The following is a 113,796-nucleotide window of genomic DNA, read 5'->3' on the forward strand; positions in this document are numbered from 1 at the left end:
CCCGCGTCCGCGTCCTCAACGGCGGCCTCACCGCCTGGGAGGCGGCCGGACTACCGGTCACCGACGGCCGCGAACCCGCCCCCGCCCCCGGAGACGTCGTCGCGCGCCCGGCCGGTGACGGCTTCGTGGGGCTGGAGCGCATGAAGCGGATCGCCGACGGAAGCGACCCCACCCCGGCGGTCTGCGCCCTGCGCCGTACCGAGTACCTCGGCACGCCCGGGCGGCCGCGTTCCGGCCACATACCGCGCACGACCAGCCTGCCGTACGCCGACCTGCTCGGCCCCGACAACACCCTCGCCCACGAGCGGACCGCTCGCCTCGCCGGTGCCCACGGGATCCGGGCCGGCGACGGCACCGTGCTCTACTGCGGTGGGGCGATCAACGCGGCCGGGCTCGCCCTGGCCCTGCACGAGATCGGCATCGACGACGTGCTGCTGTACGACGGCTCGCTCTCGGAGTGGCGGGCCGACCCGGCGCTGCCGCTGGTCGTCGGCCCGGAGGCGGACGACGCCGCCGAGGGCCGGGACTGACCACAGCCCCGGGCATCGGGCATGATCCGGGGCAGCCCGCGAACCGTTTCGCGGGCCGCCCCGCGACGAGGACACGGATGAAGAGCACAAGGGACACGATCTACGACGAGCTACGGCACCGGCTCACCGCCGGCCGGTACCCGCAGGACGCCTCCCTGGTCCCGCTGGCACTGAGCGAAGAGTTCGCGGTGTCGCGCACGCCGGTCCGCGAGGCCCTGGCGCTGCTGGAGCGCGACGGACTCCTGGTGAGCACCCGGCGCGGTTTCGCCGTACGGCAACGGTCCGACGAGGAGATGCTCGAACTCTTCGAGCTGCGCGCCGTGCTGGACGCCCTGCTCGCCTCCTCGGCGGCGATCCGGCGCAGCCCGGTGGACCTGGCCCGGCTCGACGCCCTGCTGGAGCACGCCGGGACCCTGGACGACCCGGGGCAGATCCGCCGCAGCCTCAACGAGTGGCACGACACGGTACGCGCCGCCGCCCACAACGCCACCGTCTCGTCGCTGCTGCACACCGTCGACGCGCAGGTGAAGACCAGCGCGCCGTGGCAGACCCGCACGGTCGAGGACACCTTCGACGCGACGCTCGCCGAGCACCGGGCGATCACGGAGGCGATCCGGGAAGGGGACGCCGAGACGGCACGGCTGCGCATGCTGGAGCACCACGAGCACGACCGGGACACGCGCATCCGGCAGAAGGTGCGCCGGGACACCGGCGGGGGCCTGCCGGCCGGCTGACGGCGGCCCCGGACCGCCGGGGACCGCCAGGGACCGCCCGTTGCGGGGTGCCGCATGCCCAGTCGTCTGGAAAGTGCGCTCTTGTCATGACAGGGCGGGACGGCGGACTCTGGCAGCAGGCACGGCGGTACGCGTACCGGACGTCGGATCCCCGACGGCCCTGAGGCGGCTCAGGAGGCTCCCGGATGTCGGTTTCACCGGAGTGCGGCGTTGACGGCCCTGCCGTCACCGAACAACAGGCGGAGGCGCTGGTCGAGGGGGTCTGTTTCAAGACGGGCCCGCCGCGCAGCGTGGGCGTCGAGGTGGAATGGCTCGTCCACCGGGAGCGTGCGCCGCACGAGTCCGTCGGCCGGGAGGAGCTGGCAGCGGCCCACGCCGACCTGCGAACCCTGCCGCTGACGTCCGGGCTGAGTATCGAGCCCGGCGGTCAGGTGGAACTGAGCTCCCGGCCGGCCCCGTCGCTGGCCGCGTGTGTCTCGGAGGTCTCCGCCGATCTGGATGCGGTGCGCACCGCACTGCGCCGGCACGGCCTGGCCCTGGCCGGGATGGGCGTCGACCCCTGGCAGCCCCCTCGCAGGTTCCTGCGGGAGCGGCGCTACGACGCGATGGAGGCCTGCCTCGACCGTACGGGCCCGGCGGGGCGCACCCTGATGTGCACGTCGGCCTCCGTCCAGGTGTGCCTCGACGCCGGACGGGAGGAGCCCGGGGTCATGGGGTTCGCGCGCCGCTGGTGGCTGGCGCACCACCTGGGTGCGGTCCTGGTCGCGGTGTTCGCGAACTCGCCGATGGCCGAAGGACGCGCCACGGGCTGGCTGTCCACCCGGCAGCTGAAGTGGACGGAGCTCGATCCGGGACGCGCCGGCGGGCCCTCCCCGGCCCACGACCCACGCCACGCCTGGGTCCGGCGGGTCCTCGACGCGCCGGTGATGTGCGTGCGCCGGGACGGCCCCTGGGAGGTTCCGGACGGAGTGAGCTTCCGCGAGTGGACCCGCTCGCGCACCATGCGCCCGCCGACCCACGCGGACCTCGACTATCACATCAGCACTCTGTTTCCTCCGGTCAGGCCGCGCGGGCACCTCGAACTGCGCATGATCGACGCACAGCCCGGCGACGACGGGTGGATCGTCCCGCTCGCGGTGGTCACGGCCCTGTTCGACGACCCGGAGGCCGCCGCTGTCGCGCACCGGGCCGTGGCGCCCCTGGCCGAGCGGGCCGCCGGGGCGCCGGCGCCGCACAATCCGCTGTGGACCGCCGCGGCACGCCACGGACTCGCCGACCCCGCACTGAGGCGCGCCGCCGTGACCTGCTTCGCCGCGGCGCTGGAGGCCCTGCCCCGGCTGGGCGCGGACACCAGGGTCATGGACACGGTCGCGGCCTACGCCGACCGCTACGTCCGCCGCGGCCGCTGCCCGGCCGACGACGTACTCGACCGCGAGGCGTCCGCGCGGCTCCGAGCGGAATGGTGAGCTGCGCCGCTCTGTTGCTCCCGGAGCGTGCGGGGACGTCAAGTCGCCTGTGGAGCGGGAGAGTTCGGGCCGCGTTGCGCTCAGGGCGATGCCGTGACGGGTGCCGACTCCGCGGCCGGGAAGACCGTGCTCGCGTTCGCGGGGCCCGAGGCCGGCTGAGCAGGGCGGAGCGTTCCCCGCGCCACGCCGACGGACCGGCACCCGGTGCCGGTCCGTCGGCGTGGTGGTCCAGTCGCCGAGGTGCTCAGCCCGCCTGCTGCCGCTCGTGCGCGGAGCGGTGGGTGAGGGGCGCGCGCAGGCCGAGGTGTTCGCGCAGTGTGGTGCCGGTGTACTCGGTGCGGTAGACGCCGCGTTCCTGGAGTTCCGGGACGAGCAGGTCGACGATGTCGTCGAGGCCGCCGGGGATGAGGTACGGCGTGACGTTGAAGCCGTCGACCGCGCCGTTCCGCACGAAGTGGGCGAACTTGTCGGCCAGGCCGGACGGAGTGCCGACGTGCCCGCGCTGCGGTCCGAGCGCGATGACGGTCTCGCGCAGCGACCAGCCGTGCGCCTCCGCCTTCGCCCGCCACTCGGCCACCACCGTGCGCGGGTCGGCGATCCGCCGGGCCCCGAAGGAGCCGTCGTTCTCGGCGACGACCGGGTCCTCCGCGGGCAGCGGCCCGTCGGCGTCGCGATCGGACAGATCGATGCCCCACAACAGCCCGGCGATCCCCAACGCCGTCGCGGGGGTGACCTGCTGGAGCCGGATCCAGCGCTTCTTCTCCTCGGCCTCCTCCTCGGTGGCGCCGATGATGATCTCGGTGCCGGGCAGGATCCGCAGGTCGTCGTCGGGCCGTCCGACCGCGCGCAGCCGGCGCCGGATGTCCTCGGCGAAGGCCAGCGCGTCGTCGAAGTCGTTGCCGTGTGCGGAGAAGATGACGTCGGCGTTGCGGGCGGCGAAGTCGCGCCCCTCGCCGGAGTCGCCGGCCTGGAAGATCACCGGGTGGCCCTGGGCGCTGCGCGGCAGAGTGGGGGCGAGGTCGACGTCGAACTGCGGTCCCCGGTGGCGCACTCGGCTCACGGCGCCGGGCGTCGACCAGGTGGGCGCGGTCACGGACGCGGCGACGGCCTTGTCGTCCCAGCCGTCCCACAGGGCGCGGGCCACGGTGAGGAACTCCTCGGCACGCCGGTAACGGTCGGCGTGGTCGAGATAGCCACCGCGGCGGAAGTTGGCGCCGGTCCAGGCGTTGTCCGTGGTCACCACGTTCCAGCCGGCCCGGCCCTCGGAGAGGAGGTCGAGGCCGGAGAGGCGGCGGGCGAGGTCCGCGGGCTCGTTGAACGTGGAGTTGGAGGTGGAGACCAGGCCGATCCGGCGGGTGACCGCGGCCAGCGCCGCGAGCTGGGTGATGGCGTCCGGTCGTCCGGCCACGTCGAGATCGTGGATCCTGCCGTCGACCTCGCGCAGCCGCAGTCCCTCACCGAGGAAGAACGCGTCGAACAGGCCCCGTTCGGCGGTCTGGGCCACGCGCCGGAAGGAGGCCGGGTCGATCTGCGAGCCGCTGTCGGGGGCGGACCAGATCGTCCAGTGGTTGACGCCCTGGAAGAACACCCCGAAGTGCAGCTGGGCGTGCGGGCGGGGGACGTCGAGGGAGTCGGTGCGGGTCATCGGGTCTCCTCCTGGACGGCCGCGGCCGCGAAACGGTTGGCGGGGCGCTCTAGACCGAGGGTCGAGCGCAGCGACGTGCCGGGGAGCGGGCGGGTGACGAGCCGCCGCGCGGACAGTGCCGGCAGGACGAGGCGGGAGAGGACGGGCAGATCCTCGTCCAGGACGAGGGGATGCAGCCGCACCCCGTGCACGTGGCGACCCAACTCGACGAGAACGGACACCAGTTGCTCTGCGGAACCGATGTGCCGCAACCGCCCGCGGTCGGCCCACGGCGCATACCGTTCCAGGTCGGCGACGCGCTCGGCACCGGTCGCGTCCGGTGTGTCCAACGCGACCTCGACCTCGGCGAAGACGCGGGGTGTACCGGCGCCGACGGCGGCCGCGGCGACCGCGGCCGGATCGCGGCCCTCGACCAGGGCCACGTCGAGCTGCGCGGCGGGCACCCGGCCCGGGCGGCCCAGGACGACGAGCTGCCCCTGCGGGGGGCGCGGCACGATCGCCGGGCCCTTGACGGCGTAGGTCCCCCCGGTGAAGTCGACGTAGTGCAGCCGGTCCCGGTCGAGGTAACGGCTCGTGGCCACGGACCGGATCACCGCGTCGTCCTCCCACGAGTCCCACAGGGCGCGGACCACCTCGACACCGTCCCGGGACTCCCGGGCCCGCCCGGCCGCTTCAGCCGCCGGGGGACGCCCCCAGACCCGGGCCGCCTCGGGGTGGTCCTCCTCCGTCACCACCCACCCGGCGCGGCCGGCCGAGATGTGGTCCAGGGACGCCAACTGGCTGGAGACATGGAAGGGTTCGGCATACGTGACCGGGACGACGGGCGCGATCCCGATCGTGCTCGTGGACGCCGCGACGAAGGCCGCCCGCTCCACCGCCCCGATACGGCCGACGGGATCGGGCCCGGTACCGGGCGGCAGCACCCCGTCGTCCAGGGTGATCAGGGTGAACCCGGCGTTCTCGGCCACGGCGGCGAGCCCGGCCGCACGGCGCGGGGTGAGCAACTGGTCGGGTGCGTGGGCGGCGCGGCGCCAGGCCGCGGGGTGGGCGCCGTCGCCGTCGATCTCGACGGCGAGGTGCAGGGCAGGGCCGGACAATGCATGTTCCTTCCGGGAAACACGAACTCGGAGTCACGGGGCACGCGGCCACGGGGGAGAAGCCGGGCGAGGCCACGGCATGAGGGGCCGACGCGACGGGCCGGCAGGGATCAGCGGAGCGCGGAAGGACAGACGGCGGAGCAGGTGCGGCAGTAGTCGACATGCCGACGCACGATCAGTCGCACGCCACAGCGCCCACCTCGCGGTGCCGCGCCGGATACGTGCATCAAGGGCCTCCACCCGTCAGAAACCGATCGGTTCACCGTACGTCGCCCGCCCCCACGGGTGTCAAGAACAAGCGACGAGGCCCACACCGCTGTCACCGTTCCCTCAGCCGGTGACCCGCTCGGGGCCGCCTCCGTGCTCGGCGAACACCCGGCTGAGCGGCCTGGTTCGAAGGCCATCCCGACTCATCGATAGATTGCGTCACCATGATGCGTGCTTGGATCCTGCCGATACTGTTCGTGCTGTGCGGCGCAGCCCTCGCGACCGGGCTGATCTCCAAGGGCAGCCCCGGCACAGCCGCAGCACTCCTGCTGATGTTCCTGGCGCTCGCCGGCGTGAACTCGCCCCTGGTCTTCCCGAGGTCGATCGGCGCCCTGGAGGCGCAACGCCGCAGCGCGGCCGACGGCCGGCCGGTCGTCTTCTGGCGGCCGGGCTGCACGTACTGCATGCGACTGCGTATCCGGCTGGGCCGCAGCGCCCGCCAGGCACACTGGGTCAACATCTGGCGAGACCCGGCGGGAGCCGCGGCCGTGCGGGCGGCCAACGACAGCAACGAGACCGTGCCGACCGTCGTCGTGGCGGGCCGGCCTCACACCAACCCCGATCCCGAGTGGGTGCGCGCACAGCTCGCCCCGTCCGTCTGACCGGAGACCGCGCAGTACGGTTCGCGGTCACCGGTTCACACGGAACCGAACGGCTTCGGCCACGACTCCAGCCTGTCGTACCCCACGAAGGTGAACCAGGCACTCAGCGCAGTGGGGCTGTGGGCCAGAGCGGTTCGGTCGCCCCTTCCTCGGCGGCGCGCAGGACGCGCAGGACGTTCCGGCCGGTCAGGGCCTCCAGTTCGGAGCGGGACCAGCCCCGGTCGGCGAGTTCGCGCAGCAGGACCGGATAGGCGGAGACGTCGGCGAGGCCGGTCGGCTGATGATCCACGCCGTCGTAGTCGCCCCCGAGACCGATGTGGTCCACCCCGGCCACCTCACGGGCGTGTTCCACGTGATCGGCGACCTGGGCGACCGTCACCTCGGGGCGCGGGTGGGTATCGAGCCAGGTCTTCAGCCGGTCGTCGGGCGCCGCGCCGAGAGCCTTCGCGTGCTCCTCGGCGACCTGCGCCGGATCCTCGCCGGGGCGGGGTGCGCGTGGCCAGCCCCAGGGCACGGCGGGCAGACCGAGGTGTGCGCGTTCCTCCTGGAGCGCCCGGCCCCAGGCCGCGACGTCGGCGGAGACGAAGTACGGCACGAAGGTCAGCTGGATCACGCCCCCGTTGCCGGGGAGCAGTTCCAGTACCCCGTCCGACACGTTGCGGGGGTGGTCGTTGAGGGCCCGTGCCGAGGAGTGGCTGAACAGGACCGGGGCGGTGGACGCGGCGAGGGCGGCGCGTTGCGTGGATTCGGCGACGTGCGAGAGGTCCACGAGGACGCCGGTGCGGTTCAGTTCCGCGACGATCGCGCGGCCGGTGTCGTTGAGACCGCCGACCACCGGCTTGTCGGTGGCCGAGTCGGCCCAGGAGGTGTTGTCGTTGTGCGTGAGGGTCACGTACCGGACACCGAGCCGGGCGTACGCGCGCAGCACGCCGGACGACTCGGCGAGGCTGTGCCCGCCCTCGACCCCGAGCAAGGAGGCGATGCGCCCCTCGGCGAACGCCTGCTCGACGTCGGCCGCCGTGTACGCGATCCGCAGGGTGCCGGGGTATCGGGCGGCGAGCCGGTAGACGGCGTCGATCTGCTCCAGCGTGGCCACCACGGCCTCGGCCTCGGGCAGCCTGGAGGAGACGTACACCGACCAGAACTGGGCGCCGACCCCGCCGGCGCGCAGCCGGGGCAGATCGGTGTGCAGCTCGGGGCGGCCGTCGTCGAGGCCTTCGACGCTGTAGCCGGCCCGCGCGCGCAGCGCCACCGGAAGATCGTTGTGCCCGTCGAAGACGGGTGTGCTGCGCAGTACTTCGTGGATCAGTGTGCCGTCGCTCATGAGCCGGCCACTCCTTCCTCCAGGGGGTGCCGGTGACGTCTCGCCTGCCGGACCGGGTCGGGCACGGGCAGGGCGGCGACAAGCCGGCGGGTGTAGTCGTCCTGCGGACTGCCGAGCACCTGGCGGGTGGGGCCCTCCTCGGCGATCCGCCCCCGGTGCAGAACCACCACCCGGTCGGCGACCTGTTCGACCACCGCCAGGTCGTGGCTGATGAACAGGGCCGCGAAGCCCAGTTCCCGCTGGAGCTCACCGAACAGATCGAGCACCCTGGCCTGCACGGACACGTCCAGCGCCGAGGTCGGCTCGTCCGCGATCAGCAGCCCCGGCCGCAGCGCGAGCGCCCGGGCGAGGCCGGCGCGCTGGCGCTGGCCTCCGCTGAGCTCGTGCGGGTAGCGGTCCGCGTAGGCGCGGGGGAGGTGCACCGCTTCGAGCAGTTGCTCGACCTGCGCCCGGATCTGCTTCGTGCCCAGCTCGCGCCGGTGCACCACGAGCGGTTCCGCGATGCTCGCGGCGATCGTCAGCAGGGGATCGAAGCTGGTGGCTGGGTCCTGGAAGACGTACCCGATCCGCCCGGCCGTCCCCGACTTCCGTCCGGACCGTGTCAACGGCTCCCCGAACAGCTCCAGCTGTCCGCCCGTCACCGCGGTCAGCCCGGCGACGGCCCGTCCGATCGTGGTCTTCCCGCTCCCGCTCTCGCCGACCAGCCCGAGCACCTCACCCGGCCCGATCTCGAAGCTGACCCCGTCCACGGCCCGGAAGCCCTTGCGCCCCAGCCGCCCCGGGTAGTCGACGACAAGCCGGGAGGCACGGACGGCCGGCTGTTCCGGCCCGCCCGGGGCAGCCGACGGCTGCGCACGCCCGCCGGTACCGAAGTCCGGTACGGCGGCGAGGAGTTCCCGGGTGTACGGGTGTGCCGCTGCGGCGAACAGATCGCGCACCGGCGCCTGTTCGACCACCTGCCCCGCGCGCATGACCGCCACCCGGTCGGCGAGGTCGGCGACGACACCCATGTTGTGGGTGATGAGCAGGACCGCGGTGCCGAAGTCGGTGCGGCAGCGGTGGAGCAGCTCCAGGATCTCCGCCTGGACCGTGACGTCCAGGGCGGTGGTCGGCTCGTCGGCGACGATGAGCCGGGTGCCCAGGGCAAGGGCCATGGCGATGACCGCGCGCTGCTTCTGACCCCCCGACAGCTGGTGCGGATAGTGGTCGACGCGGGTGGCCGGGTCGGGGATGCCGACCCGGTCGAGCCATTCCACGGCGAGCGCCCGCCGTCCGGCTCTGCTGCCACCGCGTTCGTGGGCACGCAGGCCCTCGGTCAGCTGCCAGCCGATGGTGAAGACGGGGTTGAGCGCGGTGGACGGCTCCTGGAACACCATCGCGGCATGCGTACCGCGCAGGGCGCGCAGCCGGGCCCGGGACGCGGTGAGCACGTCCTCCTCGGGCTCCGAGGTGCCGTCGCCGAGCAGGACCCGGCCGCGCACGGTCGCGGTGGCGGGCAGCAGACCGAGGACCGACCGGGCGGTGACGGTCTTGCCGCTGCCGCTCTCGCCGACCAGGGCCAGCACCTCTCCGGGGGCGACGGAGAGGCTGACCCCGCGGACGGCGGGTGCCGAGCCGGCATCGGTGGCGAAGTTGACGTACAGGTCCTCGATGCGCAGCAGGTCACTCATCGTCCCCGCCTCCGTCCCCGAGAGCGATGGACGAACCGGCGCGGTGCCGCAGCCGCGGGTCGGCCAGGTCGGTCAGGCCCTCGCCGAGCAGGGTGGTGCCCAGGACCGTGAGGACGATGCCCAGTCCGGGCGGGATCGCCGTCCACCAGATGCCCGAAGTGACGTCGGCGACCGCGCGGTTGAGGTCGTATCCCCACTCGGCGGCGGAGTTGGGCTCGATGCCGAAGCCGAGGAAGCCGAGGCCGGCGAGGGTGAGGATGGCCTCCGACGCGTTGATCGTGAAGATCAGCGGGAGCGTGCGCACCGAGTTGCGCAGTACGTGCCGGGTCATGATGCGCCACGGTCCGGTGCCGATCACCCGGGCCGCGTCGACGAACGGCTCGGCCTTCACCCGGATCACCTCGGCCCGTACGACCCGGAAGTACTGCGGTACGAAGGAGACCGCGACCGCGCAGGCGGCCGCGCCGAGGCCGCCGACGAGGCTCGACCGGCCCCCGCTGATCACGATCGACATGAGGATGGCGAGCAGCAGCGGCGGAAACGCGTACAGCGCGTCCGCGAGGCCCACCAGCAGCCGGTCCAGCCGGCCGCCGAGGTAGCCGGAGACCAGGCCGAGCACGGTGCCCGGCACCACCGACAGCAACAGCGCGCTCACGATGATCAGCAGCGCGGTGCGCGCGCCCCAGACCGTCCGGGACAGGACGTCGTACCCGGCGATGGTCGTGCCCAGGGGATGGGCGCCGCTCGGCTGCTGCTGGGAGCCGAACAGACCGTCGCCGTCGCGGAGTTGGGCGTAGCCGTGCGGGGCGAGCAACGGTCCCAGCAGGGCGGTGAGGACGAACAGCCCGGTCAGGACCAGGCCGGTGAGCAGCATGGCGCGCTGCACCCCCGCGCCCGTCCGCAGCCGCAGCGGCAGCCGTCGTACCGGAACCAGTGTCATGGCTCAGTACCTCACTCGTGGGTCGATCAGCGCGGCGACGACGTCGACGAGGAAGTTCGTCACCGCCACGACGACGGCGAACAGTGCCACGATGCCCTGCACGGCCGGGAAGTCACGGACCGTCAGGTAATGGGCGAGCTCGTAGCCGAGGCCCTTCCACTCGAAGGTGGTCTCGGTGAGGACGGCCCCGCCGAGCAGCCCGGCGACCTGGAGTCCCAGCACGGTGACGACGGGGATCAGCGCGGGCCGGGTGGCGTGCCGGGTGACCAGGCGCAGCGGGGCCACGCCCCGGGAGCGGGCGGCCTCGACGTACTCGGCGGAGAGCGTGCCGATCAGGTTCGTGCGCACCAGCCGGAGCAGCACGCCGGCCACGAGCAGGCCCAGGGCCAGCCCGGGCAGTACGGCGTGCCGGAGCACGTCCGTGATCGCCGTGCCGTCGCCGCTGCGCAGGGCGTCGATCAGGTAGACGCCGGTCGTGCTCGTCTGGCCCTGGAGGAAGAGCTGAACGCCGGTGCTCGCCCGGCCCGAGGCGGGCAGCCAGCCGAGCCAGATCGCGAAGACCAGCTTCAGCAGCAGGCCCACGAAGAACACGGGTGTGGCGTAGGTCAGGATCGCGAACAGCCGCAGGACCGCGTCGGGCGCCCGGTCGCGGTACGAGGCGGCGACCATGCCCAGCGGGACGCCGATGACCAGGGCCACCAGCAGCGCGTAGCAGGCGAGTTCGACGGTGGCCGCACCGTACGTGCCGAGGACGTGCGTCACCGGCTCGTTGTCGGTGACCGTGCGGCCGAAGTCGCCGGTGGCCAGCGAGCGCAGGTAGTCCAGGTACTGGGTGAGCAACGGCCGGTCGTAGCCCGCCTGGTGGAGCTTGGCCTGGAGCTGGTCCGGGGTGAGGCGGTCGCCGAAGGCGGCGGTGATCGGGTCGCCGGTCAGCCGCATCAGGAAGAAGACCAGACTGACCAGGATCAGCACGGTCGGGATGATGAGGAGGAAGCGGACCACCAGGTACCGGGCGAACCCGTACCCGGCGGCGCCGTCGGCCGGAGTGGCGACGGCGCCGGGGGGCTCCTGCGTCAGCGTGCTCACTTCTTCGAGAGCCCAGCCCAGCGGAACTGGTACGTCGCGTCCAGCTCGGCCGGCACCCCGCTGACGTCGCTGCGGGTGACGATGGCGGTGGACCCCTGGAGCAGCGGCAGCAACGGCACCTGCGCGGCTGCTCGGTCCTGCGCCTGCTTCAGCAGCTCGGTCCGCTTCGCCGCGTCCGTCTCGGTCTCCTCCTTCGTGATGAGCGCGCGCACGGTGGAGTCGTCGTAGCCGTTGGCGACCCAGCTGTTCGCCGAGTAGAAGGGCGAGAGGTAGTTGTCGGCGTCGAGGTAGTCGGCGTACCAGCCGAGCTGGTAGAGCGGGTAGAGGTGCTTGACGCGGTCCTTGCCGTACTGGGTCCACTCGGTGGACTGCAGGTTCACCTTGAACAGCCCGGTGGCCTCCAGCTGGGACTTGACCAGCGCGTACTCGTCGGCCGACGACGAGCCGTAGTGGTCGCTGTTGTACTGGAGACTGAGCGTCACCGGGGTGCTCACCTTCGCCGCCTTCAGCCGGGCCGCCGCGGCTGCCCTGCCGGGGCCGCCGTTCTTGTCGCCGTAGAGCGACTTGAAGGAGGGGGTGGCGCCGGTGAGGCCGTCCGGGACGGAGCTGTAGAGCGGCTGGTACGTGTCCTTGTAGACCTGCTGGGCGAGTTGGGACCGGTCGACGGAGTCCGCGACCGCCTGCCGAACGGCGAGCGCCTTGTTCGCGTCGGCGTTCTTGGTCTTGGTGCCGTAGGGCTGGGTGGCGAGGTCGAAGACGATGTAGCGGATGCCGTTGCCGGAGCCGGTGTGGACCTTGACCCCCTTCTGCTTGCCGAGGTCGTCCAGGTCGGCGGTGGTGAGCGTGCGGTAGACAGCGTCGATGGTGCCCTGCTGGACGTCGAGCTTCAGATTGCCGGCGTCCGTGTAGTACTTCAGCTGGACGTTCTTGGTCTTCGGCGTGCCCAGTTGCCCCTGGTATGCCGCGTTGGCGGTGAAGGACACCAGTGAGTTCTTGTCGTAGCTCCTGATGCCGTACGGCCCGTTCCACGGCTTGGCCGCGACGATCGACCTGTCGTCGTGGATCTTGTCGGCGGGGAACACCTGCTCGTCCACGATGTAGCCGGCGGCCGTGGAGAGCACCTGCGGGAACAGCGTGTCGTTGGCCGACTTGAGGGTGAAGACCACCGTGGTCGGGTCCGGGGCGGCGACCGAGGCGAGGTTGTACAGCAGCGACGACGGGCCGTTCTCGTCGGCGATCTTCAGGTCCCGGTCGAAGCTGAACTTGACGTCCGAGGAAGTGAGTTCGTGGCCGTTGGCGAACTTCAGACCCTTCTTGAGCGTGACCGTGTACTCCTTGGGCCCGGTCAGCCTGATGCCGGTGGCCAGGTCGGGGGAGACGTCCGCCGAACCGTTCTTCTGGCTGAGCAGGGTCGCGTAGACCTCGCTCTCGACGGTGCCGGAGCCCGCGTCCCACGCACCGGCCGGATCGAGGCTGGTGACCTGGTCGGTCGTACCGACGGTGATCGACGAACCGGAGCTCGCGGTGCTGCCGTCCTTGCTGCTGGTGCACCCGGTCAGGGCCACCAGGAACGCGATGCCGAGGAATGTCGCACCGAGGCCGGAGCGAAGGGGTCTGTACGGCGTCGGGCCGCTGTGGAGTGCCATCAGGTGTCTCTGCTTCCGCGTCGAGGGTGCGTGAACCAGCCCTGGCAAAGGGCTGTGCCACGGCGTGCAACATCACGTGGAAAAAAGGGGAGTTACACCGACGGGCGGTTGTGCTGCCGGCCGGCGGAGGGCGGGATCAGCCCTGACACAGACAGCTGGACACCAGCAGCAGGTCGACATGGAGACGGGAGCACAGCATCAGGGCTCTCGCCATGCCGTCCTCCCGGGTTCTGGCCCGCCTCGGGGCCGATGTGAGCGCACTTGCAGAAAGAAGAGATCCGCCGAGCCTTCACCTGGGGCACCCCACTGCGTCGAGGGTTGCCGTCCGGCCAGCCAGGGCTTGATCGCCGGAACTCGTAGCTCGCGCTCACCGTAGATCGGCTGTTCTGCCGGCGTCAACACCGCCCCGGAACGCCCGGACCCGGCGGAACGCATGGTGGACGCATCCATCCCGGGTGTGCTTTCATCCGGCCATGGAGACCACTGGCCCGGCACACACGGTGCTGCTCGACCCGTTCTGGGTGAGCCGCCGCGCCGACCAGTTCGACCAGGTCTGTTGCTGACCGCCGTCTCACGGCCCGCGACCGCGTTCCTCTCTTCCTGTCTGCTCTTCCCCGCCGCCCTCGACCAGCCCGTATCCCGGGCCGGGCCGTGAGGCACGGTCGGCCGTCGTCGCCGCGAAGGAACTCCCATGGCACAACTCACAGCCCTGCCCGTCATCGACATCTCCCGCTTCCGCGCCCCCGGTACGGACCGGGCCGCCTTTCTCGCCGAACTCCGGTCCGCGGCCCATGAGGTGGGCTTCTTCTACGTCACCGGGCACGGTGTCCCCGCAGCCCTCCGAGACGAGGCGCTGACCGCGGCACGCGCCTTCTTCGCCCTGCCCGAGCAGCAGCGGCTGGAGATCGAGAACCTCAACTCGCCCCAGTTCCGCGGCTATACGCGCACCGGGACCGAGTACACGGCGGGCAGCGCCGACTGGCGGGAGCAGATCGACATCGGCCCGGAGCGCGCGGCGCTGGACACCGGCCCGGACGACCCCGACTACCTGCGCCTGATCGGTCCGAACCAGTGGCCGTCCGCGCTGCCGGAGCTGAAGGACATCGTGCTGCGCTGGCAGGCGGAGGCGCTGCGGGTCAGCCGGGAGGTGCTGCGCGCCCTCGCCGCCGCGCTCGGACAGGACGAGGGCTACTTCGACCAGTGGTTCGACGACGAAGCGGCCGTCCACGTGAAGATCGTGCACTATCCGCCGCGCGTGGCCCAGGACGCCGACCAAGGGGTGGGCGCGCACAAGGACTACGGCTACCTGGCCCTGCTCCAGCAGGACGACGTCGGCGGACTCCAGGTGCAGCGGGAGGACGGCGGCTGGATCGACGTGGTGCCGGTGCCCGACGCCTTCGTGTTCAACATCGGCGAGATGCTGGAGATCGCCACCCAGGGCTATCTCAAAGCCACTCGGCATCGGGTCGTCAGCCCGCAGCCGGGCGTCGACCGCTACTCGATCCCCTTCTTCCTCGGCCCGCGCCTCGACGCGGTCGTCAAACCGCTGGAACTCCCGGCCGAACTGGCCGCGCTGAGCCGGGGCGTCACCGACGACCCGGACAACCCGCTGCTCGCGGCCTTCGGGGAGAACGCGGTTGTCGGCTGGCTCCGCTCGCATCCGCGGGTCGCCGAACGCTGGTGGTCCGACGTCCTCGCCAGGCAGAAGGGCGACCGATGAGCAGCGCGGACTGGGCCTTCGAGACCCGGCAGGTTCACGCCGGCGCGGTCCCCGACCCGGCCACCGGCGCTCGGGCCGTACCGATCCACGCGACCGCCGGTTATGTCTTCCGGGACACCGGGCACGCCGCCGCGGCCTTCGAACTGGCCGATCTCGCCACCCACGCCTACACCCGGCTGTCGAACCCGACCTCCGCGGTGGTGGAGGAGCGGATCGCCGCCCTGGAGGGCGGTGCGGCGGCGGTCGCCGTGGCCAGCGGCCAGGCCGCGACCAGCCTCGCCCTGCTCAACCTGGCCCGCGCGGGCGACCACATCGTCGCCTCGTCGTCCCTGTACGGCGGCACCCGCACCCTCCTCGAGCACACCTTCGCCGACTTCGGGATCGCCGTCACCTTCGTCGACGACCCGGACGACCTGGCCGCCTGGTACACGGCCGTACGGCCCACCACCAAGGCGTTCTTCGGCGAGGCCCTCGGCAACCCGCGCGGCAACGTCCTCGACACCGAGGCCGTCGCCCGCATCGCCCACGAGGCCGGTGTCCCCCTGGTCGTCGACAACACCGTCCTCACCCCCTACCTGCTGCGGCCCCTCGAACACGGCGCCGACATCGTCGTGCACTCCACCACCAAGTTCCTCTCCGGCCACGGCACCGGCATCGGCGGGGTCGTCGTGGACAGCGGGCGCTTCGACTTCGGCGCGGATCCCGGCCGGTGGCCCGGGCTGACCGGCCCCGACCCGACGTACAACGGCTTGTCCTTCTGGGACTCCTTCGCGGAGCTGGGGCTGGCCTACGTGCTGCGCCTGCGTACCCGGCTGGTGCGGGACCTCGGCCCGGCCGTCTCCCCCTTCAACAGCTTCCTGCTTCTTCAGGGACTGGAGACGCTCAGCCTGCGCATCGAACGGCACGTCTCCAACGCCCACGCGCTCGCCGCCTGGCTGGAGGACCAGCCCCAGGTGACGCGGGTGCACTACGCGGCCCTGCCCTCCAGCCCCTGGCAGACCCAGGCCAAGCGCTATCTGCCGCGCGGCGCCGGAGCGGTGCTCGCCTTCGAACTCGCGGGCGGTCTTGAGGCGGGCCGGCGTTTCGTCGAAGGGCTCCGGCTGTTCAGCCATCTCGCGAACATCGGCGACGTCCGCAGCCTCGTCATCCACCCCGCCTCCACCACCCACGCCCAGCTGGACCCCGCCCAGCAGGCCGCGGCCGGGGTCACCCCCGGCCTGGTGCGGCTTTCGGTCGGCATCGAAGGCGTCGACGACCTGATCGCCGACCTCGACGCAGGCCTGAGAGCAGCCGCCGTATGAACCCCACCGCACGCGCCCGAGGAGTCCGACCCGCCATGCGCCGCAGCACCGCCCTCCGCCTCGCCGCCACCGCGGTCCTCACCGGCCTGGCCGCGACCGCCTGCGGCACCGGTGCGGCCGGGGACCCCGCGAACGCCGGACAGACCAGCCAGGCGAACCAGCCCACCGCCATCGACACCGGCGCCACCGTCGACGTACGCCTCGTCCTCGAGCCGACCGGCCTCGACATCTCCGACACGGCGGGTGCGGCCCTCGACCAGATCCTGCTCGACAACATCTACCAGGGGCTGCTCACCCGCGACGAGACCAACAGGATCGAGCCGAGCCTGGCCACGTCCTACGCGCAGTCGTCGGACGGACTCACCTACACCTTCCACCTCGCGAAGAACGCCACCTTCCACGACGGGAGCAAGGTCACCGCGGCCGACGCGGTCTGGTCGTTGCAGCAGGTCACCGCAGCCGGTTCGAAGAACCCCGACGCGGCGGCGCTCGCCTCCGTCAAGAGCGTCTCGGCCACCGACGACCACACCGTCGTCGTCACGCTCAAGCACCGCGACACCGGCTTCACCTGGGGGCTGACGGAACGGGCCGGCATCGTCTTCAAGAAGGGCACCGACTTCTCCTCCCTCGCCGGGAAGGAGAACGGCACCGGGCCGTTCAAACTGCGCGACTGGAAGCGCGGCTCGTCGATCACCTTCGTCCGCGACGACGCCTACTGGGGGAAGAAGGCCAAGGTCGCCAAGGTCGTCTTCCACTACATCAAGGACGACAACGCGGCCAACAACGCCCAGCAGACCGGCCAGACCGACATCGAGACCGCCGCCGACGCCACCCTGCTCCAGCCCTTCTCCGACACGGGCGAGTACACGGTGCTGCGCGGCGACACCACCGACAAGTTCACCCTCGCGTTCAACAACGCCTCGGGACCGACGAAGGACGTGCGGGTACGGCGTGCCATCCGGCGGGCCATCGACAACGCCGGCCTCGTCAAGACCCTCGGCGGCGCCGCCAAGCTGGTTGGCGGACCCGTCCCGGCCACCGACCCCGGCTACGAGAACCTCACCGCCGTCGACGCCTACGACCCCGCGAGCGCCAGGAAGCTGCTCAAGCAGGCCGGTTATGGCAGCGGCCTCAAGCTCACCGTGCAGATACCCAACATCTACCCGACGGAGATCGGCGACTACCTGGCCTCCGAGCTGAAGCAGGTGGGCATTCAACTCACCGTCCGCCAGGTCGAGTTCCAGACCTGGCTCGACTCCGTCTACACCAAGCACGACTACCAGCTCAGCCTCGTCGACCACGCCGAGGCCCGCGACCTGAGCAACTTCGCCAACCCCGCCTACTACTTCGGCTACGACAACGCCGACGTCCAGAAGTGGTACGCCGCCGCCCAGACCGCCACCGGCGACGCCGACCGCGACGCCCTGCTCAAGAAGGCCGCCCGGCAGGTCTCCGAGGACGCCGCCGCCGACTGGCTGTACGTCAACCAGACCCTGACCGTCGTCCGCAGCGGCGTCACCGGCGTGCCGCGCAACTTCACCAGCAACCGCTACGACCTCGCGGACCTCGCCGTGGCGAAGAAGTGAGGCCCGCGTGACCCTGTACATGGTGCGCCGGGCCGCACTCCTCGCGGTGTCCCTGTTCGCCGCCAGCGTGCTGATCTTCCTGGTGCTGCGGCTGCTGCCCGGCGACGTCGCCCAGACCATCGGCGGCATCAAGGCCACCCCGGCCCAGGTCGCGGCCGTCCGCCACGACCTGGGCCTGGACCGGCCCCTGGTCGCCCAGTACGGCAGCTGGATCGGCGGTGTCGTCACCGGTGACTTCGGGCGGTCGGCCCTGGACGGGACATCCGTCTCCGGGCAGCTCGCCGAGAAGTTCGCCGTGACCGGGCCGCTCGCCGCGGGCGCCGTCGTCCTCGCACTCGCCTTCGCCGTCCCCCTGGGCATCCTCGCCGCCGTCCGCCGCGAGTCACGGCTCGGCAGCGCGGTCAACGCCCTCGGGCAGCTCGGCATCGCGCTGCCCACCCTGTGGGTCGGGCTGCTGCTCGTCGTCGTCCTCGCGGTCCAGGTCCGCTGGCTGCCCGCCCAGGGCTTCCCCGTCGACGGCTGGCACGAGCCGGGGCAGGCGCTGCGCAGCCTGGTCCTGCCCTGGCTGACGCTGGCCCTGTCCGAGGGCGCCGTCCTGCTCCGGTTCGTCCGCTCCGCCGTCCTCGACGTCCTGCACCAGGACTGGCTGCGCACCGCCCGCGCCAAGGGCCACACCCGCACCGGCGCACTGGTACGGCACGGGCTGCGCAACGCGGCCGTCCCGGTGGTGTCGGTGCTCGGTCTGCAGATCGCCGCTCTGATCGCGGGCGCGGTCGTCGTGGAGCAGGTCTTCGTGCTGCCCGGTGTCGGCCAGATGCTGATCACGGACGTCGGCAACCGCGACCTGGACAAGGTGCAGGGCGAGGTCCTGCTGCTCACCGGCGCCGTCCTCGTCATCGGCTTCCTGGTGGACCTCGCGCACCGGCTGATCGACCCGAGACTGCGGAGCGCGGTATGAGGATCCCCGTCGTCGCCCGCGCGCTGCTGCGCAGCCGCAGCGGTCTCGCCGGGACCGTCCTCGTCGGCGTCCTCGTCCTGTCCGCGCTGGTCTCCCTCGTGTGGACGCCGTACGACCCGACCCTCGCGCGTCCGCAGGACGGCTGGCTGCTGCCGTTCTCCGGCGGGCACGTCCTCGGCACCGACCGGCTGGGCCGCGACGAGCTGAGCCGGCTGCTGGCCGGCGCCCGCGCCACCCTGCTCACCGCCGTCCTCGCGGCCGCCGTCGCCGCCGTCGTGGGGCTCGCCCTGGCGCTGACGGCGGTGCTGGTGCCACGCTGGATCGGCGCCGCCGTCGTCCAGCTCACAGACGTGCTGATCGCCTTCCCTGTGCTGCTGATCGCGATGATCCTCACCGCGGTGTACGGCGGTTCCACCTGGACCGTGGTCGGCGCCGTCGGCATCGGAACGGGCGTCAACCTCGCCCGTGTCGCCCGCGCCGAGGCCGGGCGCGTGCTGAACACCGACTACGTGCTCGCCGCCCACGCCGCCGGCTCCGGCACCTGGCGGACGGTCCGCAAGCACCTGCTGCCGAACATCGCACCCACCCTCGTGGTGCAGCTCTCGCTCGTGCTCTCCGTGGCGGTGCTCGCCGAGGCGGCCCTGTCGTTCCTCGGGTTCGGGGCACCGGCGCCCGCGGTCTCCTGGGGGCGCATGCTGCACGAGCAGCAGCAGTACATCGCCGCCCGCCCCCTGCTCGTCATCTGGCCCGGGCTCGCCGTCGCCGCCTCCGTCCTCGGGTTCAACCTGCTCGGGGACGGGCTGCGCGAGGCCGCCGACGCACGCCTGCGGGGCCGGGAGGCGGCGTCATGAGCCTGCTGACGGTCAGCGACCTGAGCGTGCGGATCGGCGGTGCCACCGTCGTCGACGAGGTCGGCTTCGAGCTCGCCCCCGGGGAACGGCTCGCACTGATCGGCGAGTCCGGTTCCGGCAAGTCGCTCACCGCTCTCGCGGTGCTGGGCCTGCTGCCCGACGGCGCCCGGGCCACCGGAAGCGTCCGCTTCGGCGAACAGGAACTGCTCGGCCTCGGCGACCGCGCCCTGTCACGCCTGCGCGGCGAGCGCATGGCCATGGTCTTCCAGGAGCCCATGAGCGCGCTCAACCCCCTGATGCGCATCGGCAGACAGCTCTCCGAGCCGCTGCGCCTGCACCGGGGCCTGAACCGGCGCCGGGCCGCGGCCGCCGCCGTGGAACTCGCCGCGCAGGTGGGCCTGCCGGACCCGGAACTCGTCGTCCGCTCCTGGCCCCACCAGCTCTCCGGTGGCCAGCGTCAGCGCGTCGGCCTCGCCATGGCCCTCGCCACCCGCCCGGCGCTGCTGATCGCCGACGAACCCACCACCGCCCTCGACGTCACCGTCCAGGCCGACATGCTCGCCCTGCTGGACGAACTCGTTCGTGAACACGGCACCGCACTGCTGTTCATCAGCCACGACCTCGCCGTCGTAGCCCAGTTGTGCCCGCGGGCCGCCGTGCTCAAGGACGGCCGGATCGTCGAGGCGGGCGCCACCGACACCCTCGTACGGCGCCCGCAACACCCGTACACCCAGCGGCTGGTGGCGGCCGCCCGCGCCACCGGATCGGAGGAGGTCACCCGATGACCGAGCTGCTGAAAGGCACCGGCCTCAGCCGCAGCTTCCGGCTGCCGCGCACCTCGCTGCTCGCCCCGGCCGTCCACCGCCACGCCGTCCAGGACGTGTCACTCGAGCTGCGCGAGGGGCACAGCCTCGGCATCGTGGGGGAGTCCGGCTCCGGCAAGTCGACCCTGGCCCGGCTGCTGCTCGCCCTGGACCGGCCCGACTCCGGGACCGTGCACTACCGGGGGCGCGAGGTGAAGCCGGGCCGGCTGCCCTGGTTCCGGCGCGAGGTGCAGGTCGTGCTCCAGGACCCGATGGGCTCGCTCGACCCGCGCGCCACCGTCCGCGCCATCGTCGCCGAGCCGCTGGAGTGCCTGCGGCTGCCCGGCGACCACGACGACCGGGTGGACGAACTGCTGCGCGCGGTCGGCCTGGACCCGTCCGTGCGCGGCCGGTATCCGCACGAGTTCTCCGGCGGCCAGCGGCAACGCATCGCCCTCGCAAGGGCGTTGGCCCCCGGCCCGAAGGTCCTCGTCGGCGACGAACCCCTCAGCGCCCTCGACGTGTCGGTGCGCGCGCAGATCCTCGCCCTCCTCGACGACCTCGCCGAGGCCTACGGACTGACCCTGCTGCTCGTCTCGCACGACATCGGCGTCGTACGGCGGCTCTGTACCGACGTGCTGGTGATGAAGGACGGCCGAGCCGTCGAACAGGGACCGGCCGCCACCGTGCTGGCCGAGCCCCGCCACCCGTACACACGCCGCCTGCTGGCCGCCGTACCCCGGCTGCCCGCATGACCGGGAGGACCGCATGACCTCGCACTCCGCACGCCGCCTCACCCTGGGAGCCCTCGTGCACGGCTCCGGCGGCCACATCGCCGGCTGGCGGCACCCCGACGCCCGCCCCGACGGACAGCTCGACTTCGCCTTCCACGCCGACCTTGCCCGGACCCTCGAACGCGGCCGGTTCGACGCCCTGTTCGTCGCCGACGTCGTCGCCGTCTGGGGACACCAGCTGGACTCCCTGTCCCGCACCGGCCGCGCCGAGCACTTCGAACCGCTGACCCTGCTGGCCGCGCTGTCCCTGGTGACCGAGCACATCGGCCTGGCGGCGACGGCGACCACGACCTACAACCACCCCTTCCACATCGCCCGGAAGTTCGCCTCCCTGGACCACATATCAGGCGGCCGCGCGGCCTGGAACGTGGTCACCTCCGTCGTACCCCTGGAGGCCGCGAACTTCGGCTACGACAGCCACCTCGAACACGAGCTGCGCTACCGGCGCGCCGACGAGTTCGTGCAGGTCGTCAAGGCGCTCTGGGACAGCTACGACGACGAGGCGGTCGTACGGGACAAGGAGGGCGGCCGCTACTACGACCCGGCCGGACTGCACACCCCCCACCACCGCGGCGAGCACTTCGCGGTCCGCGGCCCGCTGAACATCTCCCGGCCGCCGCAGGGCCATCCGGTGGTGTTCCAGGCCGGATCATCCGAGACCGGACGGGAGTTCGCGGCCCGGCACGGCGAGGTGCTCTTCACGACCCAGCACGAACTGGCCGCCGCCCAGGCCTTCTACGCCGACATCAAGGCGCGCGCGGCCGCCCACGGGCGAGCCCCCGCCCACGTCCTGGTCTGGCCGGGCCTCACCCCGCTCGTCGCGCCCACCGAGACCGAGGCCCGGCGGCGCCTCGCCGAACTTCAGGACCTCATCCACGACGACGTCGCCCGCCGCCTCGTCCAGGACAACATCGGCGACGTCGACCTGACCGGCCGCCCGGTGGACGGCCCGCTGCCCGACATCCCCGGGACCAACCGCAGCAAGTCGCGCCGCGAGCTGCTGCTGAAGCTCGCGCACGACGAGAAGCTGACGATACGTCAGCTGGCCCACCGGTTCGCCGCGGGGGCGGCGGTGGCCGGCACGCCGGAGCAGATCGCCGACCACATCGAGACCTGGTTCCGCGCCTACGCCGCCGACGGCTTCAACGTCTCCTTCCCCTACCTGCCCGGCCCCGCCGAGGACTTCGTCGACCAGGTCGTGCCCCTGCTCCAGCAGCGCGGGCTGCTCCGCACCGAGTACGAGGGCAGCACCCTGCGCGAGAACCTCGGACTGCCGAGGCCCGCGGCCCGTGACCGACGCCTCCAGGAGACGGGACGATGAGCCGCCGCACCGGCCGAAGCCGGGGCGATCAGCTCCATCTGAACGCCTTCCTCAAGCCGCCGGGGGAGTACCTGGCCGCCTGGCGGCACCCGGACACCGCCGCCGACGCCGGGGTGAACATCCGGGAGGTCCTCACCTTCGCCCGGACCGCCGAACGGGCCGCCTTCGACGCGGTGTTCCTCGCCGACCTCGTCGGCGTGCCGTTCGCGAGCGAGGACGTGCTCAGCCGGGTCAGCGTGGTCAACGACTCCTTCGAACCGACCACCCTGCTCGCCGCGCTCGCCGCCGGCACCTCCCGGATCGGCCTCATCGCCACCGCCTCGACCAGCTACAACGAGCCCTACCACGTGGCCCGCGCCTTCGCCTCCCTCGACCACATCTCCGGCGGCCGGGCCGGCTGGAACGTGGTGACCTCCCTCAACGACGGAGAGGCCCAGAACTTCGGCCTCGACAGCCACCTCGACCACGCCACCCGGTACGAGCGCGCCGAGGAGTTCCACGACGTCGTCACCGGGCTGTGGGACTCCTTCGAGGACGACGCCTTCCGCCACGACCAGGCCGACGGCATCTACTTCGACCCGGCCAAGCTGCACGCCCTGAACCACGAGGGCAAGCACCTCAAGGTCGCCGGCCCCCTCAACATCGCCCGGCCCCCGCAGGGGCACCCGGTCCTCGTGCAGGCGGGCGCCTCCGAGGCGGGCAAGACCCTCGCCGCCCGCGTCGCCGACGTGATCTTCTCGGGCATCAAGGACCTCGGCCGGGCCCAGGAGTTCTACGCCGAGATCAAGGACCGCGCCGCCGCCCACGGCCGCGACCCCGACCACCTCAAGGTCCTCCCGGCGCTGTCCGTCATCACCGCGCCGACCGAGTCCGAGGCACGCGAGAAACACGCCCGCCTCATCGAACTCCTGCCCCCGCAGGTGGCGTTGGCCGACCTCTCGTACTGGCTCGGCGGCTTCGACCTCAGCCCCTACCCCCTGGACGGACCGCTTCCCGAACTCCCGGTCTCCAACCAGTCGCAGACCGCGCAGCAGCAGATCTACGAGGACGCCCGCCGCGACAACCTCACCATCCGCGATCTCGTCCGCCGGGTCGCGGACGACGACCGGACGATCACCGGTACCCCGGAACGGATCGCCGACCACATCGAGGAGTGGTTCCAGGGGCGTGCCGCCGACGGCTTCAACGTGGTCTTCCCCTATCTGCCGGGCACGCTGGACGACTTCGCCGACCTGGTCGTCCCCGAACTGCGCCGCCGCGGCCTGTTCCGTACCGCGTACACGGGCACCACGCTCCGCGACCACCTCGGGCTGCCCCGGCCGCCCAGGACCTCCTGACCACGCACCCGCACCCGCCGGAGAAGAAGGAGAACGTCATGACCACCGTCGCCCACCTCGACATCCGCAAGGCAGGCTCACGCTTCGGCGCCGAGATCGCCGGCGTCGACCTCACCGCGCCCGTCGACGACACCACCGCCGAGGAACTGCGCCGGGCCTTCCGCGAGCACAAGGTCCTCGTGTTCCGCGGCCAGCACCTCACCCCCGATCAGCAGGTGGCCGCCGTCAGCGTCTTCGCGCGGCCCTTCGACCACCCGACCGCCGTGAAGCACCCGGCCAACCCGCTGGTCTACCCGTACAACGTCAAGCAGACCGGCAAGGCCAGCACCTGGCACATCGGCGGCCTGTGGCGCGATCCCGTCTTCGCGATCGAGTCCCTGACCTACGAGGTGGTGCCCGAGCTGGGCGGACACACCCTGTGGGCGGACCTCCAGGCCGCGTACGACGACCTGTCCGAACCCTTCAAGGTGCTGCTGGAATCGGTCGGCGCCCTCTACGACGGCAACGCGGAGAACTACGCGCAGGGCAGCAGGAAGAACGCTCCCGGCGAACCCGTCGAGCACCCGGTCGTCCTCACCCACCCGGTCACCGGACGCAAGGGCCTCTTCATCAGCAGCTCGGCCAAGCAGCTCACCGGAGTGACCCCGGCCGAGAGCAAGGTGCTGCTCGACCATCTGCTCCGGCACGCCTCCTCGCCCGACTACACGATCCGGTTCGGCTGGAAGCCCGGCGACTTCGTCCTCTGGGACAACCGGGCCACCTGGCACTACGCGGTCGACGACTACGGCGACGGCGAGCGCGTCTACCGCAAGGTCCTCGGCGTGGAGCCGGACGCGGGCGTCACCCAGCGGTCCGCCTGAATGCTCCCGGGAGAAGACCGCGCCGCCCGGCGGGTACTGCTGGTGTGCATGGCCGCCGGGGCAACCACTTTGCTGGACCAGGCAGTTCTCAACATCGCCGTCCCGAGCATGCGGCACTCGCTCGGGGCCGGCGCGGCGGACGTCCAGTGGATCGTGGCCGGCTACTCCCTGACCTTCGGGCTGGCCCTGGTGCCCGGGGGCAGCCTCGGCGACCTCCATGGACGCAAGCGGTTCTTCCTCGCCGGCGTGGCCGTATTCCTCCTCGCGGGGGTGGCGGCCGCGACCGGCGGCGGGCCGGGGACCGTGATCGCGGCGCGGCTGGTGCAGGGCGCCGCCGCGGGGCTCGTCAACTCCCAGGTGATCGGCACCATCCAGGACGTGTTCCACGGGCTCGACCGCGGCCGGGCGCTCGGCCTCTACGCGGTGACGGGCGGCGTCGCCGCGGCCCTCGGCCCACCGCTCGGCGGCGTGCTGGTCGCCGGGCTCGGCCCCGAGGCCGGCTGGCGGTACTGCCTGCTGCTGAGCGCACCGTGCGCGGTGATCACCCTGGCCCTCGCGGCCCGCTGGCTGCCACCGCCCCGGCGCACCGCCCGCGACTCCCGGCTGGACGTCCTCGGCCTCACCCTGGCCTGCGGATGCACACTGACGCTGATGATGCCGTTCATCCGCACACCGGACAGCGGGGGACAGGCACTCCTGTGGGCGGCCGGCGTGGCCGTCCTGGCCTGCGCGTTCACCGCGCACCAGCGCCTGCGGGTCCGCAGCGGCCGGGTGCCGCTGGTCCATCGGGCGCTCGCGTCGTCGAGGCCGTACATGCTGGGCACGGCCGTGGCCATGGCCCAGTTCGGTTCCTCGATCGCCGCGTCCCTGGTGCTCACCGTCTTCCTCCAGGACGGGCTCGGCCTGTCCGCTCTCCTCACGGCGGCGATCTCGCTGCCCTCGGCGATCGCGATGGGCGTCTCCTCGGCACTGGCCTGGCGGCTGGTGCGGCGGATCGGACCGCGTACGGTGAACATCGGCCTGGCGCTGGGCGTCTGCGCCGCCGTGGGCGGGGCGGTGGCCGCGCTCCTCGCGCCCTCCGGCGCCCTGCCGGCCCTCCTCGCCGTGACCCAACTGCTGTCGGGCGCGGCCGGCGGGCTCTCCGTCTCGCCCAACCAGACCCAGGTCCTTCAGCACGCGCCGGCCGAGGCCGCCGGTGTGGGCGGTGGCATCCTGCAGATGGCCCAGCGGATCGCGGCGGCGGTCTGCGTCAGCGCAGTGTCGGCGGTGTATCTGCACTCCTCCGCCTCCGGCTCGTCCGGGGGCAGCGGTCCACGCGCCGCGTACGCGTTCGCCTCCTGCGTCTGCGCCGGGCTGCTCGCCGCCGCGCTGGTGCTGTCGCGACTGCGCGGGGCCGCCCCCGCACCCCGTTCACCGAGACCCGAGCCCGCGGTGCTGAGGAGTCCCCGAGGCGACCGGCACCACGACGACCGCAGCCCGCAAGAACGGTAGGAGACACGCAAGTCCCCGATCCACACCCTGCTGATCAACCCGCAGCACATCGCCGGACGGGCGCGAGGCGGCCCTGAACCCTCCGTGGTCCGACGTCAGTCGAAGCGCTCCACGCGGATCCGGTGCACGGGCTGGCCCAGCCCGGCGAGCAGCCGGGAGGCGTGCTCGGCGAAGGCGTTGGAGCCGCAGACGTACGCCTCCCAGCCCCCGGCAGGAGGCCGCGCCAGGTGCGGCTCCAGATGGGCGGCCGAGAGACGGCCGGGCCGGACTCCCGGCGGGCCCGTGCGGGTGAAGACGGGGGTGGTCTCGGCCCCGTACTCGTCCGCGTAGATCAGGTCCTCCGGGGTGCGCGCCGACACCAGCAGGCGCACCGGGACGTTCAGCCGGCGCAGGCGGTGGTCGCGGACCATCGACATCAGCGGCACGACGCCGGAGCCGGCGCCGAGCAGCAGGGCCGGCCGGTCGCCGGGCCAGGCGAAGAACCCGCTGAGCGGGCCGCGCACCTCGACGGTGTCGCCGGGGCGCGCCACCGTGTGGAACCAGCCGGACACCTCGCCGCCCTCGACGTGGTCGAGGGTGAGCTCGACGTGGCCGCGGTCACCGGGCGCCGACGCGATGGAATAGTGGCGCTGCGCGACGTACCCGTCGGCAGCCGTCAGACGCAGCATCAGATGCTGGCCGGGCAGATGGCCCGCCCAGCCGGGCACGGCGAACCGGAACGTCGAGGCGCGCGGTGTCTCGCGGCGGACCTCGACGAGGCGGGCCGGCTGCCAGGTGGCCGAGGCGCGGTTGCTCACGGCGATCCGTCCCGGCACGGCGAACCGGGTCGGGGGAGCGAAGGTCCCGGGCGCGTTGTCAGTCACCGGCGTACCGCTCCTCGTTCCAGGGGTTTCCGCGGGCGTGGTAGCCGTTCTGCTCCCAGAAGCCCGGCTCGTCGTGGTCGAGGAGGCGCAGCCCCGCGATCCACTTGACGCTCTTCCAGAAGTACAGGTGGGGCACCACGAGCCGGGCCGGTCCCCCGTGTCCGGGGTCAAGCGGCTCGCCGCCGAACTCCCAGACGATCCACGCGCGTCCGCCCGTCAGATCGGACAGCGGCAGGTTCGTGGTGTATCCGGTGTGCGCGTACGCGACGGCATGCGTGGCCGAGGAGTGCGGGCGGGCGAGGTCCAGGAAGCTGTCCAGGGACGCCCCGCCGAACCTCACCCCGAACTTCGACCAGCCGGTGACGCAGTGGATGTCCCCCTCGTACACGGACCGAGGCAGCGCGTGCGCCTCGTCCCAGGACCAGGTGCGCTCCTCGGCCACCAGGCCGCCGACGCGGAACGTCCAGTCCGCGGGTGTGAGGTCGGGGGTGACCTCGGCGGACAGCACGGGCCAGGAGTCGCCCGCGTCGTACTGGCCGGGCGGCAGCCGTGGATCGCGGTCGTCGGCGCGTGAGCGTCCGGTGAAGCCCCGGGTGACGGTCATGCCAGGACCTCCAGGTCGGGCCCTGTGCCCGGGGCCGGGCGTCCCGCCGGACCGGACCGTGCGTCCAGGCCGGACCGTGCGTCCAGGCCGGACAGTGCGTCCAGGTCCGACAGGGCCTTCAGGGCGGCGGCCTCGTCGAGGGTGGTGAGCGTGCGGTCGCGCATCAGCACCCGTCCGTCGACGATCGTGTCCCGTACGTCGGAGGAGTGAGCGGCGTAGGCGAGCATCGACCACACGTCGTGGCGCGGGGTGAGATGGGGCCTGTCGAGGTCCAGCACGATCAGGTCCGCGCGCTTGCCCGCTTCCAGGGAGCCCAGTTGCGCGTCGAGGCCGAGCGCGCGGGCGCCCTCGATCGTCGCCATGCGCACGGCCTGCTCGGCGCCGACCGCCGTGGGGTCGCCGCCCGCCTTGTGCACGAGCGCGGCCTGCCGCACCGCCCCCAGCAGGTCGAGGGTGTTGGAGCTGACCGCGCCGTCGGTACCGAGCCCGACGGTCACGCCCGCACTGAGCAGCCGCGGTACGGGAGCGATGCCGCAGCCGAGCTTGAGGTTCGACACCGGGCAGTGGGCGACCGAGGTGCCGGTGCGGGCCAGCGCCATGACCTCGGGTCCCGTCAGGTCCACGGCGTGGGCGAGCAGCAGGTCGGGCCCGAGCAGCCCGAGCGAGTCCAGCAGTTCCACGGGCCGCCTGCCGTGGGCCACCTCGACCGTGGCGACCTCGACGGCGTTCTCCGCGGCATGCATGTGCAGCAACGCACCGAACTCCCGGGCCAGCGCGCCGATCTGCGTCAGCTGCTCCGGAGACAGCGTGTAGGCGGAGTGCGCGAAGAGGACGGGCCGGGTGCCGGGCCCGGCGCGCCGCGCCGCCAGATCGCGGCGGGCCCAGTCGAGGCGGTCCTCATAGGCGATGCCGTCGGCCGGGTCCGGTACGTCCATGAAGGTGGGGCCGGTGTGCAGCCGCCAGCCCGCCTCCCGCGCGGCGCGCTCGGCGGCCTCGTGGAACCAGTACATGTCCAGGGCGGAGGTCACGCCTGCCCGTACGCTCTCGGCGACCGCGACGCGGACCGCCGCGGCCACGTTCTCCGGCGACAGCAGCTCGCCCTCCCAGCGGATCACCCGTTCCAGGAACCCCTGCAGCGTCACGTCGTCGGCGCGGCCGCGCAGCAGCGTCATCGCCAGGTGGGTGTGGGTGTTGACGAGGCCGGGCATGACCAGGCAGCCGGTCGCGTCGAGGGTGTCGGCGGCGGCGTACCGGGCACGCAGTTCCTCCGCGGGGCCGACGGCCAGGATCTCGCCGTCCCGGACGGCTACCGCCCCGTCGCGTGCGAGGGTGCCGGCGTCGTCGACCGCGAGGACGTCACCGCCGTGCACGAGGAGATCGGCAGGGACGGTCACGCCTGATCCCCTTCCGAGGCAGACTCCTCCGCCAGGAGCCGCAGGGCCTCCAGAGAGACGACGGCGCCGCGCTCCACGCCCCGCACCACGACCTCGCGGTGGGGGTCGTAGTGGCCCGTCGACAAAGGTGCGCCCTCGTCGACCAGTTCGTCCGCGTTCGCGCCGTCCACGACGAGCACGCCGCCCGCGACGAGCCCGCGCAGCGAGGCGGTCACGAGCAGCGCCGACAGCTCCATCTCGATCGCGGCGAGCCCGGCCCTGTCGTACGCGTTCAGCGGGAGCAGCCCCGGCTGGAAGGCGGCCCGGGTCCACACGATGCCCCGGTGGTGCGGGGCGGCCGCCTCGTGTGCGGCGCGCCGGAGTGCGAACACCGCCTCGGGGGCGGACACGGCCGGGTACTCGGGCGGCAGCAGTTGCTGGGTCACGCCGTCGTCGCGTACGGCCGCCTCCGCGATGACGAGGTCGCCGTCCCGGATCCCGGGCTTCATCGCGCCCGCGGTGCCGAACCGCAGGAGTGTGCGGACACCGGCGTCCGCCAGCTCCTGGAAGAGCAGTATGGCGCCCGGCGCACCGACCCCGTGCGAGGCGACGGTGACCGGCAGGCCCTTCCAGCTGCCGTGGAACACCCGGTATTCGCGGTGGTGCGAGATCTCCTCGGCCCCTTCCAGCAGCGCGGCGACGGCCGCCGCGCGCGCAGGGTCGCCGACCACCAGGGCACGGGGCGGCAGGCCGGTTCGGGGTATGCGGGTGACGGGCAGCAGGTCGTTGGTCATGAAGCGACTCCGGAAGGTCCGGTGGAACGGGCGGAACGGGTAAGACGGGTGGTACGCGGGGTGCGGCCGCGGCGCCGGGCGGTGGTGAGGAACAGAGCGCCCAGGGTGACGACGTACGGCGCGGCGTCGGTCGCCTGCTGGGGCAGGCCGAGGCCCTGGAGGCGGAAGCCCGCGGCCTCCGCGATGCCGAACAGCAGCGCGGCGAGCAGCACGCCGAGCGGCATCGCGCGGCCGAGCATGACGGCCACGACGGCGATCCAGCCACGGCCGGCCGTCATGTTCTCGGAGAACAACGTGACGTTGCCGAGGGCGAGTTGTGCTCCGGCGAGCCCGCACAGCACCCCGGACAGGAGCACCGCCGCGTACTTGTGGCGGGCCGGGTTCACGCCGAGCGTCGCCGCGGCGTCCGCAGCCTCGCCGACACCGCGCAGCCGCAGCCCCCAGACGTGCCGGGACAGCAGCACGGCGGCGACCACGACGGCGGCCCACGCCACATATGTCAGCGGCGAGAAGCCTCCGACGACCGGGAGCCCGGCGAGGCTCGGGTCGTCGAAGGTGCCCTGCACCCCGAAGACCGTGCGGAGCAGGAAGCTGGTCAGGCCCGCGGCGAGGAGGTTCATGGCCACGCCGAGGACCACCGCGTCACCGCGCAGCGTGACCGTACCCACGGCGAGGACGAGTGAGTACGCGGCGGACGCGAGGGCGGCCGCCAGCACACCGAGCCACGGGCTGCCGGTGAACCAGCTGGTGGACACGGCGGTGAAGCAGCCCACGAGCATCAGGCCCTCGAGGCTGATGTTGAAGACGCCCGCGCGCTCGCACAGTGCGCCGCCGAGCGCGGCCAACAGGATCGGGGTGAGCGCGCGCAGCACGGACATGACGAAGTCGGAGTCGAAGAACATCAGGCCGGCTCCCCCTGGGCGACGGGCTCCCGGTCGGCTGCCGCCACGCGTCTGCGCGGGAGACGCAGCCGGGCCGCGAGAAAGACGATGACGACGGCCTGCAGCACCTGGGTCAGCTCGCGCGGCACCTCGGTGGTGCGCTCCATGGCGAGGCCGCCGACCTGCAGCACGGCGAAGAAGAACGACGCGAGGACCGTGCCCAGCGGGGCGGCCGACGCGAGGAGCGCTGCGGTCAGGCCCGTCCAGGTGTAGCCGGGCGAGGTGAGCGAGCCGTCGAGGAACCGGTACGGGAAGCTCAGCACGCCGATCGCGCCCACGAGCCCGGCCAGCGCCCCGGAGGTCGCCGTCAGGCGCAGCGTCAGCCCCTGGCGGTCCACGCCCGCGTAGGCGGTGAAGCGGGAGTTGAGGCCGGTCATCCGGATCTCGTAGCCGACGGCCGTGCGGGAGTCGGTGAACCAGTACGCGGCCGCGCCGAGCGCCACCAGCAACAGCCCCACCGTCACGGTCGACGAACCGAAGGCGGGCAGCGCCACGCCCGCGGGCAGTTGCCGCGTCTGCGGCAGGCTGGAACCCGCCTCCTTGAGCGGATAACGGGCCAGATAGGAGGCCAGGCTGACCGCCGGATAGCTGAGCAACAGGCTGCTCACCAGGAGCGGAACCCCGAGGCGGTTCTCGCACAGCGCCGCGAGCGCGGCGTACGCGCCGCCGGCCGCCATCCCGGCGAGCAGCGCGAGCACCACGGTGAGGGACGGGGGCAGCGGCGAGTACAGCCCGGTGACGGCGGCGGTGATCCCGCCCAGCACCATCTGCCCGTCGCCGCCGAGGTTGATGAGCCCGGCGCGCAGCGGGACGGCCAGCGCGAGCGCCATTCCCAGCACACTGGTGAGGGTGGTCAGCGTCGCGCCGATCCCGTCGGCCCCGAGCGATCCCGTGACGACGGCGCCGTACGCCGCGAACGGATCGGCGCCGGTGCCGACGAGGAACAGCGCGCCGATGACGACCCCGGCGAGCAGGGAGAAGACGACGGGGGAGCGCAGCGCCTTCGATGCCCACGTCACGTCCGGTATGCGGGCCATGTCAGTCCTCGTCTCCGTCCTGCACGGCGGCGGGCCGCTGCGCCGTGCCGCCGGCCATCGCCAGGCCGAGCGTGCGTTCGTCCGCCGAGTCCTTCGGGTACGCGGCCGTGACCCGGCCCTCGTACATCACCAGGACCCGGTCCGAGAGCCCGCGGATCTCGCTGAGCTCGGCCGAGACCAGCAGGACGGCATGGCCCGCGTCGCGGTAGGCGACTATCTGGTCGTGGATGTTCTGGATGGCACCGATGTCGACGCCCCGGGTGGGCTGCTCGACCAACAGCAGCGGGGCGTCGTGGGCTAGTTCGCGTCCGATCAGCAGCTTCTGCAGGTTGCCGCCGGAGAGCGTCGCCGCGGGCAGTCCGGGCGTGGCCGCCTTGATGCCGAAGCGTTCGACGAGACGCCGCGCGTGGGCGCGTACGGCCGCGCGCGGCAGCAGACCGCGCCGGGCGGACAGCGCCGTGCGGTGGTGGCCCATCGCCAGGTTGTCCGCGACGGACGCGGCGGGGGCGGTGCCCACCGCGTGCCGGTCCTCGGGCACGTAGGCGAGGCCTGCGGCGCGGTGCCCGGCCGCCGAGGCGTGCGTGACGTCCCGGCCGCAGAGGGTGACCCGGCCGGCGGTGACCCGGCGCAGCCCGGCCAGTGCCTCGACGAGCTCGCTCTGGCCGTTGCCCGCGACGCCCGCGACACCCACGATCTCGCCCGCGCGGACCGTCAGGTCGACGTCGCGTACGGCGCCGCCCGCGCTGAGCCCGGTGACGTCGAGCACGACGTCCCCGGGGGCGCCGGGTGCGTGCACGCGGTCCAGGTCCACCGAGCGGCCGGTCATCGCCGCCGCGATCTCGTCGGCGGTGGTCTCGGCGGTACGCAACCGTGCGGCGACCCGGCCGTCGCGCAGGACCGTGACGTTGTCGCTGACCTCCAGCACTTCGCGCAGCTTGTGCGTCACGAGGATCACCGTGCGGCCCTGCGCGGCGAGTGACTTGAGCACGGCGAACAGGGCGTCGGCCTCGGCCGGCGTGAGCACCGCGGTCGGTTCGTCGAGGATGAGGGTGCGGGCGCCGCGGTGGAGCAGCTTCAGGATCTCCACGCGCTGCCGCAGCCCCACCGGCAGGTCGCCGACCCGGGCGTCCGGATCGACGAAGAGGCCGTGCTCCTCGGCGAGTTCGCGTACGCGGCTGCGCGCGGCGGCCCGGTCCACGAACCCGAACCGGCGCGGCTCGGCCGCGTAGACGACGTTCTCGGCGACGGTCAGCGAGTCGAACAGCTTGAAGCTCTGGTGGACCATTCCGAGCCCGGCGGCCATCGCGTCCCCCGGGTCACCGAAGGACACCTCGCGCCCGTCGATGCGCACGGAACCGGCGTCGGGCCGCTCCATCCCGTACAGCACCGACATCAGCGTGGACTTGCCGGCGCCGTTCTCACCCATCAGGGCGTGGATCTCGCCGCGCCGGACGGTCAGGTCGACGGCGTCGTTGGCGAGCGTGCCGGGGAACCGCTTGGTGATGCCCCGCAGTTCCACGGCGGCGCCGCCTCCGGCCGGGGCCTGGACGGCCCCGGCCGGACGGTCACCTGGCTGCGGGGTCATCGACCGTCAGCTCACCGGAGACTATCTGGTCACGCAGCGCCTTGACCTTGGTCAGGACGTCCTTGTGCTGGGCGATCACGCACTTGGACGAGTCGACGCCGGCCTCCAGCCCCGTCAGGCCGATGCCGCCCTCCTTCAGGCCGTACGACACGGTCGTGCCCGTCTTGCCGCCCAGGACCGCCTCGACGCCCTTCTCCACGGCGACGTCCGTGCGCTTGATCACGTTGTCGACGACGGTGCCGGGCGCCGACGGGCACTGGTTGACGTCGACGCCGTACGCGAAGGCGCCCTTGGCCTTCGCGGCCTCGAAGACGCCGTAGTTGCCGGCCGCGGCGGCTGCCATGATCTGGTCGTAGCCCTTGGACAGCAGGGTGTTCGCCTGCTCCTTGGCGCGGGCGGAGTCGTCGAAGGGGGACTGGCCGCCGACGAAGCGGGTGGACGTCGCGGTCTTCGCGGCGACCTTCCTGGCGCCGGCCGCGAACGGGTCGCTGTAGCGGCGGAACTGGGGGGTGTCGAGCACGTCCACCGCACCGACCCTGCCCGACTTGCTGAGCAGGCCCGCCTCGGCGCCCGCGAGGTAGACGGCCTCGTGCTCGCGGAAGACCGCGCAACTGACGTTCTTGTACGTCTTCGTGGTGCACGCGTCGACCATCAGGAACTGCTGCTTCGGGTTCTTCCCGGCCTGCTGCGCGACGATGTCGGCGAACTCGAAGCCGACCACTACGACGACGTCGGGCTTGGCGTCGACGGCGGCCTGGACGTTCTGCTGCTGGGAGGCGGTGTCCGTGGACTCGTAGACCTTCGAGGTCCCGTCGTGCTGCTTCGCCGCGTCCTTGATGCCGGTGACGGCGAGCTTCAGGAACTCGTTCTCGCCGACGGAGTCCGGGGTGACGAGGGTGAAGGACTTGCCCCTGCCGCCCGCGGAGGCGGACGTGCCGTCCTTCTCGGCGGCCGCGTTGCAGGCGCCGGCGAGGAGGACGGTGCCGGCGGCGAGCGCGGTCAGCTGGAGGGTACGGCGGTGTCTGCGGTACATCGGGGGACCTTCCGGATACGGCAAGGCGCGCTCGACGGTGGGCGCGTGAGAGTGGGTGATCGGGCGACGGTGTGCTGAGGGGGACGGGTCAGCAGTGACAGCAGTCGCCGGTACAACGGCCGAAGTCGAGGAACAGGCGCCGGGTGAGCAGTGGCATCTGTCCTCCTTCGTCGTCTCGTCCCGCGGAATGGGGGTATCGGCCCGTGGAATGCGGGTGCTGGACTGTAACACCCGGATCCGACCAACCGCCCATCCGTCTCGAACTGTGGTTCTCCCAGGTCATGTACGGTGGCAAGCGCTGTCAGAACATCAGGAGTGTCCCGATATGTCCAAGGAACTGCGTGCCGTCGACTGGACGGGAACCGGCCTCACGCTCATAGACCAGACCCGGCTGCCGCATCACACCGAGACCGTGGACGTCCGGGATGTGGACACCCTGGTCGACGCGATCCAGCGGCTCGTGGTGCGCGGCGCACCCGCGATCGGCGCCGCGGGCGCCTACGGAGTCGCCCTCGCCCTGCTCGAAGGGGAGCGGGAGGGCTGGAGCGAGGCACAGGTACGCAAGGCCGTGGCCCGCATCCGCGAGGCCCGCCCGACCGCGGTCAACCTGATGGTGTGCGTGGACCGGGTCATGGCCCGCTTCGCCGAGGGCCTCGGTGCCGTGCTGGAAGAAGCCGCCGCCGTCCAGCGCGAGGACGTCGAGGCCAACCGCGCGATGGGCGCGTACGGCGCCGACTGGCTGCTGAAGAAGGTCGGCGGGGACCGGCCGCTGCGGATCCTCACCCACTGCAACACCGGCGCGCTGGCGACGGCCGGCTGGGGCACGGCGCTCGGCGTCATCCGCGAACTCCACGCGCGCGGAAGCCTGGAGGTCGTCCACGCCGACGAGACGCGCCCCCTGCTCCAGGGCTCCCGGCTGACAGCCTGGGAACTCGTCCAGGAGGGCATCCCGCACTACGTCCAGGCCGACGCGGCCGCCGCCGGGACCATTCTGCGCGGCGAGGTCGACGCGGCGGTCGTCGGCGCCGACCGGATCGCGGCCAACGGCGACACGGCCAACAAGGTGGGCACGGTGGGCGTGGCCCTCGCCTGTGCCTACGCCGGGATCCCGTTCCTGGTGGCGGCACCGACGACCACGGTCGACCTGTCGACGCCGACGGGCGACGGCATCCACATCGAACTCCGCGGCGAGGACGAGGTGCTGGAGTGGGCGGGCGTCCGCACCGCTCCGGCCGAGTCGCGCGGCCACAACCCGGCGTTCGACGTGACGCCGGGCCGGCTGGTCACGGGTCTGGTGACCGAGCGGGGCGTGCTGGAGGTGGCGGCGGGGGAGCTGCCCGGTGACCGGCTGCGCTGAACGTGCCGAAGGCCACGGTCGACCGACCGTGGCCTTCGTTCCTCGCGCCTCTCGACCCGACTCGGCTCAACGTCGCGTCAGCTCCAACTCCAGCAGCCATTCCACGACTTCGGTGTGGTGCCGGGCCTGGCGCGGATCGGCGCCCCACACGTACAGTCCGTGCCCGGCGACGACCACCGCCGGCATCCGCGGCTCCCGCGCCGCCTCCAGCCGGTCTCCGAGCACCTTCATGTCCTGGCTGTTGCCGATGACCGGCAGCGTCACCTCGACGTCATGGGCCGGCTGTCCGACGCCCTTGAGCATCTCCAGGTCCTTGAAGACGATCCCGCCGGGCTGCCGGTGCCCCATCGCCACCGACGCAACGGTGTGCACGTGCACCACAGCGCCCGCGCCGGTCAGCGCGGCCACGCGCGCATGCAGCTCGGCCTCCGCCGACGGCTTGCCCCCGCCCACGGCGGCGCCCGCTCCGTCGACCAGCACCACGTCGGCGGGCGTCAGTTCGCCCTTGTCGTGGCCGCTCGCGGTGACCGCGAGGAGCAGCGGGTCGCGGGAGAGCACCACGGAGAGGTTGCCGGACGTGCCGCGCATCCAGCCGAAGGAGGCGAACCGGGCGGACTCGGCTGCGAGGACCGCCCCCGCCTCCCGGAGGTCGGCTGCGGTGATGTCGTCGCTCACGTGGTGCTCCCGGTCGTGCTGATGCTGATCTCGTCGAACGTCCCCGCCTGCCTGTGGTCGCCGACGCCCTGCTGGAAGAACGGCTCTCCGGGGCGCCGGATCCCGACGGTGTGCCAGCCCGCGGCACGGGCCGCGTCCAGTTCGCCGGGCCGGTCGGAGAGGAACAGGAACCGTGCGGGCGCGAGGCCCGCCGACTCCGCGATACGGCGGTAGGACGCCGGCTCCTGTTTGGGACCGGCGTTCTCGGTGTCGTAGAGGCCGGAGACCAGCGGGAGCAGGTCGCCCTCGGGGGTCGAGGAGAACCACGCCCGCTGGGCCGCCACCGAGCCGGACGAGTAGACGTACAGGCGCAGACCCGCCGCGTGCCAGGCGCGCAGGGCCGGTACGACGTCGTCGTAGAAATGCGAGACGAGGTCGCCGCGGGCGAAGCCCTCGGACCAGATGAGGCCCTGGAGGGTCTTCAACGGGGTCGCCTTGCGGTCCTCGTCGAGCCAGGCGTTCAGCGTCTTCTCGACCTCGGCCGCGTCGGCGTGCGGGTCCCCGGTCAGCTCGCGCACCTGCGCGAGGGCCCGTGCCACCTCCGGATCACCGTTTCGCTCGGAGAGCAGTGCAGCGAACCGGGAGCGCGAGTACGGGTACAGCACGTCCACGACGAAGCCCGTGGCGCTCGTGGTGCCCTCGATGTCGAGCACCACGGCGTCCACGTCGAAGCGGAGGGCCGGGTCGGGCAGGCTCACGCGGCGCCCTTGTCGGCCTCGTACCCCGCCGCGATCGTGTCGTAGTCCGGGAAGCGGGCGGAGATGGGCGAACCGGTGAAGTTGCCGATCCAGCCGTCCTCCTCGTGGAAGAAGCGGATCGCGGTGAACGACGGCTTCGTGCCCATGTCGAACCAGTGTGTGGTGCCGCGCGGCACGCCCAGCAGGTCGCCCTTCTCGCAGAAGACCGCGTGCACCTCCCCGTTCACGTGCAGGTAGAAGATGCCGGAGCCGGAGACGAAGAAGCGGACCTCGTCATCGTCGTCGTGGGTGTGCTCCTGCAGGAACTTCTCCCGGGCGGCCTTCGCCTTGGCCGGGTACTCGGGGTCGTCGCCGGGGTGCAGACCGAGGACGTCGACGGTGGTGAAGCCCTCCTCGGCGTTCAGCTTGTCGATCTCGGGGCCGTACGCGGCGAACACGGTCTTGCTGTCGGCGTCGAAGGGCACGTCCTCGCGGATCGGCCACTGCTCGTAGCGCACGCCGAGGGGCCTGAGCGCCTCTGCGATCTCGGCGGGGTCCGAGGTGCGGCGGATCTGGGTCTCGGGGCCGGATTCGGACCACGTGGTCAGCAGCGTCATGGGAGCAACTCCAAGAGAGACGAAGGGTGTCCGGATAGTGAGACGCACCGGGCGGGCGAAGAGGGGGGGCGTCGGAGGCGGTGCGGCAGCGGCCGGCGGCGGATCAGTCGCGACAGCGCGCGCCGGTACAGCGCCCCATGCCCAGCATGGCCGCCGTGTTCGCGCAGGATGTCGTCATCGGAGCCTCACCGTGCCGGGTCGGATGCCGCCACCGTGATGGTAACGCCAGGTCGCGCGGCCGCCGGCTGTGACCCAGTCGTTGTCTCACCTTTTGAGAAACCGCTTCCCGCCCTTTGACGAGTGGCCGAAATCGTTCTCATGATCTGCCTATGAAGACGCTGCTGCTCGTGCGGCGGCTGTACGTGGACCTGCTCCGGTCGACCACGGCCAGCTGTCGCTGACCTCTCCCGGAGCCCCCGCACGCCCGTCGCACGGGCGCCTGCCACGTGCCGCGCAGTGCCGCGCTCTCGTTCCCGCTCCGGTCCGCCGTCCTCCTTTCCCGCGTCGTCGCGCCCCCTTTTTCTCGCACCACCCCTTGCACCTGGAGCCTTTCATGTCCCGTGTCCGCCTGCCTCTCGCCGCGCTCTCGCTGGCGTCCGTCTCCGCCCTGGTCCTCTCCGGCTGCTCGCAGTCCTCGGACGCCTCCACCAAGACGGGCAGCGACACCGCCGCCTCGGCCTCGGCCGCCACCGGCAAGAAGCCCGCCCCGTTCAGCAAGGGCACCGTCAAGGTCGCGCTGGTCCGGCAGAGCGGTGCCGGTGACTACTTCGAGCAGTGGGGCAACGGCGCCAAGGCCCAGGCCAAGGCCCTCGGTATCGACCTGACGGTGTACGACGCCCAGGCCGACAACGCCAAGCAGGCCACCGACCTCTCGTCCGCCATCAACTCCGGCGCACAGGCGATCATCATCGACCACGGGTTCCCGGCGACCATCCAGCCGGAGATCGACCAGGCCGTGAAGAAGGGCATCAAGGTCGTCGTGTACGACGTCGACCAGAGCAACAAGTCCGTCGTCAGCACCGAGCAGGACGACGCCAGCATGGCGCAGGCCGTCCTCGACGTCATGGCCAAGACGGTCGGCAAGAACACCAAGGTCGGCTACGTGAACGTGGCCGGCTACGCCGCCCTCGACAAGCGCGACACGGTCTGGAAGAAGGCACTCACCGCCAACGGCTGGACCCAGGAGTTCAAGGTCGGCAAGGTCACCGACTCGACCGCCACCGACAACGTCCCGCTGGTCTCCGCCGCGCTGACCCAGCACTCCGACGTGACGGGCGTCTTCGCGCCCTACGACGAGCTGGCCAAGGGCACCGTCCTCGCCGTGCAGAACAAGAAGCTCCAGGGCAAGGTGAAGGTCTTCGGTGCGGACGTCTCCAACGCCGACATCCAGAACATGACGGCCGCCGGCAGCCCGTGGGTCGCCACCGCCGGCACCGACCCGTCCGCCGTGGGCGCGGCCGTGGTCCGCACGGCCGCGCTGGAGCTGGCCGGTCAGCTGAACGCGTCCTCGGTCGAGTTCCCGGCCGTCGCCATCACCCGGGACTTCCTGGTCAAGAACAAGATCGGGAACATGGACCAGCTGCGCACCGCCCTGCCCGCACTGAACCTCTCCAAGGTCAGCACCGCGGACTGGATCCCCAATGTCGCCCACTGAGACGGCTCCTGAGGGGCCGCCCGCGGTCGGCCTGACGGACGTCAGCATGGCGTTCGGCGGCAAGACGGTGCTCGCCGGCGTCTCGCTCGACATCGCCCCGGGCAGCGTGGTCGCGCTGCTCGGGGCGAACGGCGCCGGCAAGTCCACGCTGATCAAGATCCTGTCGGGCGTGCACCCCGGGCACGGCGGTGAGGTGCGGGTCGCCGGGGGGCCAGTGGCTCTCCCGTCGCCGCTCGCCGCCCGCCAGTTGGGCATCCAGACCGTCCACCAGCGCATCGGGGAGGGCATCGTGCCCGGCCTCAGCGTGGCCGAGAACCTGGTCTTCGAGGAGCTGGCACAGAGGCGCGGCAACCCGTTCCTGAGCGGCGCCCGCACCCTGGCCCGTGCCCGCGAGATCCAGGCGGGCCTCGGCCTGGACTGGAGCGACGCGGTCCTGCGCCAGGACGTCGCCGAACTCGGCATCTCCGACCGCCAGTTGCTGATCCTCGCCCGCGCCCTGGCCACCCGCCCCCGTCTCCTGATCCTCGACGAACCCACCTCCGCGCTCTCGGCGGCCGAGGCCGAACGCCTCTTCGCGCTGGTCGAGATGATGCGCGACGACGGCATCGCGGTGCTCTACGTCTCCCACCGTCTCGGCGAGATCGACGCCCTCGCCGACCGGCTGGTGGTGCTGCGCGACGGCCGTCTCACCGAGGACCAGACCAGGCCCTTCGACTGGGACGCCGCCCTGCGCGCGATGCTCGCCCAGGCGCAGGAGGCTCAGACGGCGCGCCCCGTCCGCGAGGGCGACCAGGGCGAGGTCGCCCTCTCGCTGCGCGGAGTCCGGCTCTTCGACGGCCGCGCGCCGCTCGACCTCGACCTGCGCACGGGGGAGGTCACCGGTGTCGTCGGCCTGCTGGGCGCGGGCAAGACCGAGCTGGCCCGCGGCCTGTTCGGCGCCGAGCCCTTCCGGACCGGGACCCTCGCGCTGGACGGCAGGGCCTACGCGCCCCGCCGCCCGGCCGACGCCATCCGGGCCGGCGTCCACCTGGTCCCCGAGGACCGGCACGCCGACGCGCTGGTCCCGGGCTGGTCGGTGGCGCAGAACATCTCGCTGCCGTTCCTCAGGTCCCTCTCCCTCGCGGGCCTGGTGAACCGCTCCCGCGAGGACGCCCTGGGCCGCGCCGCCATCGACGCCCTCGGTGTCGTCACCCGCGACGAGCACAGCACCGTGGAGGAGCTGTCCGGCGGCAACCAGCAGAAAGTGGTCGTCGGCCGCTGGCTGGCCGAGACCCCCCGCGTCCTCATCCTGGACGAGCCGTTCCGCGGTGTGGACATCGGTGCCCGCCGCGACATCGGCCGCCGCGCCCGCGCCCTGGCCGCCGAGGGCGCGGCCGTCCTGGTCCTGTCCGCCGACGTCGACGAGATCCTGGAGATCGCCGACCGGGTCGTCGTCCTCGCGGCCGGCGAGGTTCACCTGGACGCGTACGGCGAGGACGCGGAGCGCGACCGCGTGATCCAGACCATCGCCGGGTCCGTCTGAGCCCCCGACACCGGCCGCCGAAGGAAGCAGCACCCATGACCACCACGCAGAGCACCCAAGTCCCCGCCACGACGGCGACCCGGCCCGCGACCTCCACCGCCGCACGCGTCCAGAACGCCGTGATCAAGTACGGCTTCATCTTCGTCACGGTCGCGCTCTTCCTCTACTTCGCGCTGAGCGAGGGCACCTTCCGCGAGTCGGCGACCCTCCTCGACACGCTCCGGTACGTCTCCGTCGCCGCGATCCTCGGCCTCGGCGTCACCCTCACCATGGCCGTCGGCGGAATGGACATGTCCGTCGGCGCCGTCGCCGGCCTCGGCGTCTCGGTCGCCGCCCAGACCATGGTCGTCCACAACCAGGTCGGCACCGTCGCGATCGTCGCGGTACTGGCGGCGGGCGCGATGGCGGGCCTGCTCAACGCACTTCTGATCGTCGTACTGAAGATCCCCGACATGCTGGCCACCCTCGGCGTCATGTTCGTCATCCAGGGCGGCAAACTCGTCATGGTCGACGGCCAGTCCGTCACGCCGGGCATGACGATGTCCGACGGCAGCACGGCACCCGGGAAGTTCACCGCGGGCTTCCTGCGCATCGACCGCGGCACGGTCCTCGGGATCCCCGTCTCGGTCCTGATCTTCGGCGCGCTGACGGTCGCCGCCTGGGTCTTCCTCGCCCGCACCCGCTGGGGCCGGGTCCTCTACGCCATCGGCGCCAACCCCGAGGCCTCCCGGCTGGCCGGCATTCGGGTCGGCGCCTACCGGGCCCTGGCCTACGTCATCTCCGGTGTGCTCGCCTCGGTCGGCGGCCTGATCCTGGCCTCCCGCATCGGCCAGGGCGACGTGAGCGCCGGCACCTCCCAGCTCCTGGAGGCGGTCGCCGTCGCCCTCGTGGGCACCTCGGTGCTGGGCCGAGGCCGCCCCAACGTGTGGGGCACGGCCCTGGGCGCGGTCCTCATCGGCATCATCACCACCGGCCTGACCATCAAGGGCCTGCCGTACTACACGCAGGACGTGGTCGAGGGCGCAGTCCTCATCCTGGCCCTGGTCTTCAGTTTCACCCTGTCCAAGCGCCGTACCGCATAAGGAGACCGACACCATGGGCTACCGCATCCTGGACCCCGACGACATCCCGGTCTACCTGGGCGAGCGCGGCCACTGGGACGACCTCGACGACATCAGCGTCCGCGAGGTCTCCGACGGCAACCTCAACCGCGTGTTCCTGGCCTCGGACAGCGCCGGTACCCGCAGCCTCGCCGTGAAGCAGGCTCTGCCCTGGGTGCGCGTCGCCGGCCCGTCCTGGCCGCTGAGCCCCGACCGTTCCGACGCCGAGGCCCGCGCGTACGAGCAGATCGCCAAGGCCGCCCCGGACAAGATCCCCGCGATCCACGGCTACGACGCCGAGAACCACGCCCTCGTCATGGAGGACCTGTCCGACCTGACGGTCCTGCGCACCCATCTCAACGAGGGCGGCTCCTACGGCCCGTCCACCTCGGTCCGCATCGGCGAACTCGTCGCGCAGCTCTCCTTCGCCACCAGCGACTTCGGCATGCCCTCCGCCGAGCGCAAGGCCCTGATCGCCGCCTCCGTCAACCCCGAGCTCTGCAAGATCACCGAGGACGTGGTGCTGTCGGAGCCGTACGTCGAGCACGAGCACAACCACTGGCACCCCGGACTCGACGACCTGGCCGCCGAGTTCCGCGCCGACACCCGGCTGCGCACCGAGGTCGCCGAACTCCGCCACGTCTTCATGACGAGCGGTCAGGCACTGCTCCACGGCGACCTGCACACCGGCAGCGTCATGGTCGGCCGGCGGAACGGCGCCGAGGTGGTCCGCGTCTTCGACCCGGAGTTCTCCTTCGTCGGCCCGATCGGCTTCGACCTCGGCCTGTACTGGGCGAACGTCCTCGTCTCCGAGGCCCGCGCGCACGCGCTGGACAGCGAGGGCGACCACGCCGATCAACTGCGTCTGAGCTGGGAGGGGTTCGAGACCGAGTTCCGCCGCCTGTGGCCGACGCGGGTCGACACCTTCTTCGACGACGCCTATCTGGAGCGGTTCCTGGGACGCGTCTGGACGGAGGCGGTCGGCTTCGCGGGTACGGAGATCATCCGCCGCGTCATCGGCTTCGCCCATCTCACCGACCTGACGACACTCCCCGACGACCTCCAGGTGACCGCCTCCCGCCGCTCCCTGCTGCTGGGCCGCGAACTGGTCGTCCACCGCGCCGAACTGAAGGACCCCGCATCCGTCCGCGCCCGTTCCGGCAGTCGCATCGCACGCGGCCGGGCGGACGACGGGCGGACAGGGGGCTGACCGGACCTTCGATCCCGGCTCCCGCGCCCGGTTCACGGCTCCCCGACCTCGGCCGACCGCCCAGCTGAGGTGATGGCGATGTGCTCGCCGTCGGCAGGTCGCCCGGGAGGAGCGGGCCGGAAGCCGGACGGGTGCGAGCCGCTCCCCGCCCGCCTCCCCCCCCCCCCCGCCACGTCGCCGTGCGGGCCGTACCACCGGTGCCGACGTCGGTGCGGACCCGGTCGGCCCGCCGGGCTGCACCGAGCAGGCCGGTGTGTCCGGCGGAACCCTTCTGCCGACCGGTCAGGGCCGGGCACGCCCGTCTCGTCGCGGACCGCCCATCGCGGTCGCCCCCGAGTCCGATGTGGTCCACCCCGGCCACCTCACGGGCGTGTTCCACGTGATCGGCGACCTGGGCGACCGTCACGTAGGGGCGCGGGTGCTCCTGGCCTTGCCGGACGGCCCTCCCGGACGGCAGGCCGGCCACGGACGCCGGCCGGCGCGGACCCGGTGATCGCGGCCTCGTGATCCGTCGGTTGAAACCGTTCAATCACCCTGGGCCGCGCTGTGCGTGCCGCTCGTCTCCGTGGCGACCGCGGATCGGTGGCGTCATCAAAGTGCCTGCACGACGATTGACCCCCGCCTCGTGTGGCTCTACGTTACCCACGGCCCTCCGTATTGAATCGATTCAAGCAACGCTTCGTTCCATCCGTGTGAGTGAGGAGTCGCAGATGATCAGCAGGAGGAACATGCTCGCGGGCGCCGCCGCCACGGTCGCGGCGGCCGCCGCCGGCGGTGTGTCGGCATCGACGGCGTCGGCATCCGGGCAGACGCAGACGCATTCGGGCAAGGCGGATGACGGGCTGAGCGTCGCCGCGCCCACCGTCGAGTACGTGCGGCACCCCCTGGGCCTCGACGTTCAGCACCCGCGGCTGAGCTGGCCGTTGGTCTCCGACCGGGTGGACGTGCGGCAGAGCGCCTATCAGGTCAGGGTCGCCACCACGGCCTCGAGGCTCGACCGCCCCGACGTCTGGGACAGCGGGAAGGTCGCCTCCGGTGAGTCCGTCCTCGTGCCGTACTCCGGCCCCGCGTTGAAGTCCCGGACGCGTTACCACTGGTCCGTGCGGGTGTGGGACGGCGAGGGCAGGGTCTCCGGCTGGAGCGCGCCCTCGTGGTGGGAGACCGGGCTGATGGGGACCGGGCAGTGGACCGCCGACTGGATCTCGGCACCGGCGACTCTCACCGACGCACCCTCGTTCGACGGCGGGTCGTGGATCTGGTTCCCCGAGGGCGACCCGACGAGCAGCGTGCCGGCGGCCACCCGCTGGTTCCGCCGCACCACCCAACTGCCCACCGGGATCACGGCGGCGACGCTCGCCATCACCGCGGACAACGTGTACTCCGTCTCCGTGAACGGTGTTGAGGTGGCGCACACCGACCTCGACACCGACAACGAGGACTGGCGCCGCCCGGCCGTGATCGACGTACTGGACCGCGTTCAGGCCGGCGACAACGTTATCGCCGTCTCAGCCACCAACGCGACCGTGGGCCCGGCGGGGCTCGTCGCCGTCCTCGTGGTGCGTACCGCCTCCGGCGAGCAGAAGGTGTTCACCGACGCCACCTGGAAGGCCACGGACACGGAACCGGCCGACGGCTGGCGGGGGCCGGGGTTCGACGACGGGGGCTGGCCCGCCGCCCGGGTGGCGGCCGCCTGGGGCGGCGGGCCGTGGGGGAGGGTCGTCCCGGTGTCGTACGCCGTCACCCAGCTGCGGCACGAGTTCCGGCTCCCGCGCAAGAAGGTGTCCCGGGCCCGCCTGTACGCCACGGCGCTCGGCCTGTACGAGGCGCACCTCAACGGCAGCCGCGTGGGCGACGACCAGCTCGCGCCCGGCTGGACGGACTACCGCACGCGCGTCCAGTACCAGACGTACGACGTCACCGACCTCCTGCGGCCGGGCACCAACGCCATCGGGGCGTACCTGGCACCCGGCTGGTACGCGGGCAACGTGGGCATGTTCGGGCCCGGTCAGTACGGCCGACACCCGGCCCTGCGAGCACAGTTGGAGGTGGAGTACACGGACGGTACGAGCGAGCGCGTCACGTCGTCCACCGACTGGCGGGCCGCCGCCGGGCCGATCGTCGCGGCCGACCTGCTGAACGGCGAGACGTACGACGCCCGCAAGGAGACCCCCGGCTGGGCCTCACCCGGCTTCGACGACGCGAACTGGCCCGGCGCGCGCGGTGAGGGCGACATCGGCCCCGGGCTGATCGTCGCGCAGGTGGACGGGCCGGTGCGCGTGGAACGGGAGTTGACCCCGAAGGGGGTGACCCAGCCCAGGCCCGGGGTCTACGTGTTCGACCTGGGACAGAACATGGTCGGCTCGGTACGGCTGCGGGTGTCGGGGGATGAGGGCACGACCGTGCGGCTCAGACACGCCGAGGTGCTCAACCCCGACGGCACGGTCTACACCGCGAACCTGCGGAGCGCGGCGGCGACGGACACGTACACCCTCAGGGGCGGCGGGGAGGAGGTCTACGAGCCGCGTTTCACCTTCCACGGGTTCCGCTACGTCGAGGTGACCGGATTCCCGGGTACCCCCACGGCCAAGGCCGTCACCGGGCGCGTCATGCACACGGACGCCCCCTTCACCCTGGGCTTCGAGACCGACGTGCCGATGCTGAACCAGCTGCACCACAACATCACGTGGGGTCAACGCGGCAACTTCCTCTCCGTGCCGACCGACACTCCCGCGCGCGACGAGCGGCTGGGCTGGACCGGCGACATCAACGTCTTCTCGCCCACCGCCGCCTACACCATGGAGTCGGCCCGGTTCCTGTCCAAGTGGCTCGTCGACCTGCGGGACTCGCGGACCGCGGCGGGTGCGTTCACGGACGTGGCGCCGGTGGTCGGCACCCTCGGCAACGGCACCGCGGGCTGGGGCGACGCGGGCGTCACCGTGCCCTGGGCCCTCTACCAGGCCTACGGCGACCGCCAGGTCATCGCGGACGCCCTGCCGTCCGTGCGCGACTGGCTGACGTACCTGGAGCAGCACAGCGACGGACTGCTGCGCCCCGCCGAGGGATACGGCGACTGGCTGAACGTCGACGACGAGACTCCCAAGGACGTCATCGCCACCGCGTACTTCGCGCACAGCGCCGACCTCGCGGCCCGGATGGCGGCGGAACTCGGCGCGGACGCCGACGCCACGACGTACCGCGGCCTCTTCGGGCGGATACGGGCCGCCTTCCAGGGCGCCTACGTCACCGCCGACGGGAAGGTGAAGGGAGACACGCAGACGGCGTACGTCCTGGCCCTGTCCATGGACCTGCTGCCGGACGCCTCGCGCCAGGCCGCGGCCGACCGTCTCGTCGCCCTGATCGAGGCCCGGGACTGGCACCTGTCCACGGGCTTCCTCGGCACGCCCCGGCTGCTGCCCGTCCTGACCGACACCGGGCACACCGACGTTGCCTACCGGCTGCTGCAGCAGCGCACCTTCCCCAGCTGGGGCTACCAGATCGACCGGGGCTCCACCACCATGTGGGAGCGCTGGGACTCCATCCGGCCCGACGGCAGCTTCCAGGACCCGGCCATGAACTCCTTCAACCACTACGCCTACGGCTCGGTGGGGGAGTGGATGTACACGAACATCGCCGGCATCGCGGCGGGCCGGCCCGGCTACCGTGAGATGGTCATCCGGCCCCGCCCGGGCGGCGCCGTCACCACCGCCGACGCCCGCTTCGCCTCGGTCCACGGCCCCGTCGCCACCAAGTGGCGGCAACGGTCCGGCCGCTTCACCCTGACCTGCACGCTGCCGCCCAACACGACCGCGGAGGTCTGGATTCCGACGGACACGCCGAAGAAGGTCACCCACACGCACGGGACCTTCCTGCGCCAGGAGGACGGCTGCGCGGTCTACCAAGTCGGCTCCGGCACCCATCACTTCACCGCCTGACACCGGCTCCTTCGGCCCCGCGAGGCGGACACCGCACCGGCACGTCCGCCTCGCGACGCCCCCCCGGCCGAACGGTGCGGGTCCGCCACCCGTCGGCCTGACGGCCCGCCAGAGGCCGTACCGCCCGGTGGGGTGGGGTGCCGTCGCTGTCGTCTCGACCGTGTTCTCCCGCCCCATTGTGTTGAGCTGTGTGCCCCCTTAGTGTTCGACTTTGCCCGAGTCTGTTTGGTGTTGATTGCTCAGTCGGTCTGGAGGCCGTGGTGCGGAGTGATCGGATCGGTTCAGAGCCCGCGAGACCCGGTTGGCGCAGATGGTGGCGGCCCGTCCTCGCGGCGGCCGCGACCATTGCTTTGGCCGCGGGCATGACCGCGCCCGCGGCGGCGGCGCAGGACGTCGGCAAGCAGGCGCCCGCCGCCGACACAGGGGCCGCCCCGCAGGCGCACACCGTGAGTCTGGACGGCTACTCGTTCCTCGTCGACGGCAAGCGAACCTACCTGTGGTCCGGCGAGTTCCACTACTTCCGGCTCCCGAGCCCGGACCTGTGGCGCGACATCTTCCAGAAGATGAAGGCCGCGGGCTTCAACTCCACGTCGCTGTACTTCGACTGGGGATACCACTCGCCGCAGCCGGGCGTGTACGACTTCAGCGGGGTCCGGGACGTCGACAAGCTGCTCGACATGGCGCAGGAGGCCGGGCTCTACGTCATCGCCCGCCCGGCGCCGTACATCAACGCGGAGGTCGACAGCGGCGGCCTGCCCGGCTGGCTGACCACCAAGGCCGGGAACAACCGCAGCGACGACCCGCGGTTCCTGAAGTACGCGGACGAATGGCTGACCCAGATCGACCGGATCATCGCCCGCCACCAACTGACCAACGGCACCGGGTCGGTCATCGCCTACCAGGTCGAGAACGAGTACTACAACGGCTCGGCCGCCGGCCGCTCCTACATGCAGCACCTGGAGGACAAGGCCCGCGCCGACGGCATCACGGTCCCGCTGACCGGCAACAACAACGGCACCTTCAACTCCGGTACCGGCGCCCTGGACGTCGACGGCCCCGACTCCTACCCGCAGGGCTTCGACTGCTCCAACCCCGCGAAGTGGAACGGCGTCCCCGACATCAGCTACGACCACCCGGCCGGAAAACCGCTGTACTCCCCGGAGTTCCAGGGCGGCGCCTTCGACCCCTGGGGCGGCCCGGGCTACGACAAGTGCGCCCAGCTGATCAACGACCAGTTCGCCGACGTGTTCTACAAGCAGAACATCGCCGTCGGCACGACCGCGCAGAGCTTCTACATGACCTACGGCGGCACCAACTGGGGCTGGCTGGGCATGCCGGAGAACTACACGTCGTACGACTACGGGGCCGCGATCCGCGAGACCCGCCAGCTCGACCCGAAGTACTACGAGGACAAGCTGATCGGGTACTTCACCCAGTCGGTCGCCCCACTGGCCAAGACCGAGGCGATCCGGGCCACCCCGCCGGACGACTCCGCCGTCGTCGACACCGCCCGGATGAACCCCGACACCAAGACGCAGTTCCACGTCCTGCGGCACGGCAACTCCACGTCCACCGCGGTCGACAAGACCCACATCTCGCTGGACTTCAACGCCCAGCCTGCCGCGGACACCACCTACACCTGGGACGACCCCGAGTCGGCACTCCAGTACGCCGGTTCGTGGTCGCACGTCGCCAACACCAGCTACACCGGCGGCGACTACAAGCACACCGAGTCGTTCTCGAACAGGGCCGGTGACTCGCTCACCGTCCCCTTCGACGGCACCGCGATCCGCTGGATCGGCTCGAAGACCAATAACCACGGCTACGCCGACGTCTACCTCGACGGCACCAAGACGGCGACGGTCGACGACTCCGGCGGCGAGAACCAGGCCGTGCTCTTCCAGAAGACCGGCCTCGCGCCGGGTGCGCACACCCTGAAGATCGTCGTCGACGGGGCCCACAGCTCCGGGTCGACCGACAACTACGTGGCCGTCGACGCCATCGACGTGCCGACGGGCGACTCCGCCGCCGAGCCGACCTACCCGGTCGTGCCCCAGCAGCCCGGCACCGCGATCACCCTCGACGGCCGCGACTCGCACGTGATCGTGGCGAACTACCGGCTCGGGGACGCCCAGTTGCAGTACTCGACGTCGGAGATCATGACCAGCGAGACGATCGGGGACCGGGACGTCGCCGTGCTCTACGGCGACCAGGGCAGCGACGGCGAGACCGTCCTGCGCTACGCCACCGAGCCCACCGTCACCGCCACCGGCGGCACGGTCACCACCACCTGGGACGCGGCCACCGGCGACCTGCGCCTCAACTACACCCACAAGGGCCTGATCCGCATCAGTATCAGCGGCGACGGGAAGCGCCCGCTCCTGCTGCTCGTCGGCGACAAGGCGACGGCGGAGACCTTCTGGCGCCAGGACACGGCGACCGGCCCGGTACTCGTGCGCGGCACCCACCTGCTGCGCACGGCGACCAGCCTGGACGGCGGCCGCACCGTGGCCCTCACCGGCGACAACGCCGACGACAAGAACATCGAGGTGTTCACCTCGGCCGACCGGGTCACCTGGAACGGCAGGACGGTGCGCGGCGGGGCCACCGACACGGCGAGCCGCTCCGGGACCATCCCGACGGCCGCCCCGGTCCACCTCCCGGACCTGACGAACTGGAAGCACGCCGAGGAGTCGCCCGAATCAGCTCCCGGTTTCGACGACTCCGGCTGGCAGGTGGCCGACAAGGCGACCACCAACAGCGTCTCCGGCAGCGACGCCCAGCCGGTGCTCTACGCCGACGACTACGGCTTCCACACCGGCAACACCTGGTACCGGGGCCGCTTCCGCGCCACCGGCAAGGAGGCCGGCGTCCACCTGGTCTCGGACTCCGGCGGCGGCGCGCAGGCGTTCTCCGCCTGGCTCAACGGCACCTTCCTGGGCAGCTCCACCACCGGGAGCGCCGACTTCACCTTCCCGTCCGGCTCGTTGAAGTCGTCGGGCGACAACGTCCTCTCCGTGCTCACCGTGAACATGGGACACGAGGAGGACTACAACTCGACCAACGGGAACAAGACCGCCCGCGGCCTGACCAGCGCCTCCCTCACCGGGGCGCCGCTGACCTCCGTGACCTGGCGGATACAGGGCGTACGCGGCGGCGAGGACCTTCAGGACACCGTGCGCGGCCCGCTCTCGACGGGCGGCCTGTACGGAGAGCGGGCCGGCTGGTCGCTGCCGGGCTACCCGGACAGGAAATGGGACCAGGTGTCCCTGCCGACGACCGACACCCGTCCCGGCGTCTCCTGGTACCGCACCGACGCCGACCTGGACCTGCCGCACGGCCAGGACACCTCGGTCGGGCTGACGTTCACCGACGACCCGTCCCGCAAATACCGTGCCACGGTCTTCGTGAACGGCTGGCAGCTCGGCAACTACGTCAACTACCTCGGCCCGCAGCACACCTTCCCCGTGCCCAACGGCATCCTCAACCCCAACGGCCACAACAGCATCGCCATCGCCGTGTGGAACCTGGACGGAAGCACCGGCGGCCTCGGCAAGGTCTCCCTCACCGACTACGGCAGCTATGCCTCGTCCCTGCGTGTCGCGCAGAACGACAGTCCGCGCTACGACGCCGAGAAGTACGCGATGCCGAAGCGCCCGGGCGCGGACGTCACCCTGGACGTGCCGGACACCGCGCAGTCCGCCCAGGCCTTCACAGCCGAGGAAACGGTACGGGTGCCCGAGGACCAACCGTCAGCCTCGCACCTGACGGCCGCGCTCTCCGCCCCCGACGGCTGGAGCGTGACCGAAACGAGCCCGGGCTCGGTCGATCGGGTACGACCGGGCGGTTCGGCCACCTTCACCTGGACGGTGAAGCCGCCGGACGGGACCCTGCCGGCCGCCTCGGCACTCACCGCCACGGTGGACTACGTGCAGGGCGGCCGGCAGGCCACCGGCAGTGACGAGCGCATCGTCGGCGGGATCCCGCCGGCCCCGCCGGCCGGGGAAAGCGCGGTGAGCGACCTGCCGTTCCTGTCGTCGACCAACGGGTGGGGCCCGGTGGAGCGCGACACCAGCGTCGGCGAACAGGCGGCCGGCGACGGCCGTCCGATCACCGTCGCCGGCGTCGGCTACGCCAAGGGCCTGGGCACCAACTCGGTCAGCGACGTCCAGCTCTACCTCGCCGGACAGTGTTCCCGGCTGACGGCGCAGGTCGGTGTCGACGACGAGACCGGCGGCGCGGGAACGGTGACGTTCTCCGTGATCGCCGACGGCAAGACGCTGGCGACCACGCCGACGGTCCGCGGAAAGCAGACCGCGGTGCCGATCGACGTCGACGTCACCGGCGCCCAGGTGCTCGACCTCAAGGTCGGCGACGCCGGCGACGGCAACGGCAACGACCACGGCGACTGGGCGATGCCGACGCTGACGTGCGGCTAGCCGGACGACACACCGGGCCCGGCTACCAGGGCAACGGAGTTGGTCCCACGGGCACTTCGCGGTGTCCGTTCTCCTGGCCGACCAGACCGTTTCGGAACGGACTGGTCGGCCAGGCGGTTGCGTGCTGCGAGGGCGCGACCTGGACCGGGCGTTGAGAAGGGGACAAGTGGCAGCTTCCGCCCAGGAGTTCTGTTCCGCTGGTGCCGTGCCGGGGCGCACCCGCCGTGTCCGGCCGCGGTGGAGAAGGTGCGTGCGGGCAGCTTGACACGCCCGGGGGTACAGGGGCGGGCCGTTCGCGTCGGGGTAATGTGTTCAGGAATCGAACAGTTCTCCGTGGGAACCGTGATGACGGCTGAGACGGGAGAGCAGGCCGTCCGGGCCACCCGCATGTGACCTCTGAAGATGGAGCCGATGAACGTGTCGACTCGTGGCGGACGGCTGCGGAGCCGAGCCGCCACAGCAGCCTTCGTCTGCGCGATCGCCCTGTTACCCGGCCCGAGTTACGCAACCCCGGGCGAACCCGATCCGCGCAGCGAGAAGTCGATCGAGGACATCCAGGACGAGTTGAACGGCCTCTACCGCCAGGCGGAGGTGGCGACCGAGGCGTACGACACCGCCGACGTGAAGGCGGCCGAGCAGGAGAAGCGGCTGGCGTCGCTCCACCAGGACCTGGCCCGTACCGAGGACAGGCTGGCCAGTCTGCACGACCTCGCGGGCGCGGCCGCCCGCACGCAGTACCGCGGGGGCAGTCTCGACTCCACGGGCCTCCAACTGCTCCTCGGCGACCACCCCGACCACGCCCTGGACGACGCGGCGCAGGCCCGGCAGGCCCTGCGTGACGTGGTGACCGTGTCCGAGAGCCAGGCGAACGCCCGCGCGGAGCTGAGCCGGCAGACGGACGCCGCCGCCGAGAAGCTGCGGGAGCTGAAGAACACCCGCGCCGACAAGGCCGAGGCGAAGCAGAAGATCGAGAAGAAGATCGCCGAGGCCGAGCAGATCGAGGCGGGGCTCAAGAAGGAACAGACCCGCAAACTGGCCCAGTTGGAGAAGGAGGAGGCGAAGGAGGCCGAGGCCAGGTGGACGGGACCCGGTTCCGGCGGCAGCACCTCGACCGGTACCGGTTCGGTCGGCGGCCATACGAAGGCGAGCGGAGCGGCCGCGAAGGCCGTCGCCTTCGCGCTGGCACAGATCGGCAAGCCGTACGTGTGGGGCGCGGTCGGCCCCTCGTCGTACGACTGCTCGGGACTGACCTCCACCGCGTGGGCCGCGGCCGGCCACCCCATACCCCGCACCTCGCAGGCGCAGTGGCAGGGACTGACCCGGGTCAGCCTGGCCTCCGTGCAGCCCGGCGACCTGATCATCTACTACGACGCCACCCACGTGGGCATGTACATAGGCGACGGACAGATCGTCCACGCCCCGCGGCCCGGACGCACGGTCACGACCGCCCCGGCCGCCTCCATGCCCATCCTCGGTGTCGTCCGACCCGGAGTCTGAGCGGATGACCTACTCACTCACCCCCCGCAACGAGGGAAACCTGCCCGCGCTCAGCGCACCGCCGCTGATCCGGCTCGACGCCTACGTGGCCGAGGACGGGTCGACGGTGGTCAACGGCCACCTGCTGGAGATGGGCGGCACTCGGCCTCCCAACGAGGCGATCCTCGACGCGATCGCCATGTTCGCCCGCACCCTGGGCGCCCCGGTGGCGGCCACCGTCATCGACCGCAGCGTGCTGCAGGTGGCGCGCCTGCGGGTCCACCCCGACGGCTCCAGCCGGACCATCGCCGACGAGGAGGACCTGCCGCCCGGGCGCGAGCGCACCGCCGCGGAGGAGGAGGCCTTCCCTCCGCTCGCCCGCGTCGAGCGCATCATCGAGCACGCGCAGCGCGGGGAGCTGCACGCCGCGTCCGTCCTCGCCAGCGCCCTGCGGGAGCACCTCACGCTGCGCAGGGGAGCGGAGGACGAACTCTCGCTGGAGGCACGGGCGATCGAGGCGTACCTCGCGTACCAGCGCGGCGACTACATGCTCTCCACCGTCCTCGCGCTGACCGTCGCGCGCATCCGCTGCCGTACCGACCTGAACCGCGCGGCACCCGAGGTGGCCCGCGCCACCGCGGCGTGGCAACGGCTGACGGACGACGGCCAGGTGGCCACCCGAGGGCAGGAACTGCTGCACATGTGGGAACACCTGGCCGGGCAGGGCATCCAGCTGGAACCGGCCCACCAGGCCATGGCCCGGGCGGTCCGGAGCCGGCTCGAACGGGGCAACCGCTCACTGCCGGCCCCGGCTCCGGCCTCCGCACCGGCCGTGACGGCGGGCCAGGGGCCGGTCGCCCCCGAGGACACGCCCCTCAACCCCACGCGCCGGGGACTGCGACGCTTCACCCGGCGCGCCGGCCGCTCCGCCGAGTCGCAGTCCTGAGTGGGTCAGGTGCACGCGCCCCGAAGGGGCGCTGGGGTACCCCCGGCCGAAGGCTCGGGGAGGAACTGCGCGACCAGCCACGACGGCGTTGCAGGCGAACGACGGCGTGCAACGGCACTTCCTGGGGCCGATCTCAGCCGTCCGCGGACGTCACAGGCCGACCGGTGAACGCGTCGAGGAGCACGCGGTCCCCGAGCGGCCTGCGCAGCCCGACCTCGACGTCCTGCTCGATCAGCTGGGCGGTGCAGGCGCCGTCCCGCGCTCCCGTGACGGAGGCGTACAGGACGACGCTCGCGTCCGTCTCCAGCGCGCCGACGACGGGGCCGTCGTCGCACGCCCCGTGCGTGGCCCGCACCGTGACGGACCGGCCGTCCGGCGCCGTCCCCGTGAGCCGGGGGATGATCCTGAGGCCGCCCGCGGCCCCCTCCCGGGCGGGAGCGACGGATGCCCCGGGAACCTTCGACGCGCTGACCGCGACCCGCTTGAGCGGGCTGTCGTAGCCGTCGAGCGTGAACAGCCAAGCGGGGACGGTGGCCGTGCCGCGGCTCGTGGTGATGGTCGTCGTGCCGAGCCTCGCTCCCGTCACGGTCAGCCGGGGCCCCGCACTGTCGTTGCGGGCGAAGGACCCGTACGCCTTCCGCGCTCCCCAGAGCGGACGGGTGAGAGTGCCCCCGCTCGCCCACTCGACCTTCCCCTGACCGGTGGCGGCGGCGGGCAGATCGCCCCGCAGCGCGAAGTTCCCGGTCTCGTAGGCCTGTTCGTCCGCCCTGCTGTGCCAGCCCGACGCCGGAACCTGCACCTCGTCCGCCATGGGGTAGAACCCCCGGCTCCAGGCGGTGGCCGCCGCGGATCCCCGCCAGGCGTCGGCCACTTGCCGGGCCCGCTGCACCTGTGCCGACCGGGCCTGCCCGTCGTCGCCGGCTCGCGAGCCGGCGACGCAGCCCGCGAGGAGGCAGCCGCCCAGCACGGGCGCGACAAGCAGGCCGACCAGACGTTTCGCTCGTACGTGCATGACATCCCCCGGAGTTCGTTTCCCGGCGCGGCGGCTCAGGGTCCACGTCTTCGACGCACGGGACGGCGTTGACGTTCGCCCGCAACTCTGGTGCCGTGTACGAATCTTGTTTGCCCGCCGTACGCCTTCCCCGTGTGTGATGTGGGGCGGTTGTGAACGAGGTGGGAGCGATTCCATCCGTCCACCGCCGTCTCGCCCTGAGTGGGCACGCTCCGGGCCGTTCCGGGTCGACAACGTTGTCCCGGTGGGGATCGGACGTGCGTGTGAACCGCGACGATGGAGAGGTTCCGTGCCTGTCAGACCCGATGCCTCCGTGCCCCGCACCCTTCGTACGACAACCGCACGCCGGCGCGGCCGGCCGCTGCGCGCGACGATCGCCGTAGTGCTGGCCGGGGCGCTCGGCCTCGTCGCACTGGCGGGCGGGGGCACAGCCGTGGCAGTGCCCGCCGCGCCCGCCTCGGCGGGGACCGCGGGGACATCCGCCGGCACGGACTACACCAAGCTCGTCGACCCGTTCGTGTCGACCGGCGGCGACGACGGCAACGACCTGCCGGGCGCCGAGGCACCCCACAGTCTGGCCAAGGTCAACCCGCTGACCACGCCGAACCGCAACCACTCCGGGTACGACCACGACGAGGACCACATCGCCGGGTTCACGGCCACGGACCTGGACGGCGTCGGCGGCTCGGGAGGCGGCGGCGACCTGCTGGTCGTCCCGACCTCGGTGCGGTACGACAGCCGCCCCGCCACCGGCACGTACGCGCACGCGTACAGCCACGCCGACGAGACCGCGACCCCCGGCTACTACCAGGTGGGGCTCGGCGCCCTCTCCGGAACCGGTTCGTCGGTGACGCAGGACGCCGGCACCATCGACGCCGAGACGACCGCGACGACCCGCACCGCGCTCGAACGCTACAGCTTCCCCGCCGGGTCGAGCCCCGAACTCGTCCTCGACCTCGCCAACAACTTCACCAGCCGCACCCGCGCGACCATGAAGGCGACGACGCTCCCGGACGGGACCACCTCGATCACCGGCCTCGTCGCGGGCTCGTTCAACGGCGCCGCCTACCGTCTGTACTACGACGCCACCACCAACGTCCCCGTGACCTCCCTGCGGAGTTGGGGCGACGATGGCAAGCTCAGCGACGCGACCGCGCAGGACGGCGCCGACACCGGCGCGATCCTCGGGTTCGACAAGTCCGCGGGGGACGACATCGAACTCCGCATCACCCTCTCGCCGATCAGCGCGGAACAGGCCGCGACCGACCAGCACAACGAGGTGGGCGACCTCACCTTCGACCAGGCACGCGCACAGACGAAGGCGGACTGGAGCAGCACGCTCGGCACCGTCGCCGTGAAGTCCTCGGCCACCTCCGACCCCGACTCCACGCTCACCAAGGAGTTCTACACGCACCTGTACCGCATGTACGCGCTGCCGGTGAACGCCACCAGCACCAGCGGCACGTACCGGGGCGTCGACGGAGCGGTGCACAAGACGAACGGCTTCACCTACTACGACGGATGGTCCACCTGGGACGACTTCCGCAAGTACTCCGTCGAGGCCTACATCGACCCGGCCGGCTACCGGGACCTGGTGCAGTCGCTCATCGAACTCTTCGCCGACGCGCACACCTCCGGCAAGAGCCTCGGCAGCCTCACCCACTCGGTGCCGACCGTGCGCTGGGAGCGCTCGCCCGTGGTGATCGCCGACGCACTGTCGAAGGGCTACAAGAACTTCGACCGGCTCGACGAGGCCTACCCGGAGCTGCTGTCGTACACCGGCTACTACACGGGCGCGCAGTTGCGGCAGGGATACGTCTCCGGTGATCCCGGTACGACCGTCCAGCGCGGTTACGACCAGTGGGCGCTCTCCGTCATCGCCGGCGCGCTAGGCAAGGACGCGGAGGCGAAGCAGCTGCGCACCCGGTCGACCATGGCGATCGACAACCTCGTGAAGTCCGGCGCCTGGACCGCGGCCGACGGCACCGAGGTCGGTCTGCTCACCCCGCGCGCCTCCGGCGGCGACTGGCAGAGCGCCGACCACGAGAAGTTCGAGGCGGCCGGCCTCTACCAGGGCACGCTCTGGCAGTACAACTGGTACGACGCCTACGACATGGGCGGCCTCATCCAGGCCATGGGCGGCGCGAAGGCAGGCAGGGCCGCGATGGAGCACATGTTCGGCGAGGACTCCGCCGCCGACGACGGCTCGACCATGCTCCACTCCAACGCGAACGAGATCGACCTCCAGGCGCCGTACCTGTTCAACTACGTCGGCGAGCCGAGCCTGACCCAGAAGTGGGTGCGTGCCATCTACACCGGCACGACCTGGAACCGCTACATCGCCACCGGTTCCACCAACGAGGCCCCCAGCTCCGGCGGCGAGTTCACCCCGCCGGTCGACACCCGGGTCTACAAGCTCTCCCCGCACGGCTTCCTGCCGACCATGGACAACGACGCCGGCACCATGTCGACCATGTTCGTCGCCGCCGCCCTGGGACTGTTCCCGGTGACCGCGGGCTCCAGCCAGTTCCAGATCGGCAGCCCGTTCTTCGACTCCACGACGATCACCTACGCCAACGGCAGCACGTTCACCGTGAAGGCCGACGGCGTCTCGCCGAGCGACTACTACGTGCAGAGCGCGACCCTGAACGGCCGCCGTTTCACGAACACCTGGCTCGACTACGCGCAGATCATCTCCGGCGGCACCCTGGACTTCACCATGGGTGCCGAGCCGTCCGCATGGGGCACCCGCACGGCGCCCGCGTACTCGTCGAACACCGACTCGGGCGACCCGGGTGCCGGAGACACCGGAACGGGCAAGGACAGCACCGTCGTCTCCGCCCGGCCGGGCACCGTCACCACCGACGCGGACGGCACCGCCGACGGAAGTGTGCGGCTCACCCTGACCGGTCCCGCGACCTTCGCCGCCCGCAAGGGAACCAGCCTCACCGCAACCGGATCGGCGACCGTGACCGGCCTCCCCGACGGCGTCACGGCCGACCTCCGCGTCACGGGCTCGCACACCGCGAGCCTGGCACTCACCGGCACCACCGACGTCGACGCGCGCTTCGGCATCACCTTCCGCGACGCGGCCTTCGCCCACGGCGTGCCGGCCGCCACGGTCACCGGCACCGGGATCTCTGCCACCGACCCCCTCCTCCTCTCCGCCGCCGCGGTCCAGCGCAAGGCCCTGAGCGCACTCGTCGGCCAGGCCTCCCCGGTGCGCAGCGGCCACTACTCCGACGGGTCCTGGACGCTGTTCCGCTCGGCACTCGAACACGCCCGGACCGTCCTCGCGGACACCGCCTCGACCACCGGCACGCTCATGGCCGCGGACGACGCGCTCCGGTCGGCCGTCGACGCGCTCACCATCGACGAGGGCGGCTACGCCGTCCTCCAGGCCGAGGACCCCGACCAGAAGGAGGGCCCCAGCCTCAAGAGCGAGGCGTACTACTCGGACGGCGACCTCGGCGGCGTCACCGAGGGATCGTGGGAACAGTTCACCAAGCTCGACTTCGGCGGGGTCGCCCCGCGGAGCATCTCGGTCCGCTACGCCAACCCGCAGGCCACGACCGCGCAGCCGAGCAGCGTCGACATCCATGCCGGCACCGCCGACGGCCCCCTCGTCGCCACCGTCCCGCTCCCCGGCACCGGCGGCTGGCAGAACTACACCACGGTGCAGGCGGCCGTCACCGACCCGGACGCCCTGTCGGCCGCATCCGGCGCGACGTTCGTGTTCCACGCCCCCTCCGGCCGGCAGTGGGTGGCGAACTTCGACTGGTACCAGTTCTCGCCCGACGAGGTCTCCTCGTCCTCCCCGACCACCCTCGCCACCCTGACCGCGGCCGACTCCACCACGACCGGCGGCGGTTCGCTCCCGCTCAACCTCGCGAACGGCATCTTCGAGAACGTCACGAACGGCGCGTGGGCCGAATGGCAGGGCACCCACCTCGGTGCGGGCGCCGACACCGTCACCGTCAGCTATGACAAGCCCCAGTCCCGGGCGGCGTCCGACTCGCACATCGAACTGCACCTCGGATCGAAGGACGGCACCAGGACCGTGGACATCCCCCTCGGCTACACCGGATCGGGCTGGGGAACCGTCGCCACCACCACCGTGCAGCTCGACCGGGACGTCTTCACCGGCGTCCAGGACGTGTACGCCGACTTCGTCTCAAGCACGCAGACCAGCTCCCAGCCGTACGTGGGCAACGTCCACTCACTGACGCTGACCCGGGACGCCGACTCCCCGGTGGCCTTCGACGCCACGGCGTTCACGTCGAACAGCGGCGGCGGCCTCAAGAGCGAGACCGCCACCTGGAGCGACGCGGGCTCCGCCACCGACCTCGGCGGCACCTACAACGGAGCCTGGCTCGGCTACGGGGACGTCGACTTCGGCGCCGCCCCCAAGAACACCGTCACCCTCACCTACGTCAACAACTCCGCCCGCTGCGGCACCGGTTCCGCGGTCCAGCTCTACCTGGACTCCTTCGACCCCTCGAACCCCGGAACGCCGTACGCGACCGTCCCGCTGCCCGTCACGGGAGCCGCGTGGTCGTCCGGCGGGACCACGAGCCTCACCCTTCCCCAGGCGGTCACCGGCACCCACACCGTCCACCTGCGGCTGACGACGACCCCCGACTCCTCGCACCCGTACGTCGCGAACCTCGGCCGGATCACCTTCGGTCACGCCGACACACCCGCAACCGCCGACAAGTCCGCGCTGCGCAAGGCGATCGACCAGTACGGGGTACTCTCCGGCGACGCGCGGCGCTACGACAGCATCGACTTCGGAGTCTTCCAGCGCGAACTCGCCGCCGCCCAGGCCCTCGTCGTCGCCGCCGACGCGACCCAGCTCGAGGTCGACACCGGGACCCGGAGCCTCACCCTCGCCGCCGGGCAGCTGACCCCGCTGCCGAGACTGAGACTGGAGGACCTGGTCGCGACCGCGTCCGCCCTCGACGACGCCCGCTACACGGACGCCTCCTGGCAGGCGTTCACCGGGGCACTCACCGCGGCGAAGACCGCACTCGCGGACGGCACGGCCACCGACGCTACCCTCACCGCACGGTACGACGCCCTCGACCACGCCGTCTCCGCACTCACCACGAAGCCCAGGACGGTCCCGACGGCACCCGGCGCGGTGTCGGCGACCTCGTCCGGCACCGGCGTGACCGTCGCCTGGTCCGCACCCGACGACGACGGCGGCTCACCGGTCACCGGCTACGAGATCACCCTCGACGACGGCCACCAGGTCCAGATCCACGATCCGGACAGCCGCAGCACGACGTTCACCCGGCTGCGGACCGGCACGTCGTACACCGCGCGCGTCCGGGCGGTGAACGCCGTCGGTGCCTCACGGCCGAGCCCCGCCACGGCACCCGTGGTCACCGGCGGCGGCAAGCCGCAGGCGCCGACCGTCACGGGTGTGCTCACCGACGGCAGGCAGGTCCGTGTGACCTGGCGGGCCGCCGCGGACGGCGGATTCCCGCTCATCGGGTACACCGTGGCCCTGGACGACGGAACCACCGCGCACGTCCCCGCCACGACGGACACGGCACTGCTCACGGCCACGAGCAGGGCGAAGGCGCACACCGCCACCGTGACCGCGGTCACCCTGGCCGGAACCTCGGCGGACACCGACGCGACGGGGACGGGCGCCTCCGCCACCTCCGATCCGACGACGTACGTCCCGTCCCCCTTCCCGGCCGACACGCTGAACGCGGCCTACTCCTCGGACAAGTGGCCGACGACCGCCGACGGCACCGACTACTTCGACGACCTGCTCAGCGGTATCGACGAGCTGGGCTCCGGCACCCTCGGCGCCGACACCGCGGTACCCCACGGCACCGCGCTCACCGCGGAGAACGACGAGACCGCCGTCGCCGTCAACAACGCGGCGACCCAGCAGCAGGTCGACCGGGCCGAGGTGGACGCGACGAACAGCGCCACCGTCACGATGGCCGACGGCCTCGGCTCCCGCCTCGGCCGGCTCTACCTCGACGCCCTCGACGGCGGCGGACTCCCGAAGACCAGCGCCCTGTTCTCCCGCGTGACGCAGGGCCTGGACACCCACGACGCGGCGAAGGACCACTACGGCTACCTGCGCCCGTACGTGCGGCTCGGGTTCGTCGGCGACGGCGGTGACGTGTACGAGTCGCAGGACGGTTCGTACAGCAACCTCGCCACCACCGGTTCGTACCCGAGCGGTCACACCTACGGCGGCTACGAGGCCGGCACCGTCCTGGCCACGCTGCTGCCGGAGCTGGCCCCGTCGATCCTCGCGCGCACCTCGGAGTACGGCAACAACCGCATCGTCCTCGGATTCCACTACCCCCTCGACGTCATGGGCGGCCGCATCACCGGCCAGGCCACCGTGGCGCACCGGTGGGCGGACCCGGACTTCCAGAAGCTGCTGATGCAGGCCCACACCGAGATCGAGAACGTGCTGCTCGCGCAGTGCGAGAAGGACGGGTACGGCGACACCCTCGCCGCCTGCGCGGGCGACCCGTACGACGGGCTCAGCACGGCACAGGACGTCGACCTCTACACCCAGCGCCTGACCTACGGCTTCTCCCGGGTCGGCAAGGCCGGCCAGGCTCTGCGCACGCCCTCCGACGCGGCGGCACTGCTGATCACGGCCTTCCCGGACCTCACCACCGAACAGCGCACCGAGATCCTGGAGCAGACCGCGACCGACTCCGGGTACCCGCTCGACCTCACCGCGGACGGCGAGGCGAGCTGGCAGCGGATCAACCTGGCGGCGGCGATGGCGGCGGACGTGGTCGTCGGCGCCGACGGGTCGGTCACGGTGACCAACTTCTCGGACGCCACGAAGGCGAGTGTCGCCGACGCCCGCGCCATCACGGCGGGCGGCGCCGCGATCGACGGATTCGCCCCGGACGTGACGACCTACGTCGTCGACTGGCCCAAGGACGCGAGGATCCCGGCCGTCTCCGCCGTGGCGGCCGAGCCGGGAGCCCGGGTGAAGGTCACCGACGGCAGTCCGGTCCTGTCGTCGACCGGAGCCCGTCTCACCACCCGCACCATCACCGTGACCTCGCCGAACGGTTCGGTCACCCGGACCTACACGGTCGGCTTCCAGCGCACCTCGCACGCGCAGCGGCCGGTCGCGTCCGGCGAGGGCCACGGATCGGGCTCCGCCGGTGGCACGGGACTCTGGTCGCCGGCGACGGAGTGGACGGAGACACGGGGACTCCCGTGGGCACTGATCACGAGGTGACCGCCTGACCTGCCGCGCCCGGAGAGGGGCGCGGCAGGTCAGGCCGCTGCCGGGGTGCGCGTGCGGCGGTCCGTTCGCGGACCGAGCCTCAGTACGCGTGGTGCACTTGCCAGAACGCCCAGGCCTGGCAGGGGCTGCCGTACGTGGTGTTCATGTAGTTGAGGCCCCACTTGATCTGCGTGGCCGGATTGGTCTGCCAGTCGGCGGCGACGGAGGCCATCTTGTTGCCGGGCAGGGCCTGGACGAGGCCGTAGGCGCCGGAGGAGGGGTTGACCGCGAGGTAGTTCCAGGTGGACTCGTGATCCACGATGTTGCTGAAGCACTGGAACTGGCCGCTGCCCACGATCTGCGCGGCCATCGCCTTGATCTGCGCCACGGTGTAGGAGCTCTGCACCTGGAAGCTGGCGGTGGGGTCGCCGGCCGCGGCCTTGGCCGCCGCCCGTTCCTCGGCCGCGGACTTCTTGGCCTTCGCGGCCTTGGCGGCCGCGGCCCGGGCGGCCTGCTCGGCGTCCTTGCGGGCGCTCGCGTCCGCCTGCACCGCCACGGTGTCGGCCTGCTGCGTCAGCGACGCGGTCTGCACCTGGGCCTGCTGCCCCGTGGGCAGGTCGGCGAGGAGGGTGGCGTCGGTCGCCGGCGCCTCCGCGTCGTTGTTCTGCGCGCTGCTGCCCGAGGCGACACCGACGACACTTCCGACAGCGGTGACCGCGGTGGCCGACGCCACCGCGATTCCCCGGACCGATATGCGGCTCACGCGCTTCTCTTCCTCTTCGCCCGGGCCACCGTGTGCGGCGGTCGACGGAAGTGTTTCGCTTGCTGGGTAAGGCAGTTGGAACACTCTTGCGTGCCGGCGCGGCCGACGCAATGCCGGAGGACGTGCGGATGCTCACACCGTCGCCGGAGCGGGGTACAGGGGCCACCATGAGCCTCGATGAACGGTGAGGGGAACCAGGGCGCGGGGTGGGTCGTCGGGATCGATGCCGGCGGCACCCGGACCCGTGCGGTCCTCGCGGACGCGCGGGACGGGCGGGTCCTCCAGGAAGGCGAGGCCGGGCCGGGCAACGCGCTGACCGTGCCGGGCCCGCAACTCGCCGCGCATCTGGCGGAGGCGGTCGCGGCGGCCGTGCCGGAGGCGATGCGGGCGCGGGTCCGCGCGGTGGCCGGCGGTTTCGCGGGGGCCGCCCGGGCGCCGGAGGAGGAGCGGGGCCGGGTACGGGCGTTGGCCGGCCTCACCGCCGCTCTGTCGCGGCTGGGGATCACCACCGGAGCCGTCGAGATCCACAGCGACATCGAGGCGGCCTTCGCCGGGGCGCCCGGGCATCCGGCCGACGGGCTCGCCCTGGTGGCCGGCACCGGAGTGGTCGCCGCGCGGATCGAGGGGCGCGTACTGGTCGCCACGTCCGGCGGGGACGGCTGGCTGCTCGGTGACGACGGCGGCGGGTTCTGGATCGGCCGCGAGGCGGCACGGGCGGCGCTGCGGGCCGCGGACGGGCGGGGCGGACCGACGGCGCTGACCGGCACCGTGGGCCGGGCCCTGGGAATCGCGGCGGGCGTACTGCCGCCGGCCGGCGGCGGATTCTGGGCGCCCGCCCGGCGGGCCGCCTACCGGGCACAGCTGCTGCCCGCCGTGCTGGACCGCCCGCCCGTGCGGCTGGCCGACCTCGCGCCACTGGTGCCGGACGCGGCGGCGGACGAGGACGAGGTCGCCGGGGCGATCCTCCGGGAGGCGGTCGCCCATCTCGCCCGCACCGTGGCCGCGTTGCGGCCACGCCCGGGTGAGGCACTGGTCGTCACGGGCGGTCTGACCGCCCCGGACGGTCCGCTGCTCGCCCCGCTCGCGCAACGGCTCGGCGGCCTCACGCTCGTCCCGGTGGCGGACGGCCGTGCGGGGGCCGTGGCCCTGGCGAGGCTGCTCACCGCCGGCCACCGGCCCCCTCAGGACCCGTGACCACCCGCACCCACTGCCTGCTCGGGTACGGTCCGGCCGCGTCGGCCGCCGTGAACTCCGCGGAGTGGATCAGGAGTCGGCCCATGCCCGCGTCCTCCACCGTCACCGTGATCCTGCGCCGCTCGCCGGGCGCGAGCCGCTCGGCGGCCACGGGGACCTCCGCGTGTACGGTTCCGTCCTCGCCGACGGTGGCGCGGTTCTCGCCGACGCTGCGAACCCCCGGTCCCTCGACGGCGAGCAGTACCGGTCGGCCCGGGATGTGCTCGGCCCGAACGAGGACCACCTGCAGCGGTTTCTCAGGGGTGCCGGTGAAGAGCTCGGTCGACTCGACAGAGGTCACACGCATGGGGCTCCTACGAGTGCTGGTGGAGCCCCATCCTGGCATCGTGGGGTGGTTCAATCAACCAGCCCCGGTGGTCCGTTGATGGTTCATTCATGCAGGCCGGAGGCGGGCTCAGTGCGATCGCCGGGCCTTCACCGCGTGCTGCCCGGCGATGTGGTCGGTCAACGCCAGTGCCGCGCTGGCCCGTTGGTAGGTGAGCTGGGCGACCCGGACGTACAGGCAGTCGATGAGGAGCAGCACCGAGTGGCGGGCGCCGATGATGCCGGTGGGGAAACTGGTCTCCGGGGTGGACGAGATGAGCCGGATGCCGGCGGTGCGGGCGAGCGGGGAACGCGGGTCGGAGGTCAGGGCGATCGTCGTCGCGCCGCGCTCCCTGGCCGTCTCGAACGGCTCGGTCGTCTCGCGGGTCGACCCGGAGTGGGAGATGCCGAGCGCGACGTCGGCGGGGGTGAGCAGCGCGGCGGAGGTGACCGCGGCGTGCACCTCGGTCCAGCCGCGTACCGAACAGCCGATCCGGAACAGCCGGGTCTCGGTCTCCTGCGCCACCGCGCCGCTGCCGCCCACGCCGTAGACGTCGATCCTGCGGGCCCGGGCCATGGCCTGCGCGGCCCGCTCGACCGCGTCCAGGTCGATCCGGTCCAGGGTCTGCTGGACGGCCCGCAGGTCCGCGGTGCCGACCACCTTCACCACGCGCTCCAGGCTGTCGTCCGGGGAGATGTCCGGACCGATCTCGGCCGTGCCCCAGTCGGAGACCTCGCCGCGGCCCCGCTCCTGTGCGAGCGCGATCAGCAGGTGCTGGTAGGAGTCGAGACCGACGGCCCGGCAGAAACGGGTCACGGTCGCCTGGGAGGTGCCGGTGCGGCGGCCCAGCTCCGCGGCCGAACAGTGCGTGACGGCGGCCGGATCCGCCAGGATCAGCTCGCCCACCTTCCGCAGGGAGCCGGCCAGGCGCGGCAGCTCGGTTCGGATCAGTGCGGTGACGTCGGTCGAGGGCATGCAGAGACGGTACCTGCCACCTTATGAGTCGTCAGTTGAATACCGGGCCCGGAACGGCACGCCGTTGCCCCGCACACCGAGAGCGTGATTAATTGATTCGTCGATCGGGGTAGCTCGGGGGGGGTGTGCGCGTGTCCGTCGAGTCCGCCGGCGGGTCCGGGACCGGACCGGTGAACGCCGAACGCTTCGCCCGCGAGGGCCTCGCCGCCCTGCACCGCCTCACCGAGTCCGCGCGCGCCGACGTCGTCCGGGCCGCCGGACTGATCGCCGACTGCGTCCGCGCCGACGGGGTCGTCCAGGCCTTCGGCACCGGCCACTCCCAGGCGCTGGTCCTCGAAGTCGCCGGCCGCGCGGGCGGACTGGTCCCCACCAACCGGATCGGCATCGCCGACCTCGTCCTCTACGGCGGTGAGCACCCCAGCGTCCTCGACGACCCGCTCCTGGAGCGCGAGCCCGGCGTCGCCGCCCGCCTCTACGCCCTCGCCGCCCCGCATCCCCGGGACCTCTTCGTCATCGTCTCCAACTCCGGGGTGAACAACGTGATCGTGGAGATGGCCCTGCACGCCAAGGAACGCGGACACCGTCTCCTCGCCCTCACCTCCCTCGCGCACACCAGGGCGGTCCCGGCCGGCCATCCCAGCGGCAGGAAACTCGCCGACCTGGCCGACGTGGTCCTCGACAACGCGGCCCCGCGCGGCGACGCGCTTCTCGAACTCCCGGGCGGCGGCGCGGTCTCGGCGCTGTCCACGCTGACCGGGGTGATGCTGGTGCAGATGGCGGTGGCCGAGGCGGCCGGCCTCCTCCTCGCCTCCGGCGACCGCCCGCCCGTCTACGTCTCGGCCAACGTGCCCGGCGGCTTCGAGGGCAACCTGGAACTGGAGAAGCGGTACGCCGGACGGATCCGGCGCACCGCGAGCTGAGAGCGCGTCAACCGAGGGGCGGGCGCCGCCCGTGCCACGGGAGCGCGAGTTCCGGGGAGCGGGACACCTGGAGCGGCAGGTCCTCCCGCCAGGGCGCCGCGACGAGCCGGACGCGCACCGGCAGCCCGGTCACGTTGAACACCCAAGTGAACACTCCCATCGCCTCGCCGCCGGGCACAGCGCCGCTCGGGTCGCGGCGGAGATCGGCTGCGTCGATCAGTCCCACCTGCACCGGTACGTCACGGCCTCCGCCGGGGTGACGCCCGCGGTGGTGTCGACCGCGCCGTGGCCCGCGGTCGACGACGTCGCCTGGGCCGCGCCTGCCTGTCGGGATCACCGCTGCGGGCCGCGCGGCGATGACGGGGTACCTGGACCCGGTGCCGCGTCCGGGCCGGCGGGCGCCTTCCGCGCACGGCGGTGCTGTGTCCTCGCCTGGGCCCTGGCGGCCTCGGCGAGGGCCGGCTGGAGGCGGCGGGCGGCGTCGACGTGGTCGCCGGTCCAGATGATCCGCACCGCGACGGGCGTGGCCCGGCCCTGACCGTCGCTGAGTTCGGTGCGGACGGACTCCACGAGCCGCGCCGCGCCCTCGGGCTGGAGCGGGACGGCGTCGGGGACGGACGAGCGGCCCCCGAGGCTCGCGGCGAAGCCGTGGTACCAGTCGGTGACCCGGGCCGCCGAACCGAGGACGGCACAGTGGGCGTCGGCCCGGACGGCCTGGACACGCGCCAGGCCCTCGCCCTTCCACAGGGAGACGACGGCGTCGGCGGCCAGCCGGAGCCCGACGACCCCGGTGACGAGAGTGGTCGCGCAGGACAGCGACAGCGGCTTGGCGCCGCGTTCGGCGAGGTAGGTGCGGAACGCGTCGTCGAGGCGACGGGCGGCGGCCGCCGCCACCCGGCTCTGCGGATCGGGGGCGGCGGGACTTCGGTGGCCCAGGGCGTAGTCCACCGCGTCTGCGAGGTAACGGGCGCTGTCGTCGTACGCCTCGGCGAGCGCCCTGTGCACGGCGCCCCGGGCGCCGCGCGGCCAGAAGAACACGGCCACCAGCACGCTGACCAGGCACCCCAGCACGATGTCCTGGACGCGCAGCAGGGCGATGTGCCAGTTCGGGTCCTGGCCGACGTTGAACAGCACCACCAGCGTGACGGTGAACGCGGCCTGCCCGGCGGCGAAGGAGATGGCGGCGGGCGCGATCCCTGCGCACAGGATGGCCACGGGGAGCACGAACCACAGCGCCGTCCCGTGGTGGCCGATCAGATGCAGCAGCGCGGCACCCACCACGGACCCGGCCACCGTGCCGAGAACGGCGCGGACGGCGTTCTGCCCGGTGCTGAGCGCGTTGGAGCGGAGCACGGACAGGGTGCCCAGCAGCACCCAGAAGGAGTGCCCCACACCGGTCACCCCGGCCAGGAACACGGCGATGCCGAGGCCGACGGCGCCGCGCAGGCTGTTGTGCAGCCACACCGAGTCGGGCCTGAGATGGGCGAAGGCGCGTTCCCGCGCGGCCGCGAGGGGTGCGCTCATGGCGCCCGGCTCACGGCCGAGGAGCCGCTCGGGCCAGCTGCGCTGCCAGGCGGTGGCCGCCATGTCGACGTTGTCGGCGATCTGCAGCACGGCGAAACCGAGCTCCTGGGCGCGGAAGGACACGTCGAGCGTGGCGATGAACCCGTAGACCTCCGCCGTGCTGGTGCCGCCCGGGTGTTCGGCGGGCACCTGGACGGTGGAGCTGTGCTCCATCGCGGCCAGGGCCGCCCGCAGGTCGTTCCCGCGGGTCCGCAGCGGACCGGTGTCCCTGTTCAGGTCCGTGAGCAGGTCGCAGGCCGCCTCCAGGACGTGGGCGGCGGCGCGGCGCACGGTATGCGCGGCCGGGTCGCAGGCCGGGGGCTTGTCGGTGTACTCGGACCGGTCGACGAGGACGGCGCACAGCCAGGTGAGCTGGTCCACCAGCCGGACGAGAGCACGCGAGGTCGCGGACAGGCCGGTCGGGCGGGACGTCGTGGCGTCGAAGACTCCGCGCAGGTCCGCGCCGGTACGGGCGGTGTGCTCGGCCCCGGCCCGGCACCGCTCGGCGTCGGACCCCGGCCCGTCCGGCCCCGGCAGGGCCGCGCGGATCCGCAGATACCCGGCGGCGGCACGGCAGACGGCCGCCGCCGGGGCGCTGAGCAGGTCGGCGACGGGACGCGGCCACAGCAGGGCGACGGCCGGCAGGGCCACCGCCCCCGCCAGGCCCGCGCCGGCGAGGCGCGCGGGCAGCTGCGACAGGGGCACCGGGGCGCTGACCGGCAGCACGAAGGCCAGCAGCAGCGCCGTCGAGCTGCCGGCCAGGACCGAGCTGACCACGCCGGCGAAGAGGACCGCGAACCCGACCACGACCGTGGCCGCCACGGCGAGCCAGAGCCATGGCGCGGCCAGGGTGCCGAGGCAGATCAGCACCAGCCACGCCACCGCGAGTGCCGCCTGCGCCCGCAGCCGCTCCACCATCGGCCCGGAGTAGTCCACCAGCAACAGCATCGAGAAGGAGCCGAACGCGGCGTAGCTCGCCATCGTCGGGGAGTGCAGCACCTGGGTGCACAGGGCGAACAGGGCGGGCATCACCAGCGCCGTACGCCCGGCCCGCCGGGTCGCCGCGAGATCCGGGTCCTTGCCGCGCAACCACGTCACCCACCGTGGCGCCCGCCCCGACATGTCCACCTCCCGCCGGCCCCGGAGCGGCCGGCCCCGTCGCCGCACCGCTCACACCACCCATATGCGGTCACCGCCGGGCCGTCCGCAACATTTGCCGGGGCGGCCGGTGGACCGCTCGCCGGGGCGCCCTCGAAACGCTGCCTCGCCTCCACGGCCGAGGCGGTCCCGTCCTCAGCGCACCGGGAAGCCGAACGAATACCCCTCTTCCTTCAGCCAGGGCAGCACCTCACGCAGGGCGGCAACCGTCTCGGAGCGGTCGCCGCCGGCGTCGTGGAAGAGGATGGTCGGCCCGTTCGGCAGCTCCTCCTTGACGGTGGCGACGATGACGGCCGTGCCGGGACGCTCGAAGTCCTTCGAGTCGACGTTCCAGCCCAGCGGGCGCATGCCGCGGGAGGCGGCGACCTTGCGGCTGTGGGGAGTGAAGGCGCCGCCGGGGGCGCGGTAGTAGAGCGGCCGTACACCCCCGGACGCCTCGGTGATCATGCGCTCGGCTTCGAGGATCTGCTGGGACTGGTAGGCCTCGGACTTTGTGTCCATGGTGACGTCGTGGGAGACCGTGTGGTCGCAGAGCCGGTGCCCGGCCGCCACCACCGCCCTGACCAGGCCGGGGTGTGCCTTCGCCTGCGGTCCGATCATGCAGAACGTGGCCTTCACGCCGTACTCCTCGAGCACCTGGAGCACCTTGGGGGTCCAGACCGGGTCCGGTCCGTCGTCGATGGTGATGTTGACGCCCCTGGCGCCCCGGTCCGAGGCGTGCGCGATCTCCACCGACACCGGGGCCGCCTTCGGCGCGGGGTGGTGCACCGAAGTCCCGGATTCCGCGGTCCCGTTGACGGGACCGGCCTGCGCGGTCCACAGCGAGGCGGCCACGGTCACGGCCGTGACCCCGAGCGCCGCCGCGACCATCTGGCCGTACCATCCCCGTCCGCCGCGCCGCGCCATGTCCGCCCCGATCCTTGTCGTTCAGTCGATCTCGTGCACCCGTCAGGACGGAATAAGGGGGGCCCCGGATCCCTCCGTTACCGATCACGGACAATTCCGCGAGAGGTCTGCGACAGGCGCTCTGCGAGACCTTTAACGCCGGGCGGCGCGATCGGTGTTGGCGGTCCGCGCAGAACGGGGCACGGGGCGGGGCGCGGAGCCGGGAGCACCGGGATTCCGGATCGGGGAGCGGTGCCCCCGCGGCGCGGCGGCCAGGCAGCAGTGCGAGCAGGAGAGCCTCGACGCGGCTCGATCGCTCGGCACCGAGCGCGGCGTCCGTGAGGTGACGCCGACGGACATCGCCGCCGCCGTCGGCATGCACGAGTCCGCGATGCTGGGGTACTTCGGGACACGGGAGCAGATCTTCCCGAGCCGCACCGCGGAAGGCCGGCGGGACTGATCGGCGGCGCTGCGGTCGGGACAGGCCGAGACAGTCGCGCTCGGCGAAGTCGCCTCACCGGCAACGGTGTTGCAAGGGCAAGGGCTCCTGGGGATCACCGAGAGCGTTGCCGCGGACGTGGTCGTCACGGCAACGAGCACGGCCGGCGCGCTCGGGCAGATGGCCGCGCCCGGCACCCGGCTCCGTGAACGCCATGAGTCGCGCCCCGAGCCGGCACAGGCCGTCGTCGATGTCGAGCCCCGGCTCACGCGCACCCCGAGGTCCCTGCTGAACGGAGTGGGCGTGACGGCGACGGCGTCCCCGGCGGCCGGTCCGGCCGCAGCGGTGGACGGCACCGCGCAGGGAGACGCAGGCCCGCCACGCCACCATGCGGTGACGCGGCGGGCCGGCGGTCCGGTCGGATCCGGCTAGGCGGCGTGCAGGGCCTCCCTGATGGAGTCGACGGCGAGGTGCCGGGCGACGTTCGTGGCTCTCGTGTCGCGCAGGCTGTCGAGCATCATGAAGTCGTGCACCATGCCCTGGACCCGCACGGCGGTGACCGGGACATCGGCCTCCCGCAGATGCGCCGCGTAGGCCTCGCCCTCGTCACGCAGCACGTCGGCCTCGTCGGTGATCACCAGGGCCGGCGGCAGGCCTCTGAGGTCGTCGACGGAAGCCTGCAGGGGGGCCGCGTAGCGCTCCCGGCGCTGGGCCTCGTCGCTCGTGTACTGGTCCCAGAACCAGATCATGCCGTCCCGCGTGAGGTAGTAGCCGTCGGCGAACTGCTGGTAGGACGGCGTGTCGAAGTCGGCGTCCGTCACCGGGTAGAGCAGGATCTGCGCGGCGAGTTCTATGTCGCCACGGTCCTTGGCCATCTGGGCGAGGACCGCCGACATGTTGCCGCCGACGGAGTCCCCGCACACGACCATCCGGGACGGGTCGAGGCCGTACTCGCTGCCGTGCTTCACCACCCACTGGGCGACGGCGTAGTTCTGCTCGATCTGGGTCGGGTACTTGGCCTCGGGGGCCCGGTCGTAGACGGGGAACACGACCGCCGCCCGTGCCCCGGCGGCCAGCTCTCGCACGAGGCGGTCGTGGGTGTTCTCGTCGCCGAAGACCCAGCCGGCGCCATGGATGTAGAAGATCACCGGCAACGTCCCGTTGACGCCTTCGGGCTTGACGAGGTGGGCGCGTACGGTGCCCCACTCACCGGCGTCGATGTCGATCCAGCTCTCGTCGGCGGCGGGTTTGGCCACCCCCTCGCCCGTCTGCAGACCGGCGAGAATGTCACGCCCCTGCGGGGGCGGTACCTCGTAGATCCGCGGGTGCGGTGCGGTGGCGTCGGCGAGTTCGCGGGCCGCGGGCTCCAGGTACGGGGTGGGCGGCGGGGGCAGATCCTTCATGACGAACCTCCAGAAAGGGCCGATGCCGCGGCGGCGGGGTCCGGCCGGCCGCTCGCCTCCGCCGGTCACCGCCGGTCGAGGGCGGCACCGCGGGTGTGTCGGCGGCAGGGCCGGGCAGGCGGCATCGTTCTCCAGCCTGACACCGGACCGCGCGGGCGGCATCACGTGGCCGACTCCGTACGGTGGGCCCGGCGCTACGGGCTGTGGGGGAGGGCGACCGGACAAGGGTCCCGCCCGGCCGCCGGCCGGACGGCTCGCCGCGGGCGGTGCCGGGACCGGCTCACCTCGGCGCAGGCTGGAGCACATGGCTCCGTTCGCGACGGTCGCATGGAGATATGCCGAAGTCCTCGGGCGGTCCTGGCTCCGGGCCGCACCCGCCCTGACACTGTCGACTGACGGTCGGCGGCGGCCTGTTCGAGCAGCGTGAGCGCCCAGAACCCGAGGGAGCAGTCATGAAATCGCGCCTCCAGTGGACCCACGGCCGCGGCGAGCACGCAGTCGTCGCACGCAAGCAGGCGTACGCGGCCGAGATCCTGGTCAAGTTCCTCGTCCTGGCCGGACTGGTGTACATGCCGGTCCTGCTCTTCCACTGGGGCGAGTGGATCCCGTTCGCCGTGGCCGGCGGCTACCTGCTCTGGGAACTGGGCCGCCTCAACAGCGCCCTCGGCGAGTTGGCCGACCTCTGGAACGAGCAGCACCGGCAGCGGCAGGAGCAGGCTCGCAGCGACGCCCTCGACTGACGCGGCCGGGCTCAGGCGGCCCCGCCGACCTCGTGGACCAGCTCGATCGCCCGCCCGAGCGTGGTGAGCCGGTCCTCAAGGGTCTCGCCCGCCGGGTAGAGGCGTACGGTGTCGACGCCGGCGTCGCGCCAGACCGCGAGGCGCTCGCGCACCATGGACTCCGTGCCGATCAGCGTCGTACCGAGCACCATCTCGTCGGTCACCAGAGCCGCCGCGCCGTCCCGGTCGCCGGCCTGCCAGCGCTCACGCACCTCGGCGGCGACCTCGGCCCAGCCCTGGCGGCTGTAGGCGCTGTTGTAGAAGTTGGTGGATGCCGACCCCATCCCGCCGAGGCTGAACGCGAGTTCCTTCCTGCGTCCGGCGACCATCGCGCCGAGCGCCTCCTCGTCGGCGGCGAAGGCGACCTCCGCGCCCTGGCAGACGTCCAGGTCCGCACGGGTACGACCGCTCCGGGCCAGGCCCTCGTCGAGGTGGGCGAAGTAGGCGTCGGCGGCGCCCTCGGGCACGAAGCTGGTGCCGAGCCAGCCGTCGGCGGCCTCGCCGGTCAGCCGCAGCATGGCGGGGGAGAGGGCGGCGAGGTAGACGGGGATGTCGTGCTCGGCACGCATGGACAGGCGCATCGGGACGGCCTCGCCGCCGGGCAGCGGCAGCGTGAACTCCTCGCCGGAGTACGAGATCCGGCCGCCGTCGACCACCCGCCGGACGATCTCCACCGTCTCCCGCATGCGGCGCAGCGGCCGGGCGAAGGGGATGCCGTGCAGTCCCTCGATCACCTGCGGGCCGGAGGCGCCGAGACCGAGCAGGAAACGTCCGCCGGACAGGTTGGAGAGGGTGATGGCCGTCTGGGCCACCGCCGTCGGTGTCCGGGTGCCGAGTTGCATGATGCCGGAGCCGAGCAGCATCCGGTCGGTGAGCGCCGCGTAGTAGCCGAGCGCGGAGGGCGCGTCGGAGCCCCAGGCCTCGGCCACCCAGCAGACGTCCAGGCCCAGCTTCTCGGCCTCGACGACGAAGTCGCTCGTTCGGGACCGGTGTTCGCCGCCCGAGGCCTCGATCGTGGTCGCCGTCCGCATCACGCCTCCGCCCGCTTCTTGATCTGCGCAAGGGTGGCGGTGATGCCACGCTCGAACTCCCGCAGCCGTACGAACACGATCTTCTGCTCCTTGTCGGGCATCCGGTCGATGGCGACCGACAGTCCGGAACGTCCCGGACCCAGCTGCATCCACTGCGACAGCTCCGTCCCGCCGTCCTTCGGACGGAGCCGGAACCGCCAGACCGCGGAGGGCTCGGACGGATCCTGCACCGCCCAGGCGAACACCGACTCCCGCTCGCACTCGATCACGTGGGAGGTGGTCTCCCACTTCCCGAACGCCTCGTGTTCGCTGCGGCCGACGAACCGTGCCCCCACCGCCGGAGCTACGGCCCCGTCCAGCCAGGCGACGGACCGCAGCTCCTCGCTCATGTCCGGCATCAGGCCGATGTCGCTGACCAGGGCCCACACCGTGGCCGGTGGGGCGTCGATCCAGGTCCGCACCTCGACCGTGGGTCTGTCCGCGTAGCGCGCGCCCGTCCACTCCACGACCGGCCTCCTTGCCGTCCGGGTGTCCGAAACTCAGAGTTGCTAAATAAGACTCAGCCTGTCAAGAGGTCAGTGGGTCAAGGCGCCATGGGACGCTCAGTCGACACCGAACCGCCGGCGGATGTCCGGCCGCTGCCCGAGCCGCTCGGGATAGCCGGGCCCCATCCGCATCGAGGTCTCCTCGGACCTGAGCGGCGTCCGGCATCGGGAGCAGACGACCTCGGGGGTGGTGTCGTGGCCGCACGCCCCATGGTGGAACACCACGGGCACGCCTCGTTCCCCGGCCAGCCACCGGTCACCCCACGCGGACATCGCGGCCAGCACCGCGAACAGGTCCCGGCCCTTCTCCGTGAGGACGTAGTCGTAGCGCGGCGGCTCGGCCTCGTACAGCCGCTTCTCCAGGATCCGCTCGTCCACCAGATGACGCAGCCGGTCGGTCAACGTGTTGCGGGCGATGCCCAGTTCCTGCTGGAACTCGTCGAAGCGGCGGATCCCGTAGAAGGCCTCCCGCACCACCAGCGGCGTCCAGTGGTCACCCAGCAGATCGACGGTCCGTGCGATGGAGCACGGCCACGTGGCGAACGACGTCCGTTTCATGGCCCCACGATAGCGAGTCTTGCAGAGAAACCCTGCTGACAGTCGCGGTCTCGGATGTGAGCGGCCCGCGCAGGCCGCAGCATGAAGCGGGGGGCCTGGCCGTCCGCCGGCGGCCGTCGACCGTGGATCGAGGTGTCCGACCATGAAGATCGAGGGATCGGTCGCGCTGGTGACCGGAGCGAACCGCGGGATCGGGCTGGCGTTCTGCCGCGCCCTGCTGGCCCGGGGCGCGGCCAGAGTGTACGCGGGCGTACGGCGGCCGGAAGACCTCACCGAGCCGGGCCTGGAGCCGCTCCGCCTCGACGTCACCGACCCCGAGCAGATCGCGTCCGCCGCGCGCACGGCCTCCGACGCGACCATCGTGATCAACAACGCGGGCATCCAGGCCGGACCGGGCCTGCTGGAGGGCTCCCTGGACGGCGCGCGGCGGGAGCTGGAGGTGAACTACCTGGGCACCTGGGCCGTCTCCCGGGCCTTCGCGCCGGTACTCGCGGCCAACGGCGGCGGCGCCCTCGTGAACATGCTGTCCGTGGCCTCGTGGCGCTCGACCTGGCGGTTCCCCAGCTATGCCGCGTCGAAGGCGGCGCAGTGGTCGGTGACCAACGCACTGCGGGTCGCACTGCGGGAGCAGGGGACGCTGGTCGTCGGCGTGCACGTCGGCTGGGTGGACACCGACGCCACCGTGGCGGTCGACGAGCCCAAGACGGATGCGGCCGAGGTGGCCGCGCAGACGATGGAGGCGATAGCCCGCGACGAGCCCGAGGTCCTGGTCGACGAGACCGCCCGTCGAGTGCGCGCCGCGCTGTCCGGGCCGCTCGATCTCCTCTACCCGACCGGCTGATCGCGCGACCTGATCGTGCGACCGTGGAGTCAGCAGACCGACTCGACACAACGGTGAGGTGGAGCCATGCAGACCGACTTCGACGTCGTCGTCCTGGGAGCCGGGCCGGGCGGCTACGTGGCCGCGATCCGCGCCGCCCAGCTGGGCCTGCGCACGGCCATCGTGGAGGGCCGCTTCTGGGGTGGCGTGTGTCTGAACATCGGCTGCATCCCGGCGAAGGCGCTGCTGCGCAACGCCGAGGTCGCCCAGCTGATCCTGCACGACGCGGAGAAGTTCGGCGTGAAGATCAGCGGGGAGGTGGGCCTGGACTACCGTGCCGCCTACGAGCGCAGCCGGGTGGTGGCCGACGGGCGCGTCAAGGGCGTCGGCTACCTCATGCGCAAGAACAAGATCGAGCAGTTCGAGGGGCAGGGCACCTTCCTCGACCCGCACACCCTTCAGGTGCGCATGCAGGACGGCGAGACCACGCTCTCCTTCCGCTCCTGCATCATCGCGACCGGCTCGACCGTGAAGCTGCTGCCCGGTACGACGCTGGGGCGGCGCGTCGTCACCTACGAGGAGCAGATCCTCTCCGACAGCCTCCCGTCCAGCATCGTCATCGCGGGTGCCGGGGCCATCGGCGTCGAGTTCGCCTACCTGCTGCGGTCGTACGGTGTCGAGGTCACGCTGGTGGAGTTCCTGGACCGGATCGCCCCGCTGGAGGACGAGGAGGTCTCGGCCGAGCTGACCAGGCGCTTCAAGCGGCAGGGGATCCGGGTCCTGACCTCCACCGCCGTGCAGTCCATCGAGGAGACCGAGGACGAGGTCCGCGTGACCGTCCGTTCCGGCGACTCGGAGCAGGTCCTGGAGGCGGAGAAGGTGCTGCAGGCCACCGGCTTCCAGCCGCGGACGGCCGGCTACGGGCTGAGCAGCACGGGGGTACGGCTCACCGAGCGCGGTGCCATCGACATCGACGGGTACTGCCGTACCAGCCGGCCGCACATCTACGCGATCGGCGACGTCACGGCGAAGCTGATGCTCGCGCACACCGCGGAGGCGATGGGCATCGTCGCCGCCGAGAGCATCGCCGGCGCGGAGACCATGGAGCTGGACTACCGCATGATCCCGCGGGCGACGTTCTGCCAGCCGCAGATCGCCAGCTTCGGCTGGACCGAGGCAGAGGCCCGTGCCCAGGGTTTCGACGTGCGGGTGGCGAAGTTCCCCTTCACGGCCAACGCCAAGGCGCACGGCTTCGGCGACACGGTCGGGTTCGTGAAGCTCGTGAGCGATGCCCGCTACGGCGAACTGATCGGCGGCCACATGATCGGACCGGACGTGACGGAGCTCCTGCCCGAGCTGACGCTCGCTCAGAAGTGGGACCTCACGGTGCATGAGCTCGCCCGGAACGTGCACGCCCACCCGACGCTGAGCGAGGCGGTCCAGGACGCCCTGCACGGCCTCGCCGGACACATGATCAACCTCTGACGGGCCTCGGGACCGGAGGTGGTTGAGACGTGCGGTCGTACCATGACGTGACCGCCCAGCAGCCGCCCCGAGGAGTCACCGTGGCCCGCCCCCGTACCGCCGCCCGCACCGTGGAGCACCCCGAGCTGTCCGAGGTCTCGCTCCAGCAGGTGCTGGAGGCGCTGGTGGACCCGGTGCGGCGCATGGTGGTGTCGCAACTGGCCCGTGCGGGGGAGGACCTGAGCTGCGGGACGTTCGTCGCGCCCGTCTCGCTGTCGACGCTGACGCACCACTTCACCGTGCTGCGCGAGGCCGGCGTGATCCGCCAGTACTACGTCGGCACCGCGAAGATGAACACGCTGCGCGCCGACGAGATGGAGCTGCGGTTCCCCGGGCTGCTCTCCGCGGTGCTGGCCGCCGCGGCGCTGGAGGCGGAAGCGGGTGCGGGCCGGGACGGCCGGTGACTTTATTTCGATCGAGCTCAAAATTTGACGGTCATCAAACCTTGGGGTGGGGTGAGTGGAGGCGCCGGGCCGGCCCGGCGCGTCTCCATCCCAGACCCTGCCCCTAGGACGGATGCACCATGGCAAGACTCGTTCAGTTCGACCGGATCGGCGGACCCGAGGTCCTCACCCTCCGCGATGTCGAGGTCGGCGCACCCGGCGCGGGAGAGGTCCGCATCCGCGTCGACGCGATCGGCCTGAACCGCGCCGAGATCATGTACCGCGAGGGTGTCTACTCCTACGCCCCGGTCTTCCCGTCACTGCTCGGCTACGAGGCCGCCGGTGTGGTCGAGGCGGTCGGCGAGGGTGTGGCCGGCCTCTCCGAGGGCGACCCGGTGGCGGTCGTACCGCAGTTCCTGCAGACCGACTACGGCACCTACGGCGACCACGTCGTCGTCCCGGCGTCGGCGGTCGTGCCCCGCCCCGCCGGGGTCGACCCGGTCCGGGCGGCGGCCGTGTGGATGGCGTACATCACCGCCTACGGCCCCCTCGTCGAGAGCGGCCGGGTGCGCCCCGGTGACCACGTCCTGATCACGGCGGCCTCCAGCAGCGTCGGACTCGCCGCCATCCAGATCGCCCGTCATGTCGGCGCGATCCCGATCGCCACCACGCGCGGCCCCGGCAAGCGGCAGCGCCTGCTGGAGGCGGGAGCGGCCCATGTGATCGTCACCGACGAGGAGGACCTGCCCGCCCGGATCGAGGAGATCACCGGCGGCGAGGGTGTCCGCCTCGCCTTCGACCCGGTCGCGGGACCCGGCGTGGAGACCCTCGCGCAGGGGATCGCCCCCGGCGGCTTCCTGGTGGTCTACGGCGCCCTCGACCCGCGTCCCACTCCGCTGCCCAATGCCCGGTCCTTCCCGGCGCTGAACAGCAGCACGTACACGCTCTTCGAGATCACCACGAACCCCGAGCGCCTGCGCCGCGCGGTCGCGTTCGTCAACGCGGGCCTCGGCTCCGGCGCCTTCGACCCCGTCGTCGACCGCACCTTCGACCTCGCGGACATCGCCGAGGCGCACCGTTACATGGCCGCGAACGAGCAGGTCGGCAAGATCGTCGTCACCGTCACCCACGAGGGTGGGGCCTCCTGAGCCCCCTGGCACCTCCCGCCGGCCGCTGACGGCGGACCCGCGGGGCGGGGCGCCGGCGCGGAGACCGTCAGTGTCCCGCCTGTGCCGTCATCCGGGCGGCCGCGTCGTGGATGAGCCGGGCGTGCAGCTCGAACAGGGCCACCAGGTCGACGGAGTCGCCCTGGATCTCCCGGTGCGCGAACAGGCCGTCGGCGCCGGCCACGGCGTAGGTGGTGAGGGTGTGCACCTCGTCCTCGGCCAGGGCCGGGAAGAGGTCGGCGATGATCTCGGCGATGCGCCGCTGGGAGATGTCGCGGACCTGAAGGAAGACGGTGCGGCCGCGGGGCTCGGTGGGACGGCGCTCCAGCGCGAGCATCAGGCCGAGGCGCAGGAAGTCCGGGGCGGCGAGGAGGGACCTGGCCACGTTCGCGGCCATCAGGGCGACCCGTTCCAGCGGGGTGCCGGCGTCGTCCCCGGGCAGCTCGACGGCCTTGAGCCAGGTCTCGAAGCTGCGCTCGATGACGGCCGCGATCAGGTCGTCCTTGTCCTTGAAGTGCCAGTAGATCGAGCTGGCGGGCAGTCCGCACTTGGCGCTGACGGCCGCGATGGAGGTGCCGTCGTAGCCGCGCTCGCCGGCGATCTCGACGGTGGCGTCCAGGATCCGCTGGCGCGACTCCACCCCGTTCGCGCGTTTCCTGCGCGTCGTCTGCGACCCGGTCATCTCTGCGCCTCTCGGGGATCGTGGCGGCCGGGTTCCGGGCCGCCTCTGCGACCGCCACTCTAATTGGAACATCCCCTACAGCAGCAACCGCCTGCCGGGCTCCGGCCGGACCAGAGGGGCGGGACCATGGCGTCGGCCGGGCGCCCCGGGGGTCAGCCGCGACCGGCGCCCGCCTCCATCGCCGCCACCAGCCGTCGCAGCGCCTCGGTCACCCACTCGCGGTCCTCGCCCAGGCCGTCCAGCAGTCCGATCTCGACGGAGAGCTGCCGCGGGAAGAGCTCGTCGACCGCCTGCGCGCCGGCCTCCGTGATGGTGACCAGCGCGGCACGCCGGTCGGCGGGGTTGGGGGAGCGGGCGATGAAACCGCGCTGTTCGCCTACATCAGCGGCTCCAGCTTCGTCTTCGAGAACCTGCACGGCGTCTCCTCGACCACCTACTCCCTCATCTTCGCCACCAACGCCGTCGCCATGCTGGCCGCCGGGGCCTGTTTCGCCCGCCTCGCCGGGCGCGGCACCCGCCTGAACACCCTGCTCTCGGCCGGGGTCGGCATCGCCCTGCTGGGCGCGCTGGCACAAGTCCTGCTGGTGGTGACCGTGGGCGAGACCCTCGCAGGTACCTGGACCACCCTGTTCGTGACCGGCGGCGGCATCGGCCTGGTCTTCCCGGGCGCCATGAGCATCGGCCAGGCGGTCGGCCGTACGGCCCCGGGCGCGGCCTCCGTGCTCCTGGGCGGCTTCCAGTTCCTCCTCGGCGCCCTGGCCGCTCCGCTGGTGGGCGTGTTCGGGGAGGGCGGCTCCCGGCCGATGGCGATCGTCATGCTGGGCGCGCTGGTGGCGGCGGGACTGGCGCTGGCGACGCTGGCCCGGCCCTGGTAGGGGCACGGGGAGCCGGTGCCCGCGGCGTAGTCGGCGAGGTTCCTTGAGCCCGCGACTCACCCGGCGGGCAGGTCGGCGAGGAAGCGGGCCCCGGAGGTGTACGCGGGATCGTGGGACACCTCGCCGCCCACGGAGCGGGCCAGGCGCCGCGCGAGCGGCAGTCCGAGGCCCGCGCCGTCGTGCCCGTCGCCGGGATCGGCCCGGCGGCCGGGCTGGAAGAGGTCGCCCACGAACGCCTCCGGTACGCCGGGACCGTCGTCGGTGACACCGATCCGGACCCCGCCGGGCACCCGGCGCGCGGACACGGTCACCGTGGAGTGCGCGTACCGGAGCGCGTTCGCCAGCATGGGGCTGACGATGCGTTCGAGAAGCGCGGGCCGGACGCCCGCCGTCGGCTCCGGATCGGCCGTGTCGACGACGGCTTTCACCCGCTCCGGCGTCCCGAGGCGGTCGACCAGCCGGTGCAGGACGGGCCCGACGGCCGTGGCGCCGGGGGCCGTGCCGGCGGTGCGCGCCTCCTCACGGGCGTCGTCCAGCAGGGTGTCGCAGATGGTGCGCATGGCCTGGGCCGCCTCGGCGATCACCTCGTGCGTCGCCCGGGTCTCGGCATCGGATCGCGGCCGGGCCCGCCACCAGTCCAGCTCGACGACGATGCGGGTGAGCGGGGTGCGCAGCTCGTGGGAGAGCTCCCCGGTCAGCTGCCGCTCGTGCCGCAGCACGGTCCGGACGCGGTCCAGCAGCGCGTCGAGCGAGGCGCCCAGGCGGGCGAGTTCGGCCGGCTGGTCGGCGGCGCCGAAGCGCTCGTCGGAGCCCGCCGCGCTCCACTCGGTGGCCTGGTCCGTCATGGTGCGCACCGGGCGCAGCGCCCGCCCGACGGCGAGGCGGGTCAGCGCGTAGGTGCACGCGAGCATGACCGAATCCAGGACCAGGGACCCCAGCAGCACGGTGTCCGCCGAGTTGCGGTACGGGGCGAGGTCCAGGGCGGTGACGACCGTCGCCGTGCTCCGACGCCCGGCCACGGAGTGGGCGCACAGGCGCACGGACCGGGGATGCCCGGCCGTCACGGTCTCACAGCCGCCGTGTCCCCGTACGACCAGCCGCGCGGCGGCCGCGGTCAGGGTGCCGCCGGCGGTGGCGGACGGGGGTTTCTCCAGCAGGCGCGTCCCGGTGTAGATCCAGACGTTGGCGTCGAGGAGCCGGTCGTTGACGGTCTCCAGGACCCGTACCCGCGAGCCGCTGGTGTCCACCGTGGTGGCGACGGCGGCCGCACGGTTGCCCAGTTCGGCGTCCGCCTGGTGCTGCAGGTGCCGGTCCATGACGGTGTTGAACGCCACGGTCAGGACGGTCATCAGGAGGGCCGCGGTGGTCACCGCCACGAGCGAGAGCCGACCGCGCAGCGTGCGCGGGGCCGGCAGCCGCAGGAGGCGGTTCATGACAGCCGGTGGCCGATCCCGCGCGCCGTCCCGAGGTTCAGGCCGCTGCCCGCCTCGCGCAGCTTGCGGCGCAGCCGGCTCAGGTACTGGTCCAGCGTGTTGTCGCTGACCTGAGCCCCGTCCGGCCACGCGGTCCGCACCAGGTCCCGGCGGCTCACGATGCCCCCTCCCGCGGCCACGAGCGTGGCCAGCAGCCGGAACTCCGTCGGGGACAGCTCGACCAGAGCCTCGCCGACGTGCGCGCTGTGCCGGGTCGCGTCCAGGACCAGGTCCCCGGCCGTGGACACCGCGGGCGGGGCGGACCGCTTGAGCGAGGCCCGCAGCCGGGCGACGAGTTCGGCGAGGTGGAACGGCTTGGGAAGGTAGTCGTCGCCCCCCGCGGAGAACCCGGACAGCCGGTCGGTGAGGTGGTGGTGGGCCGTGAGGAAGATGATCGGGGCCGCGAATCCGTTGGCGCGCATCGCCTGGCACACGTCCCGGCCGTCCGCGTCCGGCAGCCCGACGTCCAGGACGACCGCGCCGATGCCGTCGCCGGTCAGCCGCAGGGCGGTGGCGCCGTCGGCGGCGGGCACGGGCTCGAAGCCCTCGTCGGCCAGCCCGCGGCGCAGCACGTCCCGCAGGGCGTGATCGTCCTCCACGACCAGGATCTTCTGAGGCATGGTCCTCCGTCGGAGCTACGGCCGTACCGCGGCCGGGGCCGGGACGGTCACCCGCGTCCCTCCTCGGACCCGGCGGTCCGCCGCCCCCGGTACACCTCGGAGAGAACGGGGATCAGGGACACGACCACGATCAGCGCCACCAGCGGCAGCAGGTACCGGTCGACGTTCGGGATCGACGAGCCCAGCGCGTATCCCGCGAGGGTGAGGCCGACGCTCCACGCGAGTCCGCCGACGACCTGCCACTGGGTGAACGTCCGTACCGGCACCTCCAGAGCCCCCGCCATCGGATTGAGGACCGTGCGCACCACCGGCACGAAGCGCGCCAGGACGATGGCCTTCGCGTGGCCGTACCGGTCGAGGAAGTCCTCGGCGCGCTGCACGCCTTCGTGCAGGCGCTTGGAGCGGCTGCGTGCCAGCAGGGCTCCGCCCGCCTTCCGGCCGAGCAGGTATCCGAACTGTGCCCCGGCGAGCGCACCCGCGGCCGCCGCCACGAGCAGGGGGCCCAGGGACAGGTGCAGACTTCCCTGCGCCGAGCCGGTGCACAGCAGGCCGGCGGTGAACAGCAGGGAGTCGCCCGGCAGGAAGAACCCGACCAGCAGCCCCGTCTCGGCGAACATCACCACCCCGACGCCCAGCACGCCGAAGGCCGACAGCAGCGAATGAGCGTCGAGCACGTTCACGGCCAGCTGTGACGCCGCGAGGATCGGTGTGGTCATGAACGGGGGCCCTTTCCGGCGGACGGTCTCACATGAACACCTGAACGACTACATCTTTGTAGACGCCATGGGGAACTCTAGACGATCGCGGGTGCGCGACGAGCGGCCCACGGCCGTGGCACCCACCCGTGCCCGCACCCCCGTACCACCCACCCAAACGGCATGACCAGGGAGTTCGCCGTGTCGTTCAGGTTGCGTTCAGGTCCGGTGAGCGGACCTGAAACTCATGCACCAGAGGGGCCAAAGCATTGGCAAAGACATCTGTGGCACCGGGAGTCCCGCATGTCATCGTGCCGACCATGACCACAGAGCACCTCCTCGACGACCGCTCCCGCGTTCCCCTCCGCACCATGGCGAACAAGGTGCCGGAAGTCACCGTCTACTTCTGGATCATCAAGGTGCTCACCACCGGGATGGGCGAGACCGCGTCGGACCTGCTGGCGCGGGTCCTCGGCCCGATACCGGCCGTCGGCCTCGGCGGTCTCGCCCTGGCGGTCTCCCTGGCCGTGCAGTTCGCGGTCCGCCGGTACATCGCCTGGGTGTACTGGACCGCGGTCGTCATGGTCAGCGTGTTCGGCACGATGGCCGCCGACGTCCTGCACGTCGGTCTCGGCGTGCCCTACACGCTGTCCACCCCGTTCTTCATCGTCGTGCTGGCCGCGGTCTTCGCCCTCTGGTACGCGGTCGAGCGGACGCTGTCCATCCACGGCATCCGCACCCGCCGCCGTGAGACCTTCTACTGGGCGACCGTCCTCGCCACCTTCGCCCTCGGCACCGCCGCCGGCGACCTGACCGCCACCGCCGGCCTCGGCTACCTCGGCTCGGTGGTCCTCTTCGCCGTCGCGATCTGCCTCCCCGCCATCGCCCACCGCGGCGGTGCCCTGAACGCCGTGACCGCCTTCTGGACGGCCTACGTCATCACCCGTCCCCTCGGCGCCTCGCTCGCCGACTGGATGGCGGTCGGCCACGGGCGGGGCGGCCTCGGCCTGGGACTGGCACCGGTGACCCTCGCCTGGACGGTCGCCATCGCCTGTTTCGTCGGCTACCTCGCAGTCTCCCGCCGGGACACCTCGGGCCTCGATCCGGCCTGAGCGGCTCGGCCCGCACGGCAGGTCCACCGGCCGGGGTACCGACGTCACGCCGGGCGGAGCCATGAACGCGTGTTCTGCGTCTTGCTCTCCGGGGAGCCTCCGCCCGCGCGGCGCCACATTCCCGGCGCGGACGCGGCGGCGGAGCGCGTGGCTTCGACGTGAGGGGAACGGACGTTGCGCCGTGGGTACAAGTGGGTGGACCGTGAACTCGCGCGGATGGATCCGGAGACCGACTGGGAGCGGATGATTGCGCTCTATGTCGGTTACAGGGTCCCGGAGTTCGCCCTGGCGACGGCGCTCTACCCGGGCACCATGCGCATGATGCAGCCCGGCGCCACGGCCGCGACCCTCGCGCACACCGCGAAGCTGACGGCGAGACCCGAGCGGCGCTACCGGGACGCCAACCACTTCCTGATGGCCTGGATGGTGGACGGCCTGTCCAGCGGAGCGGGGCGCGCGGCCGCCGACCGGCTCAACCGCATCCACCTGGCGGTCGCCCGGGCCACCCCGCACCTGCCCGGCAACTTCGACGACACCGACGACTTCGTCTACCCGCTCGTCCTGCTCGCCACCTACGGCGACCGCCTGCAGACCTCGCTCGGACTGCCCGGCACGAGTGAACCCATGAAGACCGCCTGGCACCGTTGGGCGCAGACCCTCTTCCGCCTCCTGGAACGCGAATCCGGCCCCCTGGCCGACGAGCACTTTCCCGAGGACTGGGACGCGATGTGCGAGTTCGCCGTGAAGTTCGACGCACGGCCGTACGAACCGACCGAAGCCGGCCACATCGTGGCGGCCGCCATGATGGACCACTTCGCCCACCGATGGTTCCCCGCACCCTTCCGGGCGTTCGGCAGGGACCTGACCCGCTACCTCGCGGGCGACCGGGTCTGCCGGCTGCACCGGATCGGCCGGCTGAGCCCCCGCCGCGAACGCGTCGTACGGCTCTTCCTGAAGTCCGCGTTCCGCGCCCTGCGTCTGCTGCCCGACTACCGGACACCGCTGCCCGAGCGCGTCCGGCGCGGCGGACGCACCCGGGCAACGGCAACCGGTCTCAGCTGCAGGTGAGGCGGCCCGAGGTCGCCTTGGCCGTGAGGATGCGGTGTACGGAGGCGGCGACCTTGGTGCGGAACGACGCGTCCTTCGCCATCTGGGCCTGCACCCCCTGGACCATCGCCGGGACGGTCGACGCCTTGACCGTGAGGACCATGTCGCCCCCGGCGCCGATGAACTGCACCGCCCGCTGCGCCGGGGTGTAGGCGCGCACCGCGACCGCCTGGCCGAGGTCGTCGGAGATGACGACTCCCTTGAAGCCGAACTTGGTGCGCAGCAGTGAGTTGATGACGGTCGGTGAGAACGCGGCGAGGTGCCTCGAGTCGATCTTCGTGTACTTCGCCGACGAGATCATCACGAACGGCGCCCCTGCCTTGATTCCGCTCTGGAACGGCTGGAGGCTCGAACTGGAGGCGGTCGTCACCGAGTCCACGACGTTCGCGGTGGTGTCGGTGTTGCCGGTCACCTGGCCCAGTCCGGGGAAGTGCTTGAACGTGGTCATCACCCCGGCCGCGCGGAAGCCCGCGGCGAAGGCGCCGGTGTGTGAGGTCACGACGGCGGGGGTGTGGCCGTACTCGCGGTAGAAGTGGCCGATGGGGGCGTTGCGGGTGCCGAGACTCGCGGGCACCACATCGGCGACCGGGGCGAGGTTGAGGTCCAGGCCCGCCGCCTTGAGCTGCCCCGCCCAGGTCGTGGCGCGACTGCGCAGGGTGGTGGTGCTCCACGTGCCCTGGGTCAGGGCGTTGGGCATGACCGAGAAACCGGGTCCGCTGAGCACCTGGACCTGGCCGCCCTCCTGGTCGGTGGAGACGAGCAGCCCGACCCGGTGCCCGCCGACCGTGTCGGCCTGCGGGCGGAAGGCGTCGACCACCTTCCTCGTCGCGGCGGTCCCGGCGGTGCTGCGTCCGGTGAGCATCACGGACCCGACGTGGTAGGTGCGCAGCGTCTGCAGGTCCGCGGTGCTCGGGCGGGTGGCGTTGACCCCGCCCATGAACAGCTGGCCGACGCGCTGTGCCTGGGTCATCTTCGCGTAGACCGTGTCGGCGCAGCTCGCGGCCGAGACGGCGGCCGCGGGCCGGGCGGCCGCGTCCGCGGCCGGCACGGTGCACACACCGGCGGCGAGCGCGGCGGTGACGAGTCCAACAGAGGTGCGCCGGGCGGCGGAGCCGCCACGCGCGCGTCGACGAACAGGTGTCCCCACGATGCGCTCCTGACTGATGCGGGTGCACGTCACGGAGACCAACGGGCCGACGGACGACATCGGACCGCATGGCCCGCGACCGGTTCATTCCCACAACACGTTACGCCGAACGGGTGCCGACAGCACCCGGGCGGAGCCGTTGCCGCGGGCCACGGGGACGGCCTGCGACAACGGCTCCGCGAATCCTGTCGGGGACAGGGGCAGGCGAGGCTCAGGGGATGAGCCGCCACTGCTCGATGTAGCCGACGTCGATCGCGGCGTGGTCCTGGACCCGGAGCTTCCAGGTGCCGCTCAGGGGCTGTGCGGAGGCGTCGACGGTGAACGTCTGGTCGACGTTGTCGGCGGAGCCGCCGCTGCGGTTCAGCAGCGAGTAGACCGTTCCGTTCGGGCCGACCAGGTCGACCGTCAGGTCACCCCGGTAGGTGTGGATGATCTTCACGTAGACCTGGGTGGTCGCCGAGGCGTTCCCGGTGCGGTCGGTTACGGTGACCGGGGACTCGACCGCCGTGCTGTTGTCGGGGATGTCGACGCGGGTGGCGTTGGCGTAGACGTAGGCCACCTCCCAGGAGAAGCTCACCGTGCTGCTCGCCCCGGTGGCGTCGGTGACCGTGATGGTGACGTCGCTGGTGCCGAGGGTGGTCGGGGTGCCTGAGATCAGGCCCGTGTCACTCATCGTCAGGCCGTCCGGCAGGCCGGTCGCCGTGTACGTCAGGGCCGCACCGGAGTTGGTGGTGTACGCGTCCGTCTGGAGGGACACGGCCTGCCCGATGCCGCTGATCTGGTCGGCGACCGGCGCCACGTTGACGCCCAGCGCGACGCGATGGCCCACGTTGATCGCCGCCCACGCGTCGGCCACGGCGAGGTAGGAGGGGCTGTAGGCGCCGAACAGGTCGGCCGCGGCCTGGAGGGTGGCGGTACGGGCGCCCGCGTAGTCCGTGCTGGACGTCATGTAGGTGGTGAGCGCCCGGTACCAGACGCGTTGGGCGTTGTCGATGCCGATGCCCGTCACCGGTTGGCCGTCGTAGGTGGGGCTGTCGTAGGAGACCCCGTTCACGGTCTTCGCTCCGCTGCCCTCGGAGAGCAGGTAGAAGAAGTGGTTGGCCGGCCCCGAGGAGTAGTGGACGTCGAGGCCGCCCAGTGAGGAGCTCCAGTAGTCGCTGGACGCACCGTCCTTGGAGGGCTTGTCCATGTAACGCAGGGGGGTGCCGTCGCCGTTGATGTCGATCTTCTCGCCGACCAGGTAGTCCGGGACGTCGGCCGGCAGGTTCTCGTAGAACTCGACGGCGGCGGCGAAGATGTCGGAGGTCGCCTCGTTGAGACCGCCCGACTCGCCGGAGTAGGTGAGGCCCGCGGTGGCCGCGGTGACGCCGTGGCTCATCTCGTGGGCGGCCACGTCGAGCGCGGTGAGCGGGTGGGTGTTGCCCGAACCGTCGCCGTACGTCATGCAGAAGCAGCTGTCCTGCCAGAAGGCGTTGACGTAGTTGTTGCCGTAGTGGGCGCGGCTGTAGGCGGCGACGCCGTCGTTGCGTATGCCGTTGCGGCCGAAGACGTTCTTGTAGTAGTCCCAGGTGGCCGCCGCGCCGAAGGCGACGTCCACGCCCGCGGTCTGACGGTTGGCCGGGGTGCCGTCCCCCCAGACATCGTTGTCGTCGGTGAAGAGCGTGCCTGTGCCGGAGGTGCCCTGGTTCAGGTCGTAGGTGCGGTGTCCGGCGCGGTCGCCGTCGACGAGCTGGTACGTCGTACCGGAGAGCGTGGTGCTGAGGGGCACGGTCCCGTTGAACTGGCCGGTGCCGGTGCCGGTTTCGACGCCCTGGTACCGGAAGAGCTGCTTTCCGGTGTCCGCGTCGGTGATCACGTGGAGTTCGTTGGGGGTGCCGTCGTCCTGGAAGCCGCCGACCACGGACTCCCAGGCCAGGGCGGGTTTGCCCGAGGCGGCCCAGACGACCCGACGCGGGTTGCCGTCCAGCGCGGGACGTTCGGCGCCGGCCTTCGCCGCCGTGGTGAGTGCCTGGGCCTTCGCGGTGGCCGAGGAGACCTTCGCCTGGGTGGAGGGCAGCGCGAGGGCCGCCTTCGTGGCGCGCGACACCGTGAGGCGGCCGCCGCTGTCGTGCACGATCAGGTCGCCGCCGAGGACGGGCAGGCCCGCGTACGTGCGCTCGTAACGGGTGTGCGTCGTGCCGTCGGCGTCCTGGGTCACGTCCTTGACGAGCAGTTTCTCGCGGGCGCCGAGGCCGAGGGTCCTCGCGGTGCCCGGGGCGTCGGTGGCGGCGGCCTTGAGCAGCGCCCTGTGCCTGGCCGGCGAGAGCGGGGCGGGGGCCGCGCCGGCGTCGGGGGTGGCCAGGATCCTGGCGGGGACGTGGCCGCCGGACGCGGCCACGGCGGTGCCGTGCTGGATCCCGGCCACGAGCATGGCGCTCGCGGCTGTCAGCGCCAGGGCCACGCTGTGTCTGGTGCGACGGTGATGACGGTCCTGCCGGAGCATGCGTTCTCCTTCTGTGGGGTGATCGGGCCCTGGTGGGGCCCGGGAGAGCGGGTCGGCCTGGTGAGGCCGTCCGGCGGCGCGGGTGGGTGGCACGGCTCGAAGCGGGTCAGGTCCTCGCGGCCGTGCGGGGTGAAGTCAGGGAATGGACAACGGAGTTGCGTGAGACACCTGTGAGCAGGCGGTGAACTTTCGCAGAGCAGATTGACATCCGGGAGTCGCGAATGTCATGACCGCATCAGAACAACGGCTTGAACTGGCGGTTGCGAGCGGTGGGTTCGAACGCCTGAACACCGCTTTTCGGCCGCCGGGCCGACGCGGATCCCGGAGCGCGACGGCGCGCGAGAACGGGTCGCGCAACGAGCCATCGCACACGGCGGCTTGGGAGCGGGTCTTGGCGTTCAGGGGGATCGGAGAGCCGGGCAGTGATCAACAACCGGGCATCAGCCTGGAGTCGGAGATGCGCCGCGCAAGACGCAATCTGCGCGTCGGCACGTTCAGCTACGGCATCACCTATGTCGTGACCCGCTTCACCCTGATCGTCACGTCGGCGATCGTCGCAGCGGACCAGAACCTCGGCGGTGGTGCCGTGAGCCGGCTCGTCGACCGGGTTCCGGCCCTGCCGCTCCTGGTCGCGATCGGGACGGCGTTCGACACCTGGTACAAGCCTCAGCAGAAGTGGAAGGGGTTCATGGAGTCACGTGATGCCCTCGCGGACCTGCTGATCCAGGTCAACCAGGGACTCCCGGAGGAAGAGGTCCGCACCAGGTTCGCCGAGCTGCGCAGACAGCACCGCCGGAACAACGTCTTCTGAGCAGTGCCGGGAGGCGCCTAGCCCTCGGCCTCCGCGTCATAGTGCTCGCGCGCCTCGTGGACCTCTTCGATGTGGGTCTCCGCCCACTCCTTCACGCCCGCCAGCAGCAGGGAGAGACTGAGGCCGAGCGGGGTGAGTTCGTAGTCCACGCGGACGGGGACGGACGGGGTCACCGTGCGGGCGAGGATTCCGTCGCGTTCCAGGGAGCGCAGGGTCTGGGTCAGCATCTTGGGGCTGACGCCCGCGATCTTGCGGCCGAGTTCGCTGTAGCGCATGGGGCCGGGGGCCAGTGCGCAGACGACCAGGCTGACCCACTTGTCGCTGATCCGGTCGAGCAACTGGTTGGTGGGGCAGGCCCGGATGAACGCGTCGTACTCCACGCGCGCCTGCTCGCGTCGCTGGGCCGCCGTCGTCGTCGGCATCGCTCACCTCTGGGAGACCTAGGCACCTTCAGGTAACTACTTACCAATCGATAGTAGCTCTTCCTAGGGTTGCGGACAGCTGAGGAGAGACCGAAGCAGGAAAGTCGTAGAGGGAGCAACGCGTCATGCGCGCAGCAGTGGTGAACACGTTCGGCGGACCCGAGGCCGTGGAGGTCGTGGAGACGGAGCGGCCTGAGCCGAGCCCGACCCAGGTGCGGATCAAGGTCGCGGCGGCCGCGCTGAACCCCGTGGACGCAGGAGTGCGGGCCGGTTTCTTCGGCGGTGCGGGCAAGCGGATCGGGCTCGGCTGGGACGTCGCCGGAACCGTGGACGCGGCCGGCGTCGCGACCGCCTGGAGCGTCGGCGACCAGGTGGTGGCGCTGGCCCCCGGCATCGTGCGGCCCCTCGGCTCGCACGCCGAGTACGTCGTGGTCGAGGCGGACGCGGCGGCCACGGCACCGGCCACGGTGGACGCCGTGCACGCGGCGACGCTGCCGCTGAACGGGCTGACCGCCGTACAGGCCCTGGACCTGCTGGAGCTGACCGAGGGGCAGTCCCTCCTGGTGACCGGTGCGGCGGGCGCGGTCGGCGGTTTCGCCGTCCAACTCGCCGCACACCGGGGGATGTCGGTGACCGCGCTGGCCCGCGAGGCCGACGAGGAGCTCGTACGGTCCCTGGGCGCCGCGCACTTCGCGGCGGGCGCCGCCGAGGCCGGCGGCTTCGACGCCGTGCTGGACGCGGCGGTGCTCGGTGAGCCGGCCCTGGAGTGGGTGCGTGACGGGGGAGGCTACGTCGGTGTCCGGCCCGGCGGCGAGCCGGCGCCGGTACGCGGGGTGCGGACGACCGCCGTCGCCGTGACCTCGGACGGGACACGCCTGGCGGAGCTGGCGCGGCTCGTGGACGAGGGCGTGCTGACGCTCCGGGTGGCCGAGACGTTCGCCCTGGACGATGCAGCCAAGGCCCACGCCCGCCTCGCGGCGGGCGGGGTGCGCGGACGGCTGGTGCTGGTTCCCTGAGGGGGGTGCCGGGGAACCGGCGCCCCAAAGGGGCGCGGGGAACTGCTCGACTGGCCGCGACGGCGCAGCAGCCGGCTGACGGCACAGCGCGGCACTTCGAGCGCGAGCGCTTGTCCGGTCCGGGAAGGCCGGTCAGTCCGGACGCGGGCCGAACAGCCCCTCCACGATGTCGTGGAGGGGGCCCAGGAGGTCCTCGGGCGTCGCGTCGGCCAGGGGGCGCAGGCCCACGGCGGAGCGTACGACGGCGACCCCGACGCCGAGGGCGACCAGGAGCTCCGCCCGCAGCTGGGTGTCGGGTGCCGACGGGGCACCCGACGCTTCGAGCACCTGCCGGCCGAACTCCGCCAGGGCCCGCCGGCGCAGCACCGCCACCTGCTCGTCCCCGGAGTCCCGCAGCAGCATCAGCACCGGGTGCTCGCCGAACTCCGCCCACGCCCCGGCCGCCAGCTGCCGGCTCAGCGCCTCGGCCAGCGCGGCCCGGTCGCGCGGGAACTCCCCCTCCCCGCCCAGGAACCGGGGCGTCGACGCCAGCGCCGCCTTGAACAGGCCCTCCTTGGAGCCGAAGTACCGCTTGATGAGCGCCAGGTTGACCCCGGCGTCCGCGGCGACGTCCCGCAGCGTCGTGCGGTCGTAGCCCAGCTGCGTGAACCGGGCACGGGCGGCCAGCAGCAGGGCTTGCCGGGTCGCCGCGGCGTCCCGGCGACGGGTCCCGTCGGCGACCTGATCGGTCACGTCGTCCGAAGACACAGCGGCTCCTCTCCTCAACGCCACCCCAGACCCTGCGGCGGACCGGGGCTCCGCGAATCCGCCACGAGGTAATCATGCGTTGACATGGTCCCGCAGCGGGGTCTACGTTGCCAAGTAATCGCTTGATGACTAACGGGGCCGCGTGGAAGGAACAGAGACGGTGCCTCAGCAAGCCCTCCTCGTCATGGATGTCCAGCAGGTCGTCGCCGACCGCTTTCCCGCCCCCGGTTACCTCCCACGACTCAGCAAGGCGGTCGACGCAGCCCGCGCGGGCGGCGTCCCGGTGATCTACGTGGTCGTCGGTTTCCGTCCGGGATACCCGGAGGTCAGCTCCCGCAACAAGATGTTCCGTGGCCTCGTGGGCGCCGCCACCAGGCCGTCCGCAGACGACCGGGCCACGCAGGTCCATCCGGAGGTGGCGCCCGCGCCCGGCGAGACCGTCGTCACCAAGCGCCGCGTCAGCGCCTTCGCCGGCAGCGACCTCGACATGGTGCTGAGGGCGGGCGGGATCGACCACCTCGTCCTCACCGGCATCGCCACCAGCGGCGTCGTGCTGTCCACCCTGCGTCAGGCCGCCGACCTCGACTTCGAGCTCACCGTCCTGTCCGACGGCTGCCTCGACTCCGACCCGGAGGTGCACCGGGTGCTCACGGAGAAGGTGTTCCCGATGCAGGCGGAGGTCACGACCGTCGACGAGTGGGTGGCAGCACTCTGACGCCCGCCGTCAGGCGAGGGTGACCTCGACCGGCAGCTTCTTGATCCCGTTGACGAAGTTGGAGCGCACCCGCGGCACCTCGCCGACCAGGCGGATGCCGGCCAGACGGGGGATCAGCTCCTCGAACATGATCCGGATCTCGGTGCGCGCGAGCAGGTTCCCCAGGCACAGGTGCGGGCTGCCCTTGCCGAAGGTGACATGGTCGTTGTCGGTGCGGGTGACGTCGAAGTCGTACGGGTTCCCGAAGACCTCCTCGTCCCGGTTGCCCGAGGCGTACCACATGACGACCTTGTCGCCCTCCTTGATGTTCTTGCCGCCGAGCTCGACGTCGCGGGTCGCCGTGCGCCGGAAGTGGTAGACCGGGGACGCCCAGCGCAGGAACTCCTCCACCGCCGTCGGGATCAGCGACGGGTCGTCCCTGAGCCGGGCCAGCTGCTCGGGGTGCTGGAGGAGGGCCAGCATCGAGTGGGTGATGGTGTGCCGGGTGGTCTCGTTGCCGGCCACCACCAGGAGCAGGAAGTAGTTGTCGAAGTCCTGCGCGGAGAGCGGGACTCCGTCGCGCGGGGTGGTGTTGACCAGCCTGGAGACCAGGTCCGTCCCCGCGCCGCCGCGTCGCTGCCGGGCCAGCTCCCGTCCGTACTCGAAGACTTCCAGCGAGGCGGGGGAGCGGAACGGCAGGTCGCGGTACTTCTCGCTCTCCGCGCTGTGCAGCAGCACGTCCGCGTAGTCGGGGTCGGTGTTGCCGATGATGCGGTTGCCCCAGTCGATGAGCTGCTGGTTGTCCTCCGGCGGCACGTCGAGGAGCCGGGCCAGGACGTTGATGGGGAAGTCCGCGGAGACCTCCTGCACGAAGTCGAAGCTCCCCTTGGCGAGCGCCGCGTCCAGCGTCTTCGCCGTCAGCCCGCGCAGGAAGTCGGTGTAGCTGTTGATGACCCCGGCCCCGAACTGCCGCTGGATGACACTGCGCAGGGCGCGGTGGCGCACCCCGTCCAGCTCCAGGATCGAGGCGCGTTTGCGGATCTGGTCCTCGTCGAGCTCCTCCAGGTTCACGAACCGCGTGGAGGTGAACGTCTCGGCGTCCCGGTCCACCCGCGCGATGTCGGCGTGCCGGGTGACCGCCCAGAAACCGGAGTTGGGCGCCTCCTCCGGCTGCCAGTGCACCGGGTCCTCGTGCCGCAGGGCGTGGAACATCCGCCAGGGCGTGACCCCGTCGGTGAAGTTGTCGAGGTTCGCGAGGTCGACGTCGGCGAGGCGCATCGCCTCGACGCCGGTGGTCGTGGTCATCGGTGATCCTTCACAGGTGGTAGGCGTACTCGGTGAACTCCCAGTCGGTGACATGCCGTTGGAAACGTTCCACCTCGTTGCGCTTGTAGGAGAGGTACGACGTGGTGAAGTCCTTGCCGAGCAGCTCGGCCAGGGCGGTGTCCGCCTCCAGCGCGTCCAGGGCGGCGGACAGGTCCATCGGGAGCACGGCCGCCTTCGTGGTGTCGTACCCGTAGCCCTCCAGCGGGGCGGGCGGCTCCTCGCCGGCCAGGACGCCGAGCAGTGCGGCGGCCGTGGTCGCGGCGATCGCCAGGTACGGGTTGGCGCTCGCGTCGCCGAGGCGCAGTTCGAGCCGGGCGCCGGTGCCCCGCTCGGGCGGTACCCGGACCATCGCGCTGCGGTTGTCCAGGCCCCAGTCGATCAGCCAGGGGGCGAGGGTGTCCGGCCCGAAGCGCTTGTACGAGTTGACGGTCGGGTTGAGCAGCGCGGCCAGGGCGGGCGCGTGGGCGAGGAGGCCGGCGATCGCGTGCCGGGCGGGGGCGGACAGGCCGTACGCGCCGGACGGGTCGTCGAAGGCGTTGCGGCCCTCGGCGTCGGCACCGTCGGTGCAGGAGAGGTGCATGTGGAAGCCGGAGCCGCCCGCGTCGTTGAAGGGCTTCGCCATGAAGGTGGCGAGCCGCCCCTCGCGCCGGGCCAGTTCCTTCACGGCGGCCTTGAAGCGGAACGCCCGGTCGGCGGCGGACAGGGCCGGTGAGTGCAGCAGGTTGATCTCGAACTGCCCGCCGTCGAACTCGTGGTTCCCGCTCAGCACCCCGATGCGCAGGTCGCGCACCTGCCGCAGGGTGCGCAGGAGATGGTTGCCGGGGTCGGCGCGCAGTCCGGCCGTGTAGACGACGCCGGGGGTGCTGCCGTAGCGCCGCCAGCCGCCGCCCGGGTCCGGCTCGCACAGGAAGTACTCCAGCTCGGGACCGACGACCGGGCTCAGTCCGTGTTCCCCGCACCGCTCCAGGACCGACCGCAACAGGTCGCGCGGTGACTCGGGGGCGGGCGCTCCGGTGGCCGGATCGGTGACATCGGCGAGGCAGGCCGCCACGCCCGGCTCCCAGGGCAGTGCGACCAGGGTGCTGAGGTCCGGTCGTACGCAGACGTCCGGCAGCCCGGCGTCCAGACCGCCGCTGACCGGGACCACGTCCCCTTGCGGACTGGTGTGGTACACCGCCCGGCAGAAGGCCAGCCCGTGCTCCAGGACCCGGGGCAGCTCCTCCACGAGCACGTCACGCGCCCGGTCCGTGCCGATGAGGTCGGGATAGGTCACCCGGACCACATCGATGCCGTCGGCGGCGAGCCGGTCCAGGTGCCGGCGGACTTCTTCATGGTCGTGATCGCTCACCGTTGTCTCCTTGGGCGGACGGACGTCGGGACAGCACCTGCGGGACCGGTACCGGGTGGCAGGTGATGCGGGAGGTGAGGGGTGTGGCCGGGGTGCGATGCCGTCGGCGGCCCTCCCGGCCTGCTGTTTGAAGCCAAACGGTAGGCAGGGGTGCACCTTGCCGCAAGAGGTCGGCCCGAAGAATTTATCCATGCGGATAGGTATTGACCAGGGGGTGACGACTGCCTACCTTGTTTGAAGCCAAACGAGTCCGGACCGCGGTCCGCCGCAGTCCGTTGGCGGGGCCCGGTCGGCAGGACCGGCCGGGCCCACTTCTGCTCCCACTCCCTCTCCCTTCGCTTCCGCTCCCTCAGGAGGACCGGCCATGAAGGTCGTCGTCGACATGAACAAGTGCCAGGACCACGGCCAGTGCGTCTTCGCGGCTCCCGACGTCTTCTCCCTGGACGACGCCGGCCACCTCGCCTACGTCTCCGGCCCGGACGACGCCCTGCGCGACGACGTCGAGGAAGCGGCCGACGTCTGCCCGCTCCAGGCCATCCGGATCGAGGCCTGACCGTGAGCGCGCGCATCGTGGTGGCCGGCGCCTCCATGGCCGGCCTGCGCGCCGCCGAGCAGCTGCGCGCGGCGGGCTGGAGCGGCGCGATCACCCTCGTCGGCGACGAACCGCACATGCCCTACAACCGGCCGCCCCTGTCCAAGGAGGTCCTGGCCGGCAAGGCGTCCTTCGAGTCCCTCGCCTTCCGGCCGCGTGCCGGCGTGGCCGACGTCGAGTGGCGGCTGGGGAGCACGGTGGTCGCCGCGGAACTGGACGAGCGGACCGTGGGGCTCGACGACGGCACCGAGCTGGCGTACGACGGACTGGTCATCGCCACCGGGATGCGGCCCCGGCGCCTGAACTGCCCGGGACCGCGGGCCGGACGCCACACGGTCCGCACGCTGGACGACGCCAGGGGGCTGCGCGCGGCGCTGACCCGGCCCGGTGCCCGGGTGGTCGTGGTGGGGGCCGGGTTCATCGGCTGCGAGGTCGCCGCGACCGCGGTCGGGCTCGGCGTCGCCGAGGTGACGGTCGTCGATCCGCTGCCGCTGCCGATGGCCGGGCCGCTCGGAGAGCTGCTGGGTCGGGCGCTGCTGAAGCGGCACGAGAAACGCGGGGTGCGCTTCGCGCTGGGGACCGGAGTGGCCGGGTTCGTGGGTGACGAGCGGGTGACCGGCGTGGAGTTGAGCGACGGTTCCGTGCTGCCCGCCGACGTGGTGGTCGAGTCGGTCGGTTCGGTCGCCAACACCGAGTGGCTCGACGGCAACGGGCTCGACCTGACCGACGGAGTTCTCACCGACGCCCGCCTGCGGGCCGGCGGCCGGCCCGACGTGGTCGCGGTCGGAGACGTGGCCCGGTTCCCCAACGCCCGCTACGACGGCGTACCGCGCCGGGTCGAGCACTGGTCCATCCCGACCGACACCGCCAAGCACGCGGCGAAGACGCTGGTCGCCGACGTCGCGCCGGCGCCCTTCGCGCCGCTGCCCACGTTCTGGAGCGACCAGCACGACTTCCGGCTCCAGTCCTTCGGGGCGCCGGTGCTCGGCAAGGAGGACGTCCGCGTCCTCGACGGCGACCCGGAGGGGGACGTGCTCGTCGGCTACCACCACGACGGCCGGCTCGTCGGCGTCGTCGCGCTCGGCGGCCAGGCCGTGGCCGCGTCCGCCGCCCGTTACCGCGCCGAGCTGCTGAAGCAGCCCACCCTCACTGTTTAAGGAGCCCCGAGTGGCCAGTCTCCGTGGTTACTTCCATCCGAAGACGGCGAGCGGTGCCTCGTCGCTGATTCCCTCGCCGCCGTGGCGGTACTCCGGTGATCTGCTGACCGTCGAGTACCGGACGGATCCCGCGCGGGTGCGTGAACTGCTGCCCGAGCCGCTGGAGTTGGCCGACGAGGATCCGGGCGCGGTCGCCCTGATCTGGGCCGACTGGCAGTCCTGCTCGGCGTCGGGGGAGGAACTGCTGGATCCGGTGCTCGCCCAGTACAAGGAGGCCTTCGCGGTCGTGCGCTGCACGTACCGCGGGCAGACGTACTCGCGGTGCGTCCACATCTGGGTCGACAAGGACTTCGCGATCGCCCGCGGGCTGCACCAGGGGTATCCGAAGAAGCTCGGGTCGATTCACCAGACGCGGCCGCACCCCTACGGGCCGGCTCCCCGGATCGAGGCCGGGGCGCGGTTCGGGGCGACGCTGGCCGCGGCCGACCGGCGGCTGGCGCAGGCGGTGGTGACGCTGCGGGAGCCGTCCGGGACGAACGGGTTCGTCAACGGGCATCCGATGGCTCATCACCGGTGGCTGCCGTCGATCGAGAAGGGGAAGGGGCTGGCCCTGGACGAGCTGATCGAGTCGGGGGCGGCGGAGTTCGAGGGGGGACAGCCGTGGGTGGGCGATGCGGAGTTGGAACTGTTCGAGGCGCCTACGGAGGAGCTGGCCCGGCTGGAGGTGCGTGAGCCGATCGCCGCGTATTTCCGGCAGGTCGGGGTGGTCTGGGACGGGGGGCGGCTTCTTGAGTCCGGAACGTCGGGAGCCACCGTCGGGTGAGGCCGGTGGGTCGCTGTGGGTGCGTTGTGGCTGGTCGCGCAGTTCCTCCCCCCAGCCTTCGGCCGGGGGCGCCCCCAGCGCCCCTGGGTGGGGGCAGTTCCCCTCTTTCGAAAAGGAGCCCATGTCATGATCGACAAAATCGTCGTCGCCGGTGTTTCCGTCGACACCCGGCACTGGATCGGCGGTCAACGCGTCGCCTCCGCTGGGACGTTCACCGACAGCTCGCCCATCGACGGGCAGCCGATCGGTGAGATCGCTCGCGGCGGTCCCGCCGAGGCGGAGGCCGCCGTCGCCGCCGCCCGCGAGGCCTTTCCCTCCTGGGCGGCCACCACCCGTGCCGAGCGCGCCCGTGTCCTCCACGCCATCGCTGACGGGGTCGAGAAGCGGATCGAAGAGCTTGCGATCGTCGAGACCACGGACAACGGCGCGCTCCTGCGCTCGCACCGCCGTGGCGTCATGCCCCGCGTCGCCCACAACTTCCGGTTCTTCGCGGACTGGCTGCTGACGCTGGAGCACGACGACTTCGAGACCCGCGGGCACACCAACCACGTCAGCTGGGACCCCGCCGGGCCCTGCGTGCTGATCACCCCGTGGAACGCCCCGCTCATGCTGGCCACCTGGAAGGTCGCCCCGGCCCTCGCCGCCGGGAACACCGTCGTCCTCAAGCCGGCCGAGTGGTCCCCGCTCACCGCCTCCCTTCTCGCCGACATCGCGGCCGAGGCCGGGCTGCCGGCCGGTGTGCTCAACGTCGTGCAGGGGTACGGCGCCGAGATCGGCGATGCGCTCACGTCCCATCCGGACGTGCGCCGGATCAGCTTCACCGGATCCGTGCCGACAGCCAGGCGCATCGCCGCCTCCGCCGCCGCCAACCTGACCCCACTGAGCCTCGAACTCGGTGGAAAATCACCCCTGTTGGTCTTCGCAGACGCCGATCTCGACCTGGCGGTCGACCTTGCGTTGGAGCAGTACGACAACGCCGGGCAGGTCTGCCTGGCGGGTACTCGGCTGCTGGTGGAGGAGCCGGTCGTCGAGGAGTTCACCCGGCGGTTCGTGGCGAAGGCCACCGCGCTGCGGCAGGGCGATCCGCGCGACGAGGCCACCGGCATCGGGCCCAACATCCATCCCCGCCAGCTGGAGAAGATCGACGGGTTCGTGCGGCGGGCGATCGGCGCAGGGGCGCGTGCGGTGATCGGCGGGCACCGCCAGGACGGGCAGTTCTATGCGCCGACGCTCCTCACCGATGTCGCACAGGACAGCGAGGTCGTACAGGAGGAGGTCTTCGGGCCGGTCCTGACCCTGCAGACCTTCGCCGACGAGGAGGAGGCCGTCCGGCTGGCCAACGACACCCGGTTCGGGCTGGCCGCCACCCTCGCCACCGGCGACCCCGAGTGTGCCGAGAGGGTCACCGCACAGCTCGTCGCGGGCACGGTCTGGGTCAACTGCTTCTTCGTCCGCGACCTCCAGGCACCCTTCGGCGGCTCCCGGCTCTCCGGGGTCGGGCGCGAGGGCGGCACCTGGAGCTTCGACTTCTACTGCGACCTGAAGAACACCGTCACCGCACCGAAGGGCTGGAAGGACCATGGGTGAGATCGTCGGGGCGGGGCTCCTCGCCCACGTCCCCACCATCGTGCTGCCGGAGGCCGACCGGCTGGAGCTGAACGAGGGCAAGGAGATCACCCTTGTCACCGGTCTGCGCGAGCTGCGCCGGGAGGTCTTCGAGCGGGACGACTACGACACCGTCGTCGTACTCGATTCACACTGGGCGACCACCGTCGAGTTCGTGGTCACGGCCCAGCAGCGCAGGGCGGGACTGTTCACCTCCGAGGAACTGCCGCGCGGGATGTGCCGGATGCCGTACGACTTCCCCGGTGATCCCGAACTCGCCCGCAACCTGGAGAAGTTCGCGGACAAGCACGGCACCTGGATCACCGCGATCGAGGACGAGTACCTGCCGATCTACTACGCCACCATCAACCTCTGGAAGTACCTGGGCGAGGGCCTGCCCGACAAACGGTGGGTGACCATCGGGGTGTGCCAGACCGGGGACATGGAGGACCATCTGCGGCTCGGGCGGGCGCTCGCCGACGGGATCGCCGCCACGCCGGGGCGGCGGGTGCTGCTCATCGCCTCCGGCGCCCTCTCGCACACCTTCTGGCCGCTGCGTGAACTGCGTGACCACGAGGCCAGTGACCCGGTGCACATCCGTACGCCCGAGGCTCGCGAGGCGGACCACGAACGCATCGCGTGGTTCAAGGAGGGCCGGCACGACAAGGTCCTCGACACCATGGACGCGTTCTGGAAGTTCAGGCCCGAGGCGAAGTTCTTCCACTACCTGATGATGGCCGGCGCCCTCGGCGAACAGGCCTGTGTGGCCAAGGCCCGGCAGTACGGCGAGTACGAGAACTCCGTCGGCACCGGACAGGTCCACCTCTGGTTCGACCGGCCCGCCGACGGCTGGACCGGCACGGGTGAGCCCATGACGGCCACCGCACCCCACCACCCGCACCGCCGAGCCCAGGAGGCCCGCCCATGCCCGAATACCGCCGCATCCTCCTCGACGGTGCCGCCGTCCAGGTCACCGTCGACGGGGACGAACTCGTCGCCGGGGACGGGCGTCGAGTGAAGACCGAGGACGCCCGGCACCTGCCGCCGGTCGTGCCGTCCAAGGTGATCGCCGTTCATCTCAACCACCGCAGCCGCGTCGACGAGTTCCGGATCGAACTGCCCGACACGCCGACCTACTTCCACAAGCCGACCTCCGCCCTCAACTCCCACAAGGGCGCGATCGTCCGGCCCGAGGGCTGCAAGTGGCTCAACTACGAGGGCGAGGTCGCCATCGTGATCGGGAAGACCGCGCGGAACGTCTCGCCGGCCGAGGCAGGCGAGTACATCGCCGGGTACACCATCGCCAACGACTACGGGCTGCACGACTTCCGGGACACCGACGCCGGGTCCATGCTGCGGGTGAAGGGGGCGGACACGCTCTGCCCGTTGGGTCCAGGCCTGGTCACCGACTGGGACTTCCACGGCAAACGGCTGCGCACGTACGTCAACGGCGAGGTCGTCCAGGACGGGTCCACCGACGAGATGAAGTGGGACATGCACTATCTCGTCGCCGACATCGCCCGCACGATCACCCTGTACCCGGGCGACGTGCTGCTCTCCGGCACCCCGGCCAACTCGCGGCCCGTGCAGCCCGGCGATGTCGTCGAGGTCGAGGTGGAGGGGCTCGGGCGGCTCACCAACCACGTCGTCACCGGCCCCACCCCCATCCGCACCGACGTCGGCGCGCAGCCCACCGAGTCCGAGGAAGTGCTGTCCACCGCGCTCGGCGGGGACTGGGAGTTCCGTGGCATCCGCGCGCCCCGCAGGTAGACGCCATGGGGGTCGCCGGGGACCGGCGGGTAGGGTCGCGACCATGACCGGATCCGCCGACACCCCGCACCAGCCCGACGACCGGCCGGAGGACCGGTCGCGCAGGCGGCTCGGCTACGGCGAGGGGCGCGAGGCGCTGCTCAAGGCCGCCGTCCGGGTCGTCGGCGCGCGGGGGCTGCGGCACCTCACCTACCGTGCCGTGGCGGAGGAGGCCGGGGTCACCCACGGCCTGGTCGTCCACCACTTCGGCTCCCGGGACGCGCTGATCGAGGAGTCCCTCGCCTACGCCGTGCGCCTCAGCCTCAGCAGCAGCCTGCTGGAGCCCGGCACCGGGAAGCCCGAGGACTTCGTGGCCGGTCTGACGGACATGGTCGAGGACGACGCGGACGGCCAGGCGTACCAGTACGAGCTGCTCCTGGAGGCCCGCCGTCGGCCCGAGCTGCTCCCGCAGGTCCGCGCCCTGTACGACGAGTACTTCGGCGCTTCCCAGCGTGAACTGGCCCGCATCCTGCCCGGTGACGCGAGCCCCGCCTTCAACCGGCTGGTCTTCGCCGCGCTGGACGGCCTGGTGCTGCACCAGCTCACCGGCATCGGCGACCGTGCGGACACCGAGGCGGCCCTGGCCGAGCTGCGTTCCCTCCTGCGCACGCTGGGTGAGCGGCCGCCCGAGAAGCGCGACTGAGCGTACCCGGCCCGGAACCCCCCGTCGCGGTCGCGCCGGGGGGTTCGCCATGCCCTGGGCACGGTGGTTTCCCTGGCGTAAATTCCCCTTCCGACCCCCTTGTCAGATGGATAGTTCCGGCCCACCATGAGGCAACTCGTTTGGCTCAAAACGAAAACTCTCCCTTCCCCTCAGCAGGTGATCCGAGTGGACAGTCAGACGGTCGACGCCTCTCCACAGTCCGGAGCGGGCGACCAGCCCGCGGCCGCCCTCAAACGAAACGCCCTGGGTGTCCTGGGCATCCTCTTCTTCGTCCTGTCCGCCCAGGCGCCGCTCACCGGCATCGCGGGCGCCGTACCGATCGCGGTCGCGGTCGGCAACGGAGCCGGCGCCCCGGCCGCCTACGCCGTCTCCGGAGCGGTGATCCTGCTGTTCTCGGTGGGCTTCGTGGCCATGGGCCGGCACGTCGTCAACGCCGGCGCCTTCTACACGTACATCGGCAAGGGGCTGGGCCGGACGACCGGCAGCGGCAGCGCCGCCGTGGCGCTGTTCGCCTACTGCACGGTCCAGGCCGCGATGTACGGCCTGTACGGGGCCACCGTCAGCGGGCTCGTCGAGCACTACTCCGGCGCGCACATCGCCTGGTGGGTCTGGGCCCTGGTGACCATGGCCGTGGTCCAGGTGCTGGGCGCCGCCGGGATCGAGCTGGGCGCCAAGGTCCTCGCCGTGTTCGTGCTGGCCGAGTTCAGCATCCTGCTCGCCTTCGCCCTGGTGACCTTCTTCACGGGCGGCGGACCCGAAGGGCTCGACTTCGGCGGTACGTTCTCGCCGCACGCGGTGCTCCAGGGCGCTCCGGGCGTGGCCCTGATGTTCGCCGTCGCCTCGATGTTCGGCTTCGAGGCCACCGCCATCTACGGCGAGGAGGCCCGCGAACCCCGCAGGACCGTCCCCCGGGCCACCTACCTCTCGGTCGCCGTGGTCACCGGCTTCTTCGCCTTCGTGTCGTGGATGCTGGTCTCCTCGTACGGCCCCTCGAAGGTCACCGCGGCCGCGGGCAAGGCGCTGGCGGGCGGCGACTCCACCGTCTTCGTCTTCGCGCCGATCGCCGACCGGTTCGGCGGCTGGGTCGGCGACGTGCTGCCGATCCTGCTGGCCACCTCCCTCTTCGCCGGCATCCTCGCCTTCCACAACGCCGCCAACCGATACCTGTTCTCCCTCAGCCGCGAGGGCCTGCTGCCGGGTCGCCTGCGCACCCTCAACCACCGGCACTCGCCGTGGGCCGCGGGCCTGGTGCAGACGGCGATCGCGGTGCTCCTGGTGATGCCCTTCGCCCTCGCCGGCAAGGACCCGGTGCTCACCCTCTTCTCCTGGTTCAGCGGGGTCGGGGTCCTGGCCTGCATGCTGCTGTACTTCCTGACCTCGGTCTCGGTGATCGTCTTCTTCCGCCGCGAGCGCCTCGACACCCGGCCCTGGAACACGCGGATCGCGCCGGCGCTCGGCGCCCTCGGCATCGCCGCCATGATCTGGGTGATCCTGGCCAACTTCACGACCCTCATCGGCGGCGCCACCACCACGGCCGTCTGGCTCGTCCTGGCCGTCCCCGCCGTCCTGCTCCTCGGGGCGGGCACCGCACGCCTCGTCCACGGCCGCTGACGCACCCCGCCGGGCCCGGCCCCGCACGGCCGGGCCCCCACCCCCCCCCGATTGGGAACACCATGCTGGACCTCACCCCCGACGAACTGCTCGACCGGGCCAAGGCCCTCGACCTGCCCGCACACCACCACATCGACGGCACCGACGAGCCCGGGGGAGGAGCGGCCTTCGCCGTCGTCTCGCCCCGGGACGGACAGCTCCTCACCCGGGTCGCCGACGCCGGCCAGGCCGAGGTCGACCACGCCGTGGCCGCCGCCCGCCGCGCCTTCGACTCCGGGCCCTGGCCCCGGATGGCGCCCGCCGAGCGCGGCCGGATCCTGCTGCGGCTGGCCGAACTCCTCGAAGAGCGGCGCCAGGAGCTCGCCCTCACCATCACCCTGGAGATGGGCAAGCCGATCACCGAGGCGTACGCCATCGAACTGCGCGCCGCGATCACCACCTTCCGCTGGTACGGGCAGCTGGCCGACAAGCTGACCGACGAGTCCCCGCGCACCGCCTCGGACGCCCTCGCCCTGGTCACCCGCGAGCCGACCGGGGTCGTCGGCGCCGTGGTCCCCTGGAACTTCCCTCTCACCCTGGCGAGTTGGAAGGTGGCCCCGGCGCTCGCGGCCGGCTGCACGGTCGTCCTGAAGCCGTCCGAATCCTCCCCGCTCTCCGCCCTCCTCCTCGGCCGCATCGGCACCGAGGCCGGACTCCCGCCGGGCGTCCTCAACGTCGTCACCGGCGACGGCCCGACCACCGGGCGGGCCATCGGTCTCCACCCAGGCGTCGACGTCCTGGCCTTCACCGGCTCCACGGCCGTCGGCCGCCACTTCCTGCGCTACTCCGCCGACTCCAACCTCAAGCGGGTCTGGCTGGAGCTGGGCGGCAAGTCGCCCAACATCATCCTCCCGGACGCCCCCGACCTGGACCGGGCCGCCGCCACCGCCGCCTGGGGCATCTTCTTCAACCAGGGCGAGATGTGCACCGCGCCCTCCCGGCTCCTGGTCCACTCCTCGATCGCCGAGCGGGTGACGGACGCCGTCGTACGCCGCGCCGAGGAACTGAGGACGGGCGACCCGCTCGACCCGGCGACCGAGATGGGCGCGCTGGTCGGGGAGGCACATCTGGAGCGCGTGCGGGGGCATGTCGCCACCGGGTGCGAGCAGGGTGCCCGGCTGCGCACCGGCGGCGAACGCACCCTGGTGGAGAGCGGCGGCAGCTACCTGCGGCCCACCGTCTTCGACCGCGTCGACCCCGGGATGCGGCTGGCCCGTGAGGAGATCTTCGGGCCCGTCCTGTCCGTCCTCGCCTTCGACGACCTGGACGAGGCGGTCCGGCTCGCCAACGCCACCGAGTACGGGCTCGCGGCCGGCCTGTGGACCTCCGGCCTCTCCACCGCGCACCGGGTCTCCCGCGCCCTGAAGGCCGGCACGGTCTGGGTGAACTGCTACGAGGAGGGCGACCTGACCGTGCCCTTCGGCGGGATGAAGCAGTCCGGCAACGGGCGGGACAAGTCCGCGCACGCGATCGACAAGTACACCGAACTCAAGACGACCTGGATCCAGCTGTGACCCGCCCGCACCGACAGCTCCGCCCGCTGATCGCCCTACCCGCCCGGTTCTCCGCCACCACCTCGGCCCTGCGCTTCGCCGCCGAGGTCAACGCCCGGGCCCTGATCGAGGCCGTCTGGCGGGCCGGCGGCGAACCCGTGAGCATCCACCCCGCCGACACCGACGTGCCCGGCCGGCTCGCCCGCTTCGACGGCGTGCTGCTTCCCGGCGGCGGCGACCTCGCCCCGAACCGCTACGGGGCGACGCAGACCCACGACACCGTGTACGACGTCGACGACCTCCAGGACGCCTTCGATCTTCAAGTCGCCCGGCACGCGCTGGAGTCGGGCCTGCCGCTGCTGGCGATCTGCCGGGGGCTGCAGGCCGTGAACGTGGCGCTGGGCGGCACGCTGGAGCAGGACATGGGCGGCCCGGACCGCACCCACCGGCACCTGCGCCACCCCGTCACCGTCCGTCCCGGCTCGCGGGTCGAGCAGGCGCTGGGGGAGGAGAAGTCGGACGCCTCCTGCTACCACCACCAGCGCGTGGACCGCCTCGGCACCGGCCTCACCGTCACCGCGACCGCGGTGGACGGCACCGTCGAGGGCCTCGAACTGGCCGATCCCCGGGGCTGGTTCACCGCCGTGCAGTGGCATCCCGAGGACACCGCTCACGAAGACCCCGTCCAGCAGCGCCTGTTCGACGCGTTCGTGCGGGCGACGGCGGAGTGAAGGTGCCTGATCAGGCGCCCTGATCAGGCCTTGGGGCGCCGTCCGCTGCGGCGCGGCGCGGGCTCGGCGCCGCCGAGCAGCTCCCGCCGCCGCTCCTCGCCGTGGTCCTCGACCTGGAGCACGACCCTCCGCAGCAGTTCCGCGAGGGTCCGGCACTCGGCGTCGCTGAGCCCGGAGGTCACGAAGGCCTCCTCCGCGTTGAACTCCGGGAACACCCGCTGCATCAGCTCCTCGCCCTTCTCGGTCAGGCTGAGCAGCACCAGGCGGCCGTCGTCCGGATGCCCGGAACGGCCGAGCAGGCCACGCGACTCCAGGGTGCGGGCCACGCCGGTGAGGGTGCCCTTGGAGATGCCGGCCTCCTCCGCCACGTGCCGGGTCTCCGACTCGCCCCACACCCAGACGACCCACAGCACCACGAACGCGGTCCAGGTGAGGTCCGAGCCGCGCAGCACGGAGTTCTCCAGGTGCTGGCGCACGGCGGAGGCGGCCCGGTGGATGTTCGCCACGGCCGCCATCTGGTCCCGGCGGACCGGGATTCCGCCGAGTTTCGCCGAGGCGAGCTTCTCCGCTTCGGTGATGGACCGGTGACCGGGCACGGGTGACTCCTTCTCGACTTTCGTTCGGCCTCAAATTGTACGGAACGAAGCGTGCCGTCAGTGGGCGGCAGGGTGGGGCAGGTCGTGGGCCTCCAGGCTGATCAGCTGCTCCGCCGTCGGGGCGGTGAGCTCGGCGACGCGCTGGGCCTGGCGTTCGGTCATCTCCTGGAAGATCTGGCGGGCCGAGCGGCCGTTGCCGAACCCCTCGCCCCGGGGCATCGCCTGGAAGAGGGAGAACAGTTCGGTACGGGCCGTGGGAGTCAGCTCGTAGCGGTGCTGCCCCGCCTGGAACTCGACGATCGACACCAGCTCGCCCGGCTCGTAGTCCTCGAAGAGGAGGGTGCGGCCGAAACGGGAGGCCAGACCGGGGTTGGAGCCGATGAAGCGGTGCATGTCGCCGGGGTAGCCGGCGGCGATGACCACCACGTCGTCGCGGTGGTCCTCCATCAGCTTCACCAGGGTCGCGACGGCCTCGGTGCCGAAGTCGTTGCCGGCGAAGGCCGGGGCCAGGGAGTAGGCCTCGTCGATGAAGAGCACACCGCCGAGCGCCCGGTTGAAGGCGGCGGTGGTCTTCGGACCGGTGTGGCCGACGTACTCGCCGACGAGCGCGGTCCGGTCGACCTCGACGAGATGACCCCGGCGGAGCAGGCCGAGGGCTTTGAGGAGGCGGCCGTAGAGGCGGGCGACCGTGGTCTTTCCGGTGCCGGGGTTGCCGGCGAACACCAGGTGGCGGCTGAGCGGCGGGGCCGGCAGCCCGGCCTCCTCGCGGCGGCGGACCGTCCGCATGAGCTTGACCAGGGAGCCGACGTCCTGTTTCACGCGGTCCAGGCCCACCAGCTCGTGGAGTTCGCCGAGCAGGTCCTCCAGGTTCTCCTCCTCCGGCTCCTCGGAGTCGTCGGCGGCTTTGGTGGCGGAAGCGGAGGAGGGGGTGGCACCGGGTCTGCCGTTCGCCGGGGCCGCGGCCGGGGTGCCGAAGGTCAGCGGGGTGCCGTCGGCCGTGCAGTCCTCCAGGACCGGCTCGGCGCCCTCGTCGGTGCCCAGCGCCTCCGCGCAGTCCCGGATCCGGCAGTGCCGGAAGACCGGGTCGGCGCCCTTGGCGACGTGCAGGGCCGGGAAGCCCGCCCGGGTGACGTCGAGCGAGGTGAACGTGCCGCCCGCGCCCTCGGCCAGGAACACCCCGTTCTTGCCCGGCCGGTCGATGTGCAGCCCGGTCACCTCCGGCCTGGCGCCGGTCCACACGACGGCGCCGGAGCCCGCGCAGTCCTCGACCCGGCCGCCCGTCACCGTCGCCTCGGCGCCCTCGTCGACCACCAGACCGGCGGCTCCCGCGCCGCTGATCCGGATCCCGGCGAGGGAGACGGCGGCGCCCTTGGCGACCTGCACGCCGATCTCCTTCGTCCCGGTCACCGTGGTGTCCGCGACCGTGCTGCCGGCGGGGGAGCCGATGCCGATCCCGGCGGCGGACCCGGTGACCCGGCAGCCGGTGAGCGTGGCCACCGCCCGCTCCAGGACGCTGACGCCGGTCATGGCGACGTCGGATATCCCGCAGTCGGTCAGCTCGATCCGGGCCTCGCCCGTGGCGTGCACCCCGTGCTCGGAGCCGCCCCGCACCCGGCAGTCGGCGAGCCGCCCGACGGCCGTGCCGGCCAGGTGGACCGCGCTGAAGGTACTCCGGTCGATCCGGCAGTCGGCCAGCTCCGCCTCGCCCGAACCCGTGACCAGGAGCCCGTTGGCCCCCGCGTCGGCCACGGAACACCCCGAGGCGCTCAGCCGCGCGGTCTCCTGCACGACCAGCCCGCTGGCGGCGGCGCCCCGGATCCGGCAGTCGGTCAGCTCGGCCCGCGCCGAACCGGTCAGATGCACCCCCGCCGCCCCGGGCGTCTCGATCCGCGACTCCCCGGCCGTGGCCTCGGTCGAGTCCTCCAGGAGCAGCCCCGCCCGGCCACTGCCCGCCAGCACCGAGTCGGTCAGCCGCAGCCGGGACCGGCCGCGCAGCCGCACCCCGGACCCGGTGGTGCGTTCGAGCCGCAGCCGTACGGCGTCCAGGCTCGCGGTGCCGGACAGCACCACCCCCGTGCCGTCGACGCCGGTCACCGCGGTGTCCTCCAGGCGGCCCCGGACACCGCCCGCCAGGTGCAGACCGGCCAGCCTGGCCCCCTCCAGACGGCAGCGGCGCAGGACGACGGCCGTCGTACCGCCCTCCTCGTCGTCCGGGCCCTTCACCTGGACCCGGCCGCCTTCCACCGAGCACTCCTCCAGGACCAGCCCGGCGCCCGGCGACACGCTCACGGCGGGCAGGCCCGCGTCCGAACCCCACACCGTGATGTTGTGCAGGGCGCAGTCCGGCCCGTCCACGGTCACCGCGGGCGCCTCACCGGGCGGCGCCGCGATCACCACGCTGCCCCGGCCGTGCTCCGCCGTGAGCACCACCGCGCGGTCCAGGACCAGGTTCTCCGTCCAGGTGCCCGGGGCGATCACCACCAGGTCGCCGGGTGAGGCCGCGCGTATCGCCTCGCCGATGGTCCGGTACGCGCCCCGGCCGCCCTGCCCCTTGGGCGCCACGGTGTGACGGGTGGTCATCTACGTTCCTCAGTCCTCGGTGCTCGCCGCTGCCCGGTCACGGTGCCTGGTAGTACGTCGGATTGATGCTCGCACGATACGTACTGGTCAGGTACAGCGACTGGATCGTCTTCTCGAAGATCTTGAAGGGTAGCTGGATCCAGAAGTCGGCGAAGCCCTGGCGGTGGAAGAGCCGGCTGCCGGCACTCATCACGAAGACATTCTTGACGAGTCCGGTGGTGGCGGCCGTGGTGACCGAGGCGGCGGCGTTGATCCCGCCCTCCCACACCGCGTCCCCGCCGTGCAGCTTCACGGTCTGCCCGTTCGCGTCGGTCACGCCCCACACGGCCGCGTTCATGCTGCCGTTGACCCAGCCGGACAGCGCACTGCTCAGGACACCGAACGAGAAGTCGTACATACCGCCACGCCAGCGGGTCGGCGTCTCGTTGCCCGCCCACTCGTTGACCCAGGTCTTGTCGTGGTTGAGCGGACGGCGGGTCCACGGCTTGCCGCCGTCGATGTTGGCGATGCCCGTCTTGAACTGGCCGAGCCTCTCGAACCCGAGGGCCCGGTTCTCGTGCACCGCGGTGCTCAGCCCGGTCTTGATGGTCGCGCCGACCGCCGCGTTGGCGAACGACTTGAGTGCGTCCTTGCCTGTGAAGGGCTTGTTCTGGACGGCGGCCACGATCCCGTTGACGGCGAGGTTCGCGCCGAACTCCAGGATGAACTCCTGACCGAACTCCAGCGCCGCCTTCTTGGCCACGGACTGCCAGTACGGCTCGTAACGCGCCTCGCGCAGCGCCGCGTTGCCGTCCGGCAGGAGCGTGCCGGACCACGGCATGCGCTGGGCCTCACGGGTGGTACGGCCCCAGCCGCGGATCTCGGTGAGCGCGCCGCGGAAGTCGTACTCGTTGCCGACCAGCCGCCAGGTGTTGAACGTGTCCCGCTCGAACACCAGCCCGCTGTCGGTACGTTGACCGATCAGATCGCCGTTCCTGCTGTAACGGTTCCACTGGCCGCGCCAGGCGTCGGTCTCCAGGAACCCGCCGCCGTCCGCCTTGCGCTCCCGCACCACGCTGCCGTGGTCGAACTCCTTCCAGACCGAACCGGCCGGGGTGTTCTGCGTGACGGTCGTGCTGTACGCCCGCACCCGCAGCGGTCCGCCGTTGTGCAACGGGGTCTCGCGCAGGACGGTCGGCGCGGCCTGGCCCGGCACGCGCAGCTCGTCACGGAAGTGGCGGGCGCCGTCCGTCCATTGGTCCTGCCACGCACGGCCGTTCCACCAGCGGCGGACCTGCTCGCCGTTGCCCACGGCGATGGGCGTGCCGTTGCGTTCATGGGTGCTGGCGCGCCAGTTGCCCTGGTCGTCCCGCCAGGCGTCGACGTACCGGCCGGAGTCCAGCATCCGGCGCTCGCGGACCAGGTTCCCGTTGCCGTCGTAGTCCCGGTAGGAGTCGTCCCAGGGCAGCCGCGAGTCGTTCGAGCCACGGAAGAACTCCCGTCGGCCGCGGCCGAGTTCGGTGCCATGGGCGTCCAGCTCACGCCAGGCCCAGCGGCCGGAGTCGGCGCGGCCGGAGCCCTGGATCACGTGTCCGGCGGTGCCGTCCGGGTTGGCGTGGCTCTGCCCGACGAGGTTGCCGTGCGGGTCCCGGTCCACCCAGGTGCGGTCACCGGTGAACTCCCGCACGACCCCGTTCGGGCGGCCCTCGCGGGCGGTCCGGGTGACGCCGCCGGCGTCCTGGTGGACGTCCTGCCAGAGCCTGCCCTGCGGGTCGTTCGCGAGCGGTTCGCGGTAGCCCCTGAGGTCGCCGGCCTGCCAGGGGTGGGCGGCCGGATCGGCCGGGGCGTGGCCGGGGCGCGCCGCGTGATCGCCGACCTTCAGGGACGTGCCGTCGTGCAGCTTGCCGCTGAAGCGCGCGAAGGTGCCGTCGGCCGCGAGGTCGAGAGCGCTGCCGTCCATGCCGACGTAACGCACCCCGGAGGTGGTGGCGCCGTCGCGCGCCTCCTTCGTCCAGGTGAACAACTGGTAGGTGTCGTCGCCCCGGACGTGGGCGTACGGCGGCCGGGTGTGCTCGGCGCCGGCCAGCCAGCGGGTGCGGACCCAGGTGGGCGGGCGCTGCTCGCGCCAGCGGTCGGTGGTCAGGAAGCCGTCGCCGAAGGCCTCGCGCTTGCCCACCTCCTTGCCGTGCGGGGAGTGCCGCTCCCAGGTGGCGCGGAGGGTCCCGTCGGCCGGGTTCATGGCGTGTTCCTGGTACTGCCCGGCCCGCTCGGGCCACTCGGCCATGCCCCACTGCCGCTGGGCGATCCGGCCGTCCGCGGTGCGGTCGGTCCAGCCGCTGCCGACGCGCTCCCGGGTCCGCGGGCCCGAGGCGATCACCCTGCCGTCGCCGTCGTAACGGTGCCAGGTCCAGGCCCCGTTGCCGTCGTCGACGCCCAGGGTGTGGCCGGTCCGGCCGTTGAACTTCTGCAGCCCGTCGCGGTACTCGCGCACCGTGCGCCCACGGCCGTCGGTGTCGCGCCAGCCGGTGCCCGCCGTGTCGTAGTGCCGGCTGCCCGTGCCGACCGGAGTGCCGGTGTCGTCCCACCGCACCCAGTGGGTACGGGGGTTGGTGCGGGCGAAGTCGATCGTGTCGGTCCGCCGGAAGGAGTCGACCACACCCCCGGAGCCACCCGGCAGCACCCGGCGTTCGAAGACCGGCACCTGCTTCTTGGTCGAGCTGAGCAGCTGGATGTGACCGCCCGCCGCGCCGGACAGGTCGGCGGTGCCGTGGTGGAAGGCCCCGGACGCCACCGGTGCACCGGACCTGGTGGTCCGCTCCCAGGTGTTCGTGGTGTGGTCGACGACGTACCGGTAGTCCGTCCGCCGCCCGTTGTCCAGCACGTTGAAGCCCTGCCGGGCGACGCTCCCGTCGGCCGCCAGGTGCACGAACTCGCCGTGCCGCGGGCTGGTCCGGTCGTTGAAGGCGATCCGGGTGGTGCCGTCGGGCCGCCGGGCGGCGTCCCAGTGCGCGAGCCGGCCGCCCGCCGCGTCCTCCAGCCAGGCGGCGGGGTGCGCCGCGGTCGGCGGATCCGTGACGAGAAGGCGTCCGCCGTGGCCCGCAGGCAGCGGGGTGCCGGTGGCCGTGACGGCGCCCTGGGCGTCGTACCGGGTGAAGGTCCCGTCGGCCAGGGTGGTTTGGTGACCTCCGCCGGGCAGCGGGACCGTCTCCTGGACGAACCGGCCGGTGTGCTGGTCGAAGACCTGGTGGCCGCCGCCGGGGCGGGCGATCTCGATGCGGCCGGCCGGGTCGAAAGTGACCGCCCGCGCCGGGTCCGCCGCGAAGGCGTCGTCCAGCCGGCGGGGAGCCGCGCCGAGCGGCCGGTCGAGATGCCCGGCCGGTACGCCGTCCCGTCCGGTCAGTCGCAGCCCGTCGCCCGCGAAGTCGCCGTTGGGCGCGAAGGTGCGGTGACCGGTGTCGTGGACGGTGCGGAAACCGCCGTTGTCCGCCGGCGCGGTGACGGTGTCGGGCAGCCGGTTGCCGTCGGCGTCGGTGAGACGGTGGCCGCCGGCGCCGTCGGGCTCCGCGAACCGGGCGCCGCGCTGCCCGCTGAGTGGGTCGGCCAGCGCGGTCGAGGTGGTCACCGGGCGGCCCTCGGCGTCGTACAGCACGGACTCGCCGGTGACGTCGTCGATCGTGCGCGGCCGGTTGCCGCCGACCGCGACCACCCGTTGGGGCAGCGGCTGCCCCGCCGCGTCGGTGAGACGGTGACCGCCCGCGCCGTCCGGTACGACGATCCGGCCGCCGCGTGCGTTCGCCGCCGGGTCGAACAGCGCGAGACCGACGTCCTGGTAACGGCCGTCGGCCGTGAACCTGCTGGTCGCGCCGCTCGTCTCGTCGGTCACCCGGAAACCGGAGCCGCCGGGCAGCGTGGTGACCGTCTGGGGCTGCCGGGCACCGGACTCGTCGGTCAGCGTGAAGCGGCCCGCGCCGTCGCCGGCCAGGAACCGCTGCCCGCGATCGCCCCGCGGGTCGGTCAGCGAGACACCGGTCTCCTGGAGGCGGCCCCCGCCGTCGTGGCGTACGGACACCCCGGTCGTCCCGTCGGTGACCCTGATGCCGTTCCCGTCACCCAGGTCCTGCACCCGCAGGTCCAGCCGGTTGCCCGCGAGATCGGTGACATGGACGTCGGCGCCGTCGGTGACCCACACCCGGTCGGCCTCGGCGGGGACACCGTCCCGGCCGGTGAGCTGGACGCCCTCGTCGAGACGGAGACCCAGGGAGTCCACGCGCTGGGTGACGCCGGTGTCGAGATGGGTGATCCGCGTGGCGTCGTCGGGCAGCGGGAAGGCGGTCAGCCGGTCCGCTCCGAAGCCCTGCACCGTCAGGGTCTGGCGGGCGCCGTGGCCGTTGATGTCAGTGTGCAGGCGCAGTCCTGTCGGTCCGCCGTCGGCCCCGCGCAGCGGCATGTCGTAGGCGATCCGGTCGCCGTTCGCGGTGTAGGTGTCGACGGTGTCCGACGGAGTGTGCCGGACGTCGAAACCGCCGTCCGTCCGGGCGACGACCGTGCGCGTCGGGTCCGGGTGGAAGTGCTGGTCGACCATCCGCAGCGTCACCGCGCCGTCCTGGCCCACGCTCCGCTCGATGGTCAGGCCGTTCGGCCCGCTCACGCCCGAGTTGTTCAGAGCGACGTGGTTGACCACGGGCGGGGCGGTGTCGGGCAGCGTTTCGAGCTTGCCCGCGCCGAGCGTCGCGCCGCGCCGGGTGGCCCCGATCTGGATCTCCTGGATCCGGGCCTCGATCTCGGTCGGAGGGATTCCGAGGTCCTCCAGGTTCGTGTACGCGGTGCGGAACCGGTCCTGAGCGGCGATCAGTTCGTGGTTGAGCTGCACGTCGTACTCACTGACACCCCGTGAGGTGCTGGCTCCGCCCGGCGCGGTGCGCAGATCCTCGACCCGGTTCAGTTC

Annotated in this window: 93 protein-coding genes, 1 pseudogene and 1 riboswitch (2 of these 95 cut by a window edge); of the genes and pseudogenes, 50 read left to right on the plus strand and 44 right to left on the minus strand. The window is 72.2% G+C overall.

What is annotated here, in order from left to right; genetic code table 11:
• From ACZ4UV_RS31560 to egtA, 3 genes are all read left to right on the plus strand, one after another.
• Window positions 1-530: the 3' portion of a sulfurtransferase gene (locus ACZ4UV_RS31560; protein WP_451018077.1), read on the plus strand. It extends 358 nt beyond the left edge of the window; 530 of the gene's 888 nt are visible here — the last part of the coding sequence; its start codon lies beyond the left edge, outside the window; the stop codon is at window positions 528-530.
• A gap of 77 nt (window positions 531-607) precedes the next feature.
• The gene (locus ACZ4UV_RS31565; protein ID WP_451018076.1) at window positions 608-1,264 is read left to right on the plus strand and encodes a GntR family transcriptional regulator; all 657 of its coding nucleotides are present in this window, start codon (window positions 608-610) and stop codon (window positions 1,262-1,264) included.
• Window positions 1,265-1,449: 185 nt separating this feature from the next.
• Window positions 1,450-2,730 carry an ergothioneine biosynthesis glutamate--cysteine ligase EgtA gene (gene egtA / locus ACZ4UV_RS31570; RefSeq protein WP_451018075.1) on the plus strand — a complete coding sequence of 427 codons (1,281 nt, stop codon included), beginning with the start codon at window positions 1,450-1,452 and terminating at the stop codon, window positions 2,728-2,730.
• A gap of 244 nt (window positions 2,731-2,974) precedes the next feature.
• On the opposite strand, the gene ACZ4UV_RS31575 is transcribed toward egtA, so the two are convergent.
• Both ACZ4UV_RS31575 and ACZ4UV_RS31580 read right to left on the minus strand, forming a co-directional pair.
• Entirely contained in the window at window positions 2,975-4,375 is a 1,401-nt protein-coding gene (locus ACZ4UV_RS31575; protein WP_451017945.1) for an NtaA/DmoA family FMN-dependent monooxygenase, read from the minus strand.
• The gene (locus ACZ4UV_RS31580) at window positions 4,372-5,472 is read right to left on the minus strand and encodes an LLM class flavin-dependent oxidoreductase (RefSeq protein ID WP_467842439.1); all 1,101 of its coding nucleotides are present in this window, start codon (window positions 5,470-5,472) and stop codon (window positions 4,372-4,374) included. Before ACZ4UV_RS31580 ends, ACZ4UV_RS31575 begins: the two co-directional genes overlap by 4 nt.
• Window positions 5,473-5,903: 431 nt before the next feature.
• On the opposite strand from ACZ4UV_RS31580, the gene ACZ4UV_RS31585 reads away from it, so the two are divergent.
• Window positions 5,904-6,341 (plus strand): glutaredoxin domain-containing protein, encoded by a 438-nt coding sequence (locus ACZ4UV_RS31585; RefSeq protein WP_451017943.1) that lies wholly within the window; start codon window positions 5,904-5,906, stop codon window positions 6,339-6,341.
• Between the two features lie 103 nt (window positions 6,342-6,444).
• Here ACZ4UV_RS31585 and ACZ4UV_RS31590 read toward each other — a convergent pair whose 3' ends face one another.
• From ACZ4UV_RS31590 to ACZ4UV_RS31610, 5 genes are read right to left on the minus strand one after another with little or no spacing between them, the layout of a single operon-like run.
• On the minus strand, window positions 6,445-7,665 hold the full coding sequence (locus tag ACZ4UV_RS31590) for a dipeptidase (RefSeq protein WP_451017942.1): 1,221 nt from the start codon (window positions 7,663-7,665) through the stop codon (window positions 6,445-6,447).
• Window positions 7,662-9,335, minus strand: coding sequence for a dipeptide ABC transporter ATP-binding protein (locus ACZ4UV_RS31595; protein WP_467842444.1), 1,674 nt, complete (start codon window positions 9,333-9,335; stop codon window positions 7,662-7,664). Before ACZ4UV_RS31595 ends, ACZ4UV_RS31590 begins: the two co-directional genes overlap by 4 nt.
• Complete coding sequence (locus ACZ4UV_RS31600; RefSeq protein ID WP_467842446.1) at window positions 9,328-10,275, minus strand: ABC transporter permease; 948 nt, start codon at window positions 10,273-10,275, stop codon at window positions 9,328-9,330. Before ACZ4UV_RS31600 ends, ACZ4UV_RS31595 begins: the two co-directional genes overlap by 8 nt.
• A 3-nt stretch (window positions 10,276-10,278) precedes the next feature.
• The gene (locus ACZ4UV_RS31605) at window positions 10,279-11,361 is read right to left on the minus strand and encodes an ABC transporter permease (RefSeq protein WP_451017939.1); all 1,083 of its coding nucleotides are present in this window, start codon (window positions 11,359-11,361) and stop codon (window positions 10,279-10,281) included.
• On the minus strand, window positions 11,358-13,007 hold the full coding sequence (locus ACZ4UV_RS31610; protein ID WP_451017938.1) for an ABC transporter substrate-binding protein: 1,650 nt from the start codon (window positions 13,005-13,007) through the stop codon (window positions 11,358-11,360). The genes ACZ4UV_RS31605 and ACZ4UV_RS31610 overlap by 4 nt, the downstream gene beginning before the upstream one ends.
• A 252-nt stretch (window positions 13,008-13,259) precedes the next feature.
• A riboswitch (SAM riboswitch) is annotated at window positions 13,260-13,369 on the minus strand.
• Between the two features lie 329 nt (window positions 13,370-13,698).
• Between ACZ4UV_RS31610 and ACZ4UV_RS31615 the strand changes: the two genes are divergently transcribed.
• From ACZ4UV_RS31615 to ACZ4UV_RS31665, 11 genes are read left to right on the plus strand one after another with little or no spacing between them, the layout of a single operon-like run.
• Window positions 13,699-14,727 (plus strand): isopenicillin N synthase family dioxygenase, encoded by a 1,029-nt coding sequence (locus ACZ4UV_RS31615; protein WP_451017937.1) that lies wholly within the window; start codon window positions 13,699-13,701, stop codon window positions 14,725-14,727.
• The gene (locus tag ACZ4UV_RS31620; RefSeq protein ID WP_451017936.1) at window positions 14,724-16,028 is read left to right on the plus strand and encodes an O-acetylhomoserine aminocarboxypropyltransferase/cysteine synthase family protein; all 1,305 of its coding nucleotides are present in this window, start codon (window positions 14,724-14,726) and stop codon (window positions 16,026-16,028) included. Before ACZ4UV_RS31615 ends, ACZ4UV_RS31620 begins: the two co-directional genes overlap by 4 nt.
• Window positions 16,029-16,063: 35 nt before the next feature.
• Window positions 16,064-17,614, plus strand: coding sequence for an ABC transporter substrate-binding protein (locus ACZ4UV_RS31625; protein WP_467842450.1), 1,551 nt, complete (start codon window positions 16,064-16,066; stop codon window positions 17,612-17,614).
• Window positions 17,615-17,621: 7 nt separating this feature from the next.
• Complete coding sequence (locus ACZ4UV_RS31630) at window positions 17,622-18,572, plus strand: ABC transporter permease (RefSeq protein WP_467842453.1); 951 nt, start codon at window positions 17,622-17,624, stop codon at window positions 18,570-18,572.
• Window positions 18,569-19,423: an ABC transporter permease gene (locus ACZ4UV_RS31635; protein ID WP_467842455.1), complete on the plus strand. Its 855-nt coding sequence runs from the start codon at window positions 18,569-18,571 to the stop codon at window positions 19,421-19,423. The genes ACZ4UV_RS31630 and ACZ4UV_RS31635 overlap by 4 nt, the downstream gene beginning before the upstream one ends.
• Window positions 19,420-20,208, plus strand: coding sequence for an ATP-binding cassette domain-containing protein (locus tag ACZ4UV_RS31640; RefSeq protein WP_451017932.1), 789 nt, complete (start codon window positions 19,420-19,422; stop codon window positions 20,206-20,208). Before ACZ4UV_RS31635 ends, ACZ4UV_RS31640 begins: the two co-directional genes overlap by 4 nt.
• Window positions 20,205-20,981 (plus strand): ATP-binding cassette domain-containing protein, encoded by a 777-nt coding sequence (locus ACZ4UV_RS31645; protein ID WP_451017931.1) that lies wholly within the window; start codon window positions 20,205-20,207, stop codon window positions 20,979-20,981. Before ACZ4UV_RS31640 ends, ACZ4UV_RS31645 begins: the two co-directional genes overlap by 4 nt.
• Before the next feature lie 13 nt (window positions 20,982-20,994).
• Window positions 20,995-22,341, plus strand: coding sequence for an LLM class flavin-dependent oxidoreductase (locus tag ACZ4UV_RS31650; protein WP_451017930.1), 1,347 nt, complete (start codon window positions 20,995-20,997; stop codon window positions 22,339-22,341).
• Window positions 22,338-23,678 carry an LLM class flavin-dependent oxidoreductase gene (locus tag ACZ4UV_RS31655; RefSeq protein ID WP_451017929.1) on the plus strand — a complete coding sequence of 447 codons (1,341 nt, stop codon included), beginning with the start codon at window positions 22,338-22,340 and terminating at the stop codon, window positions 23,676-23,678. The genes ACZ4UV_RS31650 and ACZ4UV_RS31655 overlap by 4 nt, the downstream gene beginning before the upstream one ends.
• Window positions 23,679-23,716: 38 nt before the next feature.
• Window positions 23,717-24,538, plus strand: a complete 822-nt coding sequence (locus ACZ4UV_RS31660; RefSeq protein WP_467842461.1) for a TauD/TfdA dioxygenase family protein — start codon at window positions 23,717-23,719, stop codon at window positions 24,536-24,538.
• Window positions 24,539-26,029: an MFS transporter gene (locus tag ACZ4UV_RS31665; RefSeq protein WP_467842463.1), complete on the plus strand. Its 1,491-nt coding sequence runs from the start codon at window positions 24,539-24,541 to the stop codon at window positions 26,027-26,029. It begins immediately after the preceding gene.
• 95 nt (window positions 26,030-26,124) lie between these two features.
• Here ACZ4UV_RS31665 and ACZ4UV_RS31670 read toward each other — a convergent pair whose 3' ends face one another.
• Genes ACZ4UV_RS31670 through ACZ4UV_RS31705 form a run of 8 tightly spaced genes read right to left on the minus strand, consistent with a single transcriptional unit; the run spans window position 26,125 to window position 34,259 of the window.
• Window positions 26,125-26,892: a ferredoxin reductase gene (locus ACZ4UV_RS31670; RefSeq protein ID WP_467842466.1), complete on the minus strand. Its 768-nt coding sequence runs from the start codon at window positions 26,890-26,892 to the stop codon at window positions 26,125-26,127.
• A complete protein-coding gene (locus ACZ4UV_RS31675) occupies window positions 26,885-27,496 on the minus strand; it encodes a sulfite oxidase-like oxidoreductase (RefSeq protein ID WP_451017925.1) in 612 nt (203 codons plus the stop codon). The genes ACZ4UV_RS31670 and ACZ4UV_RS31675 overlap by 8 nt, the downstream gene beginning before the upstream one ends.
• Complete coding sequence (locus ACZ4UV_RS31680; protein ID WP_467842469.1) at window positions 27,493-28,890, minus strand: amidohydrolase; 1,398 nt, start codon at window positions 28,888-28,890, stop codon at window positions 27,493-27,495. Before ACZ4UV_RS31680 ends, ACZ4UV_RS31675 begins: the two co-directional genes overlap by 4 nt.
• Complete coding sequence (locus ACZ4UV_RS31685; protein ID WP_451017923.1) at window positions 28,887-29,663, minus strand: phosphorylase family protein; 777 nt, start codon at window positions 29,661-29,663, stop codon at window positions 28,887-28,889. The genes ACZ4UV_RS31680 and ACZ4UV_RS31685 overlap by 4 nt, the downstream gene beginning before the upstream one ends.
• Window positions 29,660-30,565 carry an ABC transporter permease gene (locus tag ACZ4UV_RS31690; RefSeq protein ID WP_467842473.1) on the minus strand — a complete coding sequence of 302 codons (906 nt, stop codon included), beginning with the start codon at window positions 30,563-30,565 and terminating at the stop codon, window positions 29,660-29,662. Before ACZ4UV_RS31690 ends, ACZ4UV_RS31685 begins: the two co-directional genes overlap by 4 nt.
• Window positions 30,565-31,641 carry an ABC transporter permease gene (locus ACZ4UV_RS31695; RefSeq protein WP_451017921.1) on the minus strand — a complete coding sequence of 359 codons (1,077 nt, stop codon included), beginning with the start codon at window positions 31,639-31,641 and terminating at the stop codon, window positions 30,565-30,567. Before ACZ4UV_RS31695 ends, ACZ4UV_RS31690 begins: the two co-directional genes overlap by 1 nt.
• Before the next feature lies 1 nt (window position 31,642).
• On the minus strand, window positions 31,643-33,226 hold the full coding sequence (locus tag ACZ4UV_RS31700) for an ABC transporter ATP-binding protein (RefSeq protein ID WP_467842476.1): 1,584 nt from the start codon (window positions 33,224-33,226) through the stop codon (window positions 31,643-31,645).
• Entirely contained in the window at window positions 33,207-34,259 is a 1,053-nt protein-coding gene (locus ACZ4UV_RS31705) for a BMP family ABC transporter substrate-binding protein (RefSeq protein ID WP_467842478.1), read from the minus strand. Before ACZ4UV_RS31705 ends, ACZ4UV_RS31700 begins: the two co-directional genes overlap by 20 nt.
• Before the next feature lie 325 nt (window positions 34,260-34,584).
• On the opposite strand from ACZ4UV_RS31705, the gene mtnA reads away from it, so the two are divergent.
• Entirely contained in the window at window positions 34,585-35,616 is a 1,032-nt protein-coding gene (gene mtnA / locus ACZ4UV_RS31710; protein WP_451018122.1) for an S-methyl-5-thioribose-1-phosphate isomerase, read from the plus strand.
• A 66-nt stretch (window positions 35,617-35,682) separates the two neighbouring features.
• On the opposite strand, the gene mtnB is transcribed toward mtnA, so the two are convergent.
• The 3 genes from mtnB to ACZ4UV_RS31725 are packed head-to-tail and all read right to left on the minus strand — an operon-like array spanning window position 35,683 to window position 37,624.
• The gene (mtnB, locus tag ACZ4UV_RS31715) at window positions 35,683-36,291 is read right to left on the minus strand and encodes a methylthioribulose 1-phosphate dehydratase (RefSeq protein WP_467842482.1); all 609 of its coding nucleotides are present in this window, start codon (window positions 36,289-36,291) and stop codon (window positions 35,683-35,685) included.
• Window positions 36,288-37,028: an acireductone synthase gene (mtnC, locus tag ACZ4UV_RS31720; RefSeq protein ID WP_451018120.1), complete on the minus strand. Its 741-nt coding sequence runs from the start codon at window positions 37,026-37,028 to the stop codon at window positions 36,288-36,290. The genes mtnB and mtnC overlap by 4 nt, the downstream gene beginning before the upstream one ends.
• Window positions 37,025-37,624, minus strand: a complete 600-nt coding sequence (locus ACZ4UV_RS31725) for a 1,2-dihydroxy-3-keto-5-methylthiopentene dioxygenase (RefSeq protein ID WP_451018119.1) — start codon at window positions 37,622-37,624, stop codon at window positions 37,025-37,027. Before ACZ4UV_RS31725 ends, mtnC begins: the two co-directional genes overlap by 4 nt.
• A 553-nt stretch (window positions 37,625-38,177) precedes the next feature.
• Here ACZ4UV_RS31725 and ACZ4UV_RS31730 point away from each other — a divergent pair.
• From ACZ4UV_RS31730 to mtnK, 4 genes are read left to right on the plus strand one after another with little or no spacing between them, the layout of a single operon-like run.
• Window positions 38,178-39,278, plus strand: coding sequence for a substrate-binding domain-containing protein (locus tag ACZ4UV_RS31730; RefSeq protein ID WP_451018118.1), 1,101 nt, complete (start codon window positions 38,178-38,180; stop codon window positions 39,276-39,278).
• Window positions 39,265-40,800 (plus strand): sugar ABC transporter ATP-binding protein, encoded by a 1,536-nt coding sequence (locus tag ACZ4UV_RS31735; RefSeq protein ID WP_451018117.1) that lies wholly within the window; start codon window positions 39,265-39,267, stop codon window positions 40,798-40,800. Before ACZ4UV_RS31730 ends, ACZ4UV_RS31735 begins: the two co-directional genes overlap by 14 nt.
• A 35-nt stretch (window positions 40,801-40,835) precedes the next feature.
• Entirely contained in the window at window positions 40,836-41,882 is a 1,047-nt protein-coding gene (locus tag ACZ4UV_RS31740; protein ID WP_467842488.1) for an ABC transporter permease, read from the plus strand.
• A gap of 13 nt (window positions 41,883-41,895) precedes the next feature.
• The gene (gene mtnK, locus ACZ4UV_RS31745) at window positions 41,896-43,110 is read left to right on the plus strand and encodes an S-methyl-5-thioribose kinase (RefSeq protein WP_451018115.1); all 1,215 of its coding nucleotides are present in this window, start codon (window positions 41,896-41,898) and stop codon (window positions 43,108-43,110) included.
• 316 nt (window positions 43,111-43,426) lie between these two features.
• Here the strand turns inward: mtnK and ACZ4UV_RS31750 are convergent.
• Window positions 43,427-43,576: pseudogene (locus ACZ4UV_RS31750) on the minus strand (membrane dipeptidase); the annotation flags it as partial.
• A 244-nt stretch (window positions 43,577-43,820) separates the two neighbouring features.
• Between ACZ4UV_RS31750 and ACZ4UV_RS31755 the strand changes: the two are divergent.
• The 4 genes from ACZ4UV_RS31755 (at window position 43,821) to ACZ4UV_RS31770 (ending at window position 53,903) form a co-directional block, all read left to right on the plus strand.
• Complete coding sequence (locus tag ACZ4UV_RS31755) at window positions 43,821-47,042, plus strand: alpha-L-rhamnosidase (protein WP_451018114.1); 3,222 nt, start codon at window positions 43,821-43,823, stop codon at window positions 47,040-47,042.
• A gap of 362 nt (window positions 47,043-47,404) precedes the next feature.
• Window positions 47,405-51,481, plus strand: coding sequence for a beta-galactosidase (locus tag ACZ4UV_RS31760; protein ID WP_467842492.1), 4,077 nt, complete (start codon window positions 47,405-47,407; stop codon window positions 51,479-51,481).
• Window positions 51,482-51,892: 411 nt separating this feature from the next.
• Window positions 51,893-52,978 (plus strand): C40 family peptidase, encoded by a 1,086-nt coding sequence (locus tag ACZ4UV_RS31765; RefSeq protein WP_467842495.1) that lies wholly within the window; start codon window positions 51,893-51,895, stop codon window positions 52,976-52,978.
• Window positions 52,979-52,982: 4 nt separating this feature from the next.
• Window positions 52,983-53,903 (plus strand): hypothetical protein, encoded by a 921-nt coding sequence (locus ACZ4UV_RS31770; RefSeq protein ID WP_390035605.1) that lies wholly within the window; start codon window positions 52,983-52,985, stop codon window positions 53,901-53,903.
• A 133-nt stretch (window positions 53,904-54,036) separates the two neighbouring features.
• Here the strand turns inward: ACZ4UV_RS31770 and ACZ4UV_RS31775 are convergent, their stop codons facing one another.
• Window positions 54,037-54,915, minus strand: coding sequence for a hypothetical protein (locus tag ACZ4UV_RS31775; protein ID WP_467842500.1), 879 nt, complete (start codon window positions 54,913-54,915; stop codon window positions 54,037-54,039).
• Between the two features lie 289 nt (window positions 54,916-55,204).
• Here ACZ4UV_RS31775 and ACZ4UV_RS31780 point away from each other — a divergent pair, with 289 nt between their 5' ends.
• Window positions 55,205-62,158, plus strand: a complete 6,954-nt coding sequence (locus ACZ4UV_RS31780; RefSeq protein ID WP_467842502.1) for a glycoside hydrolase domain-containing protein — start codon at window positions 55,205-55,207, stop codon at window positions 62,156-62,158.
• An 88-nt stretch (window positions 62,159-62,246) separates the two neighbouring features.
• Here ACZ4UV_RS31780 and ACZ4UV_RS31785 read toward each other — a convergent pair whose 3' ends face one another.
• Window positions 62,247-62,909, minus strand: coding sequence for an aggregation-promoting factor C-terminal-like domain-containing protein (locus ACZ4UV_RS31785; protein ID WP_451022289.1), 663 nt, complete (start codon window positions 62,907-62,909; stop codon window positions 62,247-62,249).
• Window positions 62,910-63,086: 177 nt separating this feature from the next.
• Between ACZ4UV_RS31785 and ACZ4UV_RS31790 the strand changes: the two genes are divergently transcribed.
• The gene (locus ACZ4UV_RS31790; protein ID WP_451022288.1) at window positions 63,087-64,103 is read left to right on the plus strand and encodes a BadF/BadG/BcrA/BcrD ATPase family protein; all 1,017 of its coding nucleotides are present in this window, start codon (window positions 63,087-63,089) and stop codon (window positions 64,101-64,103) included.
• Here the strand turns inward: ACZ4UV_RS31790 and ACZ4UV_RS31795 are convergent.
• Together ACZ4UV_RS31795 and ACZ4UV_RS31800 are read right to left on the minus strand one after the other, a co-directional pair.
• Window positions 64,069-64,449, minus strand: a complete 381-nt coding sequence (locus ACZ4UV_RS31795) for a hypothetical protein (protein ID WP_451022287.1) — start codon at window positions 64,447-64,449, stop codon at window positions 64,069-64,071. The genes ACZ4UV_RS31790 and ACZ4UV_RS31795 overlap by 35 nt on opposite strands.
• Before the next feature lie 108 nt (window positions 64,450-64,557).
• The gene (locus ACZ4UV_RS31800) at window positions 64,558-65,442 is read right to left on the minus strand and encodes a MurR/RpiR family transcriptional regulator (protein WP_451022286.1); all 885 of its coding nucleotides are present in this window, start codon (window positions 65,440-65,442) and stop codon (window positions 64,558-64,560) included.
• 131 nt (window positions 65,443-65,573) lie between these two features.
• On the opposite strand from ACZ4UV_RS31800, the gene ACZ4UV_RS31805 reads away from it, so the two are divergent.
• Entirely contained in the window at window positions 65,574-66,362 is a 789-nt protein-coding gene (locus ACZ4UV_RS31805) for a sugar isomerase domain-containing protein (protein ID WP_451022285.1), read from the plus strand.
• Window positions 66,363-66,369: 7 nt separating this feature from the next.
• On the opposite strand, the gene ACZ4UV_RS31810 is transcribed toward ACZ4UV_RS31805, so the two are convergent.
• The 3 genes from ACZ4UV_RS31810 to ACZ4UV_RS31820 all read right to left on the minus strand — a co-directional run bounded on the left by ACZ4UV_RS31810 (window position 66,370) and on the right by ACZ4UV_RS31820 (window position 69,989).
• Window positions 66,370-66,594: a hypothetical protein gene (locus tag ACZ4UV_RS31810; RefSeq protein ID WP_451022284.1), complete on the minus strand. Its 225-nt coding sequence runs from the start codon at window positions 66,592-66,594 to the stop codon at window positions 66,370-66,372.
• 101 nt (window positions 66,595-66,695) lie between these two features.
• Window positions 66,696-69,023, minus strand: a complete 2,328-nt coding sequence (locus tag ACZ4UV_RS31815; protein ID WP_467842508.1) for an FUSC family protein — start codon at window positions 69,021-69,023, stop codon at window positions 66,696-66,698.
• Between the two features lie 195 nt (window positions 69,024-69,218).
• Window positions 69,219-69,989, minus strand: coding sequence for a polysaccharide deacetylase family protein (locus tag ACZ4UV_RS31820; RefSeq protein WP_451022282.1), 771 nt, complete (start codon window positions 69,987-69,989; stop codon window positions 69,219-69,221).
• Window positions 69,990-70,146: 157 nt separating this feature from the next.
• On the opposite strand from ACZ4UV_RS31820, the gene ACZ4UV_RS31825 reads away from it, so the two are divergent.
• Window positions 70,147-70,428, plus strand: coding sequence for a TetR family transcriptional regulator (locus ACZ4UV_RS31825; protein WP_451016227.1), 282 nt, complete (start codon window positions 70,147-70,149; stop codon window positions 70,426-70,428).
• Between the two features lie 117 nt (window positions 70,429-70,545).
• Window positions 70,546-70,839 carry a hypothetical protein gene (locus ACZ4UV_RS31830; protein WP_451016226.1) on the plus strand — a complete coding sequence of 98 codons (294 nt, stop codon included), beginning with the start codon at window positions 70,546-70,548 and terminating at the stop codon, window positions 70,837-70,839.
• Here ACZ4UV_RS31830 and ACZ4UV_RS31835 read toward each other — a convergent pair.
• Complete coding sequence (locus ACZ4UV_RS31835) at window positions 70,836-71,810, minus strand: alpha/beta hydrolase (RefSeq protein ID WP_451016225.1); 975 nt, start codon at window positions 71,808-71,810, stop codon at window positions 70,836-70,838. The genes ACZ4UV_RS31830 and ACZ4UV_RS31835 overlap by 4 nt on opposite strands.
• Window positions 71,811-72,262: 452 nt before the next feature.
• Between ACZ4UV_RS31835 and ACZ4UV_RS31840 the strand changes: the two genes are divergently transcribed.
• Window positions 72,263-72,550, plus strand: a complete 288-nt coding sequence (locus tag ACZ4UV_RS31840) for a hypothetical protein (RefSeq protein ID WP_451016224.1) — start codon at window positions 72,263-72,265, stop codon at window positions 72,548-72,550.
• 11 nt (window positions 72,551-72,561) lie between these two features.
• Here ACZ4UV_RS31840 and ACZ4UV_RS31845 read toward each other — a convergent pair whose 3' ends face one another.
• The 3 genes from ACZ4UV_RS31845 to ACZ4UV_RS31855 all read right to left on the minus strand — a co-directional run bounded on the left by ACZ4UV_RS31845 (window position 72,562) and on the right by ACZ4UV_RS31855 (window position 74,723).
• The gene (locus tag ACZ4UV_RS31845; RefSeq protein ID WP_467842514.1) at window positions 72,562-73,620 is read right to left on the minus strand and encodes an LLM class flavin-dependent oxidoreductase; all 1,059 of its coding nucleotides are present in this window, start codon (window positions 73,618-73,620) and stop codon (window positions 72,562-72,564) included.
• Complete coding sequence (locus ACZ4UV_RS31850) at window positions 73,620-74,126, minus strand: SRPBCC family protein (protein WP_390035576.1); 507 nt, start codon at window positions 74,124-74,126, stop codon at window positions 73,620-73,622. Before ACZ4UV_RS31850 ends, ACZ4UV_RS31845 begins: the two co-directional genes overlap by 1 nt.
• A gap of 96 nt (window positions 74,127-74,222) precedes the next feature.
• Entirely contained in the window at window positions 74,223-74,723 is a 501-nt protein-coding gene (locus ACZ4UV_RS31855) for a winged helix-turn-helix transcriptional regulator (RefSeq protein WP_451016222.1), read from the minus strand.
• A gap of 142 nt (window positions 74,724-74,865) precedes the next feature.
• On the opposite strand from ACZ4UV_RS31855, the gene ACZ4UV_RS31860 reads away from it, so the two are divergent.
• The 4 genes from ACZ4UV_RS31860 to ACZ4UV_RS31875 all read left to right on the plus strand — a co-directional run bounded on the left by ACZ4UV_RS31860 (window position 74,866) and on the right by ACZ4UV_RS31875 (window position 78,598).
• Complete coding sequence (locus tag ACZ4UV_RS31860; RefSeq protein WP_451016221.1) at window positions 74,866-75,564, plus strand: SDR family oxidoreductase; 699 nt, start codon at window positions 74,866-74,868, stop codon at window positions 75,562-75,564.
• Window positions 75,565-75,630: 66 nt separating this feature from the next.
• Window positions 75,631-77,028 (plus strand): dihydrolipoyl dehydrogenase, encoded by a 1,398-nt coding sequence (lpdA, locus tag ACZ4UV_RS31865; protein WP_451016220.1) that lies wholly within the window; start codon window positions 75,631-75,633, stop codon window positions 77,026-77,028.
• A gap of 110 nt (window positions 77,029-77,138) precedes the next feature.
• Window positions 77,139-77,471: an ArsR/SmtB family transcription factor gene (locus tag ACZ4UV_RS31870; RefSeq protein ID WP_351488718.1), complete on the plus strand. Its 333-nt coding sequence runs from the start codon at window positions 77,139-77,141 to the stop codon at window positions 77,469-77,471.
• A gap of 119 nt (window positions 77,472-77,590) precedes the next feature.
• Window positions 77,591-78,598 carry a zinc-dependent alcohol dehydrogenase family protein gene (locus ACZ4UV_RS31875; RefSeq protein WP_451016219.1) on the plus strand — a complete coding sequence of 336 codons (1,008 nt, stop codon included), beginning with the start codon at window positions 77,591-77,593 and terminating at the stop codon, window positions 78,596-78,598.
• A 67-nt stretch (window positions 78,599-78,665) separates the two neighbouring features.
• On the opposite strand, the gene ACZ4UV_RS31880 is transcribed toward ACZ4UV_RS31875, so the two are convergent.
• Both ACZ4UV_RS31880 and ACZ4UV_RS31885 read right to left on the minus strand, forming a co-directional pair.
• Window positions 78,666-79,298, minus strand: a complete 633-nt coding sequence (locus ACZ4UV_RS31880) for a TetR/AcrR family transcriptional regulator (RefSeq protein ID WP_451016218.1) — start codon at window positions 79,296-79,298, stop codon at window positions 78,666-78,668.
• Window positions 79,299-79,450: 152 nt separating this feature from the next.
• The gene (locus ACZ4UV_RS31885) at window positions 79,451-79,714 is read right to left on the minus strand and encodes a MarR family winged helix-turn-helix transcriptional regulator (RefSeq protein ID WP_451016217.1); all 264 of its coding nucleotides are present in this window, start codon (window positions 79,712-79,714) and stop codon (window positions 79,451-79,453) included.
• Between the two features lie 51 nt (window positions 79,715-79,765).
• Between ACZ4UV_RS31885 and ACZ4UV_RS31890 the strand changes: the two genes are divergently transcribed.
• Window positions 79,766-80,173, plus strand: a complete 408-nt coding sequence (locus tag ACZ4UV_RS31890) for a hypothetical protein (RefSeq protein ID WP_467842521.1) — start codon at window positions 79,766-79,768, stop codon at window positions 80,171-80,173.
• Window positions 80,174-80,229: 56 nt separating this feature from the next.
• On the opposite strand, the gene ACZ4UV_RS31895 is transcribed toward ACZ4UV_RS31890, so the two are convergent.
• The 3 genes from ACZ4UV_RS31895 to ACZ4UV_RS31905 are packed head-to-tail and all read right to left on the minus strand — an operon-like array spanning window position 80,230 to window position 82,981.
• Window positions 80,230-81,606 (minus strand): sensor histidine kinase, encoded by a 1,377-nt coding sequence (locus ACZ4UV_RS31895; RefSeq protein ID WP_467842524.1) that lies wholly within the window; start codon window positions 81,604-81,606, stop codon window positions 80,230-80,232.
• Window positions 81,603-82,265, minus strand: a complete 663-nt coding sequence (locus ACZ4UV_RS31900) for a response regulator transcription factor (RefSeq protein WP_390035562.1) — start codon at window positions 82,263-82,265, stop codon at window positions 81,603-81,605. The genes ACZ4UV_RS31895 and ACZ4UV_RS31900 overlap by 4 nt, the downstream gene beginning before the upstream one ends.
• A gap of 47 nt (window positions 82,266-82,312) precedes the next feature.
• Window positions 82,313-82,981, minus strand: coding sequence for a DedA family protein (locus ACZ4UV_RS31905; RefSeq protein ID WP_390035560.1), 669 nt, complete (start codon window positions 82,979-82,981; stop codon window positions 82,313-82,315).
• Window positions 82,982-83,280: 299 nt separating this feature from the next.
• Here ACZ4UV_RS31905 and ACZ4UV_RS31910 point away from each other — a divergent pair, with 299 nt between their 5' ends.
• Window positions 83,281-84,072 (plus strand): COG4705 family protein, encoded by a 792-nt coding sequence (locus tag ACZ4UV_RS31910; protein ID WP_390035558.1) that lies wholly within the window; start codon window positions 83,281-83,283, stop codon window positions 84,070-84,072.
• Window positions 84,073-84,246: 174 nt separating this feature from the next.
• A complete protein-coding gene (locus ACZ4UV_RS31915; RefSeq protein ID WP_451016214.1) occupies window positions 84,247-85,140 on the plus strand; it encodes a DUF2236 domain-containing protein in 894 nt (297 codons plus the stop codon).
• Here the strand turns inward: ACZ4UV_RS31915 and ACZ4UV_RS31920 are convergent.
• The gene (locus ACZ4UV_RS31920; protein WP_467842529.1) at window positions 85,127-86,326 is read right to left on the minus strand and encodes a glycoside hydrolase family 3 N-terminal domain-containing protein; all 1,200 of its coding nucleotides are present in this window, start codon (window positions 86,324-86,326) and stop codon (window positions 85,127-85,129) included. The genes ACZ4UV_RS31915 and ACZ4UV_RS31920 overlap by 14 nt on opposite strands.
• 211 nt (window positions 86,327-86,537) lie before the next feature.
• Window positions 86,538-88,808: a M4 family metallopeptidase gene (locus ACZ4UV_RS31925; RefSeq protein ID WP_451016212.1), complete on the minus strand. Its 2,271-nt coding sequence runs from the start codon at window positions 88,806-88,808 to the stop codon at window positions 86,538-86,540.
• 457 nt (window positions 88,809-89,265) lie between these two features.
• Between ACZ4UV_RS31925 and ACZ4UV_RS31930 the strand changes: the two genes are divergently transcribed.
• Window positions 89,266-89,619, plus strand: coding sequence for a hypothetical protein (locus tag ACZ4UV_RS31930; protein ID WP_467842532.1), 354 nt, complete (start codon window positions 89,266-89,268; stop codon window positions 89,617-89,619).
• Between the two features lie 17 nt (window positions 89,620-89,636).
• Here ACZ4UV_RS31930 and ACZ4UV_RS31935 read toward each other — a convergent pair whose 3' ends face one another.
• A complete protein-coding gene (locus ACZ4UV_RS31935) occupies window positions 89,637-90,041 on the minus strand; it encodes a winged helix-turn-helix transcriptional regulator (protein WP_451016210.1) in 405 nt (134 codons plus the stop codon).
• Window positions 90,042-90,166: 125 nt separating this feature from the next.
• Between ACZ4UV_RS31935 and ACZ4UV_RS31940 the strand changes: the two genes are divergently transcribed.
• Window positions 90,167-91,057: an NADP-dependent oxidoreductase gene (locus ACZ4UV_RS31940; protein ID WP_451016209.1), complete on the plus strand. Its 891-nt coding sequence runs from the start codon at window positions 90,167-90,169 to the stop codon at window positions 91,055-91,057.
• A gap of 132 nt (window positions 91,058-91,189) precedes the next feature.
• On the opposite strand, the gene ACZ4UV_RS31945 is transcribed toward ACZ4UV_RS31940, so the two are convergent.
• Complete coding sequence (locus ACZ4UV_RS31945; protein ID WP_451016208.1) at window positions 91,190-91,804, minus strand: TetR/AcrR family transcriptional regulator; 615 nt, start codon at window positions 91,802-91,804, stop codon at window positions 91,190-91,192.
• A gap of 160 nt (window positions 91,805-91,964) precedes the next feature.
• Between ACZ4UV_RS31945 and ACZ4UV_RS31950 the strand changes: the two genes are divergently transcribed.
• Entirely contained in the window at window positions 91,965-92,519 is a 555-nt protein-coding gene (locus tag ACZ4UV_RS31950; RefSeq protein ID WP_451016207.1) for a cysteine hydrolase family protein, read from the plus strand.
• Window positions 92,520-92,528: 9 nt separating this feature from the next.
• Here ACZ4UV_RS31950 and ACZ4UV_RS31955 read toward each other — a convergent pair whose 3' ends face one another.
• Window positions 92,529-93,803: a cytochrome P450 gene (locus ACZ4UV_RS31955; protein WP_451016206.1), complete on the minus strand. Its 1,275-nt coding sequence runs from the start codon at window positions 93,801-93,803 to the stop codon at window positions 92,529-92,531.
• Between the two features lie 10 nt (window positions 93,804-93,813).
• Window positions 93,814-95,172, minus strand: coding sequence for a glutamine synthetase family protein (locus tag ACZ4UV_RS31960; protein ID WP_467842538.1), 1,359 nt, complete (start codon window positions 95,170-95,172; stop codon window positions 93,814-93,816).
• A 364-nt stretch (window positions 95,173-95,536) separates the two neighbouring features.
• Here ACZ4UV_RS31960 and ACZ4UV_RS31965 point away from each other — a divergent pair, with 364 nt between their 5' ends.
• The 10 genes from ACZ4UV_RS31965 to ACZ4UV_RS32010 all read left to right on the plus strand — a co-directional run bounded on the left by ACZ4UV_RS31965 (window position 95,537) and on the right by ACZ4UV_RS32010 (window position 105,696).
• Window positions 95,537-95,725, plus strand: coding sequence for a ferredoxin (locus ACZ4UV_RS31965; RefSeq protein WP_390035537.1), 189 nt, complete (start codon window positions 95,537-95,539; stop codon window positions 95,723-95,725).
• 2 nt (window positions 95,726-95,727) lie between these two features.
• Complete coding sequence (locus tag ACZ4UV_RS31970; protein ID WP_467842542.1) at window positions 95,728-96,921, plus strand: NAD(P)/FAD-dependent oxidoreductase; 1,194 nt, start codon at window positions 95,728-95,730, stop codon at window positions 96,919-96,921.
• A gap of 10 nt (window positions 96,922-96,931) precedes the next feature.
• Entirely contained in the window at window positions 96,932-97,744 is an 813-nt protein-coding gene (locus ACZ4UV_RS31975) for an acetoacetate decarboxylase family protein (protein ID WP_451016202.1), read from the plus strand.
• Window positions 97,745-97,870: 126 nt separating this feature from the next.
• Window positions 97,871-99,331: an aldehyde dehydrogenase gene (locus tag ACZ4UV_RS31980; protein ID WP_467842545.1), complete on the plus strand. Its 1,461-nt coding sequence runs from the start codon at window positions 97,871-97,873 to the stop codon at window positions 99,329-99,331.
• Complete coding sequence (locus ACZ4UV_RS31985) at window positions 99,324-100,367, plus strand: 3,4-dihydroxyphenylacetate 2,3-dioxygenase (RefSeq protein WP_390035529.1); 1,044 nt, start codon at window positions 99,324-99,326, stop codon at window positions 100,365-100,367. The genes ACZ4UV_RS31980 and ACZ4UV_RS31985 overlap by 8 nt, the downstream gene beginning before the upstream one ends.
• Window positions 100,274-101,119: a fumarylacetoacetate hydrolase family protein gene (locus ACZ4UV_RS31990; RefSeq protein WP_467842548.1), complete on the plus strand. Its 846-nt coding sequence runs from the start codon at window positions 100,274-100,276 to the stop codon at window positions 101,117-101,119. The genes ACZ4UV_RS31985 and ACZ4UV_RS31990 overlap by 94 nt, the downstream gene beginning before the upstream one ends.
• Window positions 101,120-101,162: 43 nt before the next feature.
• The gene (locus ACZ4UV_RS31995) at window positions 101,163-101,801 is read left to right on the plus strand and encodes a TetR/AcrR family transcriptional regulator (protein ID WP_451016199.1); all 639 of its coding nucleotides are present in this window, start codon (window positions 101,163-101,165) and stop codon (window positions 101,799-101,801) included.
• A 186-nt stretch (window positions 101,802-101,987) separates the two neighbouring features.
• Window positions 101,988-103,433 (plus strand): APC family permease, encoded by a 1,446-nt coding sequence (locus ACZ4UV_RS32000; RefSeq protein WP_451016198.1) that lies wholly within the window; start codon window positions 101,988-101,990, stop codon window positions 103,431-103,433.
• 62 nt (window positions 103,434-103,495) lie between these two features.
• Window positions 103,496-104,986 carry an aldehyde dehydrogenase gene (locus tag ACZ4UV_RS32005; protein ID WP_451016197.1) on the plus strand — a complete coding sequence of 497 codons (1,491 nt, stop codon included), beginning with the start codon at window positions 103,496-103,498 and terminating at the stop codon, window positions 104,984-104,986.
• Window positions 104,983-105,696: a gamma-glutamyl-gamma-aminobutyrate hydrolase family protein gene (locus ACZ4UV_RS32010; protein WP_467842552.1), complete on the plus strand. Its 714-nt coding sequence runs from the start codon at window positions 104,983-104,985 to the stop codon at window positions 105,694-105,696. Before ACZ4UV_RS32005 ends, ACZ4UV_RS32010 begins: the two co-directional genes overlap by 4 nt.
• Before the next feature lie 23 nt (window positions 105,697-105,719).
• Here ACZ4UV_RS32010 and ACZ4UV_RS32015 read toward each other — a convergent pair whose 3' ends face one another.
• The 3 genes in view from ACZ4UV_RS32015 to ACZ4UV_RS32025 are tightly spaced (at most 57 nt apart) and all read right to left on the minus strand, a layout consistent with a single transcriptional unit that may run on beyond the window.
• Window positions 105,720-106,292, minus strand: coding sequence for a MarR family winged helix-turn-helix transcriptional regulator (locus ACZ4UV_RS32015; protein ID WP_451016195.1), 573 nt, complete (start codon window positions 106,290-106,292; stop codon window positions 105,720-105,722).
• A gap of 57 nt (window positions 106,293-106,349) precedes the next feature.
• On the minus strand, window positions 106,350-108,872 hold the full coding sequence (locus ACZ4UV_RS32020; RefSeq protein WP_451016194.1) for a right-handed parallel beta-helix repeat-containing protein: 2,523 nt from the start codon (window positions 108,870-108,872) through the stop codon (window positions 106,350-106,352).
• A 37-nt stretch (window positions 108,873-108,909) separates the two neighbouring features.
• Window positions 108,910-113,796, minus strand: the 3' end of a protein-coding gene (locus ACZ4UV_RS32025) for a hypothetical protein (protein ID WP_467842936.1). The gene runs 9,012 nt beyond the window's last position; 4,887 of the gene's 13,899 nt are visible here — the last part of the coding sequence; its start codon lies beyond the right edge, outside the window; its stop codon occupies window positions 108,910-108,912.

Source organism: Streptomyces sp. NPDC028289 (assembly GCF_055565975.1).

What these genes read in the sequence shown, in the direction of transcription:
- ACZ4UV_RS31565 (WP_451018076.1), top strand. Translation starts at nt 608, where the DNA reads ATGAAGAGCACAAGGGACACGATCTACGACGAGCTACGGCACCGGCTC.
- egtA (WP_451018075.1), top strand. Translation starts at nt 1,450, where the DNA reads ATGTCGGTTTCACCGGAGTGCGGCGTTGACGGCCCTGCCGTCACCGAA.
- ACZ4UV_RS31575 (WP_451017945.1), bottom strand. Translation starts at nt 4,375, where the DNA reads ATGACCCGCACCGACTCCCTCGACGTCCCCCGCCCGCACGCCCAGCTG.
- ACZ4UV_RS31585 (WP_451017943.1), top strand. Translation starts at nt 5,904, where the DNA reads ATGATGCGTGCTTGGATCCTGCCGATACTGTTCGTGCTGTGCGGCGCA.
- ACZ4UV_RS31590 (WP_451017942.1), bottom strand. Translation starts at nt 7,665, where the DNA reads ATGAGCGACGGCACACTGATCCACGAAGTACTGCGCAGCACACCCGTC.
- ACZ4UV_RS31595 (WP_467842444.1), bottom strand. Translation starts at nt 9,335, where the DNA reads ATGAGTGACCTGCTGCGCATCGAGGACCTGTACGTCAACTTCGCCACC.
- ACZ4UV_RS31600 (WP_467842446.1), bottom strand. Translation starts at nt 10,275, where the DNA reads ATGACACTGGTTCCGGTACGACGGCTGCCGCTGCGGCTGCGGACGGGC.
- ACZ4UV_RS31610 (WP_451017938.1), bottom strand. Translation starts at nt 13,007, where the DNA reads ATGGCACTCCACAGCGGCCCGACGCCGTACAGACCCCTTCGCTCCGGC.
- ACZ4UV_RS31615 (WP_451017937.1), top strand. Translation starts at nt 13,699, where the DNA reads ATGGCACAACTCACAGCCCTGCCCGTCATCGACATCTCCCGCTTCCGC.
- ACZ4UV_RS31620 (WP_451017936.1), top strand. Translation starts at nt 14,724, where the DNA reads ATGAGCAGCGCGGACTGGGCCTTCGAGACCCGGCAGGTTCACGCCGGC.
- ACZ4UV_RS31625 (WP_467842450.1), top strand. Translation starts at nt 16,064, where the DNA reads ATGCGCCGCAGCACCGCCCTCCGCCTCGCCGCCACCGCGGTCCTCACC.
- ACZ4UV_RS31635 (WP_467842455.1), top strand. Translation starts at nt 18,569, where the DNA reads ATGAGGATCCCCGTCGTCGCCCGCGCGCTGCTGCGCAGCCGCAGCGGT.
- ACZ4UV_RS31640 (WP_451017932.1), top strand. Translation starts at nt 19,420, where the DNA reads ATGAGCCTGCTGACGGTCAGCGACCTGAGCGTGCGGATCGGCGGTGCC.
- ACZ4UV_RS31645 (WP_451017931.1), top strand. Translation starts at nt 20,205, where the DNA reads ATGACCGAGCTGCTGAAAGGCACCGGCCTCAGCCGCAGCTTCCGGCTG.
- ACZ4UV_RS31650 (WP_451017930.1), top strand. Translation starts at nt 20,995, where the DNA reads ATGACCTCGCACTCCGCACGCCGCCTCACCCTGGGAGCCCTCGTGCAC.
- ACZ4UV_RS31655 (WP_451017929.1), top strand. Translation starts at nt 22,338, where the DNA reads ATGAGCCGCCGCACCGGCCGAAGCCGGGGCGATCAGCTCCATCTGAAC.
- ACZ4UV_RS31660 (WP_467842461.1), top strand. Translation starts at nt 23,717, where the DNA reads ATGACCACCGTCGCCCACCTCGACATCCGCAAGGCAGGCTCACGCTTC.
- ACZ4UV_RS31665 (WP_467842463.1), top strand. Translation starts at nt 24,539, where the DNA reads ATGCTCCCGGGAGAAGACCGCGCCGCCCGGCGGGTACTGCTGGTGTGC.
- ACZ4UV_RS31675 (WP_451017925.1), bottom strand. Translation starts at nt 27,496, where the DNA reads ATGACCGTCACCCGGGGCTTCACCGGACGCTCACGCGCCGACGACCGC.
- ACZ4UV_RS31685 (WP_451017923.1), bottom strand. Translation starts at nt 29,663, where the DNA reads ATGACCAACGACCTGCTGCCCGTCACCCGCATACCCCGAACCGGCCTG.
- ACZ4UV_RS31690 (WP_467842473.1), bottom strand. Translation starts at nt 30,565, where the DNA reads ATGTTCTTCGACTCCGACTTCGTCATGTCCGTGCTGCGCGCGCTCACC.
- ACZ4UV_RS31695 (WP_451017921.1), bottom strand. Translation starts at nt 31,641, where the DNA reads ATGGCCCGCATACCGGACGTGACGTGGGCATCGAAGGCGCTGCGCTCC.
- ACZ4UV_RS31700 (WP_467842476.1), bottom strand. Translation starts at nt 33,226, where the DNA reads ATGACCCCGCAGCCAGGTGACCGTCCGGCCGGGGCCGTCCAGGCCCCG.
- ACZ4UV_RS31705 (WP_467842478.1), bottom strand. Translation starts at nt 34,259, where the DNA reads ATGTACCGCAGACACCGCCGTACCCTCCAGCTGACCGCGCTCGCCGCC.
- mtnA (WP_451018122.1), top strand. Translation starts at nt 34,585, where the DNA reads ATGTCCAAGGAACTGCGTGCCGTCGACTGGACGGGAACCGGCCTCACG.
- ACZ4UV_RS31725 (WP_451018119.1), bottom strand. Translation starts at nt 37,624, where the DNA reads ATGACGCTGCTGACCACGTGGTCCGAATCCGGCCCCGAGACCCAGATC.
- ACZ4UV_RS31730 (WP_451018118.1), top strand. Translation starts at nt 38,178, where the DNA reads ATGTCCCGTGTCCGCCTGCCTCTCGCCGCGCTCTCGCTGGCGTCCGTC.
- ACZ4UV_RS31735 (WP_451018117.1), top strand. Translation starts at nt 39,265, where the DNA reads ATGTCGCCCACTGAGACGGCTCCTGAGGGGCCGCCCGCGGTCGGCCTG.
- ACZ4UV_RS31740 (WP_467842488.1), top strand. Translation starts at nt 40,836, where the DNA reads ATGACCACCACGCAGAGCACCCAAGTCCCCGCCACGACGGCGACCCGG.
- mtnK (WP_451018115.1), top strand. Translation starts at nt 41,896, where the DNA reads ATGGGCTACCGCATCCTGGACCCCGACGACATCCCGGTCTACCTGGGC.
- ACZ4UV_RS31755 (WP_451018114.1), top strand. Translation starts at nt 43,821, where the DNA reads ATGATCAGCAGGAGGAACATGCTCGCGGGCGCCGCCGCCACGGTCGCG.
- ACZ4UV_RS31760 (WP_467842492.1), top strand. Translation starts at nt 47,405, where the DNA reads ATGACCGCGCCCGCGGCGGCGGCGCAGGACGTCGGCAAGCAGGCGCCC.
- ACZ4UV_RS31765 (WP_467842495.1), top strand. Translation starts at nt 51,893, where the DNA reads ATGAACGTGTCGACTCGTGGCGGACGGCTGCGGAGCCGAGCCGCCACA.
- ACZ4UV_RS31770 (WP_390035605.1), top strand. Translation starts at nt 52,983, where the DNA reads ATGACCTACTCACTCACCCCCCGCAACGAGGGAAACCTGCCCGCGCTC.
- ACZ4UV_RS31775 (WP_467842500.1), bottom strand. Translation starts at nt 54,915, where the DNA reads ATGCACGTACGAGCGAAACGTCTGGTCGGCCTGCTTGTCGCGCCCGTG.
- ACZ4UV_RS31790 (WP_451022288.1), top strand. Translation starts at nt 63,087, where the DNA reads ATGAACGGTGAGGGGAACCAGGGCGCGGGGTGGGTCGTCGGGATCGAT.
- ACZ4UV_RS31795 (WP_451022287.1), bottom strand. Translation starts at nt 64,449, where the DNA reads ATGCGTGTGACCTCTGTCGAGTCGACCGAGCTCTTCACCGGCACCCCT.
- ACZ4UV_RS31800 (WP_451022286.1), bottom strand. Translation starts at nt 65,442, where the DNA reads ATGCCCTCGACCGACGTCACCGCACTGATCCGAACCGAGCTGCCGCGC.
- ACZ4UV_RS31820 (WP_451022282.1), bottom strand. Translation starts at nt 69,989, where the DNA reads ATGGCGCGGCGCGGCGGACGGGGATGGTACGGCCAGATGGTCGCGGCG.
- ACZ4UV_RS31835 (WP_451016225.1), bottom strand. Translation starts at nt 71,810, where the DNA reads ATGAAGGATCTGCCCCCGCCGCCCACCCCGTACCTGGAGCCCGCGGCC.
- ACZ4UV_RS31840 (WP_451016224.1), top strand. Translation starts at nt 72,263, where the DNA reads ATGAAATCGCGCCTCCAGTGGACCCACGGCCGCGGCGAGCACGCAGTC.
- ACZ4UV_RS31845 (WP_467842514.1), bottom strand. Translation starts at nt 73,620, where the DNA reads ATGCGGACGGCGACCACGATCGAGGCCTCGGGCGGCGAACACCGGTCC.
- ACZ4UV_RS31855 (WP_451016222.1), bottom strand. Translation starts at nt 74,723, where the DNA reads ATGAAACGGACGTCGTTCGCCACGTGGCCGTGCTCCATCGCACGGACC.
- ACZ4UV_RS31860 (WP_451016221.1), top strand. Translation starts at nt 74,866, where the DNA reads ATGAAGATCGAGGGATCGGTCGCGCTGGTGACCGGAGCGAACCGCGGG.
- lpdA (WP_451016220.1), top strand. Translation starts at nt 75,631, where the DNA reads ATGCAGACCGACTTCGACGTCGTCGTCCTGGGAGCCGGGCCGGGCGGC.
- ACZ4UV_RS31875 (WP_451016219.1), top strand. Translation starts at nt 77,591, where the DNA reads ATGGCAAGACTCGTTCAGTTCGACCGGATCGGCGGACCCGAGGTCCTC.
- ACZ4UV_RS31880 (WP_451016218.1), bottom strand. Translation starts at nt 79,298, where the DNA reads ATGACCGGGTCGCAGACGACGCGCAGGAAACGCGCGAACGGGGTGGAG.
- ACZ4UV_RS31890 (WP_467842521.1), top strand. Translation starts at nt 79,766, where the DNA reads ATGCTGGCCGCCGGGGCCTGTTTCGCCCGCCTCGCCGGGCGCGGCACC.
- ACZ4UV_RS31895 (WP_467842524.1), bottom strand. Translation starts at nt 81,606, where the DNA reads ATGAACCGCCTCCTGCGGCTGCCGGCCCCGCGCACGCTGCGCGGTCGG.
- ACZ4UV_RS31900 (WP_390035562.1), bottom strand. Translation starts at nt 82,265, where the DNA reads ATGCCTCAGAAGATCCTGGTCGTGGAGGACGATCACGCCCTGCGGGAC.
- ACZ4UV_RS31905 (WP_390035560.1), bottom strand. Translation starts at nt 82,981, where the DNA reads ATGACCACACCGATCCTCGCGGCGTCACAGCTGGCCGTGAACGTGCTC.
- ACZ4UV_RS31910 (WP_390035558.1), top strand. Translation starts at nt 83,281, where the DNA reads ATGACCACAGAGCACCTCCTCGACGACCGCTCCCGCGTTCCCCTCCGC.
- ACZ4UV_RS31925 (WP_451016212.1), bottom strand. Translation starts at nt 88,808, where the DNA reads ATGCTCCGGCAGGACCGTCATCACCGTCGCACCAGACACAGCGTGGCC.
- ACZ4UV_RS31930 (WP_467842532.1), top strand. Translation starts at nt 89,266, where the DNA reads ATGCGCCGCGCAAGACGCAATCTGCGCGTCGGCACGTTCAGCTACGGC.
- ACZ4UV_RS31935 (WP_451016210.1), bottom strand. Translation starts at nt 90,041, where the DNA reads ATGCCGACGACGACGGCGGCCCAGCGACGCGAGCAGGCGCGCGTGGAG.
- ACZ4UV_RS31940 (WP_451016209.1), top strand. Translation starts at nt 90,167, where the DNA reads ATGCGCGCAGCAGTGGTGAACACGTTCGGCGGACCCGAGGCCGTGGAG.
- ACZ4UV_RS31955 (WP_451016206.1), bottom strand. Translation starts at nt 93,803, where the DNA reads ATGACCACGACCACCGGCGTCGAGGCGATGCGCCTCGCCGACGTCGAC.
- ACZ4UV_RS31965 (WP_390035537.1), top strand. Translation starts at nt 95,537, where the DNA reads ATGAAGGTCGTCGTCGACATGAACAAGTGCCAGGACCACGGCCAGTGC.
- ACZ4UV_RS31980 (WP_467842545.1), top strand. Translation starts at nt 97,871, where the DNA reads ATGATCGACAAAATCGTCGTCGCCGGTGTTTCCGTCGACACCCGGCAC.
- ACZ4UV_RS31985 (WP_390035529.1), top strand. Translation starts at nt 99,324, where the DNA reads ATGGGTGAGATCGTCGGGGCGGGGCTCCTCGCCCACGTCCCCACCATC.
- ACZ4UV_RS31990 (WP_467842548.1), top strand. Translation starts at nt 100,274, where the DNA reads ATGCCCGAATACCGCCGCATCCTCCTCGACGGTGCCGCCGTCCAGGTC.
- ACZ4UV_RS31995 (WP_451016199.1), top strand. Translation starts at nt 101,163, where the DNA reads ATGACCGGATCCGCCGACACCCCGCACCAGCCCGACGACCGGCCGGAG.
- ACZ4UV_RS32005 (WP_451016197.1), top strand. Translation starts at nt 103,496, where the DNA reads ATGCTGGACCTCACCCCCGACGAACTGCTCGACCGGGCCAAGGCCCTC.
- ACZ4UV_RS32020 (WP_451016194.1), bottom strand. Translation starts at nt 108,872, where the DNA reads ATGACCACCCGTCACACCGTGGCGCCCAAGGGGCAGGGCGGCCGGGGC.